Annotated in this window: 104 protein-coding genes, 6 tRNA genes, 1 other RNA gene, 1 pseudogene and 1 riboswitch (2 of these 113 cut by a window edge); of the genes and pseudogenes, 47 read left to right on the top strand and 65 right to left on the bottom strand. The window is 63.5% G+C overall.

What is annotated here, in order from left to right; genetic code table 11:
* Together metE and J2S96_RS10100 are read right to left on the bottom strand one after the other, a co-directional pair.
* A protein-coding gene (gene metE, locus J2S96_RS10095) for a 5-methyltetrahydropteroyltriglutamate--homocysteine S-methyltransferase (RefSeq protein WP_306862580.1) crosses the window boundary here: on the bottom strand, positions 1–1,213 show its 5' portion. 1,121 nt of this gene lie to the left of the window's left edge; 1,213 of the gene's 2,334 nt are visible here — the first part of the coding sequence; its start codon is at positions 1,211–1,213; its stop codon lies off the left edge, out of view.
* 66 nt (positions 1,214–1,279) lie between these two features.
* A complete protein-coding gene (locus J2S96_RS10100) occupies positions 1,280–2,248 on the bottom strand; it encodes a methylenetetrahydrofolate reductase (protein WP_306862581.1) in 969 nt (322 codons plus the stop codon).
* Positions 2,249–2,697: 449 nt separating this feature from the next.
* Between J2S96_RS10100 and J2S96_RS10105 the strand changes: the two genes are divergently transcribed.
* Positions 2,698–2,895, top strand: a complete 198-nt coding sequence (locus tag J2S96_RS10105; RefSeq protein WP_306862584.1) for a hypothetical protein — start codon at positions 2,698–2,700, stop codon at positions 2,893–2,895.
* Between the two features lie 23 nt (positions 2,896–2,918).
* Here the strand turns inward: J2S96_RS10105 and J2S96_RS10110 are convergent, their stop codons facing one another.
* The 4 genes from J2S96_RS10110 to J2S96_RS10125 form a co-directional block, all read right to left on the bottom strand.
* Entirely contained in the window at positions 2,919–3,746 is an 828-nt protein-coding gene (locus J2S96_RS10110) for a carbohydrate ABC transporter permease (protein ID WP_306862816.1), read from the bottom strand.
* Between the two features lie 47 nt (positions 3,747–3,793).
* Positions 3,794–4,597 carry a carbohydrate ABC transporter permease gene (locus J2S96_RS10115; RefSeq protein ID WP_306862819.1) on the bottom strand — a complete coding sequence of 268 codons (804 nt, stop codon included), beginning with the start codon at positions 4,595–4,597 and terminating at the stop codon, positions 3,794–3,796.
* A gap of 126 nt (positions 4,598–4,723) precedes the next feature.
* On the bottom strand, positions 4,724–6,076 hold the full coding sequence (locus tag J2S96_RS10120; RefSeq protein WP_306862586.1) for an extracellular solute-binding protein: 1,353 nt from the start codon (positions 6,074–6,076) through the stop codon (positions 4,724–4,726).
* A 103-nt stretch (positions 6,077–6,179) separates the two neighbouring features.
* Positions 6,180–7,433, bottom strand: a complete 1,254-nt coding sequence (locus J2S96_RS10125; RefSeq protein WP_306862588.1) for an ROK family protein — start codon at positions 7,431–7,433, stop codon at positions 6,180–6,182.
* A gap of 130 nt (positions 7,434–7,563) precedes the next feature.
* Between J2S96_RS10125 and J2S96_RS10130 the strand changes: the two genes are divergently transcribed.
* Complete coding sequence (locus J2S96_RS10130; protein ID WP_306862591.1) at positions 7,564–8,466, top strand: aminoglycoside phosphotransferase family protein; 903 nt, start codon at positions 7,564–7,566, stop codon at positions 8,464–8,466.
* Here J2S96_RS10130 and J2S96_RS10135 read toward each other — a convergent pair.
* Positions 8,456–9,595 (bottom strand): class I SAM-dependent methyltransferase, encoded by a 1,140-nt coding sequence (locus J2S96_RS10135; RefSeq protein WP_370873076.1) that lies wholly within the window; start codon positions 9,593–9,595, stop codon positions 8,456–8,458. The genes J2S96_RS10130 and J2S96_RS10135 overlap by 11 nt on opposite strands.
* 209 nt (positions 9,596–9,804) lie before the next feature.
* Here J2S96_RS10135 and J2S96_RS10140 point away from each other — a divergent pair, with 209 nt between their 5' ends.
* Positions 9,805–10,182 carry a cupin domain-containing protein gene (locus J2S96_RS10140; RefSeq protein WP_306862597.1) on the top strand — a complete coding sequence of 126 codons (378 nt, stop codon included), beginning with the start codon at positions 9,805–9,807 and terminating at the stop codon, positions 10,180–10,182.
* Between the two features lie 119 nt (positions 10,183–10,301).
* Here J2S96_RS10140 and J2S96_RS10145 read toward each other — a convergent pair.
* Positions 10,302–10,374 (bottom strand) — tRNA-Ala (locus J2S96_RS10145).
* A gap of 220 nt (positions 10,375–10,594) precedes the next feature.
* Between J2S96_RS10145 and J2S96_RS10150 the strand changes: the two genes are divergently transcribed.
* Entirely contained in the window at positions 10,595–11,179 is a 585-nt protein-coding gene (locus J2S96_RS10150; protein WP_306862599.1) for a ScbR family autoregulator-binding transcription factor, read from the top strand.
* Here J2S96_RS10150 and J2S96_RS10155 read toward each other — a convergent pair.
* On the bottom strand, positions 11,176–11,811 hold the full coding sequence (locus tag J2S96_RS10155) for a TetR/AcrR family transcriptional regulator (RefSeq protein WP_306862601.1): 636 nt from the start codon (positions 11,809–11,811) through the stop codon (positions 11,176–11,178). The two genes, J2S96_RS10150 and J2S96_RS10155, sit on opposite strands and share 4 nt — an antisense overlap.
* Positions 11,812–11,974: 163 nt before the next feature.
* Here J2S96_RS10155 and J2S96_RS10160 point away from each other — a divergent pair, with 163 nt between their 5' ends.
* On the top strand, positions 11,975–13,021 hold the full coding sequence (locus J2S96_RS10160) for an agmatine deiminase family protein (RefSeq protein ID WP_306862604.1): 1,047 nt from the start codon (positions 11,975–11,977) through the stop codon (positions 13,019–13,021).
* Positions 13,018–14,739: an amidase gene (locus tag J2S96_RS10165; protein WP_306862606.1), complete on the top strand. Its 1,722-nt coding sequence runs from the start codon at positions 13,018–13,020 to the stop codon at positions 14,737–14,739. Before J2S96_RS10160 ends, J2S96_RS10165 begins: the two co-directional genes overlap by 4 nt.
* A 3-nt stretch (positions 14,740–14,742) precedes the next feature.
* On the opposite strand, the gene J2S96_RS10170 is transcribed toward J2S96_RS10165, so the two are convergent.
* From J2S96_RS10170 to J2S96_RS10180, 3 genes are all read right to left on the bottom strand, one after another.
* Entirely contained in the window at positions 14,743–15,114 is a 372-nt protein-coding gene (locus tag J2S96_RS10170; RefSeq protein ID WP_306862608.1) for a sec-independent translocase, read from the bottom strand.
* Between the two features lie 87 nt (positions 15,115–15,201).
* Complete coding sequence (locus J2S96_RS10175) at positions 15,202–15,756, bottom strand: hypothetical protein (RefSeq protein WP_306862610.1); 555 nt, start codon at positions 15,754–15,756, stop codon at positions 15,202–15,204.
* Between the two features lie 90 nt (positions 15,757–15,846).
* Positions 15,847–16,497 (bottom strand): cadmium resistance transporter, encoded by a 651-nt coding sequence (locus tag J2S96_RS10180; RefSeq protein ID WP_306862612.1) that lies wholly within the window; start codon positions 16,495–16,497, stop codon positions 15,847–15,849.
* A 39-nt stretch (positions 16,498–16,536) separates the two neighbouring features.
* Here J2S96_RS10180 and J2S96_RS10185 point away from each other — a divergent pair, with 39 nt between their 5' ends.
* The 6 genes from J2S96_RS10185 to J2S96_RS10210 all read left to right on the top strand — a co-directional run bounded on the left by J2S96_RS10185 (position 16,537) and on the right by J2S96_RS10210 (position 23,966).
* Positions 16,537–17,382 (top strand): phosphotransferase, encoded by an 846-nt coding sequence (locus J2S96_RS10185; RefSeq protein WP_306862614.1) that lies wholly within the window; start codon positions 16,537–16,539, stop codon positions 17,380–17,382.
* Positions 17,383–17,498: 116 nt separating this feature from the next.
* The gene (locus J2S96_RS10190) at positions 17,499–17,666 is read left to right on the top strand and encodes a hypothetical protein (protein WP_306862616.1); all 168 of its coding nucleotides are present in this window, start codon (positions 17,499–17,501) and stop codon (positions 17,664–17,666) included.
* Between the two features lie 47 nt (positions 17,667–17,713).
* Positions 17,714–18,082, top strand: coding sequence for an ABC transporter permease subunit (locus tag J2S96_RS10195; RefSeq protein ID WP_306862618.1), 369 nt, complete (start codon positions 17,714–17,716; stop codon positions 18,080–18,082).
* A gap of 140 nt (positions 18,083–18,222) precedes the next feature.
* A complete protein-coding gene (locus J2S96_RS10200) occupies positions 18,223–18,879 on the top strand; it encodes a hypothetical protein (RefSeq protein WP_306862621.1) in 657 nt (218 codons plus the stop codon).
* A complete protein-coding gene (locus J2S96_RS10205) occupies positions 18,876–20,492 on the top strand; it encodes a DNA polymerase Y family protein (RefSeq protein ID WP_306862624.1) in 1,617 nt (538 codons plus the stop codon). The genes J2S96_RS10200 and J2S96_RS10205 overlap by 4 nt, the downstream gene beginning before the upstream one ends.
* 42 nt (positions 20,493–20,534) lie before the next feature.
* A complete protein-coding gene (locus tag J2S96_RS10210; protein ID WP_306862627.1) occupies positions 20,535–23,966 on the top strand; it encodes an error-prone DNA polymerase in 3,432 nt (1,143 codons plus the stop codon).
* Here the strand turns inward: J2S96_RS10210 and J2S96_RS10215 are convergent.
* Together J2S96_RS10215 and J2S96_RS10220 are read right to left on the bottom strand one after the other, a co-directional pair.
* A complete protein-coding gene (locus tag J2S96_RS10215; RefSeq protein WP_306862630.1) occupies positions 23,959–24,708 on the bottom strand; it encodes a ThuA domain-containing protein in 750 nt (249 codons plus the stop codon). The two genes, J2S96_RS10210 and J2S96_RS10215, sit on opposite strands and share 8 nt — an antisense overlap.
* Positions 24,708–25,811, bottom strand: coding sequence for a Gfo/Idh/MocA family protein (locus tag J2S96_RS10220; RefSeq protein ID WP_306862633.1), 1,104 nt, complete (start codon positions 25,809–25,811; stop codon positions 24,708–24,710). Before J2S96_RS10220 ends, J2S96_RS10215 begins: the two co-directional genes overlap by 1 nt.
* Positions 25,812–25,987: 176 nt before the next feature.
* Between J2S96_RS10220 and J2S96_RS10225 the strand changes: the two genes are divergently transcribed.
* Entirely contained in the window at positions 25,988–26,194 is a 207-nt protein-coding gene (locus tag J2S96_RS10225) for a LacI family DNA-binding transcriptional regulator (RefSeq protein WP_306862636.1), read from the top strand.
* 62 nt (positions 26,195–26,256) lie between these two features.
* On the opposite strand, the gene glgP is transcribed toward J2S96_RS10225, so the two are convergent.
* From glgP to J2S96_RS10245, 4 genes are all read right to left on the bottom strand, one after another.
* Positions 26,257–28,863, bottom strand: a complete 2,607-nt coding sequence (gene glgP / locus J2S96_RS10230; protein ID WP_306862639.1) for an alpha-glucan family phosphorylase — start codon at positions 28,861–28,863, stop codon at positions 26,257–26,259.
* Positions 28,864–29,144: 281 nt separating this feature from the next.
* Entirely contained in the window at positions 29,145–29,273 is a 129-nt protein-coding gene (locus tag J2S96_RS10235) for a hypothetical protein (RefSeq protein ID WP_306862642.1), read from the bottom strand.
* Positions 29,274–29,465: 192 nt separating this feature from the next.
* Positions 29,466–30,476 (bottom strand): LacI family DNA-binding transcriptional regulator, encoded by a 1,011-nt coding sequence (locus J2S96_RS10240; RefSeq protein ID WP_306862821.1) that lies wholly within the window; start codon positions 30,474–30,476, stop codon positions 29,466–29,468.
* Between the two features lie 165 nt (positions 30,477–30,641).
* On the bottom strand, positions 30,642–31,169 hold the full coding sequence (locus tag J2S96_RS10245; RefSeq protein ID WP_306862644.1) for a MarR family winged helix-turn-helix transcriptional regulator: 528 nt from the start codon (positions 31,167–31,169) through the stop codon (positions 30,642–30,644).
* Positions 31,170–31,446: 277 nt separating this feature from the next.
* Here J2S96_RS10245 and J2S96_RS10250 point away from each other — a divergent pair, with 277 nt between their 5' ends.
* The 11 genes from J2S96_RS10250 to J2S96_RS10300 all read left to right on the top strand — a co-directional run bounded on the left by J2S96_RS10250 (position 31,447) and on the right by J2S96_RS10300 (position 43,926).
* Positions 31,447–32,325, top strand: coding sequence for a transketolase (locus J2S96_RS10250; RefSeq protein ID WP_306862647.1), 879 nt, complete (start codon positions 31,447–31,449; stop codon positions 32,323–32,325).
* The gene (locus J2S96_RS10255) at positions 32,325–33,290 is read left to right on the top strand and encodes a transketolase family protein (RefSeq protein ID WP_306862648.1); all 966 of its coding nucleotides are present in this window, start codon (positions 32,325–32,327) and stop codon (positions 33,288–33,290) included. Before J2S96_RS10250 ends, J2S96_RS10255 begins: the two co-directional genes overlap by 1 nt.
* Positions 33,291–33,326: 36 nt before the next feature.
* A complete protein-coding gene (locus J2S96_RS10260; RefSeq protein WP_306862650.1) occupies positions 33,327–34,397 on the top strand; it encodes a zinc-dependent alcohol dehydrogenase in 1,071 nt (356 codons plus the stop codon).
* Positions 34,394–35,929, top strand: coding sequence for a sugar ABC transporter ATP-binding protein (locus J2S96_RS10265; RefSeq protein ID WP_306862652.1), 1,536 nt, complete (start codon positions 34,394–34,396; stop codon positions 35,927–35,929). The genes J2S96_RS10260 and J2S96_RS10265 overlap by 4 nt, the downstream gene beginning before the upstream one ends.
* A 2-nt stretch (positions 35,930–35,931) precedes the next feature.
* Complete coding sequence (locus tag J2S96_RS10270) at positions 35,932–36,918, top strand: ABC transporter permease (RefSeq protein WP_306862654.1); 987 nt, start codon at positions 35,932–35,934, stop codon at positions 36,916–36,918.
* A gap of 81 nt (positions 36,919–36,999) precedes the next feature.
* Positions 37,000–37,977 (top strand): sugar ABC transporter substrate-binding protein, encoded by a 978-nt coding sequence (locus J2S96_RS10275; RefSeq protein ID WP_306862656.1) that lies wholly within the window; start codon positions 37,000–37,002, stop codon positions 37,975–37,977.
* 76 nt (positions 37,978–38,053) lie between these two features.
* Positions 38,054–38,836, top strand: coding sequence for an SDR family NAD(P)-dependent oxidoreductase (locus tag J2S96_RS10280; protein ID WP_306862657.1), 783 nt, complete (start codon positions 38,054–38,056; stop codon positions 38,834–38,836).
* A 12-nt stretch (positions 38,837–38,848) separates the two neighbouring features.
* Positions 38,849–39,745, top strand: a complete 897-nt coding sequence (locus tag J2S96_RS10285) for a sugar phosphate isomerase/epimerase family protein (protein ID WP_306862659.1) — start codon at positions 38,849–38,851, stop codon at positions 39,743–39,745.
* A gap of 16 nt (positions 39,746–39,761) precedes the next feature.
* Positions 39,762–41,249: a benzaldehyde dehydrogenase gene (locus J2S96_RS10290; protein ID WP_306862661.1), complete on the top strand. Its 1,488-nt coding sequence runs from the start codon at positions 39,762–39,764 to the stop codon at positions 41,247–41,249.
* A gap of 163 nt (positions 41,250–41,412) precedes the next feature.
* Positions 41,413–42,381: a 1-phosphofructokinase family hexose kinase gene (locus J2S96_RS10295; protein ID WP_306862663.1), complete on the top strand. Its 969-nt coding sequence runs from the start codon at positions 41,413–41,415 to the stop codon at positions 42,379–42,381.
* 276 nt (positions 42,382–42,657) lie between these two features.
* Positions 42,658–43,926 (top strand): hypothetical protein, encoded by a 1,269-nt coding sequence (locus J2S96_RS10300; RefSeq protein ID WP_306862665.1) that lies wholly within the window; start codon positions 42,658–42,660, stop codon positions 43,924–43,926.
* A gap of 675 nt (positions 43,927–44,601) precedes the next feature.
* Here J2S96_RS10300 and J2S96_RS10305 read toward each other — a convergent pair.
* The 12 genes from J2S96_RS10305 to J2S96_RS10360 all read right to left on the bottom strand — a co-directional run bounded on the left by J2S96_RS10305 (position 44,602) and on the right by J2S96_RS10360 (position 57,676).
* Positions 44,602–44,677: transfer RNA gene (locus tag J2S96_RS10305), tRNA-Ala, on the bottom strand.
* Positions 44,678–44,820: 143 nt separating this feature from the next.
* Positions 44,821–45,219, bottom strand: a complete 399-nt coding sequence (rsfS, locus tag J2S96_RS10310) for a ribosome silencing factor (protein ID WP_059389355.1) — start codon at positions 45,217–45,219, stop codon at positions 44,821–44,823.
* 63 nt (positions 45,220–45,282) lie between these two features.
* Positions 45,283–46,527, bottom strand: coding sequence for a hypothetical protein (locus J2S96_RS10315; RefSeq protein ID WP_306862669.1), 1,245 nt, complete (start codon positions 46,525–46,527; stop codon positions 45,283–45,285).
* A gap of 7 nt (positions 46,528–46,534) precedes the next feature.
* Entirely contained in the window at positions 46,535–47,155 is a 621-nt protein-coding gene (gene nadD / locus J2S96_RS10320) for a nicotinate-nucleotide adenylyltransferase (RefSeq protein ID WP_370873069.1), read from the bottom strand.
* A 55-nt stretch (positions 47,156–47,210) separates the two neighbouring features.
* Positions 47,211–47,444: a hypothetical protein gene (locus J2S96_RS10325; RefSeq protein WP_306862673.1), complete on the bottom strand. Its 234-nt coding sequence runs from the start codon at positions 47,442–47,444 to the stop codon at positions 47,211–47,213.
* Between the two features lie 79 nt (positions 47,445–47,523).
* The gene (locus J2S96_RS10330) at positions 47,524–48,894 is read right to left on the bottom strand and encodes a glutamate-5-semialdehyde dehydrogenase (RefSeq protein WP_306862674.1); all 1,371 of its coding nucleotides are present in this window, start codon (positions 48,892–48,894) and stop codon (positions 47,524–47,526) included.
* The gene (proB, locus tag J2S96_RS10335; RefSeq protein ID WP_306862676.1) at positions 48,891–50,081 is read right to left on the bottom strand and encodes a glutamate 5-kinase; all 1,191 of its coding nucleotides are present in this window, start codon (positions 50,079–50,081) and stop codon (positions 48,891–48,893) included. Before proB ends, J2S96_RS10330 begins: the two co-directional genes overlap by 4 nt.
* On the bottom strand, positions 50,071–51,660 hold the full coding sequence (gene obgE / locus J2S96_RS10340; protein ID WP_306862678.1) for a GTPase ObgE: 1,590 nt from the start codon (positions 51,658–51,660) through the stop codon (positions 50,071–50,073). The genes proB and obgE overlap by 11 nt, the downstream gene beginning before the upstream one ends.
* Before the next feature lie 144 nt (positions 51,661–51,804).
* Positions 51,805–52,068, bottom strand: coding sequence for a 50S ribosomal protein L27 (gene rpmA, locus J2S96_RS10345; protein ID WP_003803426.1), 264 nt, complete (start codon positions 52,066–52,068; stop codon positions 51,805–51,807).
* 60 nt (positions 52,069–52,128) lie between these two features.
* Positions 52,129–52,437, bottom strand: coding sequence for a 50S ribosomal protein L21 (gene rplU / locus J2S96_RS10350; protein ID WP_234758699.1), 309 nt, complete (start codon positions 52,435–52,437; stop codon positions 52,129–52,131).
* Between the two features lie 420 nt (positions 52,438–52,857).
* Positions 52,858–54,378, bottom strand: coding sequence for a bifunctional hydroxymethylpyrimidine kinase/phosphomethylpyrimidine kinase (gene thiD / locus J2S96_RS10355; protein ID WP_306862681.1), 1,521 nt, complete (start codon positions 54,376–54,378; stop codon positions 52,858–52,860).
* Positions 54,370–54,466, bottom strand: a riboswitch (TPP riboswitch). It overlaps the preceding gene by 9 nt.
* Positions 54,467–54,556: 90 nt before the next feature.
* On the bottom strand, positions 54,557–57,676 hold the full coding sequence (locus tag J2S96_RS10360; protein WP_306862683.1) for an Rne/Rng family ribonuclease: 3,120 nt from the start codon (positions 57,674–57,676) through the stop codon (positions 54,557–54,559).
* 469 nt (positions 57,677–58,145) lie between these two features.
* Between J2S96_RS10360 and J2S96_RS10365 the strand changes: the two genes are divergently transcribed.
* On the top strand, positions 58,146–58,889 hold the full coding sequence (locus tag J2S96_RS10365; protein ID WP_306862684.1) for a vitamin K epoxide reductase family protein: 744 nt from the start codon (positions 58,146–58,148) through the stop codon (positions 58,887–58,889).
* A gap of 84 nt (positions 58,890–58,973) precedes the next feature.
* Here the strand turns inward: J2S96_RS10365 and ndk are convergent, their stop codons facing one another.
* The 6 genes from ndk to J2S96_RS10395 all read right to left on the bottom strand — a co-directional run bounded on the left by ndk (position 58,974) and on the right by J2S96_RS10395 (position 66,076).
* A complete protein-coding gene (gene ndk, locus J2S96_RS10370; protein ID WP_306862686.1) occupies positions 58,974–59,393 on the bottom strand; it encodes a nucleoside-diphosphate kinase in 420 nt (139 codons plus the stop codon).
* Between the two features lie 53 nt (positions 59,394–59,446).
* Positions 59,447–59,899, bottom strand: a complete 453-nt coding sequence (locus J2S96_RS10375) for a DUF4233 domain-containing protein (RefSeq protein ID WP_306862687.1) — start codon at positions 59,897–59,899, stop codon at positions 59,447–59,449.
* A 2-nt stretch (positions 59,900–59,901) separates the two neighbouring features.
* Positions 59,902–61,263: a bifunctional folylpolyglutamate synthase/dihydrofolate synthase gene (locus J2S96_RS10380; RefSeq protein WP_306862689.1), complete on the bottom strand. Its 1,362-nt coding sequence runs from the start codon at positions 61,261–61,263 to the stop codon at positions 59,902–59,904.
* Between the two features lie 3 nt (positions 61,264–61,266).
* The gene (gene ileS / locus J2S96_RS10385; RefSeq protein ID WP_306862690.1) at positions 61,267–64,599 is read right to left on the bottom strand and encodes an isoleucine--tRNA ligase; all 3,333 of its coding nucleotides are present in this window, start codon (positions 64,597–64,599) and stop codon (positions 61,267–61,269) included.
* A 332-nt stretch (positions 64,600–64,931) separates the two neighbouring features.
* On the bottom strand, positions 64,932–65,690 hold the full coding sequence (locus J2S96_RS10390; RefSeq protein ID WP_306862692.1) for an SDR family oxidoreductase: 759 nt from the start codon (positions 65,688–65,690) through the stop codon (positions 64,932–64,934).
* A 20-nt stretch (positions 65,691–65,710) separates the two neighbouring features.
* Positions 65,711–66,076, bottom strand: a complete 366-nt coding sequence (locus tag J2S96_RS10395; RefSeq protein ID WP_306862693.1) for a DUF488 domain-containing protein — start codon at positions 66,074–66,076, stop codon at positions 65,711–65,713.
* A 63-nt stretch (positions 66,077–66,139) separates the two neighbouring features.
* Here J2S96_RS10395 and valS point away from each other — a divergent pair, with 63 nt between their 5' ends.
* Together valS and J2S96_RS10405 are read left to right on the top strand one after the other, a co-directional pair.
* Positions 66,140–68,761 (top strand): valine--tRNA ligase, encoded by a 2,622-nt coding sequence (gene valS, locus J2S96_RS10400; protein WP_306862695.1) that lies wholly within the window; start codon positions 66,140–66,142, stop codon positions 68,759–68,761.
* 364 nt (positions 68,762–69,125) lie between these two features.
* Positions 69,126–70,001, top strand: coding sequence for a DNA-formamidopyrimidine glycosylase family protein (locus tag J2S96_RS10405; RefSeq protein ID WP_306862697.1), 876 nt, complete (start codon positions 69,126–69,128; stop codon positions 69,999–70,001).
* Positions 70,002–70,037: 36 nt separating this feature from the next.
* On the opposite strand, the gene J2S96_RS10410 is transcribed toward J2S96_RS10405, so the two are convergent.
* The 6 genes from J2S96_RS10410 to J2S96_RS10435 all read right to left on the bottom strand — a co-directional run bounded on the left by J2S96_RS10410 (position 70,038) and on the right by J2S96_RS10435 (position 75,296).
* Positions 70,038–70,652 carry a mycothiol-dependent nitroreductase Rv2466c family protein gene (locus J2S96_RS10410; protein ID WP_370873071.1) on the bottom strand — a complete coding sequence of 205 codons (615 nt, stop codon included), beginning with the start codon at positions 70,650–70,652 and terminating at the stop codon, positions 70,038–70,040.
* 92 nt (positions 70,653–70,744) lie between these two features.
* The gene (clpX, locus tag J2S96_RS10415; RefSeq protein WP_306862699.1) at positions 70,745–72,031 is read right to left on the bottom strand and encodes an ATP-dependent Clp protease ATP-binding subunit ClpX; all 1,287 of its coding nucleotides are present in this window, start codon (positions 72,029–72,031) and stop codon (positions 70,745–70,747) included.
* Between the two features lie 183 nt (positions 72,032–72,214).
* The gene (locus J2S96_RS10420; protein WP_306862701.1) at positions 72,215–72,874 is read right to left on the bottom strand and encodes an ATP-dependent Clp protease proteolytic subunit; all 660 of its coding nucleotides are present in this window, start codon (positions 72,872–72,874) and stop codon (positions 72,215–72,217) included.
* A 36-nt stretch (positions 72,875–72,910) separates the two neighbouring features.
* Positions 72,911–73,522 carry an ATP-dependent Clp protease proteolytic subunit gene (locus tag J2S96_RS10425; protein ID WP_306862826.1) on the bottom strand — a complete coding sequence of 204 codons (612 nt, stop codon included), beginning with the start codon at positions 73,520–73,522 and terminating at the stop codon, positions 72,911–72,913.
* A 242-nt stretch (positions 73,523–73,764) separates the two neighbouring features.
* Positions 73,765–75,153, bottom strand: a complete 1,389-nt coding sequence (tig, locus tag J2S96_RS10430) for a trigger factor (RefSeq protein ID WP_306862702.1) — start codon at positions 75,151–75,153, stop codon at positions 73,765–73,767.
* Positions 75,154–75,221: 68 nt separating this feature from the next.
* Positions 75,222–75,296, bottom strand: a tRNA-Pro gene (locus tag J2S96_RS10435).
* A 152-nt stretch (positions 75,297–75,448) separates the two neighbouring features.
* On the opposite strand from J2S96_RS10435, the gene J2S96_RS10440 reads away from it, so the two are divergent.
* Positions 75,449–75,522, top strand: a tRNA-Gly gene (locus J2S96_RS10440).
* Positions 75,523–75,685: 163 nt separating this feature from the next.
* Here the strand turns inward: J2S96_RS10440 and J2S96_RS10445 are convergent.
* From J2S96_RS10445 to J2S96_RS10460, 5 genes and pseudogenes are all read right to left on the bottom strand, one after another.
* A complete protein-coding gene (locus J2S96_RS10445) occupies positions 75,686–75,877 on the bottom strand; it encodes a hypothetical protein (protein ID WP_370873072.1) in 192 nt (63 codons plus the stop codon).
* A 181-nt stretch (positions 75,878–76,058) separates the two neighbouring features.
* Positions 76,059–76,145: pseudogene (locus J2S96_RS20275) on the bottom strand (IS1/IS1595 family N-terminal zinc-binding domain-containing protein); the annotation flags it as partial.
* Positions 76,146–76,236: 91 nt separating this feature from the next.
* Positions 76,237–77,145, bottom strand: a complete 909-nt coding sequence (locus tag J2S96_RS10450; protein WP_306862704.1) for an Fpg/Nei family DNA glycosylase — start codon at positions 77,143–77,145, stop codon at positions 76,237–76,239.
* The gene (locus J2S96_RS10455; protein WP_306862706.1) at positions 77,145–77,627 is read right to left on the bottom strand and encodes a ribose-5-phosphate isomerase; all 483 of its coding nucleotides are present in this window, start codon (positions 77,625–77,627) and stop codon (positions 77,145–77,147) included. The genes J2S96_RS10450 and J2S96_RS10455 overlap by 1 nt, the downstream gene beginning before the upstream one ends.
* Before the next feature lie 124 nt (positions 77,628–77,751).
* A complete protein-coding gene (locus J2S96_RS10460) occupies positions 77,752–78,753 on the bottom strand; it encodes a hypothetical protein (protein ID WP_306862707.1) in 1,002 nt (333 codons plus the stop codon).
* 137 nt (positions 78,754–78,890) lie between these two features.
* Here J2S96_RS10460 and pepN point away from each other — a divergent pair, with 137 nt between their 5' ends.
* From pepN to J2S96_RS10480, 4 genes are all read left to right on the top strand, one after another.
* Positions 78,891–81,452 carry an aminopeptidase N gene (pepN, locus tag J2S96_RS10465; RefSeq protein ID WP_306862708.1) on the top strand — a complete coding sequence of 854 codons (2,562 nt, stop codon included), beginning with the start codon at positions 78,891–78,893 and terminating at the stop codon, positions 81,450–81,452.
* A gap of 101 nt (positions 81,453–81,553) precedes the next feature.
* A complete protein-coding gene (locus J2S96_RS10470; protein WP_306862710.1) occupies positions 81,554–82,033 on the top strand; it encodes an OsmC family protein in 480 nt (159 codons plus the stop codon).
* 147 nt (positions 82,034–82,180) lie between these two features.
* Positions 82,181–82,909 carry a mechanosensitive ion channel family protein gene (locus tag J2S96_RS10475; RefSeq protein WP_306862712.1) on the top strand — a complete coding sequence of 243 codons (729 nt, stop codon included), beginning with the start codon at positions 82,181–82,183 and terminating at the stop codon, positions 82,907–82,909.
* A gap of 1 nt (position 82,910) precedes the next feature.
* Complete coding sequence (locus J2S96_RS10480) at positions 82,911–83,384, top strand: globin (protein WP_306862714.1); 474 nt, start codon at positions 82,911–82,913, stop codon at positions 83,382–83,384.
* A 35-nt stretch (positions 83,385–83,419) separates the two neighbouring features.
* On the opposite strand, the gene J2S96_RS10485 is transcribed toward J2S96_RS10480, so the two are convergent.
* The gene (locus J2S96_RS10485) at positions 83,420–84,094 is read right to left on the bottom strand and encodes a hypothetical protein (RefSeq protein ID WP_306862715.1); all 675 of its coding nucleotides are present in this window, start codon (positions 84,092–84,094) and stop codon (positions 83,420–83,422) included.
* 63 nt (positions 84,095–84,157) lie between these two features.
* Here J2S96_RS10485 and J2S96_RS10490 point away from each other — a divergent pair, with 63 nt between their 5' ends.
* A complete protein-coding gene (locus J2S96_RS10490) occupies positions 84,158–85,066 on the top strand; it encodes an acyl-CoA thioesterase (protein WP_306862716.1) in 909 nt (302 codons plus the stop codon).
* A 101-nt stretch (positions 85,067–85,167) separates the two neighbouring features.
* On the opposite strand, the gene ettA is transcribed toward J2S96_RS10490, so the two are convergent.
* Positions 85,168–86,850, bottom strand: a complete 1,683-nt coding sequence (ettA, locus tag J2S96_RS10495; RefSeq protein WP_306862717.1) for an energy-dependent translational throttle protein EttA — start codon at positions 86,848–86,850, stop codon at positions 85,168–85,170.
* Positions 86,851–86,897: 47 nt separating this feature from the next.
* The gene (locus J2S96_RS10500; protein WP_306862719.1) at positions 86,898–87,167 is read right to left on the bottom strand and encodes a DUF6993 domain-containing protein; all 270 of its coding nucleotides are present in this window, start codon (positions 87,165–87,167) and stop codon (positions 86,898–86,900) included.
* A gap of 19 nt (positions 87,168–87,186) precedes the next feature.
* On the opposite strand from J2S96_RS10500, the gene J2S96_RS10505 reads away from it, so the two are divergent.
* Positions 87,187–87,438, top strand: coding sequence for a hypothetical protein (locus J2S96_RS10505; protein WP_306862721.1), 252 nt, complete (start codon positions 87,187–87,189; stop codon positions 87,436–87,438).
* A 202-nt stretch (positions 87,439–87,640) separates the two neighbouring features.
* Here J2S96_RS10505 and J2S96_RS10510 read toward each other — a convergent pair whose 3' ends face one another.
* On the bottom strand, positions 87,641–88,207 hold the full coding sequence (locus J2S96_RS10510; RefSeq protein ID WP_306862723.1) for a single-stranded DNA-binding protein: 567 nt from the start codon (positions 88,205–88,207) through the stop codon (positions 87,641–87,643).
* 218 nt (positions 88,208–88,425) lie between these two features.
* On the opposite strand from J2S96_RS10510, the gene J2S96_RS10515 reads away from it, so the two are divergent.
* Positions 88,426–88,498: transfer RNA gene (locus J2S96_RS10515), tRNA-Arg, on the top strand.
* 85 nt (positions 88,499–88,583) lie between these two features.
* Here the strand turns inward: J2S96_RS10515 and mptB (J2S96_RS10520) are convergent.
* Positions 88,584–90,173 (bottom strand): polyprenol phosphomannose-dependent alpha 1,6 mannosyltransferase MptB, encoded by a 1,590-nt coding sequence (gene mptB / locus J2S96_RS10520; protein ID WP_306862725.1) that lies wholly within the window; start codon positions 90,171–90,173, stop codon positions 88,584–88,586.
* Positions 90,174–90,523: 350 nt separating this feature from the next.
* On the opposite strand from mptB (J2S96_RS10520), the gene J2S96_RS10525 reads away from it, so the two are divergent.
* On the top strand, positions 90,524–91,837 hold the full coding sequence (locus J2S96_RS10525; RefSeq protein WP_306862828.1) for a glycosyltransferase family 87 protein: 1,314 nt from the start codon (positions 90,524–90,526) through the stop codon (positions 91,835–91,837).
* 34 nt (positions 91,838–91,871) lie between these two features.
* Positions 91,872–93,125, top strand: a complete 1,254-nt coding sequence (locus tag J2S96_RS10530) for a glycosyltransferase 87 family protein (protein WP_370873073.1) — start codon at positions 91,872–91,874, stop codon at positions 93,123–93,125.
* On the opposite strand, the gene mptB (J2S96_RS10535) is transcribed toward J2S96_RS10530, so the two are convergent.
* Positions 93,109–94,734, bottom strand: a complete 1,626-nt coding sequence (gene mptB / locus J2S96_RS10535; RefSeq protein ID WP_306862728.1) for a polyprenol phosphomannose-dependent alpha 1,6 mannosyltransferase MptB — start codon at positions 94,732–94,734, stop codon at positions 93,109–93,111. The genes J2S96_RS10530 and mptB (J2S96_RS10535) overlap by 17 nt on opposite strands.
* A gap of 150 nt (positions 94,735–94,884) precedes the next feature.
* On the opposite strand from mptB (J2S96_RS10535), the gene orn reads away from it, so the two are divergent.
* The 4 genes from orn (at position 94,885) to J2S96_RS10555 (ending at position 97,270) form a co-directional block, all read left to right on the top strand.
* Entirely contained in the window at positions 94,885–95,511 is a 627-nt protein-coding gene (gene orn, locus J2S96_RS10540) for an oligoribonuclease (RefSeq protein ID WP_306862731.1), read from the top strand.
* 130 nt (positions 95,512–95,641) lie between these two features.
* Positions 95,642–95,714: transfer RNA gene (locus J2S96_RS10545), tRNA-His, on the top strand.
* Positions 95,715–95,842: 128 nt separating this feature from the next.
* Complete coding sequence (gene def / locus J2S96_RS10550) at positions 95,843–96,415, top strand: peptide deformylase (protein ID WP_306862734.1); 573 nt, start codon at positions 95,843–95,845, stop codon at positions 96,413–96,415.
* A 12-nt stretch (positions 96,416–96,427) separates the two neighbouring features.
* Positions 96,428–97,270, top strand: a complete 843-nt coding sequence (locus J2S96_RS10555) for an acyltransferase domain-containing protein (protein ID WP_306862737.1) — start codon at positions 96,428–96,430, stop codon at positions 97,268–97,270.
* Between the two features lie 27 nt (positions 97,271–97,297).
* On the opposite strand, the gene J2S96_RS10560 is transcribed toward J2S96_RS10555, so the two are convergent.
* The 4 genes from J2S96_RS10560 to rnpB form a co-directional block, all read right to left on the bottom strand.
* Positions 97,298–98,095 carry an HNH endonuclease family protein gene (locus tag J2S96_RS10560; RefSeq protein WP_306862741.1) on the bottom strand — a complete coding sequence of 266 codons (798 nt, stop codon included), beginning with the start codon at positions 98,093–98,095 and terminating at the stop codon, positions 97,298–97,300.
* Between the two features lie 167 nt (positions 98,096–98,262).
* Positions 98,263–98,472 (bottom strand): TolC family protein, encoded by a 210-nt coding sequence (locus J2S96_RS10565; RefSeq protein ID WP_306862744.1) that lies wholly within the window; start codon positions 98,470–98,472, stop codon positions 98,263–98,265.
* Between the two features lie 86 nt (positions 98,473–98,558).
* Positions 98,559–100,055, bottom strand: a complete 1,497-nt coding sequence (locus tag J2S96_RS10570) for a glyceraldehyde-3-phosphate dehydrogenase (RefSeq protein WP_306862745.1) — start codon at positions 100,053–100,055, stop codon at positions 98,559–98,561.
* Between the two features lie 245 nt (positions 100,056–100,300).
* Positions 100,301–100,692, bottom strand: an RNA gene (gene rnpB / locus J2S96_RS10575) — RNase P RNA component class A.
* 79 nt (positions 100,693–100,771) lie between these two features.
* Between rnpB and J2S96_RS10580 the strand changes: the two genes are divergently transcribed.
* Complete coding sequence (locus J2S96_RS10580) at positions 100,772–101,542, top strand: YaaA family protein (RefSeq protein WP_306862748.1); 771 nt, start codon at positions 100,772–100,774, stop codon at positions 101,540–101,542.
* On the opposite strand, the gene J2S96_RS10585 is transcribed toward J2S96_RS10580, so the two are convergent.
* Both J2S96_RS10585 and J2S96_RS10590 read right to left on the bottom strand, forming a co-directional pair.
* Entirely contained in the window at positions 101,539–102,276 is a 738-nt protein-coding gene (locus J2S96_RS10585; RefSeq protein ID WP_306862750.1) for a zinc ribbon domain-containing protein, read from the bottom strand. The genes J2S96_RS10580 and J2S96_RS10585 overlap by 4 nt on opposite strands.
* A 132-nt stretch (positions 102,277–102,408) precedes the next feature.
* A complete protein-coding gene (locus J2S96_RS10590; RefSeq protein WP_306862753.1) occupies positions 102,409–103,320 on the bottom strand; it encodes a Nif3-like dinuclear metal center hexameric protein in 912 nt (303 codons plus the stop codon).
* Between the two features lie 146 nt (positions 103,321–103,466).
* On the opposite strand from J2S96_RS10590, the gene msrA reads away from it, so the two are divergent.
* From msrA to epsC, 3 genes are all read left to right on the top strand, one after another.
* On the top strand, positions 103,467–103,991 hold the full coding sequence (gene msrA, locus J2S96_RS10595; protein WP_306862756.1) for a peptide-methionine (S)-S-oxide reductase MsrA: 525 nt from the start codon (positions 103,467–103,469) through the stop codon (positions 103,989–103,991).
* An 84-nt stretch (positions 103,992–104,075) separates the two neighbouring features.
* On the top strand, positions 104,076–105,011 hold the full coding sequence (gene cysK / locus J2S96_RS10600; protein ID WP_306862758.1) for a cysteine synthase A: 936 nt from the start codon (positions 104,076–104,078) through the stop codon (positions 105,009–105,011).
* A gap of 50 nt (positions 105,012–105,061) precedes the next feature.
* Positions 105,062–105,646: a serine O-acetyltransferase EpsC gene (epsC, locus tag J2S96_RS10605; protein ID WP_306862761.1), complete on the top strand. Its 585-nt coding sequence runs from the start codon at positions 105,062–105,064 to the stop codon at positions 105,644–105,646.
* Here epsC and J2S96_RS10610 read toward each other — a convergent pair.
* Positions 105,643–106,476: an oxidoreductase gene (locus J2S96_RS10610; RefSeq protein ID WP_306862764.1), complete on the bottom strand. Its 834-nt coding sequence runs from the start codon at positions 106,474–106,476 to the stop codon at positions 105,643–105,645. The genes epsC and J2S96_RS10610 overlap by 4 nt on opposite strands.
* 164 nt (positions 106,477–106,640) lie before the next feature.
* Positions 106,641–108,077, bottom strand: a complete 1,437-nt coding sequence (gene gndA / locus J2S96_RS10615; RefSeq protein WP_306862767.1) for an NADP-dependent phosphogluconate dehydrogenase — start codon at positions 108,075–108,077, stop codon at positions 106,641–106,643.
* 233 nt (positions 108,078–108,310) lie between these two features.
* Between gndA and J2S96_RS10620 the strand changes: the two genes are divergently transcribed.
* The gene (locus J2S96_RS10620) at positions 108,311–109,039 is read left to right on the top strand and encodes a FadR/GntR family transcriptional regulator (RefSeq protein WP_306862770.1); all 729 of its coding nucleotides are present in this window, start codon (positions 108,311–108,313) and stop codon (positions 109,037–109,039) included.
* Between the two features lie 41 nt (positions 109,040–109,080).
* Here J2S96_RS10620 and J2S96_RS10625 read toward each other — a convergent pair whose 3' ends face one another.
* From J2S96_RS10625 to J2S96_RS10635, 3 genes are read right to left on the bottom strand one after another with little or no spacing between them, the layout of a single operon-like run.
* A complete protein-coding gene (locus J2S96_RS10625) occupies positions 109,081–110,139 on the bottom strand; it encodes an L-idonate 5-dehydrogenase (protein ID WP_306862773.1) in 1,059 nt (352 codons plus the stop codon).
* On the bottom strand, positions 110,139–110,909 hold the full coding sequence (locus J2S96_RS10630) for an SDR family oxidoreductase (RefSeq protein WP_306862776.1): 771 nt from the start codon (positions 110,907–110,909) through the stop codon (positions 110,139–110,141). The genes J2S96_RS10625 and J2S96_RS10630 overlap by 1 nt, the downstream gene beginning before the upstream one ends.
* A 19-nt stretch (positions 110,910–110,928) precedes the next feature.
* Positions 110,929–111,834 (bottom strand): NAD(P)-dependent oxidoreductase, encoded by a 906-nt coding sequence (locus J2S96_RS10635; protein WP_306862779.1) that lies wholly within the window; start codon positions 111,832–111,834, stop codon positions 110,929–110,931.
* 71 nt (positions 111,835–111,905) lie between these two features.
* On the opposite strand from J2S96_RS10635, the gene J2S96_RS10640 reads away from it, so the two are divergent.
* Positions 111,906–112,973, top strand: a complete 1,068-nt coding sequence (locus tag J2S96_RS10640; RefSeq protein WP_306862782.1) for a D-2-hydroxyacid dehydrogenase — start codon at positions 111,906–111,908, stop codon at positions 112,971–112,973.
* Between the two features lie 161 nt (positions 112,974–113,134).
* Here the strand turns inward: J2S96_RS10640 and J2S96_RS10645 are convergent, their stop codons facing one another.
* Positions 113,135–113,864: the 3' portion of an MFS transporter gene (locus J2S96_RS10645; RefSeq protein ID WP_306862784.1), read on the bottom strand. Its footprint extends 620 nt past the window's final position; the window shows 730 of its 1,350 coding nt (coding positions 621–1,350); the start codon falls outside the window, past its right edge; the stop codon is at positions 113,135–113,137.

The raw sequence follows: 113,864 nt of genomic DNA on the forward strand, positions 1-113,864 counted from the left end.
CTTCGGCGGTGGCGCGGGAAGCGATCACCGCGGAGGCTTCGTCGATGGCGGCCTGTGCGGAGGCCGGGTTGGCCAGGTAGTCCGCCAGGACCTTTACCTCGACGGCCTTCTGGTCAGCGAATGCGAGCCAGCTGCGCAGCTGCTCCGAGAGCTGGGTCTCCTCAGCTGTGTCGTGGGGAACGTGCTGGGTGGAGGTGGAGGTGCTGACGGCAAGCTTTCCGGCTGCAGCCTTCAATTCGTCCAGCTTGGCGGCGGAGGCAGCGAGGTCGTTGCGCCAGATGTTGTGGCCGTCGACGACGCCGGCAACCAGGGTCTTGTTGCCCAGGCCGGCCAGGGCGGCTGCGGACGGTACCGCGCCCTTGAAGACGTCAATGTGCAGGGCGTCGATGTTGGTCGCGGCAAGGGTGCCGAGCTGTCCGTCGAGGGAGCCGTAGGGAGTGGAGACGAAGAGCTGCGGGCGAGCCGCTGCACCGGAAAGGACCTCGTACGCGCGGGCGGTGGCAGCCTGGATTTCCGTCGCCGGGGTGTCCTGGTCAACAACCAGTGCGGGTTCGTCCAGCTGGATCCAGCTGGCGCCGGCAGCGGCGAGCTTGCCGAGCAGTTCAACATAGACCGGGAGCACGTCCTCGAGGCGGGAGAGCGGAGCGAACCCGGCAGGAGCGTCGTCCGATGCCTTGGAGAGCAGCAGGTAGGTGACCGGGCCCACGATGTACGGGCGGGTCTCGATGCCGTTGGCGAGGGCGAGCTCGAATTCCTCGACGATGCGGTTGGAAGCGAGCTTGAAGTCGGTTTCCGGGCCGATTTCCGGAACGAGGTAGTGGTAGTTGGTGTCGAACCACTTGGTCATTTCCAGCGGCTGCTGCTCCTTGTTGCCGCGGGCAAGCGTGAAGTAGCCATCGATATCGAGCTGGCCTTCGGCGTTGAGCAGCTGGCCGAAACGGGCCGGGACGGCGCCGAGGTGTGCAGTCGCGTCGAGCACCTGGTCGTAGAAGGAGAAGGTGCCCGGAACGGCGGCGGCTTCGTTGAGGCCGAGTTCCTGGAGTCGCTTTGCGGTGGTCAGCTGAATGTCCTTGGCAGCGGCGTCAAGGGCCGCGCCGTCGATCTTGCCGGCCCAGTAGGCTTCAACGGCCTTCTTGAGTTCGCGACGGCGGCCGATGCGCGGGTAGCCGAGAATCGAGGCTGCGGGAAACTGGGTGGTGTTCTGTTCAGTCATGGGAACTTCCTTGAGGCAGTAGGTGCAAATCGATGTGTCTAGGGGTCGCGGACCAGCGTCGGCTGGTCAGCTGACGAGTTCTTGCCGGCGGGCGATGGCGCTGAGCCGGCTGGCCGGCCGGGCCGGTCGGGGCAAGGCAAGCTTGTCCAACACGTCCAAGGCGCAAGCGTGCTCGTTGAAGGTGTACAGGTGGATGCCGGGGGCGCCGGCCTGAAGGGCGGCGTTGGCCAGGTCCACCGTGGCGCGGACTCCGATCCTGCGCCGTTCCGCGTCGCTGTCCGCTGCCGCAAGGCGTTCGATCAGTTCCGGCGCCGGTTCGACGCCGGTGAGCTCGCCGAGGCGCTTGAGCCGGCGGAGGCTGGTCAGCGGCATGACGCCCGGAATGATCGGGATGGTGACACCCGCACGCCGGGCGCGGGAGATCAGGTCCGCATATTGCTCGGTGTGGAAGAAGACCTGCGTAATAGCGAAGTCGGCGCCCGAGCGCTGCTTCGCGAGCAGCACCTCGACGTCGTGCTCCACGCTCGGCGACTCCGGGTGGCGTGTGGGGTAGGCCGCCACGCCAACGGCGATCTTGCCGGCGCACAGTAGTGCCGAACGTCGCTGCTCCACGCGGCGGATCAATTCGACCAGGTCCTGGGCGTAACGAAGCGCACCGTTAACGGGCTGGCCGCTGTCTTTCGGAAGGTCGCCGCGCAGCGCAAGGATGCCGCGAACGCCGTTGTCCAGGAGTTCGCCGATGATCTCAGCCAGCTCCTGCGGGGTGTTTCCCACGCAGGTCAAGTGGGCCAAGGGCCGCAGGGTGGTTTCCAGCAGCAGCCGGTTGATGAGCTCGACGGCGGTGTCCCGGTTGGATCCGCTGGCACCGTAGGTGACAGAGACGAAGTCGGGGTCCGTGGCCTCGAGCTCCCCAATGGTCGTCCAAAGGGACTCCGCGGCGGCTGGAGAGCGGGGCGGGAAAAGTTCGTAGGACAGGGCCACAGGGGCAGCGCCGGTCAGGTTTGGATGGGTGTCGATGAGGCTTGGTGGTGACATTTGCGTCCTTGGCTGTGTGTCAGCGGGCCTGCGTTCACGGACGGGAAAGCCAGGTCCATGGACTGCAGAATCGGTGAATTGAGTTTGGGGATACACGAAACGAACTCCAGCAGGGCGCAGCCGCGACTGTTACGCCTGGAATGAAGTTGTCCGTGTGCAAATGTCAGGCCCACATGGGGGCACCCACACCCTCCTGCCTGCCTTCAAGAGGCAGATCCTGCGGAGGATCGCTGACACGTTACCGCGGCAACTTGGTTACGACTCTAAATCGGGCCTCCGGGCACCACAACTCCCTCACCGAATTAAGACGCACTTTTACGCTACGTTTCGCCTGATTTCTGAAGATTCTTCGCCCGGACTGTCGGCAGGGTTCAGGCCGCAGATAGTACGCCATGGGATCCTCGCCGCAAGCCCTCCCCAGGACGGTCCGGCAGGTCTATTCTTTTGCCATGATTCAGCTTCCCGCCAGTTACCAGGAGTACCTCGCAGGCAAAGAGGAAAGATTCGTCCAGACCGTCCGCCCCATCCTGATGCAGTCAGCCGCGGACCAGCTTCACGGAGTCCGCGTGGTCTATAACCCCAGCGGCCACCAAGCGCACTTGGATGACTCGATCCCGTACGGCACCATCGTCGAGGACATCGACTAGGCCACGTGTGCCGGTATACCTGATCAGCCCTTCATCGCGCCGGAAAGTGCAAACGCACTGCCGGAGCCCCTGGCTACCACCGTGTAGAGAATGAGCACCGGGACCGAATACAAGATGGAGAAAGCGGCGAGTTCTCCATAGGCGATGGCTCCATGCTGGCCAAAGAAACTGAAGACGGACACCGAGGCCGGCTGCTTGGAGTTGGACAGCAACAGGATGAACGGGACGAAGAAGTTCCCCCAGGCCTGTATGAAGACGAAGATGAACACCACGCCGAGCCCTTGCCTCATCAGCGGCAGGACAATTCTCCGCAACGTGGCCAGTCCCGAGGCACCGTCCATCCAGGCAGCTTCCTCCAGCTCAAGCGGTACGGAATCCATGAAGTTCTTGGTCATCCAAATAGCCATCGGCAACGTTGTGGTTGCCATGAAGAAGATGGTCGCCGGCATCGAGTCCAGCAATTGCAGCTGCACGAACAGGCCATAGACCGGCACCATGATCGCCGTGACCGGGAGCGAGGTGCCGAACAGGATCGCGTAGAGGAACGGCTTGTTGAACCGCGATTGGTAGCGGGATAGCGGATACGCCGCGAGCACTGCAGCCGCCAGGTTCACGACGGCGGTTCCGGCGGAGAGAATGAAGCTGTTCACGAGCGGCTGGAACAGCAGCCCGGGCGTCAGGACCGCGGCAAAATTAGCGAACGACGGCGATTGCGGCCACCGCGTCTCGTATCCGGCGTTCGGATCGACGGAGGCAAGGAGCAGCCACGCGAGGGGCAACACAAAGCACAATCCGATCACGGCCAAAGCCGCGTTGGCAGCCAATCGGACGCGGAGCCGCCCACCGGCCACCGGCGTCGTGCGGTTCCCGGCGAGCCGCTGCGCGCGGCGTAGGGAGCTCACGATTTTGCCCCGCGTACCAGCCTGACGTAGACAGCTCCGAAGACCATGCCGATCAGGATCAAGATCGAAGCGATCGCAGTGCCGTATCCGATGTCTCCGAGCTTGAAGGCTTCCTGGTACGCCAGCACAGGCAAGGTGGTGCTCGCGTTGGCGGGGCCACCCGCCGTCATCACCCAGATGAGGGTAAAGACCGCGAGCGTCTGGAGGGTGATCAGCATCAGGTTGGTGGCGATGCTGCCGCGGATGATCGGAAGCGTGATAAAGGCCAGGCGTTGCCAACCCCGGGCGCCGTCCATGAGCGCGGCTTCGGACACATCGCGCGGGACTTGGGAAAGCGCGGCCCTATAGACCAGCATTGAGAATGCGGTGCCGCGCCACACGTTGGCCAGGACGATCGTGGCCATGGGAAAGGCATAGAGCCAGTTGGTGCCTTGGACACCGAACATTCCCAGGAGTTGGTTGAGTGTGCCGTCCTGGCTGAAGTACGCGTACGCCGCGAAGGCCGCCACGATCTCCGGCAGTATCCACGAAGCAACCACGACCGTGCCCACCAGCGACGCCGTTGCTCCCCCGGATCTGGTCATCAACAGGGCGATGGCCAGGCCAAGGGCGTTCTGTCCAAGGATCGCCGAGACCGCCACGAAGACCACCGTCAACCACACGGAGAGCGGAAAGACGGAATCCGTCAGCATCCGGGCGTAGTTGTCGAAGCCGAGCCATTGCGGGTTCAGGGCCGCCTTTCCGGACAACGCGACGTTGGTGAAGGACGAGTAGAAGGACCACGCAACAGGTGCCAACATGAAGACGCCCAGCAGCAGGATTGACGGCACTACCGGCAACAAGCGGAGCCTGCGGCGAAGAGCCCCTTGGATGGTGGATCTGCGTCGTATCGAACCGTGGCTCAGGGAATCAGGGACAGCCATGCGTCATTTCTGCATGGTCTTGGCGTCGCCCACGAGATTCTTGACCGAAGCGTCGTATTCGGCTGCGGCCTCCGCTGGGCTCTGCTTGCCGGTGATGACGGCCTCAGTGGCCTGTTGGACGGCGAGGGAGATCTTCGGATAGTCAGCCGTCGCCGGGCGGTAGTGCGTGACTGCCACCAGATCGGAAACATCCTTCACGAAGGGGTTCGCCCCCAGGTAACCAGGATCGGAAGCGACATCGGTGCGGACGGCGATCTGTGAATTGTTGATGTCGAAGGCCAACGCGTTCTTCTTGTTCACGGCAGTGGTCAGGAATTTGAAGGCCAGGTCAGGGCTCTTGGTCTTCGCGCCGACGGCGAGCGTCCATCCACCGGACATGCTCACGCCACCGGGATCCTGGCCGAACTGGGTGGGGAACTTCGCCACTCCCATATCCTGCGCATAGCCGGCCCATTCGTAGGAACCGCCCTTCTGCCAGAACGACGGCGCGTAGGAGCCTTCCACGGTGGCGCCCATTTTGCCCTGAGGGAGCCACTGTCCGAAGACTTTCTTCCATACATTCGAATCGAGCGCATCCGCGGGTGTCACGGAAAGCTTCTCGTCGTAGAGGGTCTTCAGGAACTGGAGCGAGTCGGTGAATCCCTTGGAACCCACCACCCATTTCTTGTCGCTCTCCGAATACAGCGAACTTCCCGTTCCATAAAGCAGTTCGTAGAAGCTCTGCATAACCGTTCCCTCACCGGTACCTGTTCCGGCGTACATGCTGAAGGGAATCACACTTGGATCGGCGGCCTTCATCTTGCGGGCCGCGGCCAGGATGTCATCCCAGGTTTTCGGCTGCCAGGGCAGCGGTATGCCGGCCTTCTGGAGGACTTTCTTGTTGTACCAAATCGCCCTGGTGTCGGTGCCGAGCGGGACGGCATAGATACTGCCGTCGTCACTGCGCCCCGCGGCCTTGGCACTCTCATTGAACTTGGACCACTCGTCCCACGCGGCCAGTTGCGAATCGAGTTTGAGCAAGTATCCGGCGTCGACGTCCGAGCGGACCTTGAAGGTGTCCTCGTAGAAGACGTCCGGAGCGGTGTCAGGGGAACGCTGGGCCAGCGCAAGCTTGGTGCCATAGTCGTCGTCGCTGGCCTGGATGGGTTCCAAGTCCACGGTGACGCCAGCGTTTGCTGCTTCGAATTCCTGCTTGGCGTCCTGGAACACTTTGTCCAGGGCGGTGAAGGAATCCGTCTTTTGATAGACGATCTTGACGGTTTTGCCGATGGCTTGCGGTTGGGCAGAGCAGGCGGCCGACGCCAAAAGGCCTGCGGCCACGAGCAGTGCTGCTCCGATCCGGACTGGGCGACGCATGATTTTCCGATCTTCAAGCGGCTGCTGCCCCCACACTTCAGCTGGCCCAGCCTGTTGCCAATATTGATAATGGAGCCCTGCTAAGCAGGATGTCGTGAATGCCTCAGCCTTCCAACAGAAGCCGCTGGGCGCGTGGCGCGAGCGTATGTTCCAGGACCAGGCAGGCCGCACCGATCGCGCCTACGTCTTCGCCCACTCCTGTCCCCACAACCTCGATGCCGTGGATGCTGTTGGCGGCACTGTTGGCGGCGAGCAGGGCAGGAACGCGATCCAAGTAGCGTTCGGACAAGCGGCCCCAGAACGGCCCCCCAAAGACGACCCGTTCGACGTCGAGGGTGTTGGTCACCACCGCAACCGCACGTGCGACCAGGACCGCCGACTTATCAATGATCGCGATGGCGCGTTCATCACCGGCATCCGCGGCATCGCAAAGCCGGGCAAAGCCTTCCTGCACTTCCGGTCCTTCGGTGCCCTTGGCGCCACCGTTCAGGACACCTTGCTCTTCGGCTTCCGCCACGAGGACCTGCGGGATGCAGGAAGACTTGACGCACCCGCGCAGGCCGCAATCGCATTCGGGCCCGTCCGGATCGACAATGATATGGCCGATTTCGCCGGCGTTGCCGGATGTTCCACGGACAACTTCGTCGTTCAAGACGATCCCGCAGCCGATCCCGGTGCCCATATACATGAAAATGAAACTTCCGGTGCCACTGGGGCCGCCTGCCCATGTCTCGGCGACAGCTGCACTGGTGACGTCTTTGTCCACAAGGGTCTCAAACCCGGTGGCGTCGGCGAGGGCGTCCCTCAGGTTCACCCGGTCCCAACCCGTCATGAGGGGCGGATCGACGACTGTACCCTGATCAAGGTCTATGGGTCCCGGTGCCGCGACTCCGAGTCCTGCGATCTTTCCCGTGTCAACACCGGAATCTTCGACGAGCGCCTTGATTTCCTCGGCGATGGCGGCGATGACGTGCTGTGGATTGCAGCCGCCCGGGGTGGGAATCCTGGAGTGCTTGACGACGTCGCCCACCAGGTCCAGGACGACAGTGGTGATGACCGCGGGATCAAGGTGGACGCCAAGCGCGTACATTCCGGACGGGTTCAGGCGCAGGATGGTGCGTGGCTTACCCGGACCGCTGCCTTCCTTGCCTGCCTCCACAATGAGCTGTTGATCCAAGAGGCGGCGGGAGATATTCGAAATGGTCTGCGGTGAAAGGCCGACGATTTGGGCGAGTTCCACCCGGCTCAGTCCGCCCGACGAACGCCGGATTGCGTCGAGGATGACGGTCAGGTTGAAGTCCCCCATGCGTGGCAGATTGGTTCCGCGCCTCGGAGTCGGCTGGCGGATCTCAGTCACGGAATTCCCCTAAAATCATTCGAATAATGCTGTTGCATTTGCATCGTACGGCACGTGTGCTTGTCCCGGTATGCTCCCACGCTGCCCGGGCGTCACGGACCCCGATCCAGCTGATGGGAAGCACAGGAATATGGCACTCATGCCGAAGGCCGAGCAGGACGTCACCGCAGGGTTGGTGCGGACTTTGCTCAAGGAGCAGTTGCCGGGGCTCTCGGACCTGCCGTTGGAGTTGGTGGCCAATGGCTGGGACAACGTCATCTATCGGCTTGGCAAGGAGTGGGCGGTCCGGTTGCCCCGCCGGGAGGCAGCGGCGCAACTGATACTGCATGAACAGCAGTACCTCCCCGCGTATGCGACGCGCTCCCCCGTGCCGCTGCCCGGTCCCGTCCACTCCGGACAGCCCTCTGCCGACTATCCGTGGCCTTGGAGCGTGACTCCCTGGTTGGAGGGGCTCGACGCGGGGCTGGTTTCCCAAGAGTCACGGAACGCAGCGGCCGAGGACCTGGCCGCGTTCCTGATCGCCATCCACGTTCCGGCCGCACCGGGAGCGCCCGTCAATCCGGTCCGCGGCGTGCGTTTGGAAGCGAGGTCTGCCGCGGTCATTGACCGGCTCGGCGATTCCAGCCGCTATCCGCAGGCGGTGCGGTTGCGGACGCTTTGGACCCAGGCTTGCCTCGCCCCGCCGTGGAGCAGGCCAGGGGTGTGGCTGCATGGAGATCTCCACCCGGGGAACGTCCTCCTTGGGCCTGATGGCCGTCTCGCGGCCGTCGTCGACTTCGGAGACCTCGGAGCCGGGGATCCCGCCGTCGATCTTGCGGTCGCGTGGTTGATGTTCGACGACGGCGGTCGGCGCCGTTTCAAGGCGGGCTTCGGACGCGCCGTGGATGCCGCCACCTGGGCCCGGGCACGCGGCTGGGCCCTGGTCCTCGCGACGGCGATGCTCAGCTTCTCGGACGACAATCCGGTGATGGCGCGGATCGGGCGCTTCGGAGTGGAGCAGTTGCTGTCGGAGCACTCCTCGCCTAGCGCCTGACGCTGCGTGTCACCGTGAATTTCGGATTCCGGCCGATTTCGGTGGTGGGACCGATCAGCCGTTCCAATGCCGCGCGGTACTGAAGGTGGCTGTTGTAGACGGTCCAGAGTTCGCCGCCGGAAGCGAGGACCCGCGCGGCGGCCTCGAACATCTTGGTTGCCGCGCCGGCGTGGACGCTCGCGCCGAGGTGGAACGGCGGGTTCAGCAGGATGAGATCGGCGCTGCCTGGATCGAAGGTGGACATGGCATCGTCCTGGACTACAGTGATTCGATCGGCCAGCCCGTTCGCTGCCGCGGTCGCCCTCGCGGATGCGACTGCTGCGGCCGATTGGTCGGTCGCGGTGACGCGGGCCTTGGGACGGCTCCGGGCGTACATCGTGGCCAGGATCCCGGTCCCGCAGCCCAGGTCTACCGCATGGCGGGCTTCGGGGATCCTGTCCAGGAAGCCCAGGAGGAAGCGCGTGCCGATATCCAGTTTCGTGCCCGAAAACGCACCCCCGTGGGCACAGACCGTCATCCCCAGCTCGGTGTTTTGCTCCGAGACCGGGAACGGCGGCGGAGTGGCAGGCCGCGTGGGATTGGTGGCGAGCAGCACACGTGACTTCCGTTGCGCCAGCTGCGGTTGAACCGACCCAAAGCTACGTTCAAGGACGGCGTTCATCCCTACGGACATGTGCTTGACGCGTCCTCCGGCCAGCAGGACGGCTCCCGGCGCTGCAAAGCGCGCAACGGCGTCGACGATTTCTTCCAGTTCCGCGAGGGACTTCGGCAACTGCATGATCACCAGTTCGGCGCCATCGAGCAGCCCGGCTCCCAGCTCGAACTGGTCGAAGCGGCCGGACAACCCGGACGATTCGGCGTTCCGCTGCAGCGCGAGCCTGCCGGCGAAGAGGTCCTGGGTCACCCGGACATGCCCGACCCCGAGGGCAGTCAAAGCGCCCAGGGTCAGTGCTCCATAGCGGTCACCGATCACCGCAACGCGGGTTTCCGGGTTTCCGATGTAGCCCGCCGCAGTCTCAAGCAGGAGCCGGTCGGTGGCGTCGTGTGCCTGCAGGTTTTCGGCCTCGACGTCGGGGAACCGGCGGAGGGTGCCGAACAGCGTCTCAAGGTGTGCATCCAGCTCGGTCAAAGTCACGGTGCACCAATCTATCCCCCTCAGGAACCCTCGACAACACAGGCGAGGCGGAGGAAGGTGGAGAATGCAAGTAACCGACCGTCCGAACGCTGCTGAACACACGGCACGCGCCGCAAGCAGCCAGGACACCAGGGTCCGCTGCGAAGGGCGAGCCACGTTGCGGACCTCGAAGACCAGGCTCCCGCTTCCCTTGTGAGCAGACCATGACTGTCAACCTCGTCACTCAGCTTGAAGTAAAGTCGCACAATTCCCCGGATGAGATCCGGCGCCCGGATAAAACCGTGGTGGAAAACGTCACTGTCGGTGACTACACCATCGGGCGCCTCAGCTTCGAGCCTGGCTGGAGTTGGGCGGATTGCATCAAGCCGGTGGTCCACACCGATTCCTGCCAACTCAACCACGTGGGGTATTGCGTTGCTGGTGCGCTGGAAGTCGAGACTACCGACGGCAAGAAGATCAGCATCTCCAAAGGAGATTCGTACACCATTCCACCGGGACACAACGCCTGGGTCGTAGGCGACGAAACCTACTCGGCCATCGAGTTTGTCAGCGCAGCAGAATTTGGAGCAAAGCCCGAGTAACACTGACCCTCTCAGGCCCCGCACTTCCCACGTAGGGACGAAAAAGGGAACCACCCGCACGGGTGATTCCCTTTTCCTTGCTGCAGACGTACTCGACTGTTCGAATATCTGCCGTGAAGTGGAGCTGAGGGGACTCGAACCCCTGACCCCCTGCATGCCATGCAGGTGCGCTACCAGCTGCGCCACAGCCCCAAACTTTGCCCGCCGGAACTTCCATCCCTGCCGGAGCGACTCGTCAATACTAAACCACAACGATGTGAGATAGGAAATCGAACGCCGTCGGTTCCAGAACAAGTGCGGTGCAGTCGTAAACCCAGCCACTGCTGAACGTTGCGGCCGCGATGGTAGCCTGTTTCTTTCGTGATCTTGATTGTTTCTTCCACCGAAACCTGGAGAGGTCTCCACGCGGATCATGCAGCAACGTGCCAAAGCTACCCGGATAGCAGTCATTGAGGGAGCAGCGTCGATCTTTGAAGAGGTCGGCTATGGGAATGCAAGCCTCAGCGCTGTCACTGACCGCGCCTCGGTCACTAAGGGCGCGCTCTATTTCCATTTCAAGTCGAAGGAAGACCTGGCGCTGGCGGTCATCGCCGAGCAGCACAGCATCGTGCGTATCGCGGGAGAGAAGATCGCCGCCGCCGGGTTGCCGGCACTGGAAACCATGATCGCAATGTGCCGGACATTCGGGCAACAACTACTCGACGAGCCCGTCGTCAGGGCCGGAATCCGCCTGACATTCGAAGCCTCGGCATTCAATGCCGACGTCAAGGGTCCCTACCAGGACTGGGTCGACACCATGGAGATGCTGACGCGCCAGGCCCAGGTGGAGGGCGACGTGCGGCCCGAAGTCGACGCCGGAGACTTCGCACGCTATTTGGTCGCGTCCTTCACGGGGGTCCAGATGGTTTCCAACGTGCTGACCGAACGGCGCGACGTCCTCAAACGGATTGACGACATGTGGGGTTTCATGATGCCTGCCCTCATGCCGATTCACTAATCCCCACCGGCCGGCAGCAGCGAATCGCGGGCTGCACCTACCATGCCTTCCACCGCGTGGGCCAGGTGCGAACCGCGGTTACTGACCCCGTCCCAGCGCACCAGCGCCTGGGCATTCAGGCCGTCCACCATACCCAGGATTTGCCAAGCGACAGAGGGCGCGTCGGACGTCTCGAACTCGCCGGCTTCGATCCCCGCCTCAACAACACGCTGCACCACGGCCTGCCATGCATCCATCTGCTCACGGACACAGGCTGCGAGCGCCTCGTTCCGGCGCCCCAGGGTCCACGCCTCCACCCAGATGGCTGTGACGTCGAGACGGCTGCCGTCCATGAGCGTTTCCAAGAGCATTCCGAGTCGCTCCGAGGGAGTCGGCAAGCCATCCAGAAGGCCGGAAACCTCCTCGGTCTCCTCCGCCACAATGGCGGCAAAGACGCCCGCCACCAGCGCGTCCACAGTGGGCTGGTAATGCGCAACGAGTCCTGACGCAACGCCCACCCGCGCTGCGACGTTGCGCAGCGTAATGGCGGAGAGTCCCTGTTCGAGCGCTATTTCCCGGGCGGCATCTGCTATCTCGGCCGCGCGTTCGGCCGGAGTCTTCCGCGCAGCGCGTTTCTGTATGGTGCTTGACATCACAGAACAGTCTAAAGTAGTTTCCTTCTTATTGATCATGCGATCAACAAGAAATTTCCGACGCGGGAATTCCCAAATACGAATCGCAAAAGTACCCAGCCGCGCCCAAAGCGATGATGCCCTGGTCCCGCGGCTTCAACCTCACAACAAAGAGGAGACTTCCATGGCCTGGAGAATGCCAGTCGAAACCGCACCCCACGAGCGCACCTGGATGGCGTTTCCCCGCCCCGGCCTGACCTTGGGCGACGACGCCGCCTCCGCGGAAGAAGCGTACGCGGCTTGGACCGCCGTCGCGCATGCGGTGTCCGAGTTCGAGCCCGTCACCATGGTGGTTGACCCCAGTGAACGGGACCGCGCCCACCGCATGCTGGGCGCCGGGATCGAACAGCTTGAGGCGCCCCTCGACGAATTCTGGATGCGCGACGTCGGGCCGACCTTCGTCGTCGACGACGACCGTCCCGGGGTGCTCGGCGCAGTTGACTGGATCTTCAACGGCTGGGGCGCACCGGCATGGTCCGAATGGCAGAAGAGCGCCGGCATGGCCCGCTTCGTTGCCGAGGAGTCCGCTGCGGAACTGATCACTTCGCTGTTGGTCAACGAAGGGGGCGCCATCCACGTCGACGGCGAAGGCACCGTCCTCGTGACCGAGACTGTCCAGCTGGATCCACGTCGAAACCCCCATACAGACAAAGCACGCGTCGAAGCGGAATTGTCACGGACGTTGGGCACTACCCACACCGTGTGGGTGCCGCGAGGCCTCACTCGTGACTATGAGGACCTCGGCACGCGTGGGCACATCGACATGGTGGCCACGCTTCCCTCCCCCGGCCGGGTCCTCCTGCACGCGCAGACCAATCCCGAGCACCCGGATTTCGAAGTCAGCCGCACCCTCCAGCGGTTCTTCGAAACCCAACAGGACGCCGCAGGCAAGCCGTTCGAGATCACCCTGCTTCCCGCGCCCGAGACCCTGCGCGACGAGGAAGGCTTCGTCGATTGGAGCTATGTCAACCACCTCGTGGTCAACGGCGGCGTCATCGCGTGCGGCTATGGCGAGGAGAGGGCCGACCGCCTGGCCGCCGAAATCCTGGCGGAGGCCTACCCGGGCCGCCGCGTCGTCACAGTGGACGCCCGGCCGATCCTTGCCCGGGGCGGAGGAATCCACTGCATCACCCAACAGCAGCCCAAACTCAGCAGGCAGGCCGCACGATGAGCCGATTCGACGTCGTCGAGGCCTCCATCGCGCAATTGCGGGCAGCCCTTGAGGCCGGAGAAGTGACCAGCGAGGAACTCACCCAGGCGTACCTGGACCGCATCGAAGCCTACGACCACAACGGCATCAGGTTGAACGCCCTGGTGGTGATGAACCCCGAAGCGCTCGCAGATGCCCGGGCGTCCGACGCGCGCCGGGCGAGCGGCACCACCCTCGGGCCCCTCGACGGCATTCCCTACACCGCCAAGGACAGCTACCTGGCCAAGGGACTCACTGCCGCCGCAGGCTCCCCCGCGTTCGAAAACCTCATCGCGCAGCGCGATGCCTTCACTATCGAGCGCCTCCGCGCGGCAGGGGCCGTGCTCATCGGCCTGACCAATATGCCGCCCATGGCCAACGGCGGCATGCAGCGCGGAGTCTATGGACGCGCCGAGAGTCCGTACAACGGCGATTTCCTCACGGCGGCTTTCGGTTCCGGGTCCTCGAATGGCTCGGGCACAGCGACGGCCGCGAGCTTCGGGGCCTTCGGCCTGGGCGAGGAGACCTGGTCAAGCGGCCGCGCACCGGCGTCGAACAATGCATTATGCGCCTACACGCCGTCGCGCGGAGTCATCTCAGTGCGCGGCAACTGGCCGCTGGTCCCCACGATGGATGTGGTGGTGCCCCACACCCGGTCCATGGCAGACCTTTTGGAACTGCTCGATGTCATTGTGGCCGATGACGCCGAAACGCGAGGCGATTTCTGGCGCGCGCAGCCGTGGGTGCACATCCCGGCCGCGTCCTTGATCCGTCCGGCTTCCTACCCGGCCCTGGCACCAGTCGACGGCGACGCCGCGTGCGCGGCTTTGAAGGGCAAGCGTTTCGGAGTGCCGCGCATGTACATCAACGCCGACGCCGATGCCGGCAGCAACGAGAACCCTGGCATCGGCGGACCCACCGGTCAACGGATCCAGACGCGCGATTCGGTGATGGAGCTATGGGAGGCTGCACGGCGCGACCTCGAAGCCGACGGCGCCGAGGTGGTGTTGGTGGATTTCCCCGTGGTCTCCAATTACGAAGGCGACCGCCCGGGCGCGCCCACCATCGCCACCCGCGGATTGGTGAGTCCGGAGTACCTCCGGAAGGAAATTGTCGATCTCTCGGCCTGGGCGTGGCACGATTTCCTGTCGGCGAACGGGGATCCGGCGCTCAACAGCCTGGCCGACGTCGATGGCACGGCGATCTTCCCGCACCCCGAAGGTGCGCTTCCGGACCGCTACGACGGGTTCGATGACGACATCGCCGACTATCCGGCGCATATCCGGGCGCACGCAGTTGCATCCATCGCCGAGATCCCGCTCCTTGAAGAAGGCCTGCGCGGACTCGAAGAGACCCGACGGGTGGACCTTGAGGAATGGATGGACGGCCTCCGCCTGGATGCGGTCATCTTCCCCGCCGCCGCCGACGTCGGACCAGCAGACATGGACGTCAACGAATCCTCAGCCGATCTCGGCTGGCGCAACGGTGTGTGGGTGGCCAACGGCAACCTCGTTCCGCGCCATCTGGGAATCCCGACCGTGACGGTTCCGATGGGAACCATGGCCGACATCGGGATGCCCGTGGGGCTCACGTTCGCTGGCCGCGCCTACGACGACAGCGCACTGCTGGGCTTGGCCGCGGCCTTCGAAGCAACAGGGAAGCGTCGCACCGTTCCCCCGCGCACTCCGCGCCTCGCCTGACAATCAGGTGGACTCGTCGTCGAAAGGAGCCTTCTGCCCTGCCGCCAACCGCACCACCGGGCGGGGAGGAGGCTGAACCGGAGCCTGCGCCTGGGTTGGGGTGAAAGGCTCCGAAAGCGGTTCGTCCTCCAGGAGGGCTTCGCGGATAATGCGGCGGGGATCGTATTGGCGCGGATCCATTTTCCGCCAATCGATGTCCTCGAATTCGGGGCCGAGCTCCTGGCGGAGCTTTTCCTGCGCGCCGGAAGCCATGCGCCGCAGTTCGCGGATAAGCCGGCCAAGCTTCCTTGCATACTCTGGAAGCTTGGTCGGTCCAAGGACCAAGACTGCAATGATCAGGAGAAGGGCTACCTTCTCGACCGAAATATCGATCATGGCTCCATTCTAAATCCACCGCCCGGTCGCTCCGGGCGGCACGTTGTTCAGTAGCTCGTGCGCAGCGGATCGGGCACAGCGGACCGCTTAGGAGATCGCAAACAGCGCCACGGCAAGTCCTGCGGCAATCAACGCCTCACGGACACCCTTCAATCGGGGCACAGCATGCGATCTGCTCTCGGCCGGCATCGCGAAGGTACGCAACACCCACCCCGTTGCGGCGAAAATCATGAGCACAGCGCCCATGATGTCGGCAAGGATGACGCCCAGTTGGTGTCCTGGGTGATCCGACACCGATCCCGATCCACTCGACGCGGATAGCAACACCCAGCCCGAAAGCGCCGCCACCACTGCGCCATAGATCGCCGACCAGCGGCCTTGCCCGCCCGCCCGCGACCCTTTGAACACAATTTCGAACACGAACAGGAGGAAGGCAACGCCAATCGCCGCTCCCAGGGGGACTACGCCGAGCGGCGCCCATCCGAGCCCCACGGCTGCCATGGCCGCGGCCAATATGCCTGCTGCAGCCGCGTCGATCCGGCCCCCGACACTCCTGGCCCGGAAGATGGCTGCGAACCCCAACACAGCCGCTGCCCCGAAGAGCACCACCAGGGCGCCTACAACAAACCAACCTCGGAACATACTTTGCCAATCCTCCTGCGCGCTTCCGGTTGAAACCCACCCGCAGTCATATCACTTCCGAATGGGAGAATCCTGCATGCTGCGCGGAGATCAGCGCTGGAACAACAGGGCAAGGACTCCGGAGCGGACAATGATGATGGTCCCGAGCGCTACGTACACCAGGGGGATAACCCAGTTTCCAGCCCGCCGGCAGAGCGCACCCACCTTCGGGTGCGATGTCAGCCAGTAGCCGGCCGCGCACCAGACCGCCACCATCACCGCGAAAGTCAACCCCGTCACCACCGAAGGAGCCGGTCCCAGCGAGCGGAAAAGCGGAATGTATACGGAGATGTTGTCTCCACCGTTGGCGACCGTTACGGCTACAACCACCGGAATCGTCAGCGACCGGGGCTTCGGCGGGCGTCCGGGCGGATGGGCAACCCTGAGCAAGGCGTAGCAGCCCAAGATGAGCGGCACCAGGCCGAGGAATCCCACCCATTCGATGGGAACGGGGGCGAGGGCCAATGCCGCCGCGGCCGCTGCCAGGGTCAATATTCCGATGCCGATGTACTGGCCTACCCAAATTCTCCACAGCCCGGGCACCGTTCGCGTCCTGGCCGACAAGAAAAGGACGGACAAGACCAAAAGGTCATCGAGGTTTGTCGCCGCGAAGGCTCCAGCCGCTGTCAATACGGTGCCGCCCAGATCTTCCATCGCAGATGAGACTACCGTTCCGAGCTTGCGTTCCCGCTCCGGCCACACCGGCTGGCACCTTCGACTCTTCCGTGGCAGCATCGGACAGTGACTAGCGATACCCGTCAATACGTCGAGCCGGAACGGCCGGAACCGGCTGTTCCGCTACTGGGCGGAGACGTGACGGAGGGGCTCGTCCGGGTCGGCGATACCGTGCGGCGCCCTGTCAGCGACGCTTCGCAGCGGGTCCGCCGTCTCCTGGATTTCCTCCAATCGGGCGGATTCCAGGGGGCGCCGCGCTTCCTGGGCATCGACGAAAGCGGCAGGGACACCCTCAGCTTCGTTCCCGGCGACACCGCCGGCCGCCCTTGGCCGAGCCGGGTGGCCGAGGAAGCGAGCGCCATCAGCGTCGCTCGCTTGGTAAGGGCCTACGATGACGCCGTGCAGCCGCTTGGCGTACCCGATTGGGCACGCAAGGGCGACGACGCCGATCCGCACGGGTGCCCGGCCTCGATTGCCGGACCCGCAACATTCCTCGCCCACATGGACATCACCCCCGAGAACGTCGTCTTCCGGGGCGGTACCGCCGTCGCCCTGATCGACTTCGATTTGGTGCGCCCCGCAACCCGGGCGGAAGAGGTCGCGAACTTGCTCCTCTGGTGGGGCGCCTGGATGCCCATCGCCGACCGCGATCCGGTGATGCGCAAGGTGGACGCCGCCTCCCGGGCTGCCGTGCTGGTGGACGCGTATGGCCTGGATCCAATTCATCGCGCCGAGGTAGTCGACGTGGCCAGGAACGGCGCCGAGCGCTCCTGGCATTTGATGCGGCACCGGGCACTCACCCAGGGCGGTGGCTGGAAGCGGATGTGGGACGAAGGCATCGGCGACAAGATTCTTCGCCGCCAAGCTTGGCTCGCCGAAAACGCCGCCGCTCTCCACGCCGCGATCACCTGACGGAGGCTGCCCGGCCGTTCCGTGTGACGATCATCAGGCGGCTCCACGCCCAACGTCGCTCTTAACCGAGCCAGATCGGGCTTGTCCTCATTGGCCTCACTGGCGGGGCAGTTGCGGTGGAGAAGGTCTTCGCGATTCCGGGTTTGGGCCGCGCGGTGCTGGGCGCGGCGAGCGCCCAGGACATTCCCGCCGTGCTCATCCTGGCCGTTCGGGCGGGTTCCCTCAGCGCGGCGGCCCGGCACCTCCTGTTGGGACCGGACCCTCGGCCGAGGGCGCGGCGATAGCCGTCACCCTAGTCAGTTGGGCACCCCTGGCCGCCCACACGGCGGCCTTGGCACAGGAGGCCCGGGCCCAGCCCCATGTGAAGATCCTCCCGGTCCTGGGCGTAGGACGGGTCCGTGTCCTCTGGCGCTATATCCTCCCGGCCATCCTTGGCCCGGTGTTCCGGCATTCGATGCTCCGGATACCGGGAATCGCGCTCGCCTTGGCCGCCTTGGGATTCCTCGGCCTTGGTCCCCATCAGCCATCGCCCGAGTGGGGGCTCATCCTCGTTGAAGGAATCAACTACGTGGAGCGTGCCCCCTGGGCCGTTGGCGCCCCGGCGTCGGCGTTGATCCTCGCCTCGATCCTGGCAGTTTCACTCTCAAGTGTGACGTGGTCCAGAGGACGCCCCGCAACAACCGACCAACTTTGCGCGTGACGCCGCTGCGCCGGCCCGGAACCGCGCGGCTGGAACGGGGAAGCCGCGTCTAAAGTGGTAGATCGTTGAGGAGGCGGGCTGTGCCCCTGGCGGTTCCGGCTCCGATTGACTCATTCGAATATATGTTCGAAAATTGAAGTATGTCATCGCGCCTGTCTTCCGCCTCGCCGGCCTCGCTGCGCGATGACTTGCAGGCGCAGATCCACCTCATGCAGGGCAAGCGCGGAAGTGAACGCTCGCTGCCTGTGCTTCCCTCACTCAGCAGGCTCCTCCCGGGCGGGCTGCGCCCGGGAGCGGCGTACTCCATACAGGGATCCATGTCGCTGGCCATGGCCTTGTTGGCCGGGCCCTCACGCGATGGCTCATGGTGCGGGGTCGCAGGGCTGCCTGACTTCGGGGTGGAGGCAGCAGCAGGATTCGGCATTGCTCTCGACAGGCTGGTGCTGGTTCCTGACCCCGGGACCAGCTGGACGCCGGTAATCGCCGCCATGGCGGACGTGCTCTCGGTGGTGCTTGCGCGTGCTCCGGAAAGAGTCGCACCCGCCGAGGCAGCCCGCTTGGGAGCCAGGCTCCGGGAGCGGAGTGCCGTCCTCCTTGTCCTGGGGCCATGGCCGCAGAGCGAGGCCGTCTTGCAAGTGAATGGATATGAGTGGTCGGGGCTCGGGGAGGGCCATGGACATCTCACCCGGCAGGAGCTCGAACTCGAGGTCGCCTTGCGGGGCAGTTCCCGCAGGGCCTCCGTGGACCTCGCGGACAGCGGCCCGGTAGGGCTGTCCCGCCATCGGATGGGAGCATGATGCTGTTCCAGCTTGAAACCCCGGTGCGCGCGTTGGTGACCTGGTTCCCGGATTGGCCTCTCGTTGCGGCCCGCCTGGCAGATGCCCTGCCGCCTGTTGTACCCGCGGCAGTGATAGGCCAAGGTGTCATAGCTGCTTGCTCCGCGGAGGCCCGGGCAGAGGGAGTGGTCCGGGGCTTGCGGCTGAGGGAAGCCCAGACCCGTTGTCCTGAGCTGGTGGTATGTGCCGTTGACCCTGTGCGGGATGCGAGGGAATTCGAGCCTGTGGTCTCCTCCCTTGAGGAACGGACTCCTGGCGTGGAAGTGCTTCGCCCCGGCCTCTGCGCTACCCGGGCCAGGGGTGCCTCACGGTATTACGGCGGAGAGGAAGCGGCCGCAGGTGCCGTGCTTGAAGCGGCGGACCGCCTCGGCGTGGAGGCACGGGTGGGGATCGCCGATTCCGTGTTTGCCGCCGAGCAGGCAGCCCGGAGCACCAGCGAACTCTCTGCCGTTCTTGTGCTTCCGCCGGGTTCTTCGCGGGATTTCCTGGCCCCATTTCCCGTGGAAGTACTGGGCCAGCCGAAGCTGGCTTCCTTGCTCAAACGCCTTGGCATCCTCACTTTGGGGAATTTCGCCGATCTTCCCGCTGCAGATGTCCGGTCCCGTTTCGGTGCTGCCGGAGTCACTGCGCACGCCCTGGCAAGCGGACAGGATCCCCGCACGGTGGTCCCCCGGACTCCCCCGCGGAAACTGGACCAACGGGTGGAATTCGAACCCGGCTTGGACCGGGTTGACCAACTCGCCTTCCAGCTCCGCGCAACGGCGGACGCCTTTGTGGCCGGTGTGCAGGCAGAAGGCTTGGTCTGCACGGAGCTGAGGGTTCTGATCACCGACGAAGCAGGAAGCCGCTCCGAGCGGACGTGGGGCCACCCCCGACACTTCACTCCCAGCGACGTCGTGGACAGGGTGCGTTGGCAGCTTCAGTCACAGCCCCCTGTCAACAGCAGAATGCCCGACGGCGGAACGCACGACGGCGGCGTGGCCCGCGGCGGCCTGTCGTCACCAGTCACAAGGGTCGAGTTCGTCCCCGTCCGGGTGGACTCCATCGCCCATCATGGGCGGGCGCTCTTCGGAGATGGCGCTGAGGAACAGATTCATCATGGACTCAGCCGGATCCAAAGCATGCTGGGACATGAAGCCGTGGTAGTGCCTGCGATCTCGGGGGGTCGCTTGCTGGCCGAGCGGCGCCGCCTGGTTCCTTGGGGAGATTCCTTGCCCGCGGGAGCGCCCGCGTTGGCCTCCAGACCGTGGCCCGGCAGGATTCCAGACCCGCAGCCCGCTACGGTGTTCGCTTCCCTCGTCCCTGTCCTGTTGCTCGATGCCAACAGGGAAAAAGTCCTTACGGACCACCGCGGCGGATTGCTTGCCCCGCCAAGGTGGTTCTGTCCCGGCGGAGACCCTGCCCGAGGACGGCTGGTAGTTCAGTGGGCCGGCCCCTGGCCGTTGCGGCAGAGATGGTGGGACGCCGACCACCGCCTTGAAGCGGACCGGTTCCAGCTTGTGGACGGAACCGGAGAGGCTTGGCTCCTCCTCCTGGACGGGCAGAACTGGTGGGCAGAGGCCCGATACGACTGAACAGCAAGAGTGGAACACCGAACTTTAGTCAGGAAGACGAACATGGCCTGGAACAACCCGTCAATCCCCTGGTCGGAGTTCGAACGCACGCTCTCGGACCGGCGTGTGCCGGACATAGGCAAGGCCAAGGGAGACGGCGGCGACAGCCCCGCCTGGTCAAGGAAACGCGGGCCGTACCGTCCGGTCCCCCTCGATCCCGCAAGGGTCGCCTCCAGGTCGGGTGCCGGCGTCGTGCCCTATGCCGAACTGCACGCGCATTCGCACTACAGCTTCCTTGACGGCGCCTCATCACCCGAGAAACTGGTTGAGGAAGCCGTCCGTCTGGGGCTCCATGCCCTCGCGCTGACTGATCATGACGGCTACTACGGGATTGTGCGCATGGCGGAAGCAGCCGAAGCCTACGAGCTGAAGACCGTGTTTGGCGCTGAGCTGTCGCTCGGACTCAGCAAACCCCAGCAAGGGGAAGCCGATCCCGAAGGTGACCATTTGCTCGTCCTTGCCCGCAAGGAAGAGGGCTACCACCGCTTGGCAGGGGCGATGACGTCCGCCCATCTGGCGGCCGATGCGGAAAAGGGCCACCCCATCTATGACCTCGATGCGCTGGCGCATTCCCTGCGGGACCATTGCCTGGTGCTGACCGGATGCCGCAAAGGCTCGGTCCGGAGGGCCCTCATGAGCGACGGCGAGCAAGCCGCTGCCGCCGAGGTGGCGGCCTTGATCGAAAGGTTCGGGCGGAAAAATGTGGTGGTGGAGCTCTTCGATCACGGGAATCCCCTCGACAGCAGCCACAACGACGCCCTCGTCCGTATTGCCGAGCGCGCGGGCATACCTTTCATCGCCAGCAACGCCGTTCATTATGCATCCCCGGAGGGATACCCGCTGGCAACGGCCATGGCGGCTGTCCGGGCACGCCGCAGCCTGGAGGAAATGGACGGGTGGCTGCCCGCGAGCAGCGGCGCCCATCTGCGGAGCGGTTCCGAGATGGCAGCGCGGTTCGCGCGCTATCCCGGCGCGGTCGAACGGACTGTCGAGATCGCCGACGAACTAGCGTTCCAGTTGCGGGCCGCCCGTCCGAAGCTCCCCAAGCTCGATGTTCCAGCAGGGCACACCCTTATCAGCTGGCTCCGGCACCTTGTTGAAGAAGGCATCCGGGACAAATACCCGGACGCCGACGAACGGGTCCATCGCCGGATCCAACAGGAACTCGCAGTGATCGAAGCGAAGAACTTCCCCGGCTATTTCCTGATTGTGCACGACATCGTGAAGTTTGCCCGTTCCCGCGGCATCCTCTGCCAAGGCCGGGGTTCCGCGGCGAACTCGGCCGTCTGCTACGCATTGGGGATCACCGCCGTCGACAGTATCTTCTACAACCTTCCGTTTGAGCGTTTCCTCTCCAGCCTCCGCGAGGAAGAACCGGATATCGACGTCGATTTCGACTCGGACCGACGAGAAGAAGTCATCCAGTACGTCTACGGCAAGTACGGACGGTTCAACGCAGCCCAGGTAGCGAATGTCATCAGCTACAGGCCGAAGAACGCCGTCAGGGACGTAGCCAAAGCGCTCGGCTACAGCCAAGGCCAACAGGATGCCTGGTCCAAGCGGCTCGATCACTGGGGCGACCTCAGCGATGGCAAGACCAACAACATCCCGTCCCCGGTCCTGGACCTCGCTGATCAAATACTGGGCTTCCCCCGGCACCTGGGCATCCACTCCGGCGGCATGGTCCTCACCGAACGGCCTGTTGGCGAGGTAGTACCCATCGAGCGTGCCCGGATGGAAAACCGCACGGTCCTGCAATGGGATAAGGACGATTGCGAATGGATGGGCTTGGTCAAATTCGATCTTCTCGGCCTGGGCATGCTCGCAGCCCTGCAATACTCGTTCGATTTGATCGACCAGCACTTCGGTGAGCGCTGGACCATCGAGACCATTCCGCGGGAAGAACCGGCCGTGTACGACATGCTCTGCCGTGCCGACTCGATCGGGGTGTTCCAAGTGGAATCACGGGCCCAGATCAGCACGCTGCCGCGGCTGAAACCGAGGGAATTCTACGATCTCGTGGTCGAAATCGCGCTGATCCGCCCAGGGCCGGTCCAAGGCGGTGCCGTCCACCCATACATCCGACGCCGCGCCGGCACGGAAAAGATCACCTATCTTCATCCCTTGCTGGAGCCTGTGCTCAAGCGGACCTTGGGTGTGCCCTTGTTCCAGGAGCAGCTCATGCAGATGGCGGTTGCCGTGGGCGGCTGCACCGCCGAGGACGCGGACCTGCTCCGCCGCGCGATGGGCTCCAAACGGGGCCGGGAGAAGATCGAGACGCTGGAGGCCAAGCTCTATGCGGGGATGGCCGCCAACGGGATCAGCAAGGATGACGCCGACGCCATCTACGGCAAGATCCAGGCCTTTGCGAACTTTGGTTTCGCGGAATCGCATTCCTTGAGCTTCGCGGTGTTGGTCTATGCAAGCTCATGGCTGAAGCTGCACTATCCCGGCGCGTTCCTCGCGTCCCTGCTCAGGGCACAACCCATGGGCTTCTACTCCCCGCAAAGCCTCGTGGCCGATGCCCGCAGGCACGGGGTCCAGGTGCTGCGTCCTGATGTACTCCATTCCCTTGCCGAGGCAACACTCGAAGTGCTCGATGAGGCTGCAAAGGCAGAGGCGGCCCAGGTGGGCGGCATGGATTCCTGCTTGCACTTCCACCAGCCAAAAATCGGTCCCTTCCAACAGGATCAACCACGCGAGGACCACCTGCACCGACGGGATGGCTCACACGCGGTGCGGCTGGGGCTCGACGGCGTCACGTCCATCGGAACTGAGGTCGCGAAGCGGATCGTCGCCGAGCGTGAGGAGCATGGCGCCTACCGCGACATGGCGGATCTGTCCCGCCGCGCGAACCTCAGCGCGGACCAGTTGGAGGCACTCGCGTCCGCGGGCGCACTCGATTCGCTGGGGATGAACCGCCGCGAAGCGCTGTGGCTGGCCGGGGATGCTGCGCTTGAGCGGGAAGGACAGTTGCCGGGGACCCGCGTCGCCGTCCAGCCTCCACTGCTGCCCGAGCTCTCTCCCCAGGAAAACGTTGCCTACGATATGTGGGCCACAGGCATCAGCACCGATGACCACCCGATGCGCCACGCCCGCGGAGCCCTGGATTCCAGGGGGGTGTTGCGGGTGGACCGGCTCTCCCAAGTCGAGTCCGGCACGCGTGTTGAGGTGGCCGGCGTGGTGACCCACCGCCAACGCCCCCAGACCGCGCAAGGGATCACCTTCGTCAATCTGGAGGACGAGAGCGGCATTCTCAACGTTATCTGCAGCGTTGGCCTCTGGAAGAGGCATCGCCGCGTGGCCCGGGAATCATCCGCCCTGATCGTCCGGGGTTTCCTTGAACGTTCGCCGGAGGGAGCCACCAATCTGGTGGCGGACAAGCTGGAATCCTTGGTCCTGACGGTAAAGTCCAACTCCCGGGATTTCAGGTAGTAAAAAACCAGTTCCGCGCCGGGTTGGTCACTGCCGGGGCATCCCGGAACTGTTCGGGCTGCGCAACCCAACCCACACCGTTGGCGATGACCCTCTGGATCTGCGGCTGGTGGTAGACAGGGTATTCCTGGTCACCCGGGCTGAAGTAGAAGATCCGTCCCTTGCCGCGGGAGAACGTCACTCCGGAGCGGAACACCTCGCCGCCTTCGAAGGAGCTGATGAAAATCAGGTCGTCCGGCTCCGGGATGTCGAAGAGTTCCCCGTACATTTCCTGTTTGGGGATCAGGATGGGGCTCTCCACTCCGGCTGCGATCGGGTGCGATGGCTTGACCGTCCACACGAGCTCGCGTTCGCCGTCGTTGCGCCACTTGAGCGAACATGTCGTACCCAGAAGCCGGGTGAAAATCTTCGCGAAATGGCCTGAATGCAGCACCACGAGTCCCATCCCGCCCAAGACGTGCCGCTGCACGCGTTCCACAACTTCATCGCGCACCTCGTGGTGCCCGATATGCCCCCACCAGAGCAGGACGTCGGTGGCGGCAAGCGTTTCCTCGTCCAGGCCGTGCTCAGGATCGGCCAGGATCGCCGTGCTTATTTCCGCATCCGGATAGAAGCTCCGCAAGCCCGCAGCGATGGCACCGTGGATGCCGTCGGGGTACATTTCGGCCATGGTGTCGGGCTTGTTGCGGGCCTCATGGATGGCCTCGTTCCAGACGACGATCTTCAGTTTCTTGTCGGTCATCAGAGCACCACTTCGCGTTGTTCGAGTGCGGACTTGTAGCAGGCATCAAGGATGAGCGCCCTGCTCAGGGCGAGCGATCCGTCGTGTTGTCCCCAGACCGTCTCCCCGCCGCGGACGGCGGCAATGAAGTCGTCGACGACGGCCTGGTGGGCAAGGCCGGGAATAGCTTCGGGCTCGTAGTCGGCGTTTTCGCCGTCCTTCTCCGTGAAGATTTTCAGGCTGCCGACCGGTTGCAAGGGCGCCCCGACGGCGCGTAGTTCAGCACCGCCGTCGGTCCCGTACACGGTGAAGTCGAGCAAGTCGTCCACCTCACGGTAGCTCGCCCAACCCGCCTCAAGGATCAAGGTGCCTCCGCCTTCGAGTCGGATGAAGGCGGAGGCGAAGTCCTCGACTTCGAATTTGTGGCTTGCGGGCCCCGCGGTATAACGGGCGTTGCCGCCACGGCCCAGCGGACCCAGCTCCGAGTGTGTCTGCGCAGAGACGGTCAGGACCTTCGGTTCGCCCAGCAGGTGGAGCGAGTAGTCCAGGACGTGGACTCCGATGTCAGCGAGCGGACCGCCGCCGGCCAGCTCCGGATTGGTAAACCAACTGCCCAGGGTGGGGATGCCGGCTCGGCGAAGCCAGGAACCCTTGGCGTAGTACGGACGTCCGAGTCCGCCGTCGTCGATGATGGCTTTGAGTTTTTGGATGTCGCCGCGGCGGCGGTGATTGAACGCGACATCCAAGACCCTGCCGGCCTTCCGGGCCGCCTCGACCATGGCGCGTCCTTCTTCGCCGTTGCGCGCCAATGGCTTTTCGCTCAGCACATGCAGCCCACGCTCCAGCGCCGCTATGGAGATCGGGGCGTGCAGGAAGGTCGGAACGGCGACACTGATTGCGTCCAGGCCTTCCAGACCGATCATGTCTTCCCAACGGGCGAACGCATGCGGGATGCGGTATTCCTGCTTCATCTGGGCGAGGAGATCTTCCTCCATCCCGGCGACAGCGACGATGTCAACGCCTTCGATGCTGTTGTAAGCCTTGAGGTGCTGTTGGCCAGCCCATCCGATGCCCACAACGCCTACCCTGAGGCTTGATGGCGTTGCTTGTTGTTGAATGCCCACGGTATCCCTGACCTTTCTCAGATATCGATTAGGGCCAATAAATACGCTTTCATGGGCCTCCGAACAGCGTCAATCGGTTAAGCGTTTCGACTTTTATGCCGTTTCCGGATCCGCGCATGCCACGAGCCCCCGCCGTGCGGCATGCGCCTAGACTGAGGGCCGGAAAAGGAGTCTCCATGGCCAAAAAACCAACGATCTACGACGTCGCCGAACGCGCCGCTGTCTCGATTGCCACCGTGTCGCTCTCCTTCACCCAGCGGCACCGGGTGCGCGAATCCACCAGGGAATCGGTGATGGAAGCTGCGCACGAACTCGGCTACTTGCCAAGTGCCAGCGCGAGGGGCCTGGCCCGGGGGAAAACGGGAGCAATCGGGCAGCTATAGCGGCGATGGTTACTTTAACGGAGCGCGCCCCCGCTGCTCGAGCCGCAGCGGGGCGCGCATTCCTAGGCGTTCGCGATCAGCCCCAGTTCGGCCTTCGAAGCGAGGGCTGGGTGCTTCGGGAAGACCCGGACGGTGTAGCCGAAGGACCCGGAGCGGTTGATCAGGATGGACCCGGTGAACAGGTGGCGCCCGTTGCCGAGGTCCTCCGATTCGCTCAGCTCGACCAGAGCTACGTCCTCCAGTTCGTCCCCGTCCTGGGCCCGGCCATACGCCACTTCCACCGAGACGTCCTCGGGCGTGATGTCGTTTAGGGCGATGTAGGCGTTGACCTGGAGGATGTCGCCGATCTGCGGTTCCTCGGAGACGCCCACGGAGTCGACGTGTTCCACGATGAGCTGCGGCCAGGCCTCCCCGACCTTCGTGATCCAGGCCGCCAGTTCCTTGGCTTCCTTGAACGACGCCGTTCCCGCTTGCCTGCCGGCGACGGCCGCCGGGCGGTAGAGGGTGTTGACGTAGTCCTGGAGCATCCGTTCGGCCGAGACGGCCGGGCCGAGGTGGGCGAGGGTGTGCTTGATCATGGAGACCCAGTGCGTCGGGACGGCTTCCGGGCCGGACTGCGAGGGCCCGGCCGCGCCGGCGTGTTCGGAGACCGTGGAGCCGTAGAAACGCGGAGCCACCTGGGTCTCCAGGAGCTCGTAGAGCGCGGCGGCTTCGATGTCATCGCGTTCGGTGGGCGAGGCGTCGTTGTTCGCGGTCGGGATCGCCCAGCCGTTCTCGCCGTCGTACATCTCATCCCACCAGCCATCCAGGACCGAGAGGTTCAGGGAGCCGTTGATGGCAGCCTTCATCCCGGAGGTCCCGCAGGCCTCCAAAGGCCGCAGCGGGTTGTTCAGCCACACGTCGCAGCCCGGGAACAGGGTGCGGGCCATCGCGATGTCGTAGTTGGGCAGGAACACGATCCGGTGCCGCACGGCGGGGTCGTCGGTGAACTTCACCAGGTCCTGGATCATTTTCTTGCCCGCGTCGTCCGCGGGGTGGGACTTGCCGGCGATGACCAGCTGGATGGGGTGCTTCGGGTGCAGCAGCAGCGCCTTGAGCCGGGCCGGGTCGCGCAGCATCAGGGTCAGGCGCTTGTAGGTGGGCACGCGCCGGGCGAAGCCGATCGTGAGCACATCCGGGTCCAGCACGGTGTCCGTCCAGGCCAGCTCGGCATCCGCGGCCCCGCGCGTCTTCCACGCCGCCCGGAGGCGCTTTCGCACGTCCTCAACCAAGGCCGAACGCAACTCGCGTCGCAAGCCCCAGAGCTCGGCATCATCCACGTCGTAGACCTTGTCCCAACCGGTGGCATCCACGTCGGTGCTGCCGAAGTGGTTTGCAGCGAGCCGGCTCATCTTCGGATCGATCCAGGTGGGTACGTGGACGCCGTTGGTGACGGAGGTGATGGGGACTTCGGAGTGGTCGAAGCCTGGCCAGAGCCCGGAGAACATCTCACGGGAGACCACGCCGTGGAGTTTGGCCACGCCGTTGGCCCGCTGCGCCAGGCGCAGGCCCATGACGGCCATGTTGAACACCGCGGGGTTGCCGCCGTCGTAGTTCTCCCTGCCCAGTTCCAGGACGTTCTCCACCGGAACGTCCGGGGCCAGGCCGGCGTCGAAGAAATGCCTGATCTGCACGGCCTCGAAACGGTCGATACCGGCCGGCACAGGGGTGTGGGTTGTGAACACCGTGGACGCCCGCCCGGCGGCCAGGGCCTCGGACCAGCTCAGCGGCGCCTCGGAGGACATCAGCTCCTGGATGCGTTCGATGCCCAGGAACCCGGCGTGGCCTTCATTGGTGTGGAAGACCTCCGGGGCCGGGGTGCCGGTGAGCCGCTGGTAGACGCGCAGCGCCTTCACCCCGCCCATGCCCAGCAGCAGCTCCTGCTGCAGGCGGTGGTCCCCGCCCCCGCCGTAAAGGCGGTCCGTGATCCCGCGCGCGGCGTCGTCGTTGGCCGGAACGTTCGAATCGAGCAGCAACAGCGGCACCCGCCCGACGTCGGCCCGCCAAATGTGCGCGCGCAGCTTCCGGTCACCGGGAAGGGGAAGCGTAACGAGAGCCGGCGAACCGTCTTCCTCGCGGAGCAGTGTCAGGGGCAGGCCGTCCGGGTCAAGGACCGGGTAAGTTTCCTGCTGCCAGGCATCCCGGGACAGGGACTGCTTGAAATAGCCCGCCTGGTACAACAGCCCGACCCCGATCAACGGCACACCCAAATCCGAAGCGGCCTTCAAGTGGTCTCCGGCCAGGATGCCCAAACCGCCCGAATACTGCGGAAGGACCTCGGTGATCCCGAATTCGGGCGAGAAGTACGCGATGCATGACGGAGCGTCCGGCCCCAGCCCCTGGTACCAGCGCGGTTCGCTCAAGTACCGGTCCAGATCCGCAGCCGCGTGCTGGACACGCTCCACGACGGCGTCATCTGCTGCGAGCTGATGGAGTTCCTCTCGGCTCACGAGGCCCAGGAAGGTCATGGGGTCATGCTCGCTTTGTTCCCAGGCCTCCGGGTTCAGGGCGGAGAACAGTTCGCGTGTCGGCAAGTGCCAGGACCAGCGCAAGTTCTTCGCCAGCCGTGCCAGCGGGCCGATTGCTTCCGGCAGAACCGTACGGACGGTGAACCGTCGGATCGCTTTCACTTCCGGCCGCCTTCGAACGCGGACAGGGCCGGTTTGGTCGACGTTTCCATGGGGTGCCTCCAGGAGGTTGTTGTGGTGATGAGGGAGATGTTGGCTACGGGTGGGGCTGCTGCGGCGCCGGATGCGGGAGGCCTCTGCGGGCACCAAGGGCGCAAGGAGGCGAAGGGGCAAGCGCTTACATGCTGTGGGAGGACATCATGGGCCCGCTTGCGCCGCGCGGTTGTGAAACTCAGGCGCAGGTGGTGGCCTCGGGGTTCCGTTTTCGCACTATTCCGCGGCCCTCACGAGCCGCGAAGCAGGGGACTCGCTTGCTCGTGGACCTGCTGCGAACTGCGGGATTCCTGTTCCGGTTTGTGCGACATCGACGGCATCGTCAATTCGAAGGATTGGTACCGAATGATTCCAAGCACGACTTACTTCCTTAGTCTCCGGGAACATCGATCGGTGACCATCCCCCAAGTTGTGGCAGGAGGAATCTCATCGCCGTTCGTCGACGCGCCTTGTCGACGCGGGTCGATGGCTCGACAGTAGTTGGCCGCGCGAGGGTGTGTCAAATATCACAATCAAGCGCGTTGGGGGCGCGTCATAAAGCCCCAAAATGGCTAGCTGGCGCGTGCAACGGCGGTACTTCCGCGCAACGTGAGCACCGGCTCAGCGAGCCACTGCCCGGCGTCTGCGCCTCCACTCATGAGGCGTCGGGTCAGGAATTGTGCTGCCTCACGTCCCATGACGCTCGGTTCGGCGGACGCCGTCGTCAGGGCGGGCATGAAGCGCTCCGCGGAACCTGCGCTGGTGTTGATCGCGACAATGGAGAGGGATTCCGGGATTCGCCATCCATGGGCTGCCGCAGCCCCCAGAAGGCCGGCGGTGGCTGCTTCGTTGATCATCACAAGTCCGGTCGTTGCCGGAGCTTCTTCCAGGATCCGGCCGAAGACCTCGCGACCACCGGCAAGCGAGGTCTTCGCCGGGTAAAGACTTGCATTGATCCCGTGCCGCGAGGCCGAAGCCGCAACGGCATCCCAGGACCGGACCATTGGGCCGTATCCGGTGTCCAAGGATTCACGCGAGTGCGTCACCAAGCCGATTTCCGTGTGCCCCAAGCTAGCGAGGTGAGACACTGCCAACTCCCCCATGGCCTCGAAATCCGCGTCCACGAATGTCAGCCCATCGGCATCCGTCGGCCGTCCGATCATGACGAAAGGAACACCCGTTTCCATCAGGACCGGGATCCGGTCATCGTTTGACCTGACCTCCATCAAAAGGATTCCATCCACCAGGCCTTGCGCCACGATGCGCTGCATCTCGCCCAAGTCGTCAGGATCCATCGGCCACAGAAGCAGATGGTAGCCGTCAGCACGCGCTTGCTCTGCGGCACCCTGGACGTATTCGAATTCCGTGGTGTTCATGCCTTGCTCCCCGATCGGGAAAATCAGCGAGACGATGCCGGTCCGCTTGCCGGCCAAGCCCTGGGCGAGCAGGTTGGGCGTGTAGCCAAGGTCGGACATGGCCTGCAGGATGCGTTCGCGCGTGTCGGGGGCAATCGGCCTGACACCGCTGAGGGCATAGGACACCGTGCTCCTGGAAACGCCTGCTTCCCGCGCAACATCAGCCATGGTTGCCAAGGACTATCCCTCCGTTGTGTCGGTGACTGCTCGGCGACGGGCCCGCGAATGACCACTGCCCGCCGGACGGTAATGCCTCATAGTAAACCGTAATAGGTTGGCAAGTGGCGTGCATGTCGAGTATCTGCAGGTTCTACTGGGTGGCACCGTCTGGGATTATTTCCCCGGCGCCTCGCTCTCAAGCGTCTGCAGCTCACGGGTCTTCTCAAGCATTCTCCGCAACAGGCGATTAAGCCTTTCGACATCGTTTGCGGAAAGGTCCCCCAGGATAATCTCCTGTCCACGCATCGAGATGGGCAACATGGACTGATGCATTTCCGCGCCCGCATGGGTGAGGTACATGGGTCGGGAGCCGCGCGGTCCGTCGATCAGGACCACGAGGTCACGATCGAGCAGGGTATTGACGCTCTTGGAAACTACCGCTTTGTTCAGGCCCAGGAAATCCGAAACGTCAGTTGCGGATGCGCCGGGACGAATAGCCAGCGCAGAGATGACCCGCCAATCGTTCGTGCCGAGCTTGAACCGTCTGCGGAGCTCGTGGGACTCCCTCCACACAAGCGCATTGGAGAGCAGGGAGAGAAGCCTCGGCGTGAAGTTCTCCGGATCGATCGTGTCGGCCAGTGGATCCGTCACGGCTTGAGGAGGAACATGGGCCCGCGTTCTCTGGTCTGTCTCGCCTTGCATGGTCCTCCTTATGGCGGCGCGAAATCCGCACCAGCGTGGTCGGTTCTTAGACGAGTCTCTCAGACGATGGGACATGCCCACGGGAACCTCCGGGGGCCACGCTTTGCTTCCGACCATAAACTAGTTTAATAAAAATCCTGTTTACACGTAAACAGGATCGTGTTAGTGTCACTACGTCGGACCCGGAACACCAACTTTCCGACCACGAGTGAGTCGATGAGGACGCCACGACAAGGCCGAGGATCGGCATCCGTGTCATTCAATGAGGAGGCATGAGATGGGCCACATGAGCCTGACGACGGGCGGGAGCCCGCACACCGTCGAGGAATTGAAAGAACTCGCTTTCGAGCTGAGATCAAAGTTGCTGCATCTGTGCGGCACCTATGAGGGGGCCGTGCACATCGGGGGTGATTTGTCCGCCGCCGATATTTTCACAGCCCTCTACCACTATGGCCTCGATGTAGACCCCACGGACATCGCCAACCCCGCGCGTGACCGTTTCGTGCTGAGTAAAGGCCACGCCGCCGTCTGCATGTACATTGCGATGGCCATGCGTGGGTTCTTCCCTTATGAAGGGATAGTCGATACGTACGGCCAGCTTGACTCTGCCTACGGGATGCACCCGTGCAAGGTGCACCTCCCCGGGGTGGAGTGCTCAACCGGATCGCTTGGTCACGGCCTGCCTTTGGCTGTCGGGATGGCGCTGAGCGCCCGGGGCCGTGGAGAACTCCACCGCGTTTTTTGCCTGCTTGGCGACGGCGAGACCGGCGAAGGCTCCGTATGGGAGGCTGCGATGGCAGCCCGAAGCAACGAACTTGGCAACCTGGTCGCCTTCGTCGACCGTAACCGCCAGCTGATGACGAGCTTTGCAGAGGAGCGAGTCGTCTTTGAACCGTACCCGGACAAATGGGCGGCGTTCGGCTGGAACGTCGTCAACGTTGACGGGCACGATATGGCCGACCTCGTCGGCGCCATCGACCGCCTGCCCGAAGTGGACAGCAAACGACCGACCGTGGTCATCTGCGAGACGGTCAAGGGGAAGGGCGTGGACTTCATGGAACGCAACCTGGCATGGCACGCAGGTTCTCTCGGAGCAGCCGACCTGGAGCGGGCGATGGCAGCACTCGAAGCATCCCGCGACAAGGAGTCAGTCTGATGCCCGTTACCTTTACCTTCGGAGAAATGCTCTCAGCGCGGTCCGTCATCGGATCGACTCTCGCCGAACTCGGCGACGAGCACGAAAACCTCTGGGTGCTCACGCCCGATATCGGAGCGACGCTCGTCGAGTTTCGCGACAAGTACCCGCAACGCTTCCTGGATGTGGGCCTCGCCGAACAGGCCTGCGTCGGCATCGCTGCAGGTTTGGCGTACGACGGAAACATCCCGGTTGTCTCGGGCATGCTCCCGTTCCTCAGCATGCGTGCACTCGAACAGGTCCGAAGCGACGTCTGCTACCCAAATCTCCCAGTGAAGATCATCGGGACACACGGCGGCCTGGTCGGCAACGGCGGTTCCACCCACTACGCGGTCGAAGACCTGGCGCTCATGTGCGCACTGACGAACATGACTGTCACGTCCATTGGCGATCCGTTGATGGTTGGCGAGATCATCCGTCAGTCAATGACCATGCAGGGACCCATATACATCCGACTCGCTGTGGGCAAGAAAGACAGGGTTCTCTACGAGCCGGGGCAGCACGATGTGCGCATCGGCAAAGGAATCGTTGCCCGCGAGGGCACCGACGCCACGATCTTCACCCATGGGACGGTGGTCGCGCAGGCATTGGATGCCGCGGAGGAACTGGCGAAAGACGGCCACTCGGTGCGCGTCGTCGACATGTTCACGCTTAAACCGATCGACGAGGAACTCATTTCGCGGTGCGCCGTCGAGACCAACGGTCGGTTTGTCGTCGTCGAGGACCATCTGGCGTACGGGGGCCTCGCTTCCCGGGTCGCCGATGTCGTCGCAGACCGCAACATCCACCTCAGCGCCTTCGAACGGCTCGGGATTCCCCAGGTGTACGCGGGGTTCGGTGACGACGAGGAGTTGCGAAACAAGCACGGCTACGGACTCGAGGCAACGATCGCAGCCACACGGCGTGCGATCGCCGCGCAGTCCTGATCCACCACCCTGTCATGCGCTCAATGGAGAGACAAAATGAAAACAGTAGCTGTCACCAAGATCGGGAACCTGCGCGACCCGGACGAGAGGGCCCGTGGCCGAATCGGGCTTGTTGATTTCCCCCAGCCACCAATGGGACCCGAGGATGTGCGGATCCGCGTCGCCTACTCAGCGATCTGCGGATCGGACCCGCACCTTGCGGAAGGATTCTTCGGCACACAGGTGCCGATCGGGCTCGGCCACGAGCTCTCGGGCGTCGTCGAGGCACTGGGCGAGAAGGCACATCGAAACGGACTGCGGATCGGCGATCGCGTCGCGGGAAACTTCCTCCGGTTCTGCGGTACATGCACACCCTGCCGCGGCGGACAACAACAGTTCTGCGAGCACATCCAGGAATACAACCGCCCCGGCATGGCCGAGACAGTAACCTGGCACGAATCACAGGTCTACAAGCTGCCGGACACTGTCTCCTTGCTGAGGGGCTGTCTCCTGGAGCCCACCTCCGTTGCCGTGAGAATCGCGGATAAAGCCAACATCAAGGTCGGCGACCGTGTCGCCGTCTGCGGAGGCGGCCCGATCGGCCAGCTGGCTTTGCAGGTTCTGAAGATGAACGGGGCGACCTCCCTTACCCTTATCGAGCCGATTGCCGAGCGCCGCGAGATGGCGCTTCGCTACGGTGCCGACGCCGTGATCGATCCCATCGCCGACAGCCAAGTGCTGCGCATGCAGGAGATCACCGATGGCCGCGGGTTCGACGTCGTGATTGACGCCTCCGGATCGACGCGCGCCGTCAGCGGACTGCTCGACCTCGCCGCCAAGGGAGGAACGATTGTCTACGGGGCGATGTACCCGCAGGACTTCGAGATGCCGCTCAACCTCTCGGATTACCTCTACCTCAAGGAACTCACGCTCACCGGTGTCTTTGTCTCACCGTATGCTTTCCCGCGCGCGCTGCAGATCCTCCCGTACCTCGATCTGGGCGATTTCATCCAGACAGTGTTCGACATCGAGGACGCAGAAGCGGCCTTCACTGCACATATGAGCGGCAAGCACCCGAAGGTCGTCATCCGTTGCAACCAGATCGATGACGGGAGCCGTGCCGCATGACCATGCTGAAACCTCCTGCGAATCAGACCGCCCTGATCACGCCCGCCCCAGCCTTTGAAGCGCGCGACATCGTCAAGCATTTCGACGGGGTGCATGCCCTCAACGGCGCGCACCTCTCGGTACAGCCTGGCGAGATCCATGCGCTGCTGGGTGAGAACGGTGCCGGCAAGTCGACTCTTATCAAGATCGCCACCGGACTGTACTCACCGAACGCGGGAACGCTGCACCGCAATGGTGAAACCGTTGAGTTCGCCAACGTGCGAATGGCCAATCGCGCCGGTGTCGTAGCGTTGTACCAAGAGCTCTCCATCGTCCCGACGATCAGCGTGGCGGAGAACATCCTCCTGGGCGAACAAATTCCGAACCGGGCCGGCCTGGTTCAGTGGAAGACCCTTCGACGCAGGGCAAAGGAGCGCTTGGACAGCCTGCACCAGAAGATCCCGGTCAGTCAGCTTGCCGGGGAACTCTCCCCTGTCCAGCAGACCATGGTCGCCGTTGCGCGGGCTCTTGCCGCTGACGCCCGCGTCCTCATTCTCGACGAGCCGACCGCATCGCTCACCGACACCGAGATCCGGGACCTGTTCATGGTTCTGCGCTCCCTGCGCGATCAAGGTGTCGCGATCATCTACGTCTCGCACCGACTTGAAGAGGTCTTCGAACTCTGCGACCGGCTCACGATCATGCGCAATGGCGAGACGATCGTCACGAAGCGGGTCGCCGACTCCACCATCAACGAGGTCATCTCGACCATGGTGGGACGCTCCACCGGGGAACTTTATCCGGATCGGGGGACGGCCACGGCTACCGTCGCCCTGACCGTCGAAAACCTGCACGGACACCGGGTCAGGGACATCTCGTTCACCGCCCATGCAGGTGAGGTCCTCGGCATCGGAGGCCTGGCAGGTTCCGGGCGCAGTGAACTTCTGCGCATCCTTTCCGGTGCCCAAAAGCACAGATCCGGCGAAATCACCGTGGATGGCTCAGCGCTGCCCAACTCCCCCGGAGTTGCCAGAACACTCGATGCCGGCATCGCGCTCGTCCCGGAAGAACGCCGGAGCCAGGGAGTGATCCTGAGCGCATCGATCCAGGACAACATCGCCCTCTCAAACATCTCCGCGGTAAGCTCCCTCGGCTTCGTGTCGGGAGGGCGGATCGCCACCATCGCCCAGCGCGGGATGGCAGAACTGCAAATCAAAGCCCGTAGCCCGCGCCAACACGTTGGAGAGCTGTCCGGAGGCAACCAGCAGAAAGTCGTCCTGGCCAAGATGCTTGCGCGCAAGCCCAAGGTCTTGCTCATGGACGAGCCGACCAGAGGCATCGATGTCGGCACGAAAGCGGAGATCTACCGGCTGATCCGCCACCTCGCCGCCGAGGGAACGGCGGTGATAGCGGTCAGCTCCGAGCTCCCTGAGCTGATCGGCATGAGCGACCGGATCCTCATCATGCACGAAGGCAAGATCTCCGGCGAGGTCGCCGCAGAGGGCGCCGACGACGAACTCCTCCTCTCGTACTGCTACGGAAAGCCAGAATGATCATGACAACCACCGCTCAAGCGACGAAAACCGCTCCAACCACTACCCCGGCCAGATCGATCGCCAGGCTGCTTCTGCACGGAGGTACCGTCTTTGCCCTTCTGGCGCTCATCGTGTTCTTCTTCGCAATGCGTCCGGACGTCTTCCTGACCTTCGTGAATGTGAAGAACATCCTGTTTCAGGTGTCCATTCTTGCGATCATCGCCGGTGCCCAGACCGTAGTCATGGTTGTGGGAGACTTCGACCTCTCAGTCGGTGCAACCTCGAGCCTCGCTGGCGCCGTCGCCGCATCCCTGATGCTGACCGGAGTGCCCATAGCCATCGCGATCACCGTCGCGCTCGGGGTCGGTCTGCTCGTCGGGCTCGTCAACGGCATTCTCATAGCCGTTGTGAACCTGTCCGCTTTCGTGGCGACGTTGGCGACCATGACCTCCGTGGTCGGCCTGGCCTATCTTGTGACCGCAGGAACCACGCTCTTCGATCTCCCGGACGGATTCAACAATTTGGGGCAGGGGCGCCTCCTCAACATCCCGTTGCCCGTATATTTCGCGATCGTCATCTCATTCATCCTGTGGGGGGCCTTGCGGTTCACGACGATCGGCCGCCGGTGGCACGCAATCGGCGGGAACGTGGAAGTATCACGGCTCTCCGGCGTCAACGTCCGGCGCGCCCGGCTGCTCGCCTTCACCATCGCGGGGCTGGTCTCGGCAATCGGTGGCATCCTCCTGGCCGCCCGGCTGGGAAGTGCGAGCGCGGTTCAAGGCGGCGACAACATGATGTTTTCGGTCGCCGCTGTATTCCTGGGCATGACCGTCATCAAATCTGGCGCCTCCAATCTCGGCGGCACGATGATCGGCGTCGCCATCATCGGAGTCATGAGCAATGGCCTGAACATCCTCGGCGTGAACGCCTATGTGCAGCAGGTTGTCACAGGTCTGATCATCATCGCGGCCGTAACTCTTTCCTCCCTCAAGACGCGGCAGAGGTAGCAACCCCCGCTCCGCCGACCGTCCGGCGGGCTTCCGCATGGACAACCCAAGAAGAACGCAACTATCACAAAGGAGTAGTAAGTGCGTATCAAATTCAAGATCGCTGCCCTCGCCGCAGCCACAGCATTGTCCCTGTCGGGCTGCGCGGCCTCAGCCAGTAGCAGCGACAATGGGAAACCCCTCAAAGTCATCGCCTTCACCTCGGGCAACCAGACCCCCGTCGGCGCTTGGTGGGTCAAAGCCGTTACGTCCAAGGCCAAGGATCTCGGCTGGGATCTGACGATGATCCAGGGAGATTTCGATTTCCAGAAGATGAACCCCGCGGTTGAGAGCGCCATCGGCAGGGGCGCGGACGTCATCCTCGACGGCTACACAGACATCGCTTCCATCGGTTCAATCGTCTCCGCCGCCAAGGACGCGAACATCCCGATTTTCGCCATGGACAGCTCCACCAAGGAAACCGACGGGTTTGCCGTCAACATCACCACCAACCAGCAGCAAATTGCCGACGCCACGGTCGGCGCGCTCGCCAAGACGCTTGGCGACCTGAAGGGCAAGACCGTCATGGTCATCGGCCATGACCCGCATCCCGGGATCCGCATGCGCGCCGACCTGGCGAAGAAGGCGCTCATCGCTGCGGGCGCCACCATCGCCGGGGATGACATCCAGAAGGTCAAGTCCCCTGCCTCGGGGCGTACCGAAGCATTGGCGCTCGTTGCCGACTACCTCAGCGCCCACCCGAACGGCCTTGATGGGGTGTGGGTCGGCTGGGATGACGCAGCACTGGGCGCGTCGAAAGCCCTCTCCGAAGCACACTCAAACGCGAAGGTGACAGGCGTCGACGCGACGAGTGAGGCGATCGCCCAGATCAAGGCCGGCGGAAACTTCCTTGCGACGATCGAGCAGCCATGGCCAAAGATCCTCGACAAGCTGGTCCAGAACGTCAGCGCCTACCAGAAGGACCGCACGCTGCCCAAGACGAAGTTCGAGGCCGACGACACGACTCTGGTTGATTCCTCCAACGCCGCAAACATCACCCCTTCGGACAAGTTGGGCTAGACGAGCCCTGGGTACGGGGCGGTCAGAACCGCCCCGTACCTCTCACCCGATATCGAACCCAGGAAGAGGGAATACCATGCGCCTTAAAGGCAAAGTCGCCATTATTACCGGCGGTGCAAGCGGAATCGGCCGGGCAACGGTGCACAAGTTCGTCCGCGAGGGCGCACGGGTGCTTGTTGCCGACATCGACCTGAAGAAGGCAGAAGAAGTCGTGGCCGAGGTGGCGGCAGAGGGATTTGAGGGCGCTGCCGCCGCGGCCCGGGTGGATGTCTCACAGTTCGTCGAGGTTGAGGCCACCGTTGCACACGCAGTTGAGCTGTTCGGGAAGCTCGACGTCATTTTCAATAATGCGGGAATTGCAGGGGGCCGGCCATTGCTCGATCATGATCCTGAGATCGACTACGCGCCGATGATCCGCATCGACCAGGACGGCGTGTACTACGGCATCCTCGCAGCGGGGCGGCAGTTCCGCGAGCAGGGAACGGGCGGAGTAATCATCAGTACCTCCTCGATTTACGGCGAGCAGGCGGCCGAGCTGGCCTTCTCATATAGTGCGGCCAAAGCGGCCGTGATTTCGTTCACCCGTTCGGCGGCATACGAACTCGCCGAGTTCGGCGTCCGTGCGGTAGCGATCACCCCGGGCCGTGTGGGCACGCCGATCATCAACCAGTTCAGTGAAGAACTGAAGCAAACGTTCTCATCGGAACAGCTTCGCGGTGTCCTGACCGAACCCGAGGAGATCGCCGACGTCGTAGCCTTCCTTGCCTCCGACGAAGCGAATGTGATCAACGGGACCGTGGTACACGTTGACGACGGATACTCCAGCTTCAAGCAGCGGTTCGCGCTGCCGACATTCTGAGGTAGGCAACCCATGGATGCCGATTTGGACGTGGCCTGCCACCTGAACATCTTCGTGCCGGATGTGTCAGCTGAAGAGCTGCCCGCGGCGCTGGATGCCATCGCTGCCAACGGGTATCGACGGGTCGTGCTGCCGCCGCTTGATCCGGACTCTGTCGATGCACCGGCGCTGCGGGCACTCATCTCGGGCCGTGGCCTGACTCCGATCACCATGGCAGGACAGACTCCACTCGCCGACGTGTCCTCACCTGACGCAGACATACGCCAAGCCGGTGCGGACTTGCTCCGCCGCACGCTTGAACTCACCGTAGCCCTCGGAGCGGATCAGCTGAATGGAGTGCCCTACGGCGTCTTCGGCCACCCTGCTGGTCCGGCGGACGCAGCGGCGTTCGAGAGGTCCGCGGCGGAAGTCGGGCGCATCGCCGACGACGCCCACAGCCGGGGAGTCCGCATGACCTTCGAAGTCCTCAACCGCTACGAGACCGCCCTGGTGAATACTGCCGCGCGAGCGATGGAGTACGTCGCCGCGAGCGGCTCCGAGCATCTTTGGATCCATCTCGATTCCTTCCACATGGCAATCGAAGAGGCGGACGCGTCGGCCGCCGTCCGCACGGCGCTGCCCAGGCTCGGCTACCTCGAACTCGGTCAATCCGGGCGCGGTTTCCTCTCGTCCGGCGCGGTCGACGTTGCCGGCATCGTGCGCCAGGCATTGGATGACGGCTATGAGGGACGCTGGGGAATCGAGGCTTTCTCACGCTCAATCCTCGACGCCGGTGCGGCCGACATGCTTTCCGTCTGGCGAAGTCCCTTCGACGCCGGCACGGCGCTCGCCGCCGACGCCTGGGAAACGATCGACACAGGCTGGGCGGCAAGTGTCGCGCGCAGCTCATCTCCAACCACCAGGGCATGAACAGAAAGGCAGGAAAATGACAACCTCCACCGAAACCGCGAACGCTCTCATTGACGAGGCGACGTTCGCCGGCAAGATTTACATCGACGGCGAATGGATCACGGGAGCCGGAGGCGAGGCCGCCTCCGTCGAACCCGCCACCGGGGCAACCCTCGCAATGGTCGGACTCGCCGGCCCCGACGACGTTGCCAGGGCCACAGAGAGCGCATCGCGTGCCCAGAAAGAGTGGGCAGCAACCCCGCATTCCGTCCGCGCCGCAGTCCTGCGACGGGCCGGTCACCTTTGGGAGAAGCATGCCGGGGAAATCTCTGACTGGAACGTGCGCGAAGTGGGCGCCATTCCCCCGCTCGCGGGATTCGCCCTGCACGTCACGGCCGCGGAGTGCTACGAGGCGTCCGCGCTCCCTTCTGCGACCCGGGGATCCATCCTTTCAAGCGAAGAACCCCGTCTCTCCTTGGCCGAGCACGTTCCAGTAGGAGTAGTGGGCGTCATCTCCCCCTTCAACGTCCCGCTGATCCTCGGAATCAGGGCCGTCGCACCCGCACTCGCGTTGGGCAACGCCGTGTTGTTGAAGCCGGACCCGCGGACCATCATCACCGGCGGGGTATCCATGGTGCGGATCTTCGAGGAGGCGGGACTTCCTCCTGGTCTACTTCAACTCGTCCCCGGGGGATCCGACGTCGGCGAAGCGATGGTCACGGATCCGCGCATTCGGGTCATCGCCTTCACCGGGTCCACCCGCGCCGGCCGCCTCGTCGGTGAGCTTGCGGGCCGGCATCTCAAGAGGGCGCACCTTGAGCTCGGCGGCAATTCGGCGTTCATCGTGCGGCACGACGCCGACCTTGACAAGGCCGTCAACCTCGCAACGTGGGGGTCGTTCCTGCACCAGGGGCAGATCTGCATGACCGTGGGACGCCATCTCGTGCACGAGTCCTTGTTCGAAGAATATGTCTCCAAGCTCTCCGAGAAGGCGGAATCGATGCACGTGGGTGATCCGGCAGGCGGACCCGTACACCTCGGCCCGCTCATCGACGAAGTGCAGCGCGACCGTGTGCATGCTCTGGTGCAGGACGCGGTCGCCCAGGGCGCTCTGCTGCGGGCAGGCGGTACCTACGACGGATTGTTCTACCGTCCCACCGTTCTGGCCAACCCACCCCGGCATGCCGCCGCTTACTGCGACGAGGTCTTCGGCCCGGTCGCTTCAGTCGTGCCTTTCGCCACGGATGACGAAGCAGTCGAGCTTGCTGCCGCAACCGACTTCGGCCTCTCCCTTGGGATTGTGACAAACGACGTGATGGCGGCGCTTGAGATGGCGCGACTGATTCCAACCGGGATCGTCCACATCAACGATCAGACGGTGAACGACGAGGCGAACACGCCGTTCGGCGGCGTCGGAGCGTCCGGAACCGGCTCCCGCCACGGCGGCGCCCAGGCGAGCATCGATGCCTTCACCGAGACCCGCTGGATCACGATGCGGCGCGAGCCAGGCTCCTACCCGCTCTGACGCACGTTCGGCTCTCGGAACTTGCCACAAAGCCCGGATAGAAGATTCAAGGAGTGTACGTGGAGGTCAAATTGCGCCGGGACGCGGTGGCTTAGGGATGGGCCAGATCCATGCGCCCAGTCACGTTGGTCATGAGGGTGCACGTTCCTCAACAGCCCCACGGGTGGTGACCCTGACACCCGCTCCGGCGATCGACAAGGTCTACTTTCTCGATGAGGTCAGGGCCGGGCAGGTCAACCGCGCCAGAAGGGTGGCCACCTACTTCGCCGGGAACGGCGTCAACGTGGCCCGGACCCTCTGGTTGGCCGGCAATACGGTTTCGGCTGTGCTTCCGGCCAGCCAGGAGGATCCCGCGTTCTCGGGATGCGACGACGACGAATTCATGCAAGTGGTGCGCCACGTCGACGTCGGGAGTCCGATCCGCACGAATGCAATCCTTGTCGACGAGTCGGGAACGACGACGAACGTTAACGCCCATCCGGCACCTTTGGCCCACGGACAGTGGGCGAGGTTATGCCAGGCTGCTGCCGAGGAGGTCCGGAGAGTCAACCCTGATTGGTTCGTGCTCGGCGGTGCCCTGCCGCTCGACACGGAGACCGGAGCCCCGGTCGATGTGCGGCCCCTCTTCGGCGCAATTCGCTCCCTCGGAGTTCGCGTCTGCATGGACACAGCCATAGGCACAGCCCCGCTGGACTGGGCGAAGGCTTGCCAACCGGACCTGGTGAAGCCGAACGCCGCGGAACTGGCGGTCATGGCCGGGATTCCCGTCCGGTCCCTTCACGATGCGGAGAAAGCGGCCGCCGTGGTGAGGGCACATGGAATCAACACGGTTCTGGCCAGCCTTGGCCCGGATGGCATCCTCGAGGTCAGTGACCAAGGGACGCTGTGGGCGCGCGGACCTGAAGCGCAAGTGGTCAACACGACGGGTGCCGGAGATGCCGCCCTGGCAGGATATCTCAGCGTTCCCCGTCACGACGGCCAAAAGCGCGGGCAGCCTGACGAGGGCCTTCGACGCGCGGTCTCGTGGGGGGCACTCGCCGTTCAGCAGGCAACCACGGTGCTTCCACACATCATCACAGACCCCATCGACGTCCTGGTCAGTTCCCCCGAGCACGACCACCAGCTCGGCTGAACAGCTCGACTCCCAACCCGAACGACTCCCAACCCGGACAAAGAAAAACACCCCGGTCCGAAGACCGGGGTGTTTTCGATGACTTGGGACATCCGAAATCACCAGAACGGTGGGCGTCCTGCAAGCGTACTCGAAAAAGTCCCCCAGCTGGCCCAGTTACAGAGCCTGGTCGAGTTGCTTGGCACCGGAAACAAAGCCACGGTATCGAACTCCCGCACAGTCATCGCAGCCGGGTTGGTACCCTGGTCACGCAGGTCTGGTGGGTAGGCTTCGAGAATGGACACAGACTTCGCCATTGAAGACACAGAGGACATCAGCCCGCTGGCATCTGACCTGGCTGATGAGCAGATCGACCTGCTCACCATCCTCTGGCGTCACCTAGTTGAGGCCTCGCGAGATCCAGATGGCCCGGTCTGGCCTGTCTGGCACTACGTAGATGTGATGTACTCGCACGGTCACCCTCAGGGGCTGGGGGCCATGGAAGTCTTGAAGTCACTCCCCCGCATCACAAGGCCCGATCACGCGGGAGCTGATTATGGTCTAGTTTGGTGGGAAGAGGCTTCGCAACCTTGGCCGCTGGCGAACTCGAAAATTGGTCTTTCCATCGCGGGACTCAGCCAACTTGGCCGTCACGGGTCTAACTCGACAAGTGTGGCGGATGCCTTGGTCAAGACAGTTTCATCGCTGGCTGAGGCCCAGGCTGCGGTCCCACCGAATGCACATCTGGTACCCACTGTCCAAAGGCGACTGGCCGACTTCATTGGCAATGAATTTGCCGCGACTGCCAAGCAACCCTTTGAAGTACCTCTGGTGCTGATTGGGGCGCTGCTGCAAAAAGAGTATGCCCACCTCAACATCCTTCAAAACGATGGATTCACCGTCAACATCATGGGACCTGACCTACGCCCGTTCGCCGGACTGAGCGACGCAGTAGGCTACCTCAACGAGATCAGCAAAGATGCAGCAGCCCGGGTGGAACCGCTCAGACACGTGGCACCCCTCCCCTTAATTCAAACCATCGACTATTTGTCGTACGTCTTGAACGACGACCCGGTCTGGAAAAGCGCGACTCCACGAAAGTTCGCCGAAGCCCCCAACCTCGCCTCGGCAGCCGCTCTCTCGGCCGCTTCACATTCCCAGGATCAGTTCGAATCAAACATCGGCGCACTGTGGAACTTGGTGGGCAATTTTTCGACCCCCAAGGCAGATTCTGAAGAGATGGAGCGTCTCTATGGCAAAGACGCATCTCGCAGCAGTCTGAACCAGCTCGAGTGGTGGCTTCGGCAGCATCTCGACAACCGAGCCTTCGAGCGGACCAAAAGTGCCTTGGCACAGATCCGGGACATCGGAAAGATCAGAAATGGTATCGCCCATGCCAGCGCGGATAAACGCAAACAGTCCCTTCAAGCGCAGCAACGATTAGGGATTCCCGCCGTGGTTACGCAGTGGGAGATAGCCTGGGAAACGATCAAGAGCACTCTGGCGGGGGCACTCGAGGTGATCCGTGAAGAGGTGCAGATGCGAGACCGAGCTGCCGACAGCTAGCCTGGTGTTGCCATGCCTACGTATCCGATTTGCAACAATTCCCTATTCAACGCAGTGGGTTGCAAAGCGGCCCGTACGGGGTGCCACCTCCTGTACGCGGACAACGGTTGTACCGTTTTAGCCGCTCAACGGGCCTAATGCACGGTGTCCACCGCTAATCTGAAATGTTCCAAACGTCCATGTTTTCTGGCATAGATGGCACGTGCACGGCGTTCGCGAGAGGATGCCCCTGAAGACTCTGGCGAATCGTCCTGACCGCGACGTAAGCGCAACGAGAAAAACAAACCGAGAAAATGAAGGCCGTCGCGGAAGTCCTCGGGGACCGGGTACTCCGCACCATCCAGACGCCGTTTATCTAGCGGTTCGGCGGATTCCGCGCGGACTCCTGCAGGGAACGCGGCAGACCCCGTCGGATTCTGCTGGATCATTCTTCTCGTCAAAGGACCCGTCCCCGAGATTCCGCGGCTCCGAATTAAATCCATTCGAATGATAGAGCAGAATCGCACATCCGAACGCTGAGCACCCGCCCCGGAAACGGCCTGCTCTCGATTTGCACGCCATCCAGCCTCTGGCTCGACTCCCAACCAGCTCGACTCCCATCCCGAACAAAGAAAAACACCCCGGTCCGAAGACCGGGGTGTTTTCGATGACTTGGGATATCCGAAATCATCAGAATGGTGGAGCTGAGGGGACTCGAACCCCTGACCCCCTGCATGCCATGCAGGTGCGCTACCAGCTGCGCCACAGCCCCATATTTTCGCTGCTTCGCGAACCGCCAACTGGCCTGAAAGAATCATCCAATTTTCGGATTCCTCCGAAGCAACTCAAATATCTTAGAACAGCATTTCCGAAAATTCCAAATCGGGCATATTCAGCCGATTTGCGCCGAAAAGCCTACGACTCCTCGACGGCCGGAGCCTTCGCCGAGGCGTCGTCACCGAGCTCCAGGTCCACAACCGGGCAGTCTTTCCAGAGGCGTTCCAAGGCGTAGAAAACCCTGTCTTCGGAGTGCTGGACGTGCACCACAATGTCGGCGTAGTCCAACAGGACCCAGCGGCCTTCGGAACGCCCTTCGCGGCGGACCGGACGCAGATCCTGCTTGAGCAGCTCTTCCTCGATGCCGTCGACAATGGCGTTGACCTGGCGTTCGGTCGGGGCCGAGGCGATCAGGAAGACGTCAGTCAGGGCGAGACGTTCGCTGACGTCCAGGGCGATGATGTCTTCGGCCAGCTTGTCCGCTGCCGCGCGGGCGGCGTGGCGGGCCAAGAGGACGGATTGTTCATGTGCAGTCACGGGACTCCTTGTATGCGGCGTCGAGAATAGACGAAGCCTGTTTGGTGGCAAAAGCCTTAGTGGTCAGCGGGAAAGTCCGCTGGTGATCATGATGATGCCCGCGATCAGGGCGATGGTTCCGATGCCAATGAGTCCCAGGACCAGAAGTCGGGTACGTTGAGCGCGCCCAAGTCCCGCGGTCGCGGCGTCGAGCGGTTCAAGGCCGTAAGCCGAACTCGCCGAAACGGGCGGATGTTCGGCCGCATCGGCGAACGCTTCGCCGTCGGATGCGGAGTTCGACGCCGGGCGTCGGCCCGCCGCTTTCGCCGCGGCCTCGGCGCGCGCCAGTACTCCTGCCCGCCCGCGCAGGCCGCGCGACTTGCCCGACGCCGACTGCCCAGGCTTCAGTTTCGGCGCGGGAGACGTCACAAGAGGAACAAAGGTGGTGCCCGGCGGTTTCATGACGGGACGATCGAGTCCCGGAACCTTCACGAATTCAAGCGGCGTGACCATGGCCAGGTTGCTGGCCACAGAAGGCTCGGCACGGACAGGAGCGGAAGGACGGCTGTTTTGCTCGGCGAGCTTTTGCTTCGCCATTGCCCTCTTGTTGAGGACCGCCTCGCGCTCAGCCTGGGCGATTTGTTCCGCCAAGGCCTCCGGATCTGCTGGCTCAGCATCGGTACCGGAAACCGCGGGTTCGACCGCCGGGACTTTCTGCACAGCCGATTCCATCGCCGCGATGTGCTCAAGCTTGTTGGACTGATTGTTCGCCTGGGCGGCGAGAAGCTCACGGGCCATCAAGGCCTGTTCGACCGTCATTTCCTGGCCCCCTGGAGGAGGGCCTGCCGTAACACGGACACCGCCGCCAGGTGCGACCCCCGGCCGATCCGCGCCGGGCCGCGGCTTCCCGGAACTCTGGGCCGGGACGTTGGAAGTCCGCGGCCCGGATCCTGGTGCCGGAACTACGGGGATTGCCGAGGTGCCCGGGGCAACTTCTTCCTGCAATTGCTGCAGGCGCAGCTGTCGGCGCGTGGGAGGACCGCCACGGGAAAGCTGCTGCTCTTTGTCCGCGAGTTCTTTGATGGCGCGCAGGGCAGCGCGGTCGCGTGCACGCGCCTGCGAAGAACGTTCCGAGGCGGGTTTTGCATCCAGTGGAGCATCGGCAACTCGGCGCACTCGATTGGCCGACGCGCCCCCGGACGCATGGTTGGCGTCCTCGGGGGCACCGGCCGCTGCTCCTGCCGGACTTGCGCCCGTTTCTTCCAGGCGTGCGTCCCGGGCTCGTCGAAGCTCACGCCGGCTAGGGATGGGGGGCTGTTCCTGGCTCATTCGAAACTCACTCGGTACGGGCTTGGTGTTCTGATCCGGTCATAGCATGCAGGGGCTCCCCCATGCCGGGTTTGCCCGAATACAACCTGTATTTGGCGATGTACTGCACAACGCCATCAGGTACGAGGTACCAGACGGGATTGCCTGCACCTACGCGGGCGCGGCAATCGGTCGAAGAAATCGCCATGGCGGGCACTTCCAACAGGCTGACATCTTCCCTGCCCATGCCATCAAGAACATGGCCAGGCCTGGTGACGCCGACAAAATGCGCCAAGGACCAAAGCTCATCGACATCTTTCCAGGACAGGATCTGCGCCAGCGCGTCCGCGCCAGTGATGAAGAACAGGTCCGCATCCGGCCGCTGGTTCCGGAGGTCACGCAGGGTGTCGATGGTGAACGTGGGACCGGGGCGGTCCACGTCCACGCGGCTCACCGTGAAATTGGGATTGGAAGCCGTGGCAATGACCGTCATCAAGTACCGGTGCTCGGCTTCGCTGACCTGCTTGTGCGACTTCTGCCAAGGCTGTCCGGTGGGCACGAAGACCACCTCGTCCAGACGGAACTTGGCAGCAACCTCACTGGCAGCAACCAAGTGGCCGTGGTGGATGGGATCGAACGTCCCGCCCATCACGCCCAAGCGAAGGCGGCGCCCCGTGTCCTCGAAGGGTTTTGCGGCGGAAATGTTAGTGGCCCAACCCTGGGTGCTTGGCGGGGTGCTGGCGGTGCGGATCGGAGTGTTCCTCGACAGGATCGTGGCGGTTGCCGAGGTTCGTGTAGGAAACGGCGATGAACAGCAGGACCAACAGGATGGAGAACATCGTAATGCCGATGACGAAAGGAGGGGCCAACAACGGTGCGGGCGCCTCGGCTTCGCCCCCTTGCGCGAGAATTGAGATGGCGATCTGCTGAAACTGCATTTTCTCCCCTAGCGGTTCAAAGGATTGTCGACGGCGGATCCCCCGCCGTTCAGGACTTCTGTTCTATGTTACAGCGTTGCTAGCCGCGGATCTGGCCTTCGCCCTGCACAATCCACTTCGTGGTGGTCAACTCGGTAAGGCCCATGGGGCCACGCGCGTGGAGCTTCTGGGTGGAGATTCCCACCTCGGCACCCAGCCCGAGCTCGCCGCCGTCGGTGAAACGGGTGGAAGCGTTCACGATGACCGCCGCAGAGTCGATGTCCGCGATGAACTTCTCGGCGTTCGCCAGATTGTTCGTCAGGATGGCCTCGGTGTGCCCCGTGGACCATTTGCGGATGTGCGCGACTGCTTCGTCGAGGTTGTCCACCATGGCAACGGCGAGGTCAAGGTCCATGTATTCCGTGGCCCAATCGACGTCATCGGCGGGGACTGTTTCAACGGAACCGGACAGTGCCGCTTGGATTCTCGAGTCGACGTGCAGGGTGACTCCGGCAGCCCGCAAGGCGGTGGCGACGGCGGGGAGCACTGTGGATTTCGAATGGACCAGGAGGGTTTCCACCGTGTTGCAAACGCTGGGCCGCTGCGTCTTGGCGTTAAGCAGGATGTCGACGGCCATCTGTTCGCTCGCGGACTCGTCGATGAAGATGTGCACATTGCCTTCGCCGGTCTCAATGACGGGCACCGAAGAGTTGTTCACGACAGTCTGGATCAGGTCCCGTCCACCACGGGGAATCAGCACATCCACCCTGCCGCGGGCACGCATCAGGACGTTCGCGCCCTCGCGGCCGAATTGGTCCACGCTCTGGACGGCGTCGGCCGGCAGCCCGACGGATTCCAGCGCATCGCGGAGGATGGTCACAAGTGCCGCGTTGGTGTGGGCAGCAGCCGAGCCGCCGCGCAGGATCACCGCATTGCCGCTCTTCAACGCAAGTCCGGCGATGTCTACCGTGACATTCGGGCGCGCCTCGTAGATTGCCGCGACCACTCCCATGGGTACGTTGACCTGGCGGAGGCGCAGTCCGTTAGGGAGGGTCTGGCCGCGGACCACGTTGCCCACGGGATCCGGCAGGCCCGCCAGGTTTTCGAGGGCTGCCACAAGGCCGTTGATGCGTGCAGGACTCAGTGTCAGGCGATCCAACATGGCGGCCGAAGTTCCGTTGTTGCGGCCAGACTCGACATCCTTGGCGTTTGCCGCGAGGATCGACGCCTGCTGTTCCAGGAGGGCGGAACCAATGGCGTGGAGCGCACGGTCCTTCCAGGCACGGTTCGCCTGGGCCACGCGCCGCGCGGCCTCCCGCGAACGGTCCGCAATCGAATATACGGCCGCTTCCAGTTGCTCGAGGGTGAGCGGCGCAGTTCCTGACTCCGGAGTTTCCGGCGCCTGGGCGGCATTGCCGGAAGCCAGCACGTCAGTCATCACAGGAGAATCGGGGGTCAGGGCCTCAGTCATTCTCCAAGTTTAGTGGAGCGGGGCTGCTGGACCAGCACGAGGTCGTCAACATGAACAACGACGCGGTCATATCCGCGGCCAAGGTCCTTCGCGAGCTCCTTGGTTGACCGGCCCAGCATGCGGGGAAGCTCTTCCGCGGAGTAGTTCACCAGTCCCCTGGCAATCACGGTACCCTCGCCGGAAACCATCTCCACGGGATCGCCCGGCTCGAAGTCTCCCTGTACCGACGAAATTCCGGCAGGCAGGAGCGAAGTATGGCGGTCGCGCACGGCCTTGACGGCGCCGTCGTCGAGCACCAAACTGCCCCGAACCGAAGCGAGGTGCGCCAGCCACAACAGGCGGACGGGCTTGCGGTTGCCGTTGATGGCAAACCACGTGCCCACGTCCGCGCCCGATAGTGCGGCGGCTGCATTGGCTGTAGACGTCACGAGGGCGTGGATGCCGGAGCCCGCGGCGATCGACGCCGCCTCTACCTTGGTGGTCATGCCCCCGGTACCGACGCCCGCCTTCCCGGCCTTGCCGATGGTCACCCCGACGAGCTCGGCGGGACCGGTGACGAGCGGAATGCGCTTGGCACCCAACGACGGCGGCCCGTCATACAGGGCGTCGACGTCGGACAGGAGGACCAGCGCATCGGCCCGCACAAGGTGTGCCACCAAAGCGGCCAACCGGTCGTTGTCACCGAAGCGGATTTCGTGCGTTGCCACGGTGTCGTTTTCGTTCACGACCGGCACGACGCCGAGGTTCAGCAAACGGTCCAGCGCCCGGTACGCGTTGCTGTGCTGCGTGCGACGCATCAAGTCATCCGCTGTCAACAGGACCTGGCTCACCGTAACGCCGTGCGCAGCAAACGCCTGCGAATAGCGCGCCATCAAGAGCCCTTGGCCCACACTGGCCGCTGCCTGCTGTGTGGCGAGGTCTTTGGGACGCTTGGCGAGGCCCAGCGGCGCGAGACCCGCAGCAATGGCACCGGACGAGACCAGGATGATCTCCGTCCCGGAATTGCGCTTCTCAGCCAGGGCGTGGACGAGAGCCGTCAGCGCTTTCTCCGAGATCCCGCCTTTGATGCTGGTCAGCGAGGACGAACCGACCTTGACCACGATCCGCTTGGCGCCGGCGAGTGCCTGGCGTTCGGCGGCGTCGTCGCCTTCGGTGACTTCCGCGGTGCGGGCCGTGCTAGTCGTCATTTCCGGCTTCCAGGCCGCTTTCCTTCAGGGGTTGGGCTGCCCGACGGCGGCTGACGGACTCGGTCCAGATGCCTGCCTTCCGCTCGGCTTCGAGCTCGGCGCGTGCCGCGGCCTTGGCTTCGCGGCGTTCGATCTGCTCCTCGCGCTTCTGCGAACGGGTGGGACGGTCGCCGATATCGGCCACCCGGATGTCCGTGCCTCGCGGCGTCGCCAGGAGCTCGGCGCCTGCCATCATGGTGGGCTCCCAGTCGAACACGACCCCGTCTTCTCCGCCGATCACCACGGTGTCGCCCGGCACGGCACCCATCTTGAACAACTCGGTTTCAATGCCCAGCTTGGCAAGGCGATCGGCCAGATAGCCAATGGCTTCTTCATTGGTGAAGTCGGTCTGCTTGACCCAGCGGACAGGCTTTTCCCCGAGCACCCGGAAGAGCGGCTCGAGGTTCTTCTCCTCGCGGCGGATCGTGAAGCCGGACTCGTTGACGGCCCGGGGACGCAAGACAGGCGCTGCGACTTTGGGAGGCGCAATCTCGATCGCCTTGCGGGCGTCCTGGACGATTTCGGCCATGGCGAAGCTCAATGGCCGCAGCCCTTCGTGGCTTGTGGCAGAGACTTCGAAAACGCGGTAGCCGCGCTGTTCGAGTTCGGGGCGGACGAACTCGGCCATATCCCGACCGTCAGGCAGGTCCACCTTGTTCAGGACAACTAGCTTGGGGCGTTCGTTCAGGGGAACAACTTCGCCGTCAACACCCGCGTAGCTCATGTCCACGGCGTATCTGTCCAGCTCTTGTTCGATGATCGCGAGATCGGAAAGCGGGTCCCTGTCCGCCTCCAAGGTTCCACAGTCCAATACGTGCACCAGTGCGGCGCAACGCTCTACGTGGCGCAGGAAGTTGTGGCCCAGGCCCTTGCCTTCGCTCGCTCCTTCAATCAGCCCAGGAACGTCGGCAATAGTGAACCGGACGTCACCGGCCTGGACCACGCCGAGGTTCGGGACCAGGGTGGTAAAGGGGTAGTCAGCGATCTTCGGCCGCGCTGCGGACATCGCCGCGACAAGGCTGGACTTGCCGGCGGACGGGAAGCCAACCAGCGCGATGTCCGCAATGGACTTCAATTCCAGGACGATGTCGCTGGAGTCGCCTTCAATGCCGAGGAGGGCGAAACCCGGCGCCTTGCGCTTCTGCGAGGACAGCGCAGCGTTACCAAGGCCGCCCAGCCCGCCCGCAGCGGCGACGAACTCGGTGCCTTCACCGACGAGGTCGGCAAGGACTACGCCGTCCTTGGTCTTGACCACGGTGCCGTCCGGGACGGGAAGCACAAGGGTTTCACCGTTCTTGCCGCCCCGCCAGTCGCCCATGCCGGGCCCGCCGTTGGTTGCGTGGCGGTGCGGTGCGTGGTGGTAATCAAGCAAAGTGGTGGTCTGGGAATCGACGCGCAGGATCACGTCGCCGCCATTGCCGCCGTTGCCGCCGTCGGGTCCGCCGAGGGGCTTGAACTTCTCGCGCTTGACAGAGACACAGCCGTGGCCGCCTGTTCCGCCGGATACGTGAAGTACTACCCGGTCTACGAAGGTCGCCACGTGTTTCTCCTCTAAGTGGAAATTACTGCTTGGAATGCGTATTGCCGGCTGATCTGCCGGCGCCCGCCCTAGTAAATTCTAGTGCGGTTAAAAAGACGGGTGGAGCGGGCCATACGGCCCGCTCCACCCGTTTAGAACGTGTTATTACTCTGCAGCTGCAGCAGCAACGATGTTCACGACGCGGCGGCCACGGCGAGTACCGAACTCAACCGCACCTGCCTGAAGGGCGAACAGGGTGTCGTCGCCACCGCGGCCGACGCCGGCGCCCGGGTGGAAGTGGGTGCCGCGCTGGCGGACGATGATCTCGCCTGCGGAAACGACCTGGCCGCCGAAGCGCTTTACGCCGAGGTACTGGGCGTTGGAGTCACGACCGTTGCGAGTGGAGCTCGCGCCTTTTTTATGTGCCATTTGAAATGCCTGCCTTTAAATTCTGGGGAATCTGTTGAAAACCTGAACAGCAACCAGTGGTTACTTGATACCGGTGATCTTGATCTTGGTCAGTTCTTGACGGTGACCCTGGCGCTTCTTGTAGCCGGTCTTGTTCTTGAACTTCTGGATGACGATCTTCGGACCACGGAGGTCTTCGAGGATCTCGGCCGTAACCTTGACCTTGGCCAGATCCGCAGCAGCGGAGGTGACCTTGTCGCCGTCCACCAGGAGCAGTGCGGGCAGCTCAAGGGTGCTGCCGGCTTCACCGGGGACGCGGTTCAGGGTTACGTAGTCTCCAACGGAAACCTTTTCTTGGCGGCCGCCTGCGCGGACAATCGCGTACACCACTTGGGCACTCACTTCTCTCGACGTTTATAACTAAATTTGCGTGCGGAACCCCGACCCGAAAACGGGCCTGGTTCACGCTGTGCCTCAACGCCGTGGACTCCGGTACGGAATCCATGAGTCATCCCTCGAACAAATCCAGATGGAAAATCAGTTCCACATGAAAGGTTCCTAGGGGCATAACCCAAGTGTTGGCGTAAGCACCGAAGATCTAGATTACGCTAGTTTCGCCTTCGGCTGCAAATGAGGCCAAGCCCGGAGGCTGCCACGTGATGGCCGCCACAGACTGGCGATGCCGCCATCCGGTACCGTGCCCGTCTACCTTACCGTGCGGACGAGGAAAAGCCCGGTTCACCGCTCCGACACGCTGCTGCGTCCGCAGAAACAGCACTGTCTCCGGCCTTTCCGCGATAGGCGGCGGGCTCAGGCGTGCAGGCGTGGAGCATCGAAGAACGCCGTTTCATAGCGGCAGGATTGCGTGAACGCCTCCATCATCGCCTCGCGGTCCGCGGGGGTTGCAGCCTGTGCGGCGGCATCCGTGATGTCGATCGCCGTGCGGGTGGCCTCGGCAAATGCCTCGTCCGCGTACGTGCGCAGCCAGTCCGCATATGGGTGCTCGTCAGAGGCTCCCGACTCGACATAGCCGCGGTGGAGCCGCTGTCCCACCTCGGCGTACAACCAGTAGCAGGGCAATACGGCCGCCACCAGCATGGCGTAGCTGCCCGACGCCGACGCCGCGAGCAAATGGTCCACGTAGGCCTTGGTCACGGGGCCGAGCTCCCCGCTCGCCTGGCGCCCACTGAGCCAATTCCGATGCAATTCGGATTCGACTTCAAGGCATACCTGCGAGCTACGGGCCCAGAAGAGCTGTTCGGGTTCGCTGGGGGCGAGCGCGCTTGCCCGGGCCAGGACGCGGGAATAGCCGTTGAGGTACATGGCATCCTGCGACAGGTAGTAGCTGAACTGCGATTCGCTCAGGCCGCCGGACTGCAGATGTTGGATGAAGTCAAGGCCATAAATCGCGGCAAGTTCCGTTTGGGCGGCTTCCCACATCCGTACGGCAAAGTCCCCCGGCTCAAGGGCTTGCTGGAACGCGTGGAAATGATGGATCGGCCCGTTGCCCTTCCCCACTTCGAGGACCTCGGACTGGTTTAGGGCCTCCTGGAGCCAAGGCTTGACTACACGCAGGGCAGACTCCCAGTCGCCGAGCCGCGCCTTGGCCGTGGCCATCGCCGACGACAGGGAACATCCTGTGCCATGACTATTGCGGGTCTCCACCCGTTGGCCGGCGAATTCCACCACGTCCTGGCTCAGGACTCCCCCGGTGTTGACGAGGGCATCCGGGCATCCGGCTCCCTGCAGATGGCCGCCCTTCACCAGGACGGTATTTCCACAGGCAGCAGCCAGGCGTTTGCCTTGTTCCAGCGCCGATACCCAATCAGTGGCAACAGGCTCGCCAAGCAGCATGGCCAATTCAGGAAGGTTGGGGGTCACCAGGTCAGCGAGGGGCAGGAGTTCCCGGAGCGCGGTTTCGGCGGACTCCGCAAGCAGCCGGTCACCACTGGTGGCGATCATCACCGGATCCAGCACGACGACGGCGGGCCGCGCCGCCCCCAGCCAGCGTCGCACTTCGTCGATGACCGCGGCGTCCCCGAGCATGCCGATTTTGACGGCATCAACCGTGATGTCCTCGCTGATGGCATCCAATTGCTGCCGAAGGAACTCCACGGGAGGCACATGGACGGCAGTGACACCCTGCGTGTTTTGCACCGTGAGCGCAGTAATGACGGCCATGCCGTAGCCGCCATTGGCCGCAATGCTCTTGAGGTCTGCCTGGATCCCTGCACCACCCGAAGGGTCCGAGCCGGCAATGCTGAGGACCCTGGGGATAGGGCGTTTGATGGTTTTGAGCGGGTAGACGGCTGATTGGGCCGGAACAGTCATGCGAGACATCCCTTCGCCGGTGCTAACCGGACAGGTTCAACGGGTCTGGTCTCAGCCGGCTTGGTGCGCGGCACCCCGTGTCAATCCTCTAGCTTAACCCGGATAACACCTCGGCCGCCGAAGCCCCGGCGGTTTCCACAGAAGGGGAACGGCCGGGGCTTCGGACAGGGTACGGCGCTTAGAGTTCGGACTTGGGTACGCCGACTCCGAGGATGATCGGTTCCGCTGCCGCCGTCGACTTGGCCGGAGCAGCTTCCGGAGCCTTGGCCTCGTGCGCGGCCCCGCCGGAAGCAGCCACGGCAACCTCGTGGTGCTCCACGTCGGTGGCGTTGGCGGCACCCTGGGCCCGGCTGGCGCTACGGTTGCGGCGGCCGCGGCGTCCACGCGAGCCCGATTGCTGGGCTTCCCCGCTTGCAGCGGCCGCAGGGGCCTCTGCGGCCGTGTCCCGGGATTCCGTTGCTGTCGGCGCGGTGTCCGGAGCCTCTCCGAGTCCCGCGAACGCCTGGGCCAAGAGATCCAGGCTCATGGCAGGAGCGCCACTTGCCGGCTCCTCCTCGTGCTGAACGAACGGCAACGCAACTTCCTCGCCGCCGAATCGCAGGACAGGCTTCGAACGTCCCTCGCCCGTCGAAGCCGCTGCAGGAGCCTGGACCGGTGCCGAGGGGGCCTGGACCGGGGCTGCTTCCGCTGCATGCCCGTCGGCGAGCAATTCCGCGGCGTGGTGGAGCTCGTCGTCGTGCAGGTGGGCAGCGTGGGCTGCGGCGGCGATGGTGGCAAGGGCGGCGCGGGTGGCTGCCTGGCGGTTCGGATCAGCGGACTCCACGGAGTGGACCGGTACGGAAGGGGTGATCGGGAGTTCGGGAGTCCCCTGGCCCGCCCCCCTGCCGCGGCGGCGCTTGCGCTGCTCCGGGCGGACGGTCGGCTGTGCCTCCGTGCGCGGGTGGTGGTGCTCGGCGGCCACCACGTTGGCCCGACGGTGCTCCACAGGCTCGTCGTGCGTGACGACACCGCGCCCTGCGCACGTTTCGCACTGCTCACCGAAGACCTCAAGCAGGCCGGTGCCCATGCGCTTGCGGGTCATCTGGACCAATCCAAGCGATGTCACTTCGGCGACCTGGTGCTTGGTGCGGTCCCGGCCGAGGCACTCGACCAAGCGGCGCAACACGAGATCGCGGTTGGATTCCAGGACCATGTCGATGAAGTCGATGACGATGATTCCGCCGATGTCGCGCAAGCGAAGCTGACGCACCACTTCCTCGGCAGCCTCGAGGTTGTTCTTGGTGACGGTTTCCTCGAGGTTGCCACCGCTGCCGGTGAACTTCCCGGTGTTCACGTCAACAACGGTCATGGCCTCGGTGCGGTCGATCACGAGCGAACCACCCGAGGGCAGGAAGACCTTGCGCTCCAATGCCTTATGGATCTGTTCGTCAACGCGCCAGGCCGCGAAGATGTCCCGATCGGAGGTCCACTTTTCGAGGCGTCCCACCAAGTCCGGCGCCACGTAGGTGACGTAGGCCTCAATGGTGTCCCAGGCCTCATCGCCGGAGACGATGAGCTTGGAGAAGTCCTCGTTGAAGACGTCGCGGACAACCTTGATGGTGAGGTCCGGTTCGCCGTACAGCAGCTCCGGGGCCAGGATCTTGGTGGACGTCGACTGGCTTTCGATGCCTTCCCACTGCGCACGCAAGCGGTTGATATCGTGGGTCAGCTCCTCCTCGGAAGCACCTTCGGCGGCCGTGCGGACAATGACGCCGGCGTTCTCGGGGAGGCGATCCTTGAGGATCTTCTTCAGACGGTTGCGCTCGACGTCGGGCAGCTTGCGGGAAATACCGGTCATCGAACCACCGGGCACGTACACAAGGTAACGGCCGGGAAGCGAGATCTGGCTTGTGAGGCGCGCGCCCTTGTGGCCCACGGGATCCTTGGTGACCTGGACCAGCACGGAATCGCCTGATTTCAGGGCGTTTTCGATGCGGCGCGGCTTGCCTTCCAAGGTCACGGCATCCCAATTGACTTCGCCGGCGTACAGCACGGCGTTGCGGCCGCGTCCGATGTCGACGAAGGCAGCTTCCATCGACGGCAGCACGTTCTGGACCTTGCCCAGGTAGACGTTGCCGATCAGGGAGTCCTGCTGTGTCTTGGACACGAAGTGCTCTGCGAGCACGCCGTCTTCCAGGACACCGATCTGGATCCTGTCGTCGCGCTGGCGAACGATCATCTGGCGGTCAACCGATTCGCGGCGAGCCAGGAATTCGGCCTCGGTGATGACCTGGCGGCGGCGGCCGGTCTCGCGGGACTCACGGCGGCGCTGCTTCTTCGCCTCAAGGCGAGTGGAGCCCTTGACGCTCGTGACGCGGTCCGGGCCGCTGGTGGCCTCAACGTGTGCGCGGGGAGCACGGACACGGGTGACGGTGTTGGGCGGATCGTCGTCGCCACCACCCGTCAACTCCAGGTCCTGATCGCCACGGCGACGGCGCCGACGACGGCGGGAAGTCACACCTTCTTCGAGCGCTTCCTCGGTTCCGGCTTCTGCCTCGTCCTCGGACTCCTTGGAGGTTTCTTCTCCCGCGGCTTCATCACGCTCAGTGCCCCGGCGACCACGACGCCCACGGCTGCGACGCCGACGGCGGCTGCCTGCTTCGTCCAGTTCGTTGTCCTCGGAACCTTCTTCAGCCACAGCCCGGGATTCTTCTTCGACGACGGCCGGCCTGGCAACTGCACTCAAGTCCGGCGCCTGGAAGATCATTGACGTAACGGACGCTGGCTCCAGGAACAGCGAAGCGATCGGACTTGCAGCTTCCGCCTCGACGGCCTGTGCCTCGGTGGATTCCTCGGGCGCAACCTCAGCGGACGGTACCTCGGGCGCAACATCGGCAGCGGGCGCTTCAACCGCGGTCTCGTCGGCAACGGGCTCGGGGCTCTTGGCCTTCGTCGTGCGACGGCGGCGAACCGGCTTTTCGGGTGCAGCTTCGGCTTCTGCCGCGATTTCAGTTCCGACGACGGGAACCTCGGGCGCGTCGCCACCTTCCGGGGACGCTTCTTCAGTGAAACCCGGCAGCGTCTCGGGAGTTTCGACCTTCTTTCGAGCCCTGGTGCGCCGGACAGGAGCCTTCGGCGCTTCGATGTCCGTCTCTTCAGCGAGCGACTCGGCGGCGGGAGCTCCGGCGTCGGGGGTCTCATCCGCTACAACCGTCTTCGGTGCCGCCTTGCGGCGGGTGCGGGTAGCCTTTTTCGGTGCTTCAGTAGTCTCGGTTGATGCCGCATCTTCTGCGGCGGCTACAACTTGCTCATTATCCATATGTGGCAACACTCCTGCCCTTGCGCAACCGCCACATCCGGTGCCCAGAGGGGCAATATTGTCAAAACCCGCAGGCGTTGACAGAAGTCAGTAGTATTCTTTCCGGTTCGCACCAGCATGGGGGTGCGGCATCCTCGGAAAGCCGGCTTCGCTCCAAACCCGTTGTTCTAATGCCACAACCAGGTGCCGTCCATTGTCACTGCGGCCCTGCCGGGGATCATTGGATCCTGGGCATGCCCTGCATATGACTGGCGGTCTTGGGAACAAGATACCGGACCGGATTCCGCATGTGGATCGGCTTCCGGCCATGTTCATTCTCTCACACGCCTGCACTCCCGGCAGGAAGCACACCCCGAAAGCTTCCGTGCCGCCGCCCTCGCTGGAAGCGTCCTTCAGCCGCCGCGGCTAGAATCCTCCCAAGAGCAGTCCCCGGCCGCGCGCCGGGCCATCCAGAAAAGGACAGCCAACCATGCCGAGCCCCGCCAGCCCGAACCTGGCCAACAACGATGCCCGATCGCCCCGGCAGGAGAAGACCAGCCAGGAGAAGACCGGCCAGGAGAAGACCGGACAGGAGAAGACCGGCAAAGATCCCTACCGGGAAACCGCCGCCGAGCTGTCCATGCCCCGCATGGTCCGCGACCGCCCCTTTGCGTGGCTCCTGCTCGCCACCGGCGCCATTGCGTGGCTGGCTTCCGGTGCGCTCGTGCTTGAAAAGCTGCAGGTCCTCATCGACCCTAACCACATAACGGCTTGCGACCTCAATCCGTGGGTGTCCTGCGGCAGCGTCATGAAGACACCGCAGAGTTCGGTATTCGGATTTCCCAACATGTTCATCGGCATCGTTGCCTTCGCCGTGATCATCACCACCGCGATGGCGATCTTTGCGGGGGCGAAATTCGCCCGCTGGTACTGGATCGGGCTGCAGACGGGCGTCACGCTGGGCTTCATCTTCATCGTGTGGCTATGGTCCCAGGCACTGTATGCCATCCACATCCTGTGCCCGTTCTGCATGGTGGTGTGGGCCTGCATGATCCCGCTCTTCGTCTTCGTGACCATCAGGAACGTAGTGCATGGGGTCATTCCGGCGCCCGCAGGCCTGGCCAAGCTTCTGGGCGAATCCGGCTGGATCATTACCGCGCTGCTCTACGTCGGCGTGATCGCGAGCATTTTCTTTGCCTTCATCAACGTCTTCATCGGGACGTCGGGTTACTGAGCACTTATCCCTTAACTGACGCGGGGTCACTTACGGCCCATTCCGGACGTCCGGATGGACCGTAAGTGACCCCGCGTTGTTCGTTTACGCGCCGAACCAGATCTTGATCTCGCGCTCGGCGGAATCCACCGAGTCGGAACCGTGGACCAGGTTCTGCTGCACCGCCACGCCCCAGTCACGGCCGAAGTCGCCGCGGATGGTGCCCGGCGCGGCCGTCGTCGGGTCCGTGGTTCCCGCAAGGGAACGGAACCCTTCGATCACGCGGTTGCCCTCGAAGATGGCAGCGACAACGGGACCGCTGAGCATGAACTCGACGAGCGGCTCGTAGAACGGCTTGCCCAGGTGCTCTTCGTAGTGCTGCTCCAGCAGTTCGCGGGTGGCGTTGACCTTCTTCAATTCCACGAGGGAATATCCCTTGGACTCGATGCGGGCGAGGATGCTGCCGCTCAAGTTGCGGGCGACGCCGTCGGGCTTGATCAGTACAAGGGTGCGCTCAATGCTCACGGTTGCTCCAATGTTGAGTGTGTGGGTTTCCCAGCCAGTTTACGGGGTTTCGCTCAGGCGGACTGCCCGGCGGAGTCTTCCCCGTGCGCCGCGTCCCATTCGGCTTGCTCACGATCCCGCTGGGCGTTCTCGCGGTCGATCCTCATGCCTGCACGGATGCCGTACCACCAGCAGGCCGCGAAGAGGACTCCCACCACAAACATGGTGGGTTCTACGAAGCCGGACAGAACCAGCACCAGCTGCATGACCCAGCCGATGCCGATGCCCCACGGCTTGCTGAGCACGGCACAGGCCAGTACCAGCACGACGCTCAGTCCAATGCCGAAGGTCAGTATGAGCGCCGGCTGCACCTCTCCGCGCTTCAGTCCGAAGACAGCCAAGGTGGCAAAGAAGGCGACGAAGGCCTCTAGGAGCAGCACGGTCGAAGCGAACATCACCTTCGTGGAGCGGCGCTTCTTGGGCATCCCGGGCCGCCATTCGCGCTGGGCCTTGGTGAGTTTGACCATGGTCAGGAACCTGCCTTCCCAAGGAGCATGCGGGCTTCGGCCACCACGGTGATGGAACCTGTGACAAGTACTCCGCCAGCCAGGTCATCGTTGGCTTCGGCGCGTTCGACGGCCCACTCGATCGCGTCATCCAGCTTCTCGGCAATGTGGACGTTGTCCGCACCAAAGCCAAGGTCGACGGCGAGATCGGCCAGTTGCGCTGCAGGGATGGCCCTCGGTGAGCTGGACTGCGTGAAGCAGAACTCCTCTGCCAGTCCGCCCAGGGATTCCTTGAGCTGCCGCAGGATTTCTTCCGCGTCCTTTTCCTTCAGGACGCCGAGGACCACCACCAGCTTGCTGAAGGTAAAAGCCTCTTCGATTGCCTCAGCCGAGACACGGATGCCTTCAGGGTTGTGGGCGGCATCAACGATGATCGTGGGAGCGGTGCGCACCACCTCGAGGCGGCCGGGCGAGGTGACGTTGCCGAAGGCCTCGCGCACGAGGTCGCCGTCGAGCTCTTTTTCACCTCCACCGAAGAAAGCCTCCAGGGCAGCAAGGGCGACTGCCGCGTTCTCGGCCTGGTGGGCGCCGTGCAAGGGCAGCAGCACGTCCTCGTAGCGGCCCGCGAGTCCCTGGATGGTCAGCACTTGGCCTCCGACGGCCACGCTGCGGGATTCGACGCCGAATTCGACCCCTTCGAAGCGGAACGGCACGCCTACTTCGCGCGCCTTCTCCAGGAGCACCTGTGCGGCGTCCACCGGCTGGGCCGCGCTGATCAGGAAGCCGCCGGGCTTGATGATTCCGGCCTTCTCATGGGCGATGTCCTCAGTGGTGTCGCCGAGGTGGTCCGTGTGGTCAAGCGAGATCGGCGTCACCACGGAGACCTGTCCGTCACCTACGTTCGTGGCATCGGTAATGCCGCCCAGGCCTACCTCAATGACCGCTACATTGACGGGCTGGTCCGCGAAGATGGCGAAGCCGAGGATGGTGAGGCACTCGAAGTACGTGAGGCGGGGCTGCCCTTCGGCCTCGAGTTCCTTGTCCACGATCTCCAGGTACGGACGGATCTCGTCCCAGATCCGGACAAAGGTCTCGTCCGAAACCGGCTCGCCGTCAATGCTGATGCGCTCGGTGACCTTCGAAAGGTGCGGACTCGTGTAGCGTCCGGTGCTCAAGCCGTGGGCGCGAAGCCCCTCCTCGATCATGCGGGCGGTGGATGTCTTGCCGTTGGTGCCCGTGATGTGGATGATCGGGAAGGCCTTGTTGGGCTCCCCCAGCACGTCCATGGCCCGGTACAGGGGCGCAAGCCGCGGCTCCATTTTGTTTTCCGGGGCGCGGCCCAGAAGTTCGGCGTAGACGCTTTCTACGGAGAATTCGTCGCTCATGTACTAGGCCTCGATCTTGGTAACGGTGATCTGCGGCTCGGCCGCGTCGCCGGAGACGACAGGGTCGAGCTTGAGGGACAGGGTTTCGGTCTTGACCAGGTCTTCATTGGCACGCAATGCGTCAACGACGTCGTGGACAGCCAGGACCGTGGTGTGGATGCGGTCGCTGACGTTGAGTCCTGCGTCCTTGCGAGCCTGCTGGATGGCGCGGACCATGTCGCGCGCCAGGCCTTCGGCCGCCAGCTCCGGAGTGACCTCGGTGTTCAGGACCACGAAGCCACCGCCCGGAAGGACGGCTACGGCCGCGGACGAACCGTTGGCAGACTCCGCGACGACGGTCTCCAGCGTGTACTCCTGCGGTTCCAGCTCGAGGCCGCCCGCCGTGACCACACCGGCATCGGAAACAGACCAGTCGCCGGACTTGGAACCCTTGATGGCCTGCTGGACGTTCTTGCCCAAGCGCGGACCTGCCGCGCGGGCATTGACCACGAGCTTCTGCTCGATGCCGAATTCTTCCGGCGACGCCGTCGCGGCGTCCAGGAGCCGGACCGAGCGCAGGTTCAGTTCGTCCGCGACGACGGCGGCGAAGCCTTCCAGCGCGTCAGCGCCGGGTGCCACCACAGTGAGTTCCTGCAGGGGCAAGCGCACGCGAAGGTTGGCTGCCTTACGCAGGCTGGAACCGGTGGAGCAGATCTGCTGGACACGGTCCATGGCCTTCACGAGATCCGGGTTTGCCGGGAACAGGCTTGTCTCGGGCCAGTCGGCCAAGTGCACGGAGCGCCCACCGGTCAGGCCGCGCCAGATCTCCTCGGAAACCAAGGGGAGCAGCGATGCGGAGACACGGCAGACAGCCTCGAGTGCCGTGTAGAGGGCGTCGAAGGCGTCGGTGTTCTCGTCGAAGAAGCGCTGACGACTGCGGCGGACGTACCAGTTGGTGAGCATGTCCAGGTAGCTGCGCAGTTCATCGCAGGCCCCGGAAATGTCGTAGTCGTCCAAGCTGGCCGTCATGTTGCGGACGAGGTCACCGGTGTTTGCAAGCAAGTACTGGTCCAGGGTGTCCGTGTAGCCGTCGTAACGCAGCTTGGCGTCGTAGCCGGCCGCTTTTCCATCCACTGCGTTAGAAGCGTTCGTGTACAGCGTGAAGAAGCTGTACACGTTCCACAGCGGCAGGATGACCTGGCGGACGCCGTCGCGGATTCCCTGTTCGGTGACCACGAGGTTGCCGCCGCGCAGGATGGGGCTGGACATCAGGAACCAGCGCATGGCGTCCGAGCCGTCGCGGTCCAGGACCTCGGAGACGTCCGGGTAGTTGCGCAGGCTCTTGGACATCTTCTGCCCGTCGGAGCCAAGGACGATTCCGTGGCTGATCACATTGCGGAAGGCCGGCCGGTCGAAAAGTGCCGTCGACAGGATATGCAGCATGTAGAACCAGCCGCGGGTCTGCCCGATGTACTCGACGATGAAGTCGGCCGGGTTGTGGGTGTCGAACCATTCCTCGTTCTGGAACGGATAGTGCACCTGGCCGTAGGGCATGGAGCCGGAATCGAACCAGACGTCCAAAACGTCCTCGACCCGGCGCATGGTGGACTGGCCCTCTTCGGGTGAGCGGGGGTCGTCCGGGTTCGGCCGGGTCAGTTCGTCGATGAACGGCCGGTGCAGGTCAACCTGGCCTTCGTTGTTCACCGGCAAGCGGCCGAAATCGGCCTCCAGTTCGGCGAGCGAGCCGTAGACGTCAGTGCGCGGGTATTCGGGATCATCGGACTGCCATACCGGAATGGGTGATCCCCAGTAACGGTTGCGGCTGATGGACCAGTCGCGGGCGTTGGCCAACCATTTGCCGAACTGGCCGTCCTTGACGTTGCCCGGGATCCAGTTGATTTCCTGGTTCAGTTCGGACATCCGGTCCTTGAACTTGGTGACCTCGACGTACCAGGAAGACACAGCCCGGTAGATCAACGGGTTGCGGCAGCGCCAGCAGTGCGGGTAGCTGTGCTCGTAGCTCGCCTGGCGAACCAAACGACCTTCGGCGCGGAGAGCCTGCGTGATGGGCTTGTTCGCTTCGAAGACCTGCAGGCCGGAAATTTCCGCGAGGGGTCCGTGCGCGAATAGGTGGAGGAACTTGGCGCCTTCGTCGACGGACAGGACCACGGGGATGCCCGCGTCCTCACACACTTTCTGGTCGTCCTCACCGTAGGCGGGGGCCTGGTGGACGATGCCCGTACCGTCGGTGGTGGTCACGTAGTCCGCCACGAGGATCCGCCAGCCGTTCTGCGTGCCGTATTTCTCGGTATCGGAGAAGTAGTCCCACAGCGGCTCGTACTCGAGGCCGGCCAACTGGGCGCCCGTGTAGCTGGCGGTGACAGCGGCGGTGGCGGCAGCACCGTCGTCGTACCCTAGGTCCTTGGCATAGGTGCCCAGCAGATCGGCGGCGAGCAGGAAGCTGCCCGTCACCGGAGCTTCCGCGGAGGCTGCCTTGATCCCGTTGGGACCGGCCGGAAGCACTGCGTAGGAGATGTCAGGCCCGACGGCGAGCGCGAGGTTGGTGGGCAGCGTCCACGGCGTGGTGGTCCAGGCGAGCGCTTGCACGCCTGCAAGGGACTTGGAGAGTTCTGACTCCCCTGCCTTGATGGGGAAGGTCACGGTGACGGTCTGGTCCTGGCGGTTCTTGTAGACATCGTCATCCATGCGCAACTCGTGGTTGGAGAGCGGCGTCTCATCCTTCCAGCAGTACGGCAGGACGCGGTACCCGTTGTAGGTGAGGCCCTTCTCGTGGAGCTGCTTGAACGCCCAAAGGACCGACTCCATGTACTCGACGTTCAGCGTCTTGTAGTCGTTGTCGAAGTCCACCCAGCGGGCCTGGCGCGTGACGTAGGCCTTCCACTCGTTGGCGTACTTCATCACCGAGGCGCGGCAAGCGTCATTGAACTTATCGATGCCCATCGCTTCGATCTGGGTCTTGTCGGTCATGCCCAGTTGCTTCATGGCTTCGAGTTCGGCGGGCAGGCCGTGGGTGTCCCAGCCGAAGCGCCGTTCGACGCGCTTGCCGCGCTGGGTCTGGTAGCGGCCTACCAGGTCCTTGGCATAGCCGGTGAGCAGGTGGCCGTAGTGGGGAAGGCCGTTGGCGAAGGGAGGACCGTCGTAGAAGACGAACTCGTTGCTGCCATCGCGGCCCGCATCACGCTGGTCGATACTGGCCTGGAAGGTGCCGTCTTCATCCCAGTACTTGAGGATGCGCTCTTCGATCTCCGGAAACTTCACGGAAGCGGACACCCCTCGGGAGGTGCCGGACGGAGCTGCGCCTGAGGGTGCTGTGGAGGCCTTGGGGTAATACGTCATCTCTACATCCTGGGTTGAGCCGGTGAACACAAAGTTTCATTCAGGATGCGAGGACGGCGCCAGCCGCGTTGTTTCCAACCGTGCCGGTACCGCGGTACCACCTCACTTACCGCCGCTGGCGCTGCTCCCCTGGAAGGGAAGCTGCTCCGGCGTCGGCCGCTCATTGCTGCTGTGACGGGCTTACCCGTCCGGTTCTACTGACTCCCGTGGTGGCGGGGGCGTTCTTCCGGAAGCTCACCGGTGATGTCCGGGTCAAGGCTTGTGCCACAAGTCTAGCGGCAGCGGAGCCGCGAGCTCCACTTGAAGGCAGCCAAGCGCGCGACGCCGACAAGCTACCCCTTGCGGATCAACTTATGGGTGGCGGCCTGCGCAACAGGACGGACGATGATCTCGTCAAGGTTGACGTGGTGCGGCAAGGAAACCGCGTACTTGACGACGTCGGCGACATCTTCGGCCGTGAGCGGCTTCTCGACGCCGGCATACACCTTCGCGGCGGCGTCCGCGTCGCCGAGGCGGTTAAGGGCAAATTCCTCCGTGCGGACGAGGCCGGGTGCAACTTCGATAACGCGGATGTTGTTTTCGGCTTCCTCGAGGCGCAGGGCTCCGGTCATGGCGTGCTGGGCAAACTTGGCCGCGTTGTATCCGCCGCCGCCCTCGTAGGCCGTGAGTGCCGCGGTGGACGTCAGGTTCAAAACGGTGCCCTCGCCGTTGGCCCGAAGCATCGGCAGGAAGGCCCGGGTCAGCTTCAGAGTGCCGAGCACGTTGACTTGGTACATCCAGTCCCAGTCTTCGGTCTGCGCATTGGCCAAAGTGTCCGCACCCCGTGCACCGCCGGCGATGTTGATGAGTGTGTCTGCTCCCCCGGCCTCGGTGACGGCAGAGAGCAAGGCCGCGACGTCGTCGTCGTTGGTGATGTCCGCGGCGAACGGCACGGCGCCGCTCTCGGCGGCGAGCGCCTCGAGCCGTTCCGCACGGCGTGCGACGGCGAATACTTTCCATCCATCCGCGGTGAGGGCCCGCACGGTTGCTTCGCCGATTCCCGTGCTGGCGCCGGTCACTACTGCGGTCTTCGTCTGTACTCGCTCAGTCATGGCACCAACCCTAACGCGGTTCAGCGGACACCCAGCAAGAATTCCAGCAGCACGCGGGCGTGGTTGACTTCAGGATCGCGGGCGCCGAAGAGCAGTGTCAGGCGTTTCTTCCCGGCCGCCAGCTCCAGCAACTGCTCCACGGCGGGATTCTGTTCCAGTTCGGCCAGGTATGAGCGGCGGAATTCCTCGAACCGCTCCTGCATATGGGCAAACTCGGTGCGCAGCGGCGGCGAGGGCGCGATCTCCTTGAGCCAGAGATCCAGACGGGCGCGTTCTTTGGATATGCCTCGCGGCCAGAGGCGGTCAACGAGAACCCGGTAGCCGTCGTCGTCGGCTGCTTCGTCATAGACGCGCTTGATAGCCAAAACATCCTTAAGGTCGGTCATGGCCCGCATGCTACTGCACGCCCGCATGCCACGGAACAAAGGGGGCCGTGAAACAATTGGCGCATGGCTGAATCAACGCAGGGTACAGACACGCCCGCCACCGCCCCCATCAACGTTCCCGACAAGCCGGCCCTTGAAGGCCTCGAGGCTGCCCTGACGCAGCGCTGGCTGGACGAAGGAACCTACAAGTTCAACCCGGACACCACCCGGGAGCAGGTCTACTCGATCGACACTCCCCCGCCCACCGCATCCGGTTCGCTCCACGTGGGCCACATGTTCTCGTTCACGCAGACGGATGTCCAGGCACGCTACATGCGCATGACCGGCAAGAACGTGTTCTACCCGATGGGCTGGGACGACAACGGGCTGCCCACCGAGCGCCGCGTCCAGAACTACTACGGTGTCCGCTGCGATCCCGCCATTCCCTACAACGCCGACTACCGGCCGCCGGCACAACCGGCGAAGAACCAGCGCGACTTCGACGTCGTCTCGCGCCAGAACTTCATCGAACTCTGCGAGGAACTCGCCGTCGAAGATGAGAAGGTCTTCGAGAACCTCTTCCAGACCCTCGGCCTGTCCGTTGACTGGGACCTGACGTACCGCACCATCGACGACACCTCCCGTGCTGTGTCCCAGCGTGCCTTCCTCGCCAACCTGAACGCCGGCGACGCCTACATGGCCGAGGCCCCCACGCTGTGGGACGTGACGTTCCGCACCGCCGTCGCGCAAGCCGAGCTGGAAGACCGCGAGGTTGCGGGCGCCTACTACCGTTACCCCTTCTTCACTGCTGACGGCGAGAAGATCTACATCGAAACCACGCGCCCGGAACTGCTAGCCGCGTGCGCTGCGCTGGTGGCAAACCCCGACGACGAGCGGTACCAGCCGCTGTTCGGCAAGACTGTCACATCCCCCCTGTTCGACGTCGAGCTCGAGGTCAAAGCCCACCCGCTCGCCAAGGCGGACAAGGGCTCCGGCATCGCCATGGTCTGCACCTTCGGCGACCTGACCGACGTCACCTGGTGGCGCGAGCTGCAGTTGCCTACACGCGCCATCATGGGCCGCGACGGCAGGATCATCGCGGAGACCCCGGAGTGGATCACCACCGACGCCGGAAAGGAAGCCTACGCGGCGATTGCCGGGAAGACGGCGTTCTCTGCCAAGGAGGCGGTGGTTGAGCTTCTCATTGCCGCCGATCTGCTCGATGGCGAGCCCAAGAAGATCACCCACCCCGTGAACTTCTTCGAGAAGGGCGACAAGCCCCTTGAAGTTGTCACGTCGCGCCAGTGGTACATCCGCAATGGCGGCCGGGACGAGGACCGCCGCGAACGGTTGATCGCCCGCGGACACGAGATCGACTTCCACCCGTCCTTCATGCGCTCCCGCTACGAGAACTGGATCTCCGGGCTGAACGGTGACTGGCTCGTTTCGCGCCAGCGTTTCTTCGGCGTACCCATCCCCGTCTGGTACCCGCTGGACGCCCAGGGCAACCCGGACTACGCGAACCCCATCCTGCCCTCCGACGAGTCCCTTCCCGTCGACCCCGCGGCGGACGCGGCCCCGGGCTTCGATGAGTCCCAGCGCGAACAGCCCAACGGCTTCATCGGTGACGCCGACGTCCTGGACACCTGGGCCACGTCTTCGCTGACCCCGCAGATCGTGGGCGGCTGGAGCCGTGACGAGGAACTGTTCGGCAAGGTCTACCCCTTCGACCTCCGCCCGCAGGGACACGACATCATCCGCACCTGGCTCTTCTCCTCGGTTGTGCGGGCAGATGCCCTGCAGAACAGCGCGCCGTGGAAGCACGCCGCCATCTCGGGCTGGATCCTGGACCCGGACCGCAAGAAGATGTCCAAGTCCAAGGGCAACGTGGTTGTTCCCACCGATGTCCTGAACGAATTCGGCTCCGACGCGGTCCGTTACTGGGCTGCGTCCGCCAAGCTCGGTGCGGACACGGCCTACGAGATCGCCCAGATGAAGATCGGGCGCCGCCTGGCCATCAAGCTGCTCAACGCCTCCAAGTTCGTGTTGAACCTGGGAGCTACGGAGAACTCGGTGGTCGGCGAGGATCTGTCCGTCCTGAGCAACCCCCTGGACCGGGCTTTGCTGGCTCAGCTGGCCGACGTTGTGGCCCAGTCCACCAAGGCATTCGACAACTACGATTACGCCCGCGCCCTGCAGATCACTGAGTCGTTCTTCTGGCAGTTCACGGACGACTACGTGGAGCTCATCAAGGACCGCGCCTATGGTGCGGCCGGCGAGGCCGAACAGGCATCCGTGCTTGCTGCCCTTGCCACGACGCTGGATTCGCTGTTGCGTCTGTTCGCGCCGTTCCTGCCTTTCGCCACCGAAGAGGTCTGGAGCTGGTGGCGCGCAGGTTCAGTCCATCGCGCGGCGTGGCCGGCAGCCGTGGAAATCCTCGACGGCGACACCACCATGCTGGGCACTGTCGGCATCGCGCTGAGCGGCATCCGCAAGGCCAAGTCCGAGGCGAAGGTCAAGCAGCGCACCGAGGTCCTCTCGGCCACCATCACCGCCACCGAGTCGTTTGTTGCACAGCTGGAAGCCGGACTGGGAGACCTGAAGGCCGCGGCCAACGCGCAGGAGATTTCGCTGGTAGCCGGGGACGGGGAACTCACGGTAAGCGACGTGGTCCTGGCACCTGCCGAGGAGCCCGCCCAGGCGTAGTTTCGAGGGGCCCGGTAGTTTCAAGGGCAAAGGGGAAGCCCCATCAGCGTTTAGCCGTTGGTGGGGCTTCGACTCTTCGGCTGTCTGGTGACGTCTTGACAGTCTGGCGGAATCCGCGGACTTTCAGGTCTTCCTACCTCGTCACTGGTAGCCTGCATCCAACTTTGCCGAAGGCTGCGTCAGATGCATATCACTGAATCTCTGGTTTCCGTGTCCCTCTTCTTTCGAAGTGGGTAACTTCTATTCTTGACCTGCCCCCGGGTCAGCACAACCCCTCTTCCGGAACTACTGGGCTGTAATTCGCGAGCTTCGTGGCGGGCTTCCGGGGTTCTGGGCCGGGATGCTTTGTGGCACAGTGTTTGCTATGCCAGAACTTCCCGAAGTGGCCGGGCTGACTGCCTTCCTGGGCAGGAATCTGCTCGATGCCGAGCTGACGAAGATCCAGATCACTTCCTTTGCCGTGCTCAAGACGGCCGATCCGCCCTACTCGGCTTTGGAGGGGCGCAAGATCACGGGGGTTGAACGGTTCGGAAAATTTGTCAGCCTCGACGCCGACGGAATCCATTTCGTCTTCCACCTCGCCAAGGCCGGGTGGCTGCGCTACACCGAACAGCCCTCCCAGGCCCAGCTGAAAATGGGCGGCAGCAATATTGCCGCGAGGCTCGCCTTCACCAAGAACGACGGCGAAACGCACGTTGGTGTGGACCTCACCGAGGCCGGCACGAAGAAGAGCCTGGCTATCTACGTTGTCCGCAGCCCCTTCGATGTTCCCGGCATCGCGACGCTCGGCCCGGATCCGCTCAGTCCCGAATTCACGGCGGAAACCCTGGCAGGGATCCTTTCCGGCAACTCCCACCAGATCAAGGGACTGCTGCGGAGCCAAAGCGTCATGGCGGGCATTGGCAACGCCTACAGCGATGAAATACTGCACGCAGCCAGGATTTCTCCGTTCGCGATCGCCAAGTCCTTGGACATGGAAACAACGCAAGTCCTCTATGAGTCCATCGAAAAGGTCCTGGGTGCAGCGGTGGCCGCCGCAGTAGGGAAAGCCTCGAGCGAACTGAAAGACACGAAGCGGACCACCATGCGGGTTCATGGCAGGGCGGGAGAGCCTTGCCCCGTGTGCGGGACTACCATCCGCGAGGTTTCCTTTGCCGACACCGCGTTGCAATATTGCCCTGGCTGCCAGACAAACGGGAAAATCCTCGCGGACCGTAGGACCTCGCGATTCCTGAAATAACCGTGGCTGCCGCTCAACCGGCCGCCACGGTTCAGGCTAGTTGAATTCCGGGCTTTCGGTACGGCTGCGCTTGAGCTCGAAGAAGTGCGGGTAGCCGGCCAACGTGACAGTGGCATCCCAGATCCGGCCGGCTTCCTCGCCACGGGGAATACGGGTGAGGACCGGGCCGAAGAAGGCCGTACCGTTGACTGCTACCACCGGGGTTCCAACGTCCTGGCCCACCAGGGATATCCCCGCTTCGTGGCTGGCGCGCAGCTGGGCATCGTATTCCTCGGAATCGGCGAAACGGGCCAGATCGGCGGGGAGGCCGGTTTCGGCGAGGGCCTTGGAGATGACCTCGGCGAAATCCTTGATGCCTTCGTGGTGGATGAGGGAACCCATCGCGTCGTACAGCGGCTTGATGTACTCGTGTCCGTGCAGCTCGCTGGCGGCAATGATGACACGGACAGGTCCCCAGCCGAGCTTCATTTTCTCCATGTATTCAGCAGGCAAATCGCGGCCTTCATTGAGGACGGAGAGGCTCATGACGTTCCAGTTGGTCTCGATGCCGCGGACATCCTCGACCTCACCGATCCAACGTGATGTCACCCAGGCAAAAGGGCACATGGGATCGAACCAGAAATCAACCTTGTTGGCGGTCTGCTCGGGCACAGGGAACTCCTCAGATAGGAATAAGGGGACGCGGTTGGCCGGACTGGTTTTCCACAAGGGGCGCATCCGGCACCAATGATGCAAACCGCGGGCTAGGCGGACTTATTCCGACGCTTCGCAATGACCTCATGCGCGATCATGGTGGGCTGGCCCTTCTTGTTCACTGCGTCAGCAGTGATGACAACGCTGGCGATGTCGTCCCTGCTGGGCAGGTCGAACATCACCGGGAGCAGGACTTCCTCCAAGATGGCGCGCAGGCCGCGCGCTCCGGTGCCGCGTTCAAGGGCTTGGTCCGCAATCGAGTCAAGGGCGTCATCGTCGAACAACAGCTCGACGCCGTCCAGCTGGAACATCTTCTGGTACTGCTTGATCAGGGCGTTCTTGGGCTTGGACAGGATTTGGATGAGCGCGGAACGGTCGAGGTTGGACACGGTGGTGATCACAGGCAGGCGCCCGATGAATTCAGGAATCAGCCCGAACTTGAGCAGATCCTCCGGCATGACTTCGCCATAGCTGTCCGCGTTGTCCTTGACCTCATTGAGCGGGGCCCCGAAGCCGATGCCTTTACGGCCTGAACGCGATCCAATGATCTCCTCGAGCCCAGCGAAAGCGCCGGCCACGATGAACAACACGTTGGTGGTGTCTATCTGGATGAATTCCTGATGCGGGTGTTTACGTCCGCCTTGCGGCGGAACCGAGGCCACTGTGCCCTCAAGGATCTTCAGGAGTGCCTGCTGCACGCCTTCGCCAGAGACGTCGCGCGTGATCGAGGGGTTCTCGCTCTTGCGCGAAATCTTGTCGATCTCGTCGATGTAGATAATGCCTTGCTCGGCCTTCTTGACGTCGTAGTCTGCGGCCTGGATGAGCTTCAGCAGGATGTTTTCGACGTCTTCGCCGACGTATCCGGCCTCGGTCAGCGCCGTGGCGTCGGCGACGGCGAAGGGTACGTTCAGGCGACGCGCCAGGGTTTGTGCCAGGTAGGTCTTGCCGCAGCCGGTGGGACCGATGAGCAGGATGTTCGACTTGGCGATCTCGACATCTTCGTGGTGTCCGCCTTCACCCAGGCCGGTCTTCGGTGCGTGGCCTGCCTGGATGCGTTTGTAGTGGTTGTAGACCGCGACGGCGAGGGATCGTTTCGCGGGCTCCTGGCCAATGACGTATTCCTGGAGGAAGTCGAAGATTTCCCGCGGCTTGGGCAACTCGAAGCTACCAAGATCCGATACTTCGGCGAGTTCCTCTTCGATGATCTCGTTGCAGAGTTCGATGCACTCGTCGCAGATGTACACGCCGGGCCCGGCAATCAGCTTCCGAACCTGCTTTTGGCTCTTTCCGCAGAAAGAACACTTCAGCAGATCCGTGCTCTCGCCAATCCGAGCCATGTGGGAATCCCTTCGTTTCATGCGGGTGGTGCAGCCCCGTACCTCTCCGCAGTTTTGCAGGATCGCAGCGGGGGCGCCACCATGACAACTTCCACTGTAGGACACAATGGGCTGCTTGGGTTGAAACAGAACGCCGGTGCGGTCCATATTTCCTGAACCGCACCGGCGTCGAGTTTTGGCCAGTTACCTTGCGATCGCCTGGGGCTTGATCTTGCGGGAATCCAGCACCTGGTCGATCAATCCGTAATTCATCGCCTCGGCGGCGGTGAGGATCTTGTCGCGCTCAATATCGTTGTTGACCTGCTCCGGCGTCCGGCCGGAGTGCTTGGCAAGTGTCTCCTCAAGCCACGAGCGCATGCGCATGACTTCTGCGGCCTGAATCTCAAGGTCCGAAGCCTGGCCCCCCTGGCCGCCGGACAGCGACGGCTGGTGGATCAGGACCCTGGCGTTGGGCAGTGCGAGGCGCTTGCCCGGAGTGCCGGCCGCAAGCAGGACGGCAGCGGCACTGGCCGCCTGGCCCAGGCACACGGTCTGGATCTCCGGACGAATGTACGTCATGGTGTCGTAAATCGCGGTCATGGCGGTGAACGATCCGCCCGGGGAGTTGATGTACAAGGTGATGTCGCGGTCCGGGTCCGTGGACTCCAGAACCAGCAGCTGGGCCATGATGTCGTCAGCGGAAGCGTCGTCAACCTGCACGCCCAAGAAGATGATGCGGTCCTCGAACAGCTTCGTGTACGGGTCCTGGCGCTTGAAGCCGTAGGGCGTGCGCTCTTCGAATTGCGGGAGGACGTAGCGGCTGGACGGGAGATTACCGGCAGACCATCCAAAGTTGTAGTTCATTTTATTGCTCCTGATCTGAATGTTTCTTGCTGCCGGTTACTTCTCGGAATTCGACGAGTTGGCGGTACCGCCGCCGCCGGCTACAGAGCCTGCGTGGGCGGAGATCTTGTCGAAGAAGCCGTATTCGAGCGCTTCGGAGGCGGTGAACCACTTGTCGCGGTCGTTGTCCTTGAGGATGGTTTCCACGGTCTGTCCAGTCTGTTCGGCCGTCAGCTCAGCCATGACCTTCTTCATGTGAAGGATGAGCTCCGCCTGGATCTTGATATCCGACGCCGTGCCACCGATGCCGCCGGAAGGCTGGTGCATCAGGATGCGGGCGTTGGGCGTGGCGTAGCGCTTGCCCTTGGTGCCCGAGGAAAGGAGGAACTGGCCCATGGAAGCTGCAAGCCCGGTGGCCACAGTCACGACGTCGTTCGGGATGAACTGCATCGTGTCGTAAATGGCCATGCCTGCGGTCACGGAGCCGCCGGGAGAGTTGATGTACAGGTAGATGTCCTTCTCCGGGTCTTCAGCCGAGAGGAGGAGGAGCTGCGAGCAGATCGCGTTGGCGTTCTCATCACGGACTTCGGATCCGAGCCAGATGATGCGCTCTTTCAGCAGGCGGTTGTAGATGTAGTTGTCCTGGGCCGCTGGATCGACTGTTGCCATCCTGGGGGCCTCTGCGTGCTGTGACATTAGTACTTACCTCTCGCTGGTGACAGGGCCATTGCTGAACTTGCCATCCCTGATCTTCACTACTTGGACACTAACCGTTTTCCACGGCGATTTGTTCACCCAAATAGCGCTGTTCGCTGACGGCGCACGATTGCGGGAGGGGACACTTTCCCTGCTCCCGGGGCTTAAACCAAGCCGCCCCCGGATCCAGGATCCGGGGGCGGCTTGAGTTGAAACTAGAACTTTACTGCAGCGGGGTCATCGCTCGGAACAACCGCGGCCTCTTCGGCTTCAGCTGCTTCTCCTGCTGCTTCCCCTGCCGTGGCCTCTTCGCCGGCGGGGCGGACGAAGTCGCTGAGGTCCACCTTGTTGCCTTCGGAGTCGACTACCTCAGCCTGGCCGAGGACGACTGCCAGTGCCTTGCGGCGGCGTACCTCGGAAACCATCATGGGAACCTGGCCGCTCTGATCGATGATCTGGGCGAACTGGTTCGGGTCCATGCCGTACTGGCTTGCAGTGGAGACGATGTAGTCGATCAGCTCGTTCTGGCTGACGCTCACTTCTTCCTTGTCGGCAATGGCGTCAAGGATGATTTCGTTCTGGAATGCGCGGGCCGTGTTGGCTTTGACCTCGGCGCGGTGTTCCTCGGTGTCGTGCTCGCCTTCACCGTGGGCGTTCTCCTGGTTGAAGTGCGCTTCGAGCTGCTCTTCGACCACAGAGTCCGGAACCGGAACCTCGATGAGCTCGACGAGCTTGTCCAAGACCTTGTCGCGGGCTTCGACGCCCTGGCCGACGACCTTGGACTCAGCGGCCTGCTTGGCAAGGTCTTCACGCAGTTCGGCAAGGGTGTCGAACTCGGATGCCAACTGGGCGAAGTCGTCGTTGGCCTCGGGAAGCTCGCGCTCCTTGACCGTCTTGACGGCAACCTTGACCTGGGCAGCCTCGCCGGCGTGCTCGCCGCCAACCAGCGTGGTGTCGAAGATTGCTTCTTCTTCGGCCGAAAGGCCTGTGACGGCCTCGTCGAGGCCTTCAAGCATGGTGCCTGCGCCAACCTGGTAGGACAGGCCGGTGGCGGAGTCGATCTCGGCGCCGTCGATCGTGGCGGTGATGTCGATGGTCAGGAAGTCACCATCGGCGGCCGGGCGGTCGACGGACTTCAGGGTGCCGAAGCGGCCGCGGAGCTCGTCGAGCGCCTTGTCGACGTCGGCGTCGGAGGACTCAGCCGCTGCAACCTCGACCTTGATGCCTGCGTAGTCGGGCAGCTCAACCTCGGGACGGACGTCGATCTCAACCTGGAACTTCAGCTCGCCGTCGGTCGAGGACGGGTCCGGAACCTCGGTGATCTCGACCTCGGGACGGCTCAGCGGGCGCACGCCGGTCTCCTGGACAGCGGCCTGGTACCAGCCGTTGAGGCCATCGTTGATGGCGGTCTCAAGAACGTAGCCGCGGCCAACGCGCTGGTCGACGATCTTGGACGGAACCTTGCCCTTGCGGAACCCGGGAACCTGGATCTGCGAAGCAACGGTCTTGTAAGCGGCATCGATGCTCGGCTTCAGTTCCTCAAAGGGAACCTCAACGTTGAGCTTGACCCGCGTGGCGGTGAGGTTCTCGACAGCGCTCTTCACAGTCTAAGTACTCCTGGTTTTGTGGGATGGGGTTCTGCCGCGTTCCGGATCGGAACAGGCACACAGAGTCGGGGTGACAGGATTTGAACCTGCGACTTCCTGCTCCCAAAGCAGGCGCTCTAGCCAAGCTGAGCTACACCCCGTGAATGCACAGGACAGTCTACGGGCATCTCGCCGGAGAATGCACATTTGACACTTGGCCCCTGGATTAGGTTTAGTTATATCCGGCTTCAACAGCCACCGGAAAGATGCGCGGAACACTCCGAAAGTTTCATGGGGTGCATGCGTTCTACCCGGGGACGTAGCTTAATGGTAAAGCCTCAGTCTTCCAAACTGATTACGCGGGTTCGATTCCCGTCGTCCCCTCCATGTAACGAAGGGCCCCTCGATGAGGGGCCCTTCGTGTTTCCGGGGTTTCCGGGGTGTTTGCCCCGGCCGTGCACATTCTGCTGGATCATCGGCCCTGACACCTTCTAGCACCCCGGAATCACGCGGCGGGCGTTCTTGGCCGTCCGAATGATCCAGCAGAATGTCACGCCGCCCCTCGACAAAGGGGCACGGCGCGGGCGGTGTAGATGCTTCGGTGCATGGCCGCCGTTGCTACAAGATCCTCGTTATCGGAGCCGATCTCTACGGGGATCTTCCCGTAGACCTTCCAGAAAACACCCATGAGGTTGATGAGGAGCTCGTTGTTCAGCCCGGCGTATTCGCTGGATCTGGTCATGGACCTCGCCGGTCACCGGGATCCGCGGGGCAACGTTCCAGCACCAAGCCGTGCGGCGGCGGAATGACCGGGCGCCGCCGAACGAGGTGAGCGATGGCCGATTGGAGGTACCCATCGGCCAGCCAAGGAACGCTTCAAGCTCGGAGCGTCTGCTGACATCCTGGCGTTCCCCGGAGCGGCTAGCCCCGCAGCCCTGGCACCGGTAGCGCTGCTTGCCCGCAGCCGTTTTTCCGTTCCGTACCAGCGCCTGATTCCAGAGCTTAGCTATGCCGAAATTCGCCCGCCAACACTGGGAAGCAGGCCCCTCCCATACACACGTTTTGTCCTATAACCCGTGTTTGCCCCCGCCATCGCCTGACTTAGTTCTGGCAGCCAGGGCACCAATAGAGTTTGCGCCCGCCAACCTCGGCCACTCCTACCGCTTCGCCGCATCGTCGGCATGGCTGTCCCTGCCGCTTGTAGACAAAGTGCGCCTCGTCGTCGAGCACTCCGGCGTTCACGCCACTCCACAAAGCCGCCGGGGTCGTCACAATCCGCCCGGCACAGACGCCGTCGGACATGGCCGCCACGGTGTCATCCCACAGGCGTCCGGCGGTTTCGGTGCTCAGCGAACTGCCCGGAGTCCACGGATCAACGCGTTGACGGAACAGCACTTCCGCGCGATAGATGTTGCCGATCCCGGCCACCACCGCCTGGTCCATGAGGAGGAGCCCGACGGCGGTCTTGCGGCGCAGCAAGCGGCGGATGAACTCCTCGCGGTCGCCCGTTCGGTTGTGGAGGGGATCGGGACCTAAGCGCGCGACGACGGCCGCTGCCTCTGCCTCGGTGATCGCCGCGCACGTGGTGGCGCCCCTCAGGTCAGCCCAGCCATTCCCCGAAACGAGGCGCACACGGACGGCGCCCGCGGGCGGTGGCGGACCCGCGTAGCCCATTGCGGGGCTCCCTGCGTCGGGCCCGGCGTCGCGTGCGAACGTCTCCCGTTCGCCGATCCGCCGCGGAGCCCCGATGCTCGAGGCCCCGCTGAAGGATTCATCGCCGCCGAAGTTCCACGCGCCATAGAGCCCCAAATGCACATGCAGAACCATCCCGTGGTCAAAGCGGAGGAAGAGCTGCTTGCCGTGTGCGGTCGCTTCGAGGAGTTCGTGACGGTCCAAAACCGCCGCACCCGCGGCGAAACGGCCTTGGGGGCTGGAGACCTCCAGCATGCGGCCGGCGAAAACGTCCTGGAACTGGCGTGCCAGGCGATGGATGGAATGCCCTTCAGGCATTACGCGACGATTTCGCCGGTGTTCTCGTAGATGGCGATCTTTCCGATGCGGCGGACGTGGCGTTCGTCGTTGCTGAACGGTTCTTCCAGGAAGGCCTCGATCAGTCCGGTGGCTTCCTCGACGGTGTGCTGGCGGCCGCCGACAGCAACCACGTTGGCGTCGTTGTGCTCGCGCGCAAGTTTCGCCGTGGACAAGTTCCACGCCAGCGCGGCCCGGACACCCTTGACCTTGTTCGCAGCTATTTGTTCGCCGTTGCCGGATCCGCCCAGGACGATGCCCAACGCGTGGACGCCTGCCTTTTGGTCGGCCACCACAGCCGCCGCCGCGTTGATGCAGAACGAAGGGTAGTCATCAAGGGCGTCGTATACCTGGGGGCCGTGGTCGACGACTTCGTAGCCTTTGGCGGTCAAGTGGCTGACGAGGTGGGCGCTGAGCTCCATGCCGGCGTGGTCCGTGGCGATGTGGACGCGGGGTGTGGTCACAGGAAGTCCATTCAGTCTGGCGCGCGAACGCGGCAAAGCCGGGCGCGGCGGTGAGGGATGCGGTTCCTAGGTTACTAGGATCGGGCCTTGGCTCACCTCTTAAGACGAAGCCGGGCCTCCGGGCTCAGGGGACCGGAGGCTGCTCGCCGTGCTGGGCACGCGCCGCGACGCGGTTCAGGATTCCTGCAAGCCTGTCCGCCGCGGCCGAGGTCCCGGCGCTGAACGCCACCCTCCGGCCGCTGATCTGACGGACAACGACGGCGGGGCCGCTGCTGACCAGCATCGCGGTGGCGCCCCCGTGGTGCCGGAGTCCCCAGCCGCCGAAGTCGGCTGCCCTGACTTCCTGGGCGGCTGCACCTGCAATGTCCACGGCCGGCACTGTGAGGACCCGCAGGATTCCGGCGACGAAGACCTGCACTCCTCCCCTGTCCGCCCGGACCCGGACAAAAAGGAAACACGCCCCGACGACGGCGACCACTGCCAACAATGCGCCCAACCACGGGACCGCGACCGCGATCAGCGTTGCGGGGAACAAGGTGGCGACGCAAATCATCACGAACACCGAGCTCCGTGCGTGAACCCACAGCAGCATGGAATCTTCCGCCAGACCGGGGTCTTCCGTCCGGATCCTTTCGGCCTCGAGGGCGGCATCGTCTTCCGGCGTCCAATGCGGGTCGGGCTTGAAAGCCATCATCATCACCACGCCCAAGGGCAACGCCGCACCCGCGCCCAGCGCGAGGACCGTGGCATCAACGTGCGAACTGCGGGCGTCGGCGAGGCCCGTTTGCCCCACAAGGCCGGCGGCCAGCACTGCGGTGATGAAGAGCGTCACCATAAGGCCCATGCCCATCATGACCCGGCGCATGATCACGGGCCGGGCAAGGGGAACAGCTTGGATGAACACCAGCCAACCCGTCACGACCAGAATCCCTCCTCCGCCTAAAACGTAGGCCAGGAACGGCGCGAAGCTGATTCCGCCGTCGGCGTTCCATGCAATGGCGACAGGATCCGGAAGGTTGTTTCGCAACATGAGTGCGCATACGCCAAAGGCGCCGGCGAGCAGCAGCGGAAATGCCACCGCAAAGCGGAGTGCCCGAAGGTCCAGCGAGTCGCGCATCTTTCCCATATTCCAACGCTACCGCGCGCCGCCGACACTGTGATCGAGCTTCCTTGCCAAGCCGGAATCAAGTGAAAGAATGTCTTCACAGCGCCGGCGCTGGCTGAAACCAACCGGCTTCCCGAAACCATTCTTGGAGGCAAACCTTGCCAGGCCTGAACCTGACGCGCGCCGAAGCCGCACAGCGCGCGGAATTGCTCACCGTGAGCTCGTACGACGTCACCCTGGACTTGACGAAGGGCTCGACGGTCTTCGGCTCCACCACGGTGGTGAAGTTCTCCGCCGTCGAGGGCTCCTCCAGCTTTATCGACGCGATCACCGAGACCGTGCACAGCGTGACGCTCAACGGCACGGAACTCGATCCGGCGGTGGTGTCCGACGGCGTCCGCATCCAGCTGCCCGGGCTCGCTGCGGAGAACGAACTCAAAGTCGTTGCCGATGCCCCCTACATGAACACCGGTGAGGGCTTGCACCGCTTCGTGGACCCGGTGGACAACGAGGTCTACCTGTACACCCAGTTCGAGGTGCCCGATTCCCGCCGCATGTTCGCTGTGTTCGAGCAGCCGGACCTGAAGGCGGCTTTCACGTTCACGGTCACAGCTCCCTCGCACTGGGACCTCGTCTCCAACTCACCCACTCCGGTACCGGTGGAGACCACTCCCGGGGACGACGGCTGTGCGCGCTCGGTCTGGCATTTTGCGCCCACGCCCCGCATCTCTTCATATGTCACTGCCCTGATCGCGGGACCATACCAATCGGTCCGCAGCAAGGTCACCAGCTCCGATGGCCGGGTCATCCCGCTTGGCGTATTCGCGCGAAAGTCCCTCATGCAGTACCTGGACGCCGACAACATCTTCGAACTGACGCGCCAGGGTTTTGAATTCTTCGAGTCCCAGTTCGGTTTCCCGTATCCCTTCGAGAAGTACGACCAACTGTTCGTTCCCGAGTTCAATGCCGGCGCCATGGAAAACGCCGGCGCCGTGACCATCCTCGAAGGCTACGTTTTCCGGGGCAAAGTCACTGGCGCCCAGATCGAACGCCGTGCCATCACCGTGCTGCACGAACTGGCCCACATGTGGTTCGGAGACCTCGTCACGATGCGCTGGTGGAACGACCTCTGGCTCAACGAATCCTTCGCCGAGTACATGTCCCACCTCGCCGCAGTCGAAAACACCGAATTTGCCCGGGCCTGGACCACTTTCGCCTCCGTGGAGAAGTCCTGGGCCTACCGGCAGGACCAGTTGCCCACGACGCACCCGATTTTCGCCGAGATCAACGACCTCCAGGACGTCGAGGTCAACTTCGATGGCATCACTTACGCCAAGGGGGCTTCCGTGCTTCGGCAGTTGGTTGCCTGGGTGGGACCGGAACAGTTCATGGCCGGTGTCCGCGAATACTTCCAGAAGCATGCGTGGCAGAACACCGAACTGGTGGACCTCATGAAGGAACTCGAAGCCGCCAGCGGCCGGGATTTGGACCAATGGGGCAAGCTCTGGCTCGAGACTTCCGGTGTCAACACCCTCTCCCCCGAGCTCGAGGTGGACGCCAACGGGAACATCACCTCTTTTGCGATCGTTCAGACGGCTATCGACGAGCAGCCCACGTTGCGGCCGCACCGCCTTGCCGTAGGGTTCTACAACCTTTCAGCCGAAGGCAAACTCAAGAGGACCCACAGGGAGGAGCTCGACGTCGACGGTCCCCGCACCGAGGTCCCCGCGCTTGCGGGACTGGCACGCCCGGACTTGGTCCTGCTCAACGACGATGACCTCGCCTACGCCAAGGTGCGCCTCGACCCGACGTCCCTGGCCACTGCAAAGGCCCACCTGAAGGACTTCGCCGGCAGCCTGCCCCGCACGCTGGTGTGGGGCTCGGCCTGGGATGCGGCCCGCGACGGTGAAACTCCGGCCCGCGGCTACGCCGAGCTGATCCTGGCGAATATCGCGTCCGAGACGGATTCCTCGGTGATCCAGACCCAGCTCCGCCAACTGGCCACCACCCTGACCTACTACGTTGCAGCTGAGCACAAGGATGCCGCTACGGTGGCCGCGGCCGACACGCTGTGGGAACTCTCGACCACCGCCGCTGCCGGCTCGGACGCCCAGCTCCAATTCGTGAAGTCCTTCGCGCTGCTTGCCGCGAGCAGTTCCCAACTGGACACCATCCAGGCGGTCCTGGACGGCAGCACTGTCCTGGATGGCCTGACCGTTGACCAGGACTTGCGCTGGGAACTCCTCACCGCGCTGGTGGTGGGCGGCCGCGAAGGCCAGGATCGGATCGACGCTGAACTTGAGCGCGACCACACCGCCAATGGCCAGAACGCGGCAGCCTTGGCGACGGCAGCCCTTCCCACCCCAGAGGCCAAGGCCGCCGCGTGGAAGAAGATCGTGGTTACCGGCGAGCTCTCGAACGCCATTCAAAGTTCCGCCGTCACGGGCTTCACACGGGTGCTGGACACCTCACTGTTGGAGCCGTACGCCGAGGAATACTTCGAGGCCGTACCGGAGATTGTTGCCAACCGCACCCACGCCCTGGCGCAGCAAATCGTCGTCGGGCTCTACCCGGCGCAGCTGACCACGCAGGCCACGGTTGACCGCACGGACAAGTTCCTCGCCGAACTGCCAGTGGACAGCAACGCCCTGCGGCGCATGATGCTCGAAAACCGCGACGGCGTTGCCCGCGCCCTCAAGGCCCGCGCGGCGGACGTCTAAGAGGCCGTCAGGCAACTCGCCATCAGGCCCCGGTTCCGCTTCAAGGGAACCGGGGCCGTTCGCTTCGCCGAACGCGAAAGCACCGCCGTTAGACTTTCCGCATGAGCCTGGACGAACACCGCTACTCCCTGACCGTGCGCTGGACCGGAAATCTGGGCACCGGGACTTCCACCTACCGTGGTTACACCCGGGACCACGACGTCGAGATCCCCGGCTTGCCCGTCCTGAAAGGGTCCTCGGACCCCACCTTCCACGGCGACCGTAGCCGGTACAACCCCGAACAGCTCCTCCTCACCGCCCTTTCCCAGTGCCACATGCTCTCTTTCCTGCACGTCGCGGTCAAACACGGGGTGGTTGTCACCGATTACGTAGACCACGCCGAGGGCATGATGAGGCTCAATCGCGACGGCAGCGGCCAGTTCGAGACCGTCACCTTGAAGCCGCGGGTCACGGTTGCGGACCCGGAGCATATTTCCCTGATGGACGAGTTGCACCATGAGGCCAACCAGGTGTGCTTTATCGCCCGGAGCGTAAATTTTCCCGTTCTGCACGAGCCGAGCACGACGGCGGCCGCCAGCTAGCCGGGCGGCAAGAAGGCCCTACGCCCCGAAATCACGATGCGGATCCGGGCGCGCTCCGGCGATAGGGTTGAACGTGGACAAAGTGTTCAGCGCCCGGCAATCAAGGGCTTGGCGAACAATTGGATCCCGTGAGGAGCATTCCCGCATATGAACGTCGCCTCGTCGACCGACAACATCGTGGCCGATGCAGCCAAGATCGATTACGCGTCCATCTTGGTGACAATAGGCATTGGGTTGCTGTTCTGGGTTGTGGCCCGGTTCATCATCCTGCGCATTACCCGCCGGGTGGCGGAGGGCACCAGCCTCTTCAAGAAACCCCATTTCAGGTGGGTCCAGCCGGCTTTCCGGGCGCTCGACCATGAGCGCCGCGCCCAACGCGCCCACACCATCGGCTCGCTGCTGACAAGCGTGCTCAGCGTTGTTGTGGTGGTCATCGTCGCCATCTACGTCCTCAAATACCTGAATGTGGATATCGCCCCACTGCTCACAAGCGTCGGCATTTTGGGTGTGGCCATCGGCTTCGGCGCCCAACAGCTCATCCGCGATTTCCTGTCCGGCATCTTCATCACCATCGAGGACCAGTTCGGGATAGGCGATGTGATCGTGACCACCGAAGTGATCGGCACCGTTGAGTCCGTGGGACTGCGGATCACACGGCTCCGGGCCGAAGACGGGGCCATCTGGTACCTGCGCAACGGAGAAATCCTGAGGGTGGGCAACCGCTCGCAAGGCGACTACGTACCGGAGGAACAAACCGTCCCTGACGACGTTCCGCCTGCTCCCCCAGGGACCGTGCCCGCTGAAACCGCGGCTTCCGGTGCGCCCCAGCCGTCCAAGGAATCCCTCAAGGTCCGGGACCAGAAAGCAGGTGAGTGACATGGGAAGCCAGCCGGAAGCCGGAGCACCGCAGCCGGAACAGCGGCGTCAGCTGATGCAGAACGATCCGTTCAGCCAGCCGGCGTACACCGACAGTTTCTATGAGGCCATCGGTGGTCATGAGACTTTCGTGAAACTCATCGATGTCTTCTACGACGGCGTCGCCGGAGACCCGTTGCTCCGGCCAATGTACCCGGAGGAAGACCTCGGCCCAGCCAAGCGGCGGTTCCTCATGTTCCTTGAGCAGTACTGGGGCGGTCCGGGCACGTACAGCGAGGAGCGTGGGCACCCGCGCTTGAGGATGCGGCACATGCCGTTCCAAGTGACACCCGAAGCCAAGGACCGTTGGCTCTTCCACATGCGCGCGGCAGTCGATTCGCTCAACCTGTCGCCGCTTCACGAGGGAACGCTCTGGGACTACATGGAGCGCGCTGCCCTCACGATGGTCAACAGCCCGTCGGTCCAGCAGCCCTGAGCCTGCAGGACTGGGTTGCCGGCCTGCCCCAATCTTTAGCGGGCCTGGAAGCCCAGGCCCGATCCGGATCGTGCCAGGATGTGGCCCCGGCTCCCGCTGAGCCGGAACCAGCGGCCGTTGCGGAAGAGCCGGTGCTCCCCGTCGCCAAGGAAACCGAGCGCCAGGGCCGCGAACGCCGCGCCGGCGGGCACGCCCTCGAGCCCCGGGATCTCCCGGCCCCACACGGCCGCCCTCGCGTTGTTGACGATCAAGGCGCCGGGCTGATCCGGAACAATCCCGGCCACCTCGGCAATGCCGGCGTTCGCGACGGACTTGAGTTCGGCGTCGGGCACTGAACCCAGCGGCTCCCAACCGCTGCGCGGTGCCCCGACTCCGGCCCACGATTCGGAAACGGTCGACGGCGGGATGGGAAGCTCGACGTCGTCGGCACCGGAACGCGCCAAGCGATCCAGGACCGAGGAAAGAGTGACGGTGACGTCCGCATGCGCGTCAGCTGCGAGGGCCATGGTCCGAAGTCCGAGGATGGTCGGGGTCGCTTCGCCCAGGATGCGCGGCCTCAAGACACACACGTACGCCGCCAGGACGTGTCCGCTTGCCTGCAGCCGGATGGCGCCATCGTCGATGCTCTTGGCACGCGTGACATAAGTGCGGAGATCCGCCAGATCACGTGGATCGGCGAAATGGAAGGACTGGGTCAATACATCGGACACATCATCGACTCTACCGGCATGTCCGCGGTTGAGAGGGGTCAAGGGGGCGTCTAGAGTCGAACCATGACTGACGCGCACGCCGGCCTGGAGCACCAGGTTGCCCTTGAGGACCCCACAGCAACCCTCATCGATCTCTTGTCCTTGGCCGACTTCGACGGCGCCAGGACAGACGAGGACATTTTCCTTGGGCCGTCCCAGAAGCAGCCACGCCACCGGGTGTTCGGCGGCCAGGTCCTCGCCCAGTCGCTCGTAGCCGGCATGCGCACGGTGGAGGACCACCGAACCGTCCATTCCATGCATGGGTATTTCCTTCGTCCTGGGGACGCCAACCAACCCATCACTTTCAGCGTCGAACGGCTCCGTGACGGACGCTCGTTCTCCGCGCGTCGTGTGCACGCATACCAGGAAGGCCAGCCGATCCTGTCGATGATCGCTTCCTTCCAGACAGAAGCGGAGGGCGTGGAACACCAGTCCTCCATGCCAGCCGGAATTCCCGACCCCGAAACGCTCCCGAGCACGGCGGAACTCTTGGGTAAGTTCGACCATCCGTTTGCCCGCCATATGTCGTTCAAACGCCCCTTCGATGTCCGGCACGTCGATCCCGCGATCTATGTGGAAGCGCCCAGTGACCGGGTCGCCAGCAATGCAGTCTGGATGAAGACTTTTGGCCCGATGCCGGATGAACCCAACCTCCATTTGGCCGCCTTGGCCTACGCGAGCGACTACACCATCCTGGAATCCGTGCTGCGGAAGAACGGACTAAGTTGGATGACGCCGGGCATGAGCGTGGCGAGCCTTGACCACGCCATGTGGTGGCACCGCCCCGTCAGGGTGGACGAATGGCTGCTCTACGTGCAGGAGTCCCCCAGCGCCGGCGGCGCCCGCGGCCTGGCCACCGGCAAGATCTTCAGCCACGATGGCCAGCATGTCGCCACGGTGGCGCAGGAGGGCATGCTCCGGATCCCGTCGTAGCTGTCCGGCCGCGACCACGGACGCGGTCGAAGATTTCGCAACACAGAAGGCCGGCGCCCCGGATATATCCAGGGCGCCGGCCTTCTGTGGTGCAATCCGCTTTAGTCGCGGGTCAGCTTGCGGTGCGTGACGCGGTGCGGCTTGGCAGCGTCCGGACCGAGGCGTTCGACCTTGTTCTCCTCGTAGGACTCGAAGTTGCCCTCGAACCAGTACCACTTGGACGGGTTCTCCTCGTCGCCTTCGTAGGCGAGGATGTGGGTGGCAACCCGGTCGAGGAACCACCGGTCGTGCGAGACCACCACGGCGCAGCCGGGGAACTCGAGCAGGGCGTTCTCAAGACTGCTGAGGGTCTCGACGTCGAGGTCGTTGGTGGGCTCGTCAAGAAGCAGGAGGTTTCCGCCCTGTTTGAGGGTCAGTGCCAGGTTCAGGCGGTTACGCTCACCACCGGAGAGCACCCCTGCCTTCTTCTGCTGGTCCGGTCCCTTGAAGCCGAAGGCCGCCACGTAGGCCCGCGACGGCATTTCAACTTGGCCGACCTGGATGAAGTCGTTGCCGTCTGACACGACCTCCCACAGGGTCTTGTTCGGATCGATGCCGCCGCGGCTCTGGTCCGAGTAAGAGATCTTGACCGAGTCACCGATCTTGAGGTCGCCGCCGTCGAGCGGTTCGAGCCCAACGATGGTTTTGAACAGCGTGGTCTTGCCGACGCCGTTGGGGCCGATGACGCCGACGATGCCGTTGCGGGGCAGCGTGAACGAAAGCCCATCGATCAGGGTGCGATCCTCGAAGCCCTTCTGCAGGTTCTTCGCTTCCAGGACCATGCCACCCAGGCGCGGTCCCGGCGGAATCTGGATTTCCTCGAAGTCGAGCTTCCTCGTGCGGTCAGCCTCGGCTGCCATCTCCTCGTACCGGGCCAAACGAGCCTTCGACTTGGTCTGGCGGCCCTTGGCGTTGGAGCGGACCCATTCGAGTTCCTCGCTGAGGCGCTTGGCCTGTTTGGCGTCCTTCTTGCCCTGGATTTCGAGGCGGGCGCGCTTCTTCTCCAAGTACGTGGAGTAGTTGCCTTCATAGGGGTAAAGGCGTCCGCGGTCTACTTCACAGATCCATTCGGCGACGTGGTCCAGGAAGTAGCGGTCGTGGGTGATGGCGAGGACGGCACCGGGGTAGGAAGAGAGGTGCTGCTCCAACCACAGGACACTTTCGGCGTCCAAGTGGTTGGTGGGCTCGTCAAGGAGCAGGAGGTCAGGCTTCTGCAGCAGGAGCTTGCAGAGGGCTACGCGGCGGCGCTCACCACCGGAGAGGACAGTGACGTCGGCGTCGCCCGGCGGGCAACGGAGTGCGTCCATGGCCTGTTCGAGCTGGGAATCGATGTCCCACGCATCCGCAGCATCGATGGCTTCCTGAAGGTGGCCCATCTCCTCCAGCAGGGTGTCATAGTCGGCGTCCGGGTTGGCCATTTCCTCGGAGATCTCGTTAAAGCGCTGGATTTTCGAGTAGATCTCGCCCACGCCTTCCTGGACATTGCCCAGGACGGTCTTTTCCTCGTTCAGGGGCGGCTCCTGCAGGAGGATGCCCACGGAGTAGCCGGGGCTGAGGCGGGCTTCGCCGTTCGACGGCGTGTCGATGCCTGCCATGATCTTCAGGATCGTGGATTTACCGGCTCCGTTCGGGCCGACGACGCCGATCTTCGCGCCAGGGAAGAACGACATGCTCACATCGTCCAGGATTAGTTTTTCGCCAACGGCCTTGCGAGCCTTGGTCATCGTATAAATGAATTCCGCCATGCCGTTAAATCTAATGGGTGGCAGGGGATAACTCACATTCGGCCCGGTTAGCGGGAATCCCCGACGAAGCATTTGCCGCTGGCCAACACGGGCAGGACCGACACGGAAACCTGGCCGTCCCTGATCTCGCCCATGACGCAGTCCTTGTCCAGTCTTGCCGCGGCCTCAATGGCGTCGACATCCAGTCCCGTCGGCGTCTTGCTCGCGGAAACCTCCACAGCGGACGCGGGGATGCCGGCCGAAATGAGTTGTGATCGCAGGACATCTTGTGCCGGTTTGGGGGTTGCGGCCGCGATGGTTTTGAGTACGGATTCCATAGTTTGCTTCAGTCCGGCAGTGCCCGCGGCCAGCGATGGCGATACCGATGCCGATGCCGATGCCGATGCCGATGCCGATGCCGATGCCGCAGCTGTTGGACCTCCAGCGTTGGGTGCGACAGCGGGAGGGCTGGTGGCCGCGCCTGGCGACGCAAACGGTGAAACCGGCGCGCTTCCTGATACGACGGGCGAAGGTGCCGTGCAGCCAGTCATCACTCCGGCTACGAGTAATGGCACTGCAAGCAGCAAACCCGGGCGTCCGGCCGCATAACGGCGTCCTGTTGGTTTTCGCGGCGTTCCCCTGCTCATCACCCGGCCATTCTGCCATGCGGCGCACTGCTTACCGCGCCGCACGGCGTCCGCTGATGTCCGCGGGCGTCCGCGGCGTCCGCCGCATGGGCTGTTCGAGGCGCCGGCACCGTTTCATGTCTGGCGCTATTTCGAGGCTGACGACATTTCATACTTGGCGCCATTCATACCGCTGCGTCCACGAGTTCTCCGGTGGCAGTATCAACGAGAACAGGTTCTTCGCCTTCTCCGGCCGAAAGAAGGACTCCCCGCGAGGCAGCGACATTGCCGTCCTCGTCGTCGTGGGGGCCGTCTTCACTGTCTTCATCCGCAGAGGGCCACGGGTTCTCCGGCTCCGCCTCAGGGGCCGCAGGCGTGCTTTGCAGGCTGGTGCTACCGGAGGTCCGGATGAAGTTCGCCGAACCCCACATGAGATCGTGCCCCACCGCCTCGGCGACGATTTCGGCAGCGTGGTAGAACTTGCCGTCGTGTTCCCATTGCCTCAACTTGAGCTTCCCCACCACGATGACACGCTGGCCTTTCTTGACGCTGCATCCAATGTTTCCCGCGAGATGCCTGAACGCCTGGACGCTGAACCAGTTGGTGTTGCCGTCCACCCAGACATTGTTGGCGCGGTCGAATTTGCGCTCCGTGGAACCCAGCCGGAACGAGGCTGTCCCCGTCCCGCCCGGGGTCGTCGAACTTTTAGGTTCCGAGGCAACGAATCCCCGGACGGTGATGATGTCATTCATGGTCTGGTCCTAACGTGAGTTGAGCTGCCTGTCTGGCACTTTCAGCTTCACGTGCCGCACGGATCTGCGGCAGTATCCAGTTCGTCTATGTGGACAGCCGGCCCTAAAGGCCGCCTGTGGCGGAATAGTCACCGTCCAGACGGAGCTGACTACACAGGCCGCTGCCGCAAGGTAAACTCTTGATGGCGCCCCAGCTGCGTGCTGTGCGTGCGTCGCCTGCCTCGGTAGCTCAGAGGATAGAGCAGGAGCCTTCTAATCTCTTGGTCGGGGGTTCGATTCCCTCCCGGGGCACTAAAAGGCGGCCCTGACCTGCGGAAACGCTGGTCAGGGCCGCTTTGGTTTTCGTGAGGCCGTAAAGACCCGTGGCCAACCCGGTTCAGGACCTAGGCTTGAGCCTCGAAATCCCGCGACGGGGGCGGAAGAGCACATGCGTCTTCTTGTCGAAGAACACCAAGTAGGCAATGAAGGAAACTCCTATGGCTATGGCCACTCCGCGCACCACCGCGAGGGGGATCCACTGAAAGACACTCAACTGGTCCGTGAGTCCAATGAGCACGAAGAAGGCCGTCAAATAGAAAACCGTCCGGAGCTGGGCGCCGTCCGCGATTCCCGTCACGGTAAAGAACACCAGCAACCACAGCATGTACCAGGGCTGAATGACCGGCGCGAGGACCACGACGGCGGCGAAGGCCCAAGCCATCCGACGAACCACGGTCTTGTTGAAGGCGCGTTCGTCGTCGATGGGTGCGGGCAAGCCGATGCCACGACCGGGCGTCCGTACGGCGAGCCACACGATGGCGAGCGCCGAAACCGCAGTTCCGGCAGTCTGGATAACGTCCGAGACGGGAACGCCGGGACCGCCGAAAAGTCCGACGACGAATCCCGACAGGTGGGCCAGCAAGCCAACCGGCGCGTACCAACTCCATACAGCGCCAGGAGTCTGCAGTGCACCTAGCCAGCCAAATCCCAGGCCGTTCACGAATCCTGCGACGGCCATGAGCCCGAGGGACAAGCCGAGCGTAACCGTCCAGCAGATCATCCGACGGCCCCATCCGGCACGGGAACCGGCCCACAGCAATCCGGCGAAAGGCAAGGCAATCAAAGTAATCGGCTTGATGGCTATCGAGGCAGTGATGAGCAAGATTCCAAGCACTGGCCGTTTAACCGAGGCGAAGTACACCCCGGCAACTACCAGGCCCAGCATTAGCGAGTCGTTGTGGGCACTTGCAATGAAGTTGATCAGGAGCGCCGGGTTGAGGACCCCCAGCCAGAGCGCCCTGTCCGGGTTCACGCCGTGGAGTGCTGCCAAGCGGGGAACGTACGCGGCGAGAAGAACAACCCCGGCCAGCCCCGCGAGACGGAAGGGAATCAGGGCAACTTCGGGGAATCCCGCGTCGGAGATTCCTGTACTCACCCACACAGTGCCCTGTTCGATCCACAGCCACAGCGGACCGTAGGGTGTTGGCGCTTCGGTCCACAATTTGTCGGGCCCGAGTGAAAAGTAGTTGCTCAGGGCGGAGATGCCGTTGGTATAAGGATCCAGGCCTTGAACCATGAGCCGGCCTTGGCCGATGTAGGCATAGGCGTCCCTGCTCAGCAAGGGGAGGCTGAACATCATCGGCACTACCCACATCCACAATGCCCGCCGGAGCACAGGCCGTGAGGACGAGTTCCATCCGCCGATCCGCTGGGCAAGGCGCAGCCATGAGCGAAGAAGAAGGAGCGCACCGACGCAGAGCATCACGGTGCAGAGGATCACCCCGACCGGTGAAGTCCTGGCCATGATGAAGAGGGGCGTGCGGATAAGGGAGCTGCTGGTTGTTGCCATCCAGCCGACCCCGACGGATCCTGCCACCATGAGCAAGGAACCGATGAATCCCTGGAGAATTGCCGTCCTTGCGGCCTTGGCGATTACAGTGCGGTGGGCCGGGGCATTGGAGCCGTCAAGCGCCTCTGGATGAGTCAACGAACTCCCCACCTCACGCTCACGAAACTTCGACGTCACCATCAAACAAAATCCTGTCCGGTTCCCTGCCGCGCCCGGGCCAAAGTGGCACAGCCGGCTGCCATGGATTATTGCAACTGTAGCATCGCCACCCGCAGCTTCCCCGGGGCCGGTCCGGGCCGCGGTCTGTCCGCGAAAGTGGCCTGGGATAGGATGAACTGGGCTCTGGTTTGATGCCGAAGACCCACAGCCACAATGGTTCCGCATGAAATTCAGCATGAAATTCCGTGGAACCGATGTTGTCTGGAGCGGCTCCGGCCGTTACGGCTTGCGGCACCCTTCGACAACAACTACCTAACAAGGATCCTCCCATTTCCACGGACTCATTCTTCAGTGCGCTCACGCGATTCCGCCGTCGGGTTCTTCCCTCTCCGGCGGAGGAAAAGCTCAACTCCCCGAAGGGCCTGCTTGCAGCTTTCGTCGTAGTGCACTTGGTCTTCCTCGTGTTCGCATTGACCGTTTCCCTGCGCGGCGAGGCCTTCAGTGACACCTTCATCTACCGGGACTGGACCTCTGCCGGTTTCCGGGATGAGAACCTCAGCGGAGGGCCCAGCCCTTGGGTCTACCCCGTTCTCGCCCTGGTGCCGATGGCCATCGCGGGCCTGGCTGGCCCCGGTCCGTTCTTCTTTCTCTGGGTGCTCATGATCACCGTGCTCGACGGCGTCGCCCTCGCCAAGCTCACGGGCTGGGGACGCCGTCGGGAGGCTATTCCGGCGGCATGGTGGTGGCTGGTCTTCATCCTCATCATGGGCTCGCTGGGATTCGCCCGGGTGGATGGCTTTACGGCGCCCATTGTGCTGATCGCCTTGGCGTACGGCGTGTCGCAGCCTTTCGTCGCCTCGCTCCTTCTGAGCGTTGCCACCTGGATGAAGGTCTGGCCGGCAGCGGTCATGCTTTCCTTGTTCACGGTGGTCAAGCAGAGGACCAAGGTAGTTGCGGCCGGAATCCTGACCAGCGTTTTGGTGGTCGCCCTCACGGCGGCCGTGGGTCAGCTTCCCAAGCTCCTCAACTTCCTGACCCAGCAAGGCGATCGTGGCATGCAGTTGGAGGCCACCTTCACTACTCCTTGGTTGTGGCTCTCGGTCCTCCACGTGGGTGACTCGAGAATGTACATGAACACGGACATCAACTCGATGCAGGTGGATGGCCCGGGCACTACCCTCATGTCCTTCTTGATGCAGCCGCTTCTTGTCCTGGCCGCAATCCTGGTGGCCGCGCTGACATTCTGGGCCCTTCATAACGGCAAGCGAAGCGGCGGCTCAGACCGCACCGAGCTGTTGTTGGCGGGATCCCTCACCATGGCCACGGCTTTCGTGGTCTTCAACAAGGTCGGCTCTCCCCAGTTCATGGTCTGGCTGGCCCCGGCTGTCGCCGTCGGGCTCGCCCACAGCTGGAAGGAATGGCGGGTTCCCGCAACGATGCTCATCGCCATCGCTGTGGCCACATATTTCATCTACCCGCTCTTCTACGACGCCCTGAGCCACAACAACCCGTGGATGGCATTGGTCCTGACCATTCGAAACGTCCTGCTGGTGATTTTGTTCTGCTGGTCCGTGCGCCGCCTGTACCTTTTGGGCAAGAAGACCCCGGCCGCTGAACCGGCCGCCGCTGCCAAGGAGTCCTGAAATTTCCGTTCGATTCTTTGACGGGCTGGCCCGCGTGCGCGACGCCGCCCTGCCGCCTGCCGCCGTCGCTTGGTTCGGCCGTCCGTCCAGCGTTTGGTGGGGTTTCGCCGCCGTCCATGTGTACTTCCTCGGCTGGATGGCGAGTTTCTTCATGTCCGGAAACACCTTCAGCGACACTGAGCAATACCGCCAGTGGGCCATGGCCGGCTACAACCCCGCGGATCTCCATGGGGCAATCAGCCCTTGGGTATATCCGGTGCTCGCCCAGATTCCGATCTTCCTGGCAGGCATCGCCGGCCCAGGGCCATACCTGCTGGTATGGACGTTGATCATCACTGCGCTCAATGCCGCCGGTTTGTTCATCCTGACCCGGGGCCCGCGCAGGGCAACGGGGATTGCCCCGGCGTGGTGGTGGCTGTTCTTTACCGTTTTCATGGGCTACCTCAGCTTCGCCCGCGTGGAGGGCATTACGGCGCCGATCGTGTTGGTCGCACTGCTGTATGCCGCCACCCGGCCCGTGGCGGCCGGCATCCTCCTCAGCATCGCCACGTGGATCAAAGTCTGGCCGGCCGCCGTTCTGGTGCCCATCGTCATCGCAAGCCGCCGCAGGCTGCGGATCATCGCCTGCGGCGTCGCTGTGACTGCGATCGTCGCGTTGGGCACCTACCTTTCGGGGGGCCTCCCGCATATCCTGGACTTTTTGACCAACCAGGGCGAGCGCGGCATGCAACTGGAAGCCACGTTCTCAACGCCGTGGGTCTGGTTGAGCGTGCTCAACATCGCCGGCTCGAAGATCGCGGACAACGTCGCCATCAACTCCACGGAGGTATACGGGCCGGGTGCCAACGTGGCGGCATTCATGATGCAGCCGCTCTTTGTGCTTGCCGCCGTCGCGGGCTCCGCCCTTTTGCTTTGGGCGCTAAGGCGCGGTGCTGAACCGGAAGAGTTGTTCCTCGAGGGCGCCCTCATGATGACCACCGCGTTCATCGTGTTCAACAAGGTGGGATCGCCGCAATTCATCATCTGGCTTGCCCCGGTTGTGGTAGCCGGGCTGACCCACGATTGGAATCGTTGGCGCGTTCCTGCCGCCCTCCTGATGGGGATCGCCATGACGACTTTTGTGATCTACCCGCTGTTCTACACGCCGCTGATCCACGCCAACCCCGTGATGGCGGCAGTGCTCACCACACGGAACGTGCTTCTGGTTGTCCTGCTCTGGTGGTCCGTGCAGCGGACGCAGGAACTGGGCCGCAGGTCCAGGGCGAAAACCGCTATTCAGAGCGCCTGAGCCGCTGCTCGAGCCTGCGGAGCAGCTGCGCAGGGCTTGATTGGATCAGCAGTCTGCGCGTGTGAATGTCCAAGAACATCAGATAGACAGTGAATCCCACGGCCACCAGGAAGGACAGGGAGGAAACTTTGACGTTGAGTTCCACGAAGGACAGCACCGAAATCTGATCCTGCGCGCCGAACGCCACGAAAAAAGTGACGGCGACATAGAGGGACTTGATCTGCCAGTCGTCCCGGATTCCCGTGACCGCGAGCAGCGGGATGAACCACAGAATGTACCACGGCTGGATGATCGGGGAAAGCATGACGACGGCGGCGAACGCCAGTGCCGCCCGTCGCACGAGCCGTGAATAGTCGCCCCTGAACATCAGAAGCACCACGAGCCCGATTCCGGCCCACTTCATGAGGCTCCGGAGTCCCGTGGCCATAGTGGACCCCGGCAGGCCCAGGAGATTGGCGACCATCTCGACCTGCTGCCCCAGGAAACCCGACGGCGAATATCCCGTGTATCCAGGTGTCGGATCAAGGATGGCCCAGACCCATCCAAAGCCAAGGTTGTAGGGAATTCCGCTGACCGCCAGGACGGCGAAGCTGATGCCCGCCGTCGCGCCCCAGAACAAGAACCGGCGGGCCCAACTCGCAGCAGGACCGGCCCACATGAGGCCCACGAACGGCAAGAGAAGGACCGTGATCGGCTTGATGCCGATGGAAGCCGTGACCAATAGAAGCCCGGCGATGTGGCGCCTGGTGGCCGCAAAGTACATTCCAGCCACCGCCAGGCCCACCATAAGGGCATCATTGTGGGCGCTCGCGACGAAGCTGATGAGAAAGAGCGGGTTGGCAACTGCGATCCACAGCGCGCGGCCGGGATTGATGCCGTGGAGTTCGGCGAGCCTTGGAACGTACACCACGCAAAGCAGCACGCCCATGGTGGCCAAAACGCGAAAGAGCAAAACGGAAAAATCAGGTTGGGCGTCGGTGATGCCCACTACCCACCGGGCGAGCCACAGGAAGTAGGGTCCGTACGGTGTCTTGGCTTCAGCCCAGGCAGGATCGGCGCCGAGGGAAAACCAGTTGCTGAGCGTGGAGATGCCTGCCGTGTAGGGGTTCTGGCCTTCCAGCACGAGCCTGCCCTGGCCGGTGTAGGCATACACATCGCGCGAATAGATGGGCACGGCGAACATCAGGGGTGCAGCCCATGCCGCAACGGCGGCTACCACCGACCTCAGCGAGCCCGGCCCCCAGTCCTTGAGCCTTTGCCCGAGCCTCAACCATGACCTCACCAAAAGCATGGCCCCCGCAGTCAGCAGGATGGTGGAGGTGGTCACGCCCCAGCCCTCTGTGCGCAGGGCGATGACAAGAGGGTGCCTGAACATCGGCGAACCGTTGGCGATCCAGCCGGCGCCGATCGAGCCGACGAAGATCATCAAGGATCCGAAGAATCCTTGCCATATTGCCACGTAGGCCTTGACCGGGCCGGGGATTCCAACGCCGAGGTGCGTGGCATTCGGGGAATAGAGAGCTGCGACGGCCTTCTCCGACGGCGCCGCGGGTTCCTTTGCTTCATCCCGGCTATTTGAGGTGCCCACGCCCGTTCCGCCTGCCGTCATGATCTTCCGTCCCTACCTACATTGGTCCAGCTCATCGATGCAGGCAACCACCGCTCGACAACGGCCCAGTTTACCAGCCACCATATGCCGCAGGCGCGGATTGGAGCGTCCCGCCACCCCTCGCGTGCGCCCGAACGGTAGGCTGGGCGGGTGCCTATTACTAATGAACGCATCGTCTGGATCGACTGTGAGATGACCGGCCTCGATCTGGAGAACGACGCCCTGATCGAGGTTGCGGCCTTGGTCACAGACTCGGAACTCAACATCCTGGGTGATGGCGTGGACGTCGTCATCAAACCGGAAGATGCCGCGCTTGAACAGATGAACGACTTTGTCCGCGACATGCACACCCGTTCGAAGCTCCTGGACGAGCTCCCCCACGGCAAGACCATGGCGGAAGCCGAAGCAATAGTCCTCGAGTACATCGAGAAGTGGGTACCCGATCCGAAGAAGGCACCGCTGGGTGGCAACTCGGTCGGAACTGACCGGATGTTCCTCGCGCGGGATATGCCCAACATCGTCGAGCACCTCCACTACCGGGTCATCGACGTCAGCACCATCAAGGAACTCTCGCGCCGATGGTTTCCCCGCGCCTATTTCCAGTCGCCGGCCAAACATGGCGGCCACCGCGCGCTCGGAGACATCAGGGACTCCATCGACGAACTGCGCTACTACCGCGAGGCCGTGTTCGTCCCGGCTCCAGGGCCTGATACTGCAACGGCGCAGAAGATTTCCAAGCAGATTGCTGCCGGTCCCGGAACGCCGGCGAACACGTGATCTGCGGCACCTTTTCCGGAAATTTCATCCAAACGGTCAAAAGTGGCAATAGCACCCCCCAAGACGGGGTATAGTTTTTGTCGTTGCCTTCGCAGCTGGCGGGTCATTCCTGAAGCATAGAAGGCGCATGGTGGGCGTAGCTCAGTTGGCAGAGCGCCTGGTTGTGGTCCAGGAGGTCGCGGGTTCAACCCCCGTCGCTCACCCTCACGAGATCGGCAGCAGTTTGTCGATCGCCGCCAAAGGCCGTACTGGTTATCCAGTGCGGCCTTTGCTTTGTCCGGGCCGATGCCGGCCACCCGCTCCAAACCAGAGAACCAGAGGAACACCTGACATGACCGTCCTGCCAGTCACCATCTGGGGCGAACCCGTGCTTCACCGCCGGGCGAGCGAAGTGGAAGAGTTCGACGACGATCTGCGCACTCTGATTGCCGACATGTTTGAGACGAATGACGCAGCCAACGGCGTGGGACTGGCCGCACCCCAGGTGGGGGTCGGCAAGAGGATCTTCGTCTTCAAATACGCGAATGACGACGAAGCGCCGGACGAAGGCGTCGTGGTGAACCCGGTTCTCACCCTCTCCAAGATCCCCGGTGCCCTTCCGGATCCCGAGGAAGACATCGAAGGCTGCCTGTCATTCCCCGGGGAGCACTACCCCGTGCAGCGGGCCGAATGGGCACGAGTCCAGGGCTTCGACGGCTACGGCAAACCGGTGGATTTCGTGGCGACCGGATGGTTCGCAAGGATCATGCAGCACGAATTCGATCATCTCGACGGCAAGCTCTATGTGAACCGACTGGTTGACCGTTACGCCAAGAAGGCCATGAAGCAGGCCAAGAAGAACGGCTGGGGAGTGCCGGGCCTGAGTTGGATGCCGGGCGTCGACCCGGACCCCTTCGGACACTGACCGATGCCCGGCATGGCGCAGGACGAATTGTTCAGGCTTCTCGACATCCACGGCGAGGACGCTTCTGAGTGCGCATCGCTGCTGGGGTCGCCTCCGGGTGGCGGAACGCGGCAGGCCCTGGCTATCCTCCACACCCGGCTGGGCGCCTTTCCAAGCGAGTCTGCCTCCGCGGATGGCTGTACGGAAACGGACTGGATCGAGGCCCTCCTGCGCTTCTCCCCTGTGGTCTACCGCCATCATCTTTCCCTTGGCATCCCGCCGGAAGCTTCGGCCGCGATCCTTGCCGATGTGGGCCTCAATCTTCGCATCAACCGACGGGTTCATGGACGCTTCGGCCTGGACACGTGGGGGTGGCTGACGCTTCACATGGCCGGAAACATCTTCCGGATCGGCCGCCTGCAATTCCATCTCGTCCCCGGCGGCGCGGGAGGCTCAGCCGCAGCAGGCGACTCTTGGGTGCTGGGGGTGCACATCCCCGAGGATGGGGGCCTCTCCCCTGACCTCGTTGACGCGAGCTTCAAGCAAGCGAGGGAGTTCTTTGACAGATACTTCCCGGACAAGGCGGTCTCCACGGCGAGCTGCGAGTCGTGGATGCTGGATCCGTACCTTGCGCAGAAGCTCCCGGACAGCAACATCGCCGCTTTTGCCCGCCGGTTCACCTTGGACCGCTGCTCCGACGCCCCGGGCGACGCTGTCTACTTCACCTTCCGGCACCGGGGCATGGCAAACCTTGACCGGCTCCCCCGCGAGACCTCGCTTCAGCGGGTGGTATTGGAAAGGATCGACGACGGCGGAGTCTGGCAACTTGGACACGGCCACTTGGCGCTTCCTCCAGCGCAGGCCAAGCCCGCCTGACCGGGCTTGCACGCGCACTCAAGCTTGCTACATCGCCCTGATGGTCTGCTGACCGGGGCACGAGTCGAGGACGCGCCTCATGGCGTCTTTCTCCGCCTGGGTGATCCAGAGCCGATAAGCGGCTTTGACGGAAACCTGCCGGGCCACGTAATGGCAACGAAAGCCTTTGTTGGCGGGCAGCCAGCTCGCTGCGTCGCTCGCGCCCTTCTTCACGTTGGCGGGACCGTCCACGGCAATGAGGTTCAGGGGATCATTGGCGAGGCTTTGGCGTTGTTTGGCAGTGAGTTGCTGGGCGCCCTTCTGCCAGGCATCCCCGAGAGCAACCACATGGTCGATCTGTACGGCCGAGCTGCTCCCGGAGCCCCGGCGGAAATGGATGTCCCGCCCGGTGTACGGCTCACGTAACTCTCCGGAAGCGATCTTGCATTTGGAGCCGGCAGTGAACTCCGCTGCCTGAAGATCCCGCCTGAGGATGTCGTTCCTGGTATCGCAGCCGTTTCGATCGACGTCGAGCCACGCCTGGCCGAATTCGTTGCGTTCGTAGTTGTCCTTGGCTGCCCGCCCCTTCACCGGAAGCGCCTCGAGGGTATCGACGGCTGAACCGACGGGTACAGGCTGCACAGCTTCCACCGGCTTCATCCAGCTCGGGTCAAAGACCGGAGCTTCAGTTACCCCATTGTCGGCGTCCTGGCCAACGGCGAACTGGCCGGTGGTGAAGAACCATCCAATGCCGGCAAGCCCACCTGCGAGGATGAGGGACACCAGCACCCAAGCCTGCCGGGACTGGCGGCGGGCACGTCGATAGGCAGCCCAGGTGCTGCTCAAGGGATTGCGTCCTTTCGGGAGGAATGCGTCCCTTGAGACTAGATGAGGCACCGACAGTCGGCGCGGATATCCACAGTGTGGAGGACAAGTCAGGGTGTCGGAATGATCACAGCGCAGGCGAAAGACAGGCTGTTCCCGACGGACTGCGGCTCCGTTGGTGCGGCGGCTTACTGCTCCTTGGTGACGCGCCTCAGGTCTTCGGCTGCCAGCTCCAGAAGCGCCTCCAATTGCAGGACGCGGTCCTCGGAAATATCACCCGCCGCGTGCGCGGCCTTGGCTTCGTCGAGCAGGCGCTGGGCTTCCTTGAGGTTGGCGCGCGCTATGTCCAGCGCGTGTTCCAAGGTTGTGTCGTGTTCCAGAATCTTTTCGCTTTCCATGCGTCCATTCTGGTCAGGTTTCCCGGCTGATACCAGCGCATCAGCCGGGAAACCCCTGTGTCTTTCCTGGCTCCGGCCGGGGCCGGCTAGACGCCGGCGGGTTCCAACGTTGCCTTGGGTTCAAGGTTCACGGGGACACCGCGTGCCGGGAACGACGGCGGGTTCACGCCGGCCATTTCTTCCATGACGCGCACTACCTGGCAGGAGTAGCCGAATTCGTTGTCGTACCAGACATAGACCACGAGGTTCTTGTCGTTGGCGATGGTGGCCAGGCCGTCCACGATGCCTGCGCGGCGGGAGCCGACAAAGTCAGTGGAGACGACCTCCGGCGAGTCGATGAAGTCGATCTGCTTCCGCAGCTCCGAGTGCAGGGACATCTCGCGAAGGTAGTTGTTGACCTCGTCCTTTGTGGTTCCCTTTTCAAGGTTCAGGTTCAGGATGGCCATCGACACGTCCGGCGTGGGGACCCGGATCGCGTTGCCAGTCAGCTTGCCCTGCAGTTCCGGAAGAGCCTTCGCCACGGCCTTGGCCGCACCTGTTTCGGTGATGACCATGTTCAGGGCAGCGGAGCGTCCGCGGCGGTCGCCCTTGTGGAAGTTGTCAATCAGGTTCTGGTCGTTCGTGAACGAGTGCACGGTTTCCACGTGGCCGTGGATAACGCCGAACTTGTCGTTGAGTGCCTTGAGCACCGGGGTGATGGCGTTGGTGGTGCAGGAAGCCGCCGTGACGATCTTGTCCGAGTCCTCGATGGAGGAGTGGTTGATGCCGTGGACGATGTTCTTCAGGTCGCCCTTGCCCGGAGCCGTGAGCAGCACGCGCGCCACACCTTTGCTCTGCAGGTGCTGGGACAGGCCTTCGGCGTCGCGCCACCGGCCGGTGTTATCGACCACCAGGGCATCCTTGATGCCGTAGGCCGTGTAATCAACAGTGGAGGGGTTGTCCGAGTAGATCACCTGGATCTGGACACCGTTGGCCGTAATCGTGTTGGCGGCCTCGTCCACGCGGATGGTGCCTTCGAAAGAACCGTGCACCGAGTCGCGGCGCAGCAGACTGGCACGCTTGACGAGGTCGTTCTCGGCGCCCTTGCGGACCACGATCGCCCGCAGGCGCAGTCCGTGGCCGCCTCCGGCCTTTTCGATCAGGAGACGGGCCAGCAGGCGGCCGATGCGGCCGAAACCATAAAGTACGACGTCGGTGCTGGTCCGGTCGTCCGCGCCGCGGCGCCCTACGACCTCGGCGAGTTCGGCGCGGAGGAAGTCTTCCAGGGGCGTGCCCGCGGCCTCGGCCTTGTACTTCTCGTTCAGGCGGGCGATGTCGATCGCGGCGGCACCGAGGTCGAGTTCGGCAAGGATGTTGAGCAGCGGGGCGGTTTCTTCGAGCAGGAGCTCGTCCTTGCTCATCCGACGCGCAAAACGGTGGGCTTTCAGGATGTTCATCGACGACTTGTTGATGAGGCTGCGCCCGTGGATGCTCGTCACCACGTTGTTTTCACGGTACAGCCGGCCGATCACCGGAATCATGGCCTCGGCCAGCGCTTCGCGGCCCATCCACGTATCAAGACAAGAATCTGATGACTGGCTCACAGAACTACCTTCCTAGTGTCAGCTACATACGTCCTCGTACGTAGATGGCGGCCGCCCGGAGTAATCCTGCGGCACTGGCATCGGCGGGACTTCGGTCTGCCCGGACACCTCGAACGCTACAAAGAAAAACCGCCGGCTGCGGACGCAGAACCGGCGGTGGAACCTCTACGTTCACTATCCATTCTAAGGTCCGGCACCCGAAGCCTTGGCCGCCGTATTGCGTGAAATCACTCACACAAGGCTGAGGGATGGGTTGACCGATACGCCGGGTTCTGTCCTCCCGCGCCGTTGCCGGCGAAGGAGTGGCGACCATCCATCTACGAACGCCGTTACCGACGCCCTCCAGCGGCCTACCCGGACACTCGGGCGAGCAGCCCTCGATCGTGTCCTGTCTGGCCTTGCTCCGGGTGGGGTTTACCTAGCCTTCCTGGTCACCCAGGAAGCTGGTGGTCTCTTACACCGCCGTTTCACCCTTACCTGCTGCCCGCATGTGCTGGCACGCGCGGGCGCAGGCGGTCTGTTCTCTGTGGCACTGGCCTGCGGGTTACCCCGAGTGGGCGTTACCCACCACCCTGCCCTGTGGAGCCCGGACGTTCCTCGAGCCACTCACGTGGCGCGCGGCCGCCTAGTCAACCCATCCGCCCTATAGTCTACCGGCGCAGGGCTCTGCACCCGGACCAGTCAATGGGTCCCGGCATTGACGCTAATATCGACTGGTGCTGATTCTCCTTCCGCCTTCCGAAGGCAAAACTCCCGCCGTCCGGGGCCCCGCCGTCGACTGGGAGTCGCTGAGCTTTCCGGAACTGAACAGCTACCGTGCGAAGGTACTGGACGCGCTTGGCCTCGTCAGCGCGCACGAGGACGCACTGGCCCTGCTGGGGGTCGGAGCGTCCCTTCGGGACGACGTCGAACGAAATACCCGGCTCCACGCCGAACCCGCAGCCCCGGCCCACCAGGTTTATTCGGGTGTCCTCTACGACGCGCTCGGCTACAAAACCCTGACCCCGGCGCAGCGCCGCAAGGCGGTGGAGTCGATCCTCGTGGTGTCCGCCCTGTGGGGCGCCATCGGCTTCGGCGACCGAGTGCCCGCCTACCGTTTGTCCATGGGAACTGCACTGCCCGACGTCGGGCGCCTCGCGTCGTTCTGGAAGCCGCAGCTTGCGGAGGTACTCGCCTCGCGGGTTGAGGGCGAACTGTTGGTGGACTGCCGTTCCAGCACCTACGCCGCGGCGTGGGCTCCGCCTGCGGCGCAGACGGTTTCCGTCAATGTCTTTTCCGAGTCCAATGGCAAACGCACCGTCGTCAGCCACTTCGCCAAGCACACCCGAGGCGAGCTGGCCCGGCACTTGCTGAGCCGTCGGGGCAAGGCGCCGGAGACGCCCGAACAGCTACTCAAGGCCGCGTCCGAAATCTGGACAGCGGAGTTGACGAAGGGCACGGCGCGCAAGCCGCACACCCTCAGCATCATCCTCCCGGGGACTGCTTAGTTCCACTCGGCGGAGCGCACCAGGATGCAGCCGGAATCGGGGCAGAACACGATTTCGTCCTCCGCAGCGGCCTTGACCTCGGCAAGGTCGCCGGGGCTGAGCGTCATCCCTGAGCCTTCGGACTTGCCGTGGAACAGCCTTGCGGCCCCTACACCGCGCTTGGCCAGGGTCTTTTCGTAGATTGCCAGCATCCCGGCGTCGAGCCCTTCGGCGAAGCTTGTCCGCTGCGCGCGTACTTCGGTCTCTTCGGCAACAAGCTCGGCGATCGCGGTGTCCAGTTCGGCACGGATCACCGAGAAGGAACCCTGGATGTCATCGACAATCTGCTGTTGCGCGGCTTGCCGCTCCCTGAGCCCGTCCAAGCGTTCCAGGATTTCAAGCTCCACATCTTCAAGGTCCGAGCGGCGCTTGTTCAGTGACGCGATGTCGCTTTGCAGCGCAACGAGGTCCTTGGAAAGTCCGGTGCCGCTGTTCAGCCTCGCTTCGTCCCGCTCAATGCGGCTAGCCACTTGCTCGACGTCCGCCTCTGACCTGCGCAGCTCTGTTTCGGCGTCATGGACGGCAAGTTTCGCGGTCCCGAGCGCCCCGTTTGCCACGCTGAGGGCGTCCTGAAGATCGGTGATGCGGGGATCAGACTCCAAAGTGCGGCGGCGGTTCGCCAAGGATTTGAGCTTCGCATCCAACCCCTGCAGTTCGAGCAATTTCAACTGTTCCGCCGGTGCTGCCTTGGCCACGCTTACCTCCGCTTGATCGAGCCGGGGTTGATAGTCTGCCCCGGCCAGGCCTGGGGCCTGCTTGTGTCGACTCTAGCGCCTAACGTGCTTGCCTGCCTCGCTACATCCCACCGGCGCCCTCGCCCGCCGGTATTAGCCGGGAGTCAGAATGAAGTCCCAAGGATCGCTGTTGGTGGAAGCCACCCGGATTTCGACGTCGTGGCCCTGGTCCGCGAGCACGTTGCCGAGCGCTTCGGCCGCGGCGGGCAGCCAGAGCCACTCGCTCGCGAAATGCGATACGTCAACGAGGTACGGCCTGCCGTCAACCGCGGATTCGCGGGCTTCGGACGCCGGGTGGTGCCGCATATCCGCGGTCACATAGATATCCGCCTGGCTCGCGCGGACGGCCTCGAAAAGGCTGTCTCCGGCTCCGCCGCAAACAGCGACGCGGCGCACCAGGCCATCCTTGTCCCCGGCAACCCGTACGCCACCGGCCACTGAGGGCAGGACCTCGAACACACGCGCCGCGAATTCTCCCAGGGTCATGAGCTCGGGCAGGTCGCCGACCCGGCCGATCCCCTCTTCCGGCAGGCCGTGCGCGGCAGGAGCTAGCGGGACAACGTTGTCCAGCCCGAACGCGTCGGCGAGGACATCCGAAACGCCACCGACGGCGGAGTCCCCGTTGGTGTGCACGGTCAGCAGCCCGGTGCCTGACTCAATGAGCCGGTGGACAGCCAGGCCCTTGGCGCTCGTGGCAGCAACGGAGGAGACGCCCTTGAGCAGCAAAGGATGGTGGGTCACGAGGAGCTCGGCGCCCCATTCGATCGCTTCTTCAATAGCGGCGAGGGTCGGATCCACAGCGAACATGACTTTGGTGACGGTGGCGGTTGGTCTTCCGACCACCAGGCCGACCTCGTCCCAATCCTCTGCGAGCGATTCCGGCCAGAGCTCCTCCACAGCCAAGAGGACCTGACCGAGTGTCGGGGTACCGGGCGTCCCGGCTGCACCGTTCTCCGGTTCTTCGCCGGATCCTGTATCTGCAACCGGGGTGTTCACAGCTTCCATGCATTACATTCTTGCGCATCAGGCGGCCAAGACGCGCTAGCGGCTGCCGGACTGTTTAGGATCCCTGCCAGCCCCCGGGCCTGTGCCGTCACAGTCCCGTAAGGTTGTGCGGGAATCATCCAGGGCTCCCGGCCATTGAAGAGATCATGAAAACTTTTGTACTTGGCGGAGGCTGCTTCTGGTGCCTTGACGCCGTCTACCAGAAAACCAAGGGCGTCAGCTCCGTGGTTTCCGGCTACACAGGGGGCCACATCCGCAACCCTGACTATTACGATGTCTGCTCCGGAATGACGGGGCACGCGGAGGTCGTCGCCGTGACCTTCGACGAGGACATCATCCCGGCGGACATCATCCTGGACATGTTCTTCGCCCTGCACGATCCCACCACCCTCAACCGCCAGGGCTACGACGTCGGTACCCAGTACCGTTCCTCGATGTTCTATACCACCACCGAAGAAAAGATCCTCTTCGAGGAAGCCATCCTCCGGAACCAGAAACTGTGGTCCAAGCCGATTGTGACCGAGGTGAGCAGGCTGCCGGAATTCTACGAAGCGGAGTCGGTCCACCAGAACTACTACGCCAAGTTTCCCGAGCAAGGCTATTGCCAGGTCATCATCAACCCCAAGCTCGCCAAGGCCCGGAAATATTACTCTTCGTGGCTCCGCGCGTAGCAGCGTGTAGCACCGCTCGTTAGGCTGACCTCAGCAATAGCTATTTCAGCGAATCCACAGAATCCAGAGAATAGGCACGATTACATGGCACGGATCTACGACGACGTCACCCAGCTGATCGGCGGAACCCCCCTGGTCCGCTTGAACAGGCTCACGGAAGGCTTGGACGCCACAGTTGCCGTGAAGCTGGAGTTCTACAACCCCGCCAACAGCGTCAAGGACCGTATCGGCGTGGCCATCATCGACGCCGCCGAGAAGTCCGGTGCACTGAAGCCGGGCGGCACCATCGTCGAGGGAACCTCCGGCAACACCGGCATCGCCTTGGCCTTGGTCGGCGCGGCTCGCGGCTACAAGGTCATCCTGACCATGCCGGAAACCATGTCCACCGAACGCCGCGTCATGCTGCGCGCCTACGGTGCCGAGATCGTCCTGACCCCGGGTTCCGAAGGCATGCGCGGCGCCGTCGAAAAGGCGCAGGAGATCGTCGCCAACACGGAGAACTCCATCTGGGCACAGCAGTTCGCGAACGAGGCGAACCCGGCCATCCACCGTTCCACCACCGCCGAGGAAATCTGGGCGGATACCGAAGGCGGCGTGGACATCTTCGTCGGCGGCGTCGGCACGGGCGGAACCATCACCGGCGTCGGGCAGGTCCTGAAGGAGCGCAAGCCCGAAATCCAGGTTGTGGCCGTTGAGCCGAAGGACTCCCCGATCCTGAACGGCGGAACGCCCGGACCCCACAAGATCCAGGGCCTCGGCGCGAACTTCGTCCCGGAAATCCTCGATACCAACGTCTACGACGAGGTCCTCGACGCAACCCTCGAGGATTCGGTGGCCACCGCGCGCGCCCTCGGCACCAAGGAAGGCATCCTGGGCGGTATCTCTGCCGGTGCGGCCGTTTGGGGCGCCCTGGAGCTCGCGAAGCGTCCGGAGAACAAGGACAAGCTCATCGTGGCAATCGTTCCCGACTTCGGCGAACGTTACATCTCCACCGTTCTTTTTGACGACATTCGCGGCTGATTGCGGACTCCGCGCAACCGCTTTCTTCCCTTTCCTGTAGAAAGGTCTTTGTGAGCTTCTTCGCAAGACTTATGGAGGACCTCGAGGCCGCCCGGTCACATGACCCGGCGGCCCGAGGCTCCTTTGAGAACTTTTTTGCATATTCCGGGCTGCATGCCATCTGGGCGCACCGCCTGACGCACAAATTGTGGCAAAACCCCGGGCTGCGCTTCCCGGCACGGCTTATTTCGCAGCTTGCCCGCTTCCTGACCGGCATCGAGATCCACCCCGGCGCGACCATCGGCCGCAGGTTCTTTATTGACCACGGCATGGGTGTGGTCATCGGTGAGACTGCCGAGATCGGCGAAGACGTCATGATCTACCACGGCGTGACGTTGGGTGGCCGTTCCTTAGCGAAGGTCAAGCGCCACCCCACCATCGGGGACCGGGTCACTATCGGAGCCGGAGCGAAGGTCCTTGGACCCATCACCATCGGCGCAGACAGTGCCGTAGGCGCCAATGCCGTAGTGGTCAAGGACGCACCACCTGAGTCGATCATCACCGGCGTTCCGGCAACGTGGCGCCACCGCGATGCCCAGAGCGAAACCAAACCCGCCGTCGATCCTGCCGAGTACTACATCGAATACCGGATCTAGCCCGAAAAGCGCTTGTAGGCATTCCAGAAAACGGTGTCGAACGCGCGGTCGGGAAGTACCCTCCGCAAGGCCAGTATGGTCCAGGCTCCCCTGCCCACCGGGTAGCGGGTCCTGGGCCGGCGCGAGGTCGCGGCATGCACAATAGCGCTCGCCACGGTGCGCGGGTGCGTCGAGAGCGCCGTTCCCGACGTCGATGCCAGGGCAGCTGCCACGATCCCGGCCTGCTCACGATACGGTCCTTGCCCGGAGACCGCCAGCAAGCTCTCCCCCGCGATGGTTCCCCATTCCGTGTCCGTGCCCGCGGGCTCGATGATCGCAACGTCGATCCCATGGGGCTTCAGTTCGAGGCGCAGCGAGTCGCTGAGGCCCTCGACGGCGAACTTTGTCGCGTGGTACCAGGCGCCCAGGGGTTCATACATTTTGCCCCCGATCGAGGAGACGTTGATGATCCTGCCGGAAGCTGCGGCACGCATCACGGGAATCACCAGCTGGGACATCCGGGCGAGACCGAACACATTGACCTCGAACTGGCGCCGTCCCTCATCCAGCGGCACCTCTTCCAAGGAACCGTAAGACCCGTATCCGGCGTTGTTGACCAGCACGTCGATCCGTCCCTGTTCAGCCAGGACAAGGTCTACAGCGGCCTTCATTGAGTCATCCTCAGTGACGTCCAGCGACAAAACCTTGATTCCGTGGGCTTTGAGCGGCTCCATTTTCGCTACTCGCCGCGCCCCCGCATATACGACCATTCCCGCCTTCCTGAGCTTGACGGCGGCTTCGAAACCGATTCCGGTTGATGCCCCGGTGACAAATGCGACGCGTTGTGGCATGGACTGCTCCTCGTGTGGCCTGTGGCGTTTTCTTTCCGGACCTGGATACGGCAAAGGCCGGCGCCTCCACAGTATCGGGGAAGTGCCGGCCTTTGAGCAGTAGAGTGGGGCAGCAGGGTCCCTGCGTGGCGACGCAGTCGACACGAAAGGACCTGCCCCAATCTTTAGTGGGTGTCGACTGCCGAGATCTCGGACTTGTCTTCGCCCCACAGGGTGTGGAACGTGCCCTCGGCGTCAACGCGGCCGTAGGTGTGCGCACCGAAGAGGTCGCGCTGACCCTGGATGAGGGCAGCGGCGAGGCGCTTGCGGCGGAGGCCGTCGTAGTAGGCCAGCGAGGAAGAGAACACCGGAACGGGGATGCCCAGCTGGACCGCCGTTGCCACCACGCGTCGCCATGCCGGCAGCGCGCCCGCAATAGCCTTGGTGAAGGCCGGGGCGAACAGCAGGTTGGCCGGCTTCTCTTCGGCCGCGTAGGCGTTGGTGATTTCCTTCAGCAGCTCGGCGCGGATGATGCAGCCGCCGCGCCACAACGAAGCGATTTCATCGAGCTTGAGGTCCCAGCCGTATTCCTTCGCGGCGGAGGTCAGCATGTCCAGGCCCTGGGCGTACGAAACCAGCTTGGAAGCGTAGAGCGCCTGGCGGACGTCCTCGATGAAGTTCTCGGGGACCTCGACGGCGATTTCCTCGCCGGCGAGCAGTTCCTGGCCCAGCTTCCGCTGTTCCGTCTGGGAAGACAGTGCACGGGCGAAGACCGACTCTGCGATGCCCGAGACCGGGGAGCCAAGCTCAAGGGCGGAGATGACTGTCCAGCGGCCGGTGCCCTTCTGGCCGGCAGCGTCGACAACGACATCGACGAACGGCTTGCCCGTCTTGGCGTCAACGTGCCCAAGGACCTCAGCGGAGATTTCGATCAGGAAGGACGCGAGTTCGCCCTTGTTCCATTCGGCGAAGATCTTGGACTGCTCGGCCGGCTCGATGCCCGCGCCCGAGCGCAGGAGATCGAAGGCTTCACCGATGACCTGCATGTCTGCGTATTCGATACCGTTGTGGACCATCTTGACGAAGTGTCCGGCGCCGTCGGTGCCGATCCAGGCACAGCACGGCTTGCCGTCAACCTTGGCGGAGATCTTTTCGAGCAGCGGGCCCAAGGCGTCGTAGGACTCCCTGGAACCACCGGGCATGATGGAGGGGCCGTTGAGGGCGCCCTCTTCGCCACCGGAAACACCGACGCCCACGAAGTGCAGGTCTTTCTCGGCCAGGGCGGCTTCGCGGCGGCGGGTGTCCTCGTAGTGCGAGTTGCCGGCGTCGATCACGATGTCACCGGGCTCGAGCAAGGGAACGAGCTGGTCGATGACGGCATCGACGGGCTTGCCGGCCTTCACCATGATCAGGACGCGGCGGGGCTTCTCGAGGGAGTCAACGAGTTCCTGGAGGGTTTCCGTGCGGATGAAGTCGCCGTCGGTGCCGTGCTTGGCCAGCAGGGCGTCGGTCTTCTCGACGGAACGGTTGTGGAGGGCAACGGTGAAGCCGTTGCGGGCCAGGTTGCGGGCCAGATTGGCGCCCATCACCGCGAGGCCGGTGACACCGATGTGTGCTGACATCAAAACTCCAATTCATTCTTGTGCGTCGAGTCCTGCTCGGAGCGAGGAAACGCTTTCTAGAGCAGTAGCTGGAATAAACCATACGTATTCGGACCACGTCTGGGAAAGTTGCGCCCACGTTTTGGAAACGTCCGCGTCACAAAAGAGTCTATGTTGCGAGCTCGTACCGTGGGGAGTTTCCAGGTGCCCGGACTTCCAGTGGCGGGGCGCGCTGCGCCACTATGCTTACCACTATGTCAACCAGCCTCCACTACCGCGCTGTCGAGCATCTGGGTACCCGGATCGTCGGCGGCATGCTCCCCACCGGTCACGTCATGTTGGCTGAGCACCTTGAGGAGGAACTCAAAGTGTCACGGTCGGTGGTGCGGGAGGCCGTCAGGGTGCTGCAGTCCTTGGGACTGGTTGAAACCATCAAACGCGTCGGCATCCGGGTCCTCCCCGCGCACCGCTGGAATCCCTTCGATCCACTGGTTATCCGTTGGCGCTTGGCCGGGGAAGGCCGCGGCGCACAGTTGCGCTCCCTCGCGGAACTCCGCTCCGCCGTCGAGCCCGTAGCCGCGGAGCTGGCCGCGGAAAACGCTCCTGATGCCCTGCGCAGCGAGCTGCTGGAAATTTCGCTGGCCATGCGTGAAGCAGGCCGGGCGGGCGACATGCCCACCTTCCTGGACCTCGACATCCGATTTCACGCCCTGGTGCTCTCCGGGTCCGGAAATGAAATGTTCGCGAACCTGATCGGGCAGGTCACGGAGACCCTCACCGGCCGGACTGTCCACGGCCTCATGCCCGAACATCCGAAGGAAGCCGCTTTGCAATGGCATCTGGATGTTGCCCAGGGCATCAGCGACAGGGACGGCGACAAAGCCCGCGAGGCCTCGTCCAACATCATGCGGGAGACCATCGCGGACCTGTCACCGAGCTGGGAAGGCCAGCCTCGGGTATTTGTTCCAGTCGAGCGGCGCTGATCGCCGACGCCGCTCCACTGGTGCCTTGATCGGCCGGGAGCCTAGTCCACGGGCTGGAAATTCAGCAGGACCTTGCCCGACTCGGCAGAGTTCTTGGCCACCTCGAAGGCTTCCAGGCCGCGGTCCAGCGTGAATTCGTGGGTCACCACCGGATCCACGTAGAGCGAACCGTCCGCGAGCGCGGCAATGACCTCGTCGATTTCGTTGTTGAAGCGGAAGGAGCCGAGCAGTTCGAGTTCGCGGGTAATGGCCAGCGAAATGAACACCGGCTGCGGTCCCGAAGGCAGCAGCCCGACCATGACCACCTTCCCACCGCGTACCGCGCCCTTGATGGCCGACGCCAGTCCGAAGTGGCTGCCGGAGGACTCGATGACGACGTCGGCCTCCACGGCGGCGATCGCTTCGGCGTCGTCGCCCTTGAGAACCTCGTCCGCACCCACAGCACGGGCGATCTCCAGGGGCTTGTCGTGCATGTCGACGGCTACTATCCGGGTTGCGCCCGCGCGCTTGAGCACGGCAACTGCCAGCGCGCCGATCGGACCGCTTCCGATGACGAGCGCCGTTTTTCCGGCTACGTCCCCTGCGCGGGCGACGGCGTGCCAGGCGACGCTGGCCGGCTCCACAAGCGCCGCCGTGCGCAAGTCCAGCGTGGCTGGAAGCGCCCGGAGCATGCGGGACGGCAGGGTGGCGTAGCGGCTGAAGGCGCCGTCCGTGTGCGGATACCGCGCCGCACTCCCGAGGTAGGTGCAGCCCGGGGAGAGGTTGGGGCGGTCTTCCGGGTACCTGGCTGCACCCGGAGCCGGGGTCGCGGGGTGGACGGCGACGGCGGTTCCGGCTGCCGGGCCGCTGCCGTCGGCGGCCTGCTGGACAACCGTGCCGACGATTTCATGCCCGAGCACCATCGGAGCCTTCAGGATTGATTCCCCCGCCGCGCCATGGAGCCAGTAGTGCAGGTCCGAGCCGCAGATGCCGCCGTAGGCGATTTCGACGACGGCCTGGTCCGGGGTCGGAACGACGAGTGCGATGTCCTCGATGCGAAGGTCGCCCGCGGCGTGGGCCACAACCGCGGGTGAGGACTGGGGAAGCTGGAAGCTGCTCATTAGACGACCACCGTCATTCCGCCGTCGACGAAGATCGTCTGGCCGTTTACGAAGTTGGAAGCCTCGGAGGCAAGCCAGACCGCCGGACCCGCGAGATCCGCCACCGTTCCCCATCGGTGGGCCGGCGTCCGGCCCAGGATCCAGGAATTGAAGTCGGGATCGTCCACGAGGTTCTGGGTCATTTCGGTGTGGATGTAACCGGGCGCGATGCCGTTGATCTGAAGGCCGGAGGCCGCCCATTCGGCGGTCATGGCGCGTGTCAGGTTGCGCAGGCCGCCCTTGGCAGCGACGTAAGGGGCGATCGTTGGACGTGCCAGGTCGGTCTGCACCGAGCAGATGTTGATGATCTTGCCCCGGCCCCGGGGGATCATGTGGCGGGCGGCTTCACGCCCCACGAGGAAGGCGCTCGTCAGGTCGGTCGTGATGACCCGCTCCCAGTCCTTCACCTCCAGGTCCAGCATCGGGACGCGGTGCTGGATTCCGGCATTGTTGACAAGGATATCGAGGGGGCCCACATTCTCTTCGACCCACGTGATTCCCCGGGCCGCCTCGGTATCGCTGGTGACGTCGAAGGCACAACTGTGGATGCGTCCGGGCCCGAAGTCCGCCGCCATGGCAGCTTCCGCGTCCTTGAGCCGTTCCGGGTTGATGCCGTTGAGGACAACGGTGGCACCGGCGTCGGCCAATCCGCGGGCAAGGGCATTGCCGATGCCGCGGCTGGATCCGGTCACGAGCGCGACGCGCCCGGTGAGGTCAAAGAGTCCACTCATGGTTGTTTCCTTACGTGGTTCAGAGGGCTACGGAAGAGTCGCTGAGGTTGGCGATGGCCTGGCGAACAACGGCGAGGTCCTGGTCGCCCAGGCCTTGGTCGATCAGTTCGCGGTAGAGCTCGACGCCGGCAGTCGCCATGGGGACGGCGGCACCGGCCGCTTCGGCGCTTTCGAGCACGAACTTGAGGTCCTTGTGCATGAACTTCGCGGGGCCTGTGGGAGCGTAGTCCTTTGCTGCCAAGCGTGGGCCGACGATCTCCAGGACCCGGCTTCCGGCGAGGCCGCCGGCCAGGACGTCGAAGAGGGCCGAAGCATCCATGCCCGAGCGCTCCGCGAGTTCGGCGGCTTCCGCGAGCGCCGCCGTCGTGGTCCCGACGATCAGTTGGTTGCAGGCCTTGGCCAGCGAACCGGCACCCAGGTTGCCCATGCGACGGACCGTGGTACCCATGGATTGGAACACGGGAAGCGAGCGCTGGAAGTCTTCTTCGCCCGCTCCCACCATGATGGCCAACGTGCCGTCCTGTGCACCTTTCGTGCCTCCGCTGACCGGGGCGTCGACGACGACGGCGTTCCCGCCGCTTGCGTTCTGGACGGTCCGGCCGAATTCCTTCACGGCGCTCGGGGACACGCTGCTCATGATGATGATTGTGGTTCCCGGAAGCGGCGCGTCCGAGCGCCAGGACTCGAGCAGCGGGGCGGCGGCATCCTGGATGTAGGAGAGATCCGGAAGCATGAAGATGATGAGGGGTTGGTCCCGGAGTGCTGCAACGGACTCCGAACGTTGGCCACCGAGCTTCTCGAGTTCGGTAAGCGCCCCGGCCGAACGGTTCCACGCAGTCACCTCCCAGCCGTTGCCGAGCAGATTGGCTGCCATGGGAAAGCCCATGAGCCCGAGTCCCACAAAACCTGCCGTTTTGGCGGTCATCGTTCGCATACACCTCACTTCATTGTGGTTCATCTATCAAAAACTGTTCAATATCCTAGCCTCAATTCAGTATGATGAACACTATGACGACTGATGAACTCACCATCGCGATCGCCGTCCCGCTCGAAGCTGAGCATGTGGAGCGTATCCGCGCAGTAGATCCGAGCATTAGAGTGCTCTACGATCCCGAGCTCCTTCCCCCGGAACGCTTCCCGGCCGACCACTCGGGCGATCCGGATTTCAAGCGGACGCCCGAACAAGAGGACCGCTACTGGTCCATGTTGAACAGGGCCCAGGTCCTCTACGGCTTCCCCAACGAGAATCCAGCCGGCCTGGCCCGCATCGCGCGGAGCAACCCGCACCTGCAGTGGATCCATGCCATGGCGGCAGGTGCCGGTGGCGCAGTGAAGGCCTCGGGCCTCGACGGCGAGACCTTGCAGAAGTTCAAGGTCACCACCTCCGCGGGCGTGCATGCCCTCCCGCTGGCCGAGTTTGCAGCCATGGGCATCCTCAACGGCTTCAAGCGCAGCGCGGAACTTGCACAGGACCAGGCCGCCAAAGTCTGGCCCGAGCTGCGCACCCCCACCAAACTCATGAACGGCTCCAAGCTGGTCATTACGGGCCTTGGCGAAATCGGACTTGAAACCGCCCGCATCGCCCGCGCGCTTGGCATGAAGGTGAGCGGAACCAAGCGGAACGTCGAAGCGATCGAAGGAATCGATGAGGTCGCGGACAACGATGGCCTGGCGGGACTGCTGGCTACGGCCGACGCCGTCGTCAACACCCTCCCCGGGACGCCGTACACGGAGAAGCTCTTCAACCACGAGGCCTTCACGGCAATGAAGCCCGGCACGGTTTTCGTCAACGTTGGCCGCGGAACCGTGGTTGATGAGGAGGCGCTGCTCGAAGCCCTGGACAACGGCCAGGTCTCCTATGCCTGCCTGGACGTTTTCGCCGTCGAACCGCTCCCCCAGGACAGCCCCCTGTGGAACCACCCGAAGGTCATGGTCTCGCCCCACACATCCGCCCTCAGCGCCGCTGAAAACCGGCTCATCGCCGAGCGTTTCGCCGGCAACCTGCGTACGTTCCTCGACGGCGGCGAGCTCCCCCACCTCGTGGACACGGTGCACTTCTACTAAGCGCATCCTCACTGAAGCGTTCGCAAAGCGGCCTTTCCGGTTCAACCGGAGGGGCCGCTTTGCTGTGTGGGGCACACCTGCATTGGCCAAAACCAAAGCGACGGCCCCTCCTGATTCGGAGGGGCCGTCGCTGCATGCGTACGTCGGGTACGGGACGCTGCCTAGCGGGCGTCTTCCAGGGCCGTCAGATCGCGGCCAACCGTTTCCGGCGTGAAGAACGTGGTGATGTATGAAATCAGCGCCAGGACCAGCGAATAGACCGCCAGGACCACCCAGGAGTTCCCCGTGGCGGCCAGGAGGGCAGCACCAATCAGGGGAACGAGGCCGCCGGCGAAGACAGCCGAAATTTCACGGCTCAAGGCCACACCCGTGAACCGGTACTGCGAACCGAACAATTCCGGAAGCAGCGGGCACTGCGGGCCAAGCATGGACTGCACACCGAGGGCGATACCGACCACCATGACGGCCCACACGAGGGTGACGTTGCCAAGAGTGACGAGGTAGAAAGCCGGAATAGCGAAGATTGCCTGGAACAGGGCCCCGTAGCGGTAAACCTTCACTCGACCAATTCGGTCCGACAAAGCGCCGAACGCAATCACCATGACAGCGGCGAATCCAGCAGCGATCAGCAGACCGACCGGGCCGATGAACTTGTCTCCCGGGAAGACTCCTTCCTTGACGGAAATGAAGGAGATGAGGAGCGTTCCGTAGATTGACGAGTTGCCGTTTTCACCCATGCGGAGGCCGATGCCGATCAACAGGTTCTTCCTGGAGTGCCGCCACAGTTCGCCAACGGGGTTCTTCACCACGTTCTTGTGCTTCTCCAGCTCCTGGAACACCGGGGTTTCCTTCAGCCTGAGGCGGATGAAGAGGGCCACAATGATCAGGATG

It is taken from the genome of Arthrobacter bambusae (genome assembly GCF_030812595.1).
Taxonomy (GTDB): Bacteria; Actinomycetota; Actinomycetes; order Actinomycetales; family Micrococcaceae; genus Arthrobacter; species Arthrobacter bambusae_B.

What these genes read in the sequence shown, in the direction of transcription:
- J2S96_RS10115 (WP_306862819.1), bottom strand. Translation starts at nt 4,597, where the DNA reads ATGTTGGCACCTGTTGCGTGGTCCTTCTACTCGTCCTTCACCAACGTC.
- valS (WP_306862695.1), top strand. Translation starts at nt 66,140, where the DNA reads ATGGCTGAATCAACGCAGGGTACAGACACGCCCGCCACCGCCCCCATC.
- J2S96_RS10105 (WP_306862584.1), top strand. Translation starts at nt 2,698, where the DNA reads ATGATTCAGCTTCCCGCCAGTTACCAGGAGTACCTCGCAGGCAAAGAG.
- J2S96_RS10630 (WP_306862776.1), bottom strand. Translation starts at nt 110,909, where the DNA reads ATGAGTGGACTCTTTGACCTCACCGGGCGCGTCGCGCTCGTGACCGGA.
- J2S96_RS10375 (WP_306862687.1), bottom strand. Translation starts at nt 59,899, where the DNA reads ATGGTCAAACTCACCAAGGCCCAGCGCGAATGGCGGCCCGGGATGCCC.
- J2S96_RS10380 (WP_306862689.1), bottom strand. Translation starts at nt 61,263, where the DNA reads ATGAGCGACGAATTCTCCGTAGAAAGCGTCTACGCCGAACTTCTGGGC.
- J2S96_RS10140 (WP_306862597.1), top strand. Translation starts at nt 9,805, where the DNA reads ATGACTGTCAACCTCGTCACTCAGCTTGAAGTAAAGTCGCACAATTCC.
- J2S96_RS10170 (WP_306862608.1), bottom strand. Translation starts at nt 15,114, where the DNA reads ATGATCGATATTTCGGTCGAGAAGGTAGCCCTTCTCCTGATCATTGCA.
- J2S96_RS10120 (WP_306862586.1), bottom strand. Translation starts at nt 6,076, where the DNA reads ATGCGTCGCCCAGTCCGGATCGGAGCAGCACTGCTCGTGGCCGCAGGC.
- J2S96_RS10155 (WP_306862601.1), bottom strand. Translation starts at nt 11,811, where the DNA reads ATGTCAAGCACCATACAGAAACGCGCTGCGCGGAAGACTCCGGCCGAA.
- J2S96_RS10420 (WP_306862701.1), bottom strand. Translation starts at nt 72,874, where the DNA reads ATGAACTACAACTTTGGATGGTCTGCCGGTAATCTCCCGTCCAGCCGC.
- J2S96_RS10165 (WP_306862606.1), top strand. Translation starts at nt 13,018, where the DNA reads ATGAGCCGATTCGACGTCGTCGAGGCCTCCATCGCGCAATTGCGGGCA.
- J2S96_RS10620 (WP_306862770.1), top strand. Translation starts at nt 108,311, where the DNA reads ATGTCAACCAGCCTCCACTACCGCGCTGTCGAGCATCTGGGTACCCGG.
- J2S96_RS10460 (WP_306862707.1), bottom strand. Translation starts at nt 78,753, where the DNA reads ATGGGAAAGATGCGCGACTCGCTGGACCTTCGGGCACTCCGCTTTGCG.
- nadD (WP_370873069.1), bottom strand. Translation starts at nt 47,155, where the DNA reads ATGGGCGGGACGTTCGATCCCATCCACCACGGCCACTTGGTTGCTGCC.
- J2S96_RS10330 (WP_306862674.1), bottom strand. Translation starts at nt 48,894, where the DNA reads ATGACTGAGGCCCTGACCCCCGATTCTCCTGTGATGACTGACGTGCTG.
- rpmA (WP_003803426.1), bottom strand. Translation starts at nt 52,068, where the DNA reads ATGGCACATAAAAAAGGCGCGAGCTCCACTCGCAACGGTCGTGACTCC.
- J2S96_RS10500 (WP_306862719.1), bottom strand. Translation starts at nt 87,167, where the DNA reads ATGGAATCCGTACTCAAAACCATCGCGGCCGCAACCCCCAAACCGGCA.
- J2S96_RS10290 (WP_306862661.1), top strand. Translation starts at nt 39,762, where the DNA reads ATGACAACCTCCACCGAAACCGCGAACGCTCTCATTGACGAGGCGACG.
- J2S96_RS10225 (WP_306862636.1), top strand. Translation starts at nt 25,988, where the DNA reads ATGGCCAAAAAACCAACGATCTACGACGTCGCCGAACGCGCCGCTGTC.
- J2S96_RS10205 (WP_306862624.1), top strand. Translation starts at nt 18,876, where the DNA reads ATGATGCTGTTCCAGCTTGAAACCCCGGTGCGCGCGTTGGTGACCTGG.
- J2S96_RS10315 (WP_306862669.1), bottom strand. Translation starts at nt 46,527, where the DNA reads ATGAGCCAGGAACAGCCCCCCATCCCTAGCCGGCGTGAGCTTCGACGA.
- J2S96_RS10210 (WP_306862627.1), top strand. Translation starts at nt 20,535, where the DNA reads ATGGCCTGGAACAACCCGTCAATCCCCTGGTCGGAGTTCGAACGCACG.
- J2S96_RS10200 (WP_306862621.1), top strand. Translation starts at nt 18,223, where the DNA reads ATGTCATCGCGCCTGTCTTCCGCCTCGCCGGCCTCGCTGCGCGATGAC.
- J2S96_RS10480 (WP_306862714.1), top strand. Translation starts at nt 82,911, where the DNA reads ATGGGAAGCCAGCCGGAAGCCGGAGCACCGCAGCCGGAACAGCGGCGT.
- J2S96_RS10395 (WP_306862693.1), bottom strand. Translation starts at nt 66,076, where the DNA reads ATGACCGACCTTAAGGATGTTTTGGCTATCAAGCGCGTCTATGACGAA.
- J2S96_RS10100 (WP_306862581.1), bottom strand. Translation starts at nt 2,248, where the DNA reads ATGTCACCACCAAGCCTCATCGACACCCATCCAAACCTGACCGGCGCT.
- J2S96_RS10390 (WP_306862692.1), bottom strand. Translation starts at nt 65,690, where the DNA reads ATGACTGAGCGAGTACAGACGAAGACCGCAGTAGTGACCGGCGCCAGC.
- J2S96_RS10640 (WP_306862782.1), top strand. Translation starts at nt 111,906, where the DNA reads ATGATGAACACTATGACGACTGATGAACTCACCATCGCGATCGCCGTC.
- J2S96_RS10425 (WP_306862826.1), bottom strand. Translation starts at nt 73,522, where the DNA reads ATGGCAACAGTCGATCCAGCGGCCCAGGACAACTACATCTACAACCGC.
- J2S96_RS10610 (WP_306862764.1), bottom strand. Translation starts at nt 106,476, where the DNA reads ATGCCACAACGCGTCGCATTTGTCACCGGGGCATCAACCGGAATCGGT.
- J2S96_RS10260 (WP_306862650.1), top strand. Translation starts at nt 33,327, where the DNA reads ATGAAAACAGTAGCTGTCACCAAGATCGGGAACCTGCGCGACCCGGAC.
- J2S96_RS10245 (WP_306862644.1), bottom strand. Translation starts at nt 31,169, where the DNA reads ATGCAAGGCGAGACAGACCAGAGAACGCGGGCCCATGTTCCTCCTCAA.
- J2S96_RS10175 (WP_306862610.1), bottom strand. Translation starts at nt 15,756, where the DNA reads ATGTTCCGAGGTTGGTTTGTTGTAGGCGCCCTGGTGGTGCTCTTCGGG.
- mptB (WP_306862728.1), bottom strand. Translation starts at nt 94,734, where the DNA reads ATGACGGCAGGCGGAACGGGCGTGGGCACCTCAAATAGCCGGGATGAA.
- J2S96_RS10590 (WP_306862753.1), bottom strand. Translation starts at nt 103,320, where the DNA reads ATGGAAGCTGTGAACACCCCGGTTGCAGATACAGGATCCGGCGAAGAA.
- J2S96_RS10470 (WP_306862710.1), top strand. Translation starts at nt 81,554, where the DNA reads ATGAGCCTGGACGAACACCGCTACTCCCTGACCGTGCGCTGGACCGGA.
- J2S96_RS10250 (WP_306862647.1), top strand. Translation starts at nt 31,447, where the DNA reads ATGGGCCACATGAGCCTGACGACGGGCGGGAGCCCGCACACCGTCGAG.
- ileS (WP_306862690.1), bottom strand. Translation starts at nt 64,599, where the DNA reads ATGACGTATTACCCCAAGGCCTCCACAGCACCCTCAGGCGCAGCTCCG.
- J2S96_RS10160 (WP_306862604.1), top strand. Translation starts at nt 11,975, where the DNA reads ATGGCCTGGAGAATGCCAGTCGAAACCGCACCCCACGAGCGCACCTGG.
- J2S96_RS10150 (WP_306862599.1), top strand. Translation starts at nt 10,595, where the DNA reads ATGCAGCAACGTGCCAAAGCTACCCGGATAGCAGTCATTGAGGGAGCA.
- J2S96_RS10625 (WP_306862773.1), bottom strand. Translation starts at nt 110,139, where the DNA reads ATGAGCAGCTTCCAGCTTCCCCAGTCCTCACCCGCGGTTGTGGCCCAC.
- J2S96_RS10565 (WP_306862744.1), bottom strand. Translation starts at nt 98,472, where the DNA reads ATGGAAAGCGAAAAGATTCTGGAACACGACACAACCTTGGAACACGCG.
- J2S96_RS10325 (WP_306862673.1), bottom strand. Translation starts at nt 47,444, where the DNA reads ATGCAGTTTCAGCAGATCGCCATCTCAATTCTCGCGCAAGGGGGCGAA.
- J2S96_RS10405 (WP_306862697.1), top strand. Translation starts at nt 69,126, where the DNA reads ATGCCAGAACTTCCCGAAGTGGCCGGGCTGACTGCCTTCCTGGGCAGG.
- def (WP_306862734.1), top strand. Translation starts at nt 95,843, where the DNA reads ATGACCGTCCTGCCAGTCACCATCTGGGGCGAACCCGTGCTTCACCGC.
- J2S96_RS10270 (WP_306862654.1), top strand. Translation starts at nt 35,932, where the DNA reads ATGACAACCACCGCTCAAGCGACGAAAACCGCTCCAACCACTACCCCG.
- J2S96_RS10300 (WP_306862665.1), top strand. Translation starts at nt 42,658, where the DNA reads ATGGACACAGACTTCGCCATTGAAGACACAGAGGACATCAGCCCGCTG.
- J2S96_RS10450 (WP_306862704.1), bottom strand. Translation starts at nt 77,145, where the DNA reads ATGCCTGAAGGGCATTCCATCCATCGCCTGGCACGCCAGTTCCAGGAC.
- J2S96_RS10280 (WP_306862657.1), top strand. Translation starts at nt 38,054, where the DNA reads ATGCGCCTTAAAGGCAAAGTCGCCATTATTACCGGCGGTGCAAGCGGA.
- thiD (WP_306862681.1), bottom strand. Translation starts at nt 54,378, where the DNA reads ATGACTGTTCCGGCCCAATCAGCCGTCTACCCGCTCAAAACCATCAAA.
- ettA (WP_306862717.1), bottom strand. Translation starts at nt 86,850, where the DNA reads ATGGCGGAATTCATTTATACGATGACCAAGGCTCGCAAGGCCGTTGGC.
- proB (WP_306862676.1), bottom strand. Translation starts at nt 50,081, where the DNA reads ATGACGACTAGCACGGCCCGCACCGCGGAAGTCACCGAAGGCGACGAC.
- msrA (WP_306862756.1), top strand. Translation starts at nt 103,467, where the DNA reads ATGAAAACTTTTGTACTTGGCGGAGGCTGCTTCTGGTGCCTTGACGCC.
- cysK (WP_306862758.1), top strand. Translation starts at nt 104,076, where the DNA reads ATGGCACGGATCTACGACGACGTCACCCAGCTGATCGGCGGAACCCCC.
- J2S96_RS10215 (WP_306862630.1), bottom strand. Translation starts at nt 24,708, where the DNA reads ATGACCGACAAGAAACTGAAGATCGTCGTCTGGAACGAGGCCATCCAT.
- J2S96_RS10285 (WP_306862659.1), top strand. Translation starts at nt 38,849, where the DNA reads ATGGATGCCGATTTGGACGTGGCCTGCCACCTGAACATCTTCGTGCCG.
- J2S96_RS10635 (WP_306862779.1), bottom strand. Translation starts at nt 111,834, where the DNA reads ATGACCGCCAAAACGGCAGGTTTTGTGGGACTCGGGCTCATGGGCTTT.
- gndA (WP_306862767.1), bottom strand. Translation starts at nt 108,077, where the DNA reads ATGTCAGCACACATCGGTGTCACCGGCCTCGCGGTGATGGGCGCCAAT.
- J2S96_RS10265 (WP_306862652.1), top strand. Translation starts at nt 34,394, where the DNA reads ATGACCATGCTGAAACCTCCTGCGAATCAGACCGCCCTGATCACGCCC.
- J2S96_RS10510 (WP_306862723.1), bottom strand. Translation starts at nt 88,207, where the DNA reads ATGAATGACATCATCACCGTCCGGGGATTCGTTGCCTCGGAACCTAAA.
- J2S96_RS10130 (WP_306862591.1), top strand. Translation starts at nt 7,564, where the DNA reads ATGGCACTCATGCCGAAGGCCGAGCAGGACGTCACCGCAGGGTTGGTG.
- J2S96_RS10445 (WP_370873072.1), bottom strand. Translation starts at nt 75,877, where the DNA reads ATGACCAGATCCAGCGAATACGCCGGGCTGAACAACGAGCTCCTCATC.
- J2S96_RS10555 (WP_306862737.1), top strand. Translation starts at nt 96,428, where the DNA reads ATGGCGCAGGACGAATTGTTCAGGCTTCTCGACATCCACGGCGAGGAC.
- J2S96_RS10475 (WP_306862712.1), top strand. Translation starts at nt 82,181, where the DNA reads ATGAACGTCGCCTCGTCGACCGACAACATCGTGGCCGATGCAGCCAAG.
- J2S96_RS10365 (WP_306862684.1), top strand. Translation starts at nt 58,146, where the DNA reads ATGCCGAGCCCCGCCAGCCCGAACCTGGCCAACAACGATGCCCGATCG.
- clpX (WP_306862699.1), bottom strand. Translation starts at nt 72,031, where the DNA reads ATGGCTCGGATTGGCGAGAGCACGGATCTGCTGAAGTGTTCTTTCTGC.
- J2S96_RS10255 (WP_306862648.1), top strand. Translation starts at nt 32,325, where the DNA reads ATGCCCGTTACCTTTACCTTCGGAGAAATGCTCTCAGCGCGGTCCGTC.
- J2S96_RS10490 (WP_306862716.1), top strand. Translation starts at nt 84,158, where the DNA reads ATGACTGACGCGCACGCCGGCCTGGAGCACCAGGTTGCCCTTGAGGAC.
- J2S96_RS10240 (WP_306862821.1), bottom strand. Translation starts at nt 30,476, where the DNA reads ATGGCTGATGTTGCGCGGGAAGCAGGCGTTTCCAGGAGCACGGTGTCC.
- J2S96_RS10360 (WP_306862683.1), bottom strand. Translation starts at nt 57,676, where the DNA reads ATGGATAATGAGCAAGTTGTAGCCGCCGCAGAAGATGCGGCATCAACC.